This is a genomic window from Sphingomonas abietis, assembly GCF_027625475.1.
Classification (GTDB): Bacteria; Pseudomonadota; Alphaproteobacteria; order Sphingomonadales; family Sphingomonadaceae; genus Solisphingomonas; species Solisphingomonas abietis.
Map to the genome: position 1 here is coordinate 4,237,127 of NZ_CP115174.1, position 111,196 is coordinate 4,348,322.

111 protein-coding genes, 1 tRNA gene, 7 pseudogenes, 1 riboswitch and 1 other annotated feature (2 of these 121 cut by a window edge) are annotated in these 111,196 nt (G+C 65.7%); of the genes and pseudogenes, 56 read left to right on the forward strand and 63 right to left on the reverse strand.

All coding sequences use genetic code 11. The annotated features are described in order from the left end of the window. Nucleotides 1-497: the 5' portion of a hypothetical protein gene (locus tag PBT88_RS20030; protein ID WP_270077042.1), read on the reverse strand. The gene continues 13 nt to the left of window position 1, outside the view; the window shows 497 of its 510 coding nt (coding positions 1-497); it begins with the start codon at nt 495-497; the stop codon falls past the left edge of the window. A 35-nt stretch (nt 498-532) separates the two neighbouring features. On the opposite strand from PBT88_RS20030, the gene PBT88_RS20035 reads away from it, so the two are divergent. Further along, complete coding sequence (locus PBT88_RS20035; protein WP_270077043.1) at nt 533-1,024, forward strand: hypothetical protein; 492 nt, start codon at nt 533-535, stop codon at nt 1,022-1,024. A 66-nt stretch (nt 1,025-1,090) separates the two neighbouring features. Here the strand turns inward: PBT88_RS20035 and PBT88_RS20040 are convergent, their stop codons facing one another. From PBT88_RS20040 to PBT88_RS20060, 5 genes are all read right to left on the reverse strand, one after another. After that, the gene (locus PBT88_RS20040) at nt 1,091-2,395 is read right to left on the reverse strand and encodes a hemolysin family protein (protein ID WP_270077044.1); all 1,305 of its coding nucleotides are present in this window, start codon (nt 2,393-2,395) and stop codon (nt 1,091-1,093) included. A 91-nt stretch (nt 2,396-2,486) separates the two neighbouring features. Then, on the reverse strand, nt 2,487-2,939 hold the full coding sequence (locus PBT88_RS20045) for a nucleoside deaminase (RefSeq protein ID WP_270077045.1): 453 nt from the start codon (nt 2,937-2,939) through the stop codon (nt 2,487-2,489). A 73-nt stretch (nt 2,940-3,012) separates the two neighbouring features. After that, nucleotides 3,013-3,225 carry a YqaE/Pmp3 family membrane protein gene (locus PBT88_RS20050; protein ID WP_270077046.1) on the reverse strand — a complete coding sequence of 71 codons (213 nt, stop codon included), beginning with the start codon at nt 3,223-3,225 and terminating at the stop codon, nt 3,013-3,015. Next, nucleotides 3,222-3,443 carry a hypothetical protein gene (locus tag PBT88_RS20055; protein ID WP_270077047.1) on the reverse strand — a complete coding sequence of 74 codons (222 nt, stop codon included), beginning with the start codon at nt 3,441-3,443 and terminating at the stop codon, nt 3,222-3,224. The genes PBT88_RS20050 and PBT88_RS20055 overlap by 4 nt, the downstream gene beginning before the upstream one ends. Nucleotides 3,444-3,533: 90 nt before the next feature. Continuing rightward, nucleotides 3,534-3,812, reverse strand: coding sequence for a YciI family protein (locus PBT88_RS20060; protein ID WP_270077048.1), 279 nt, complete (start codon nt 3,810-3,812; stop codon nt 3,534-3,536). A 99-nt stretch (nt 3,813-3,911) separates the two neighbouring features. Between PBT88_RS20060 and rpmB the strand changes: the two genes are divergently transcribed. Beyond that, a complete protein-coding gene (rpmB, locus tag PBT88_RS20065) occupies nt 3,912-4,205 on the forward strand; it encodes a 50S ribosomal protein L28 (RefSeq protein ID WP_270077049.1) in 294 nt (97 codons plus the stop codon). Nucleotides 4,206-4,295: 90 nt separating this feature from the next. On the opposite strand, the gene PBT88_RS20070 is transcribed toward rpmB, so the two are convergent. Next, complete coding sequence (locus tag PBT88_RS20070) at nt 4,296-5,258, reverse strand: esterase-like activity of phytase family protein (RefSeq protein WP_270077050.1); 963 nt, start codon at nt 5,256-5,258, stop codon at nt 4,296-4,298. Between the two features lie 151 nt (nt 5,259-5,409). Between PBT88_RS20070 and PBT88_RS20075 the strand changes: the two genes are divergently transcribed. Next, on the forward strand, nt 5,410-5,811 hold the full coding sequence (locus tag PBT88_RS20075; RefSeq protein ID WP_270077051.1) for a glycine zipper 2TM domain-containing protein: 402 nt from the start codon (nt 5,410-5,412) through the stop codon (nt 5,809-5,811). Nucleotides 5,812-5,961: 150 nt separating this feature from the next. Here PBT88_RS20075 and cobT read toward each other — a convergent pair whose 3' ends face one another. From cobT to PBT88_RS20090, 3 genes are read right to left on the reverse strand one after another with little or no spacing between them, the layout of a single operon-like run. Beyond that, nucleotides 5,962-7,794, reverse strand: a complete 1,833-nt coding sequence (gene cobT, locus PBT88_RS20080) for a cobaltochelatase subunit CobT (RefSeq protein ID WP_270077052.1) — start codon at nt 7,792-7,794, stop codon at nt 5,962-5,964. A 34-nt stretch (nt 7,795-7,828) separates the two neighbouring features. Continuing rightward, the gene (cobS, locus tag PBT88_RS20085; RefSeq protein ID WP_270077053.1) at nt 7,829-8,833 is read right to left on the reverse strand and encodes a cobaltochelatase subunit CobS; all 1,005 of its coding nucleotides are present in this window, start codon (nt 8,831-8,833) and stop codon (nt 7,829-7,831) included. 21 nt (nt 8,834-8,854) lie between these two features. Then, entirely contained in the window at nt 8,855-9,463 is a 609-nt protein-coding gene (locus tag PBT88_RS20090) for a J domain-containing protein (RefSeq protein ID WP_270077054.1), read from the reverse strand. 41 nt (nt 9,464-9,504) lie between these two features. Between PBT88_RS20090 and PBT88_RS20095 the strand changes: the two genes are divergently transcribed. From PBT88_RS20095 to PBT88_RS20120, 6 genes are all read left to right on the forward strand, one after another. Further along, entirely contained in the window at nt 9,505-9,792 is a 288-nt protein-coding gene (locus tag PBT88_RS20095; RefSeq protein ID WP_270077055.1) for a BolA family protein, read from the forward strand. Nucleotides 9,793-9,796: 4 nt separating this feature from the next. After that, nucleotides 9,797-10,495 carry a glutathione S-transferase gene (locus tag PBT88_RS20100; RefSeq protein WP_270077056.1) on the forward strand — a complete coding sequence of 233 codons (699 nt, stop codon included), beginning with the start codon at nt 9,797-9,799 and terminating at the stop codon, nt 10,493-10,495. Nucleotides 10,496-10,561: 66 nt separating this feature from the next. After that, nucleotides 10,562-11,230: an ATP phosphoribosyltransferase gene (hisG, locus tag PBT88_RS20105; protein WP_270077057.1), complete on the forward strand. Its 669-nt coding sequence runs from the start codon at nt 10,562-10,564 to the stop codon at nt 11,228-11,230. Between the two features lie 127 nt (nt 11,231-11,357). Continuing rightward, the gene (gene hisD / locus PBT88_RS20110; protein WP_270077058.1) at nt 11,358-12,644 is read left to right on the forward strand and encodes a histidinol dehydrogenase; all 1,287 of its coding nucleotides are present in this window, start codon (nt 11,358-11,360) and stop codon (nt 12,642-12,644) included. After that, nucleotides 12,641-13,108: a transcription antitermination factor NusB gene (nusB, locus tag PBT88_RS20115; RefSeq protein WP_270077059.1), complete on the forward strand. Its 468-nt coding sequence runs from the start codon at nt 12,641-12,643 to the stop codon at nt 13,106-13,108. Before hisD ends, nusB begins: the two co-directional genes overlap by 4 nt. 150 nt (nt 13,109-13,258) lie before the next feature. Beyond that, the gene (locus PBT88_RS20120; RefSeq protein ID WP_270077060.1) at nt 13,259-13,492 is read left to right on the forward strand and encodes a hypothetical protein; all 234 of its coding nucleotides are present in this window, start codon (nt 13,259-13,261) and stop codon (nt 13,490-13,492) included. Here PBT88_RS20120 and PBT88_RS20125 read toward each other — a convergent pair. Then, the gene (locus PBT88_RS20125; RefSeq protein ID WP_270077061.1) at nt 13,479-14,084 is read right to left on the reverse strand and encodes a TIGR02466 family protein; all 606 of its coding nucleotides are present in this window, start codon (nt 14,082-14,084) and stop codon (nt 13,479-13,481) included. The two genes, PBT88_RS20120 and PBT88_RS20125, sit on opposite strands and share 14 nt — an antisense overlap. 43 nt (nt 14,085-14,127) lie before the next feature. Here PBT88_RS20125 and thiL point away from each other — a divergent pair, with 43 nt between their 5' ends. Both thiL and PBT88_RS20135 read left to right on the forward strand, forming a co-directional pair. Then, complete coding sequence (gene thiL / locus PBT88_RS20130) at nt 14,128-15,051, forward strand: thiamine-phosphate kinase (protein WP_270077062.1); 924 nt, start codon at nt 14,128-14,130, stop codon at nt 15,049-15,051. 133 nt (nt 15,052-15,184) lie between these two features. After that, complete coding sequence (locus PBT88_RS20135) at nt 15,185-17,302, forward strand: sodium-translocating pyrophosphatase (RefSeq protein WP_270077063.1); 2,118 nt, start codon at nt 15,185-15,187, stop codon at nt 17,300-17,302. 24 nt (nt 17,303-17,326) lie between these two features. Here PBT88_RS20135 and PBT88_RS20140 read toward each other — a convergent pair whose 3' ends face one another. Next, nucleotides 17,327-17,914, reverse strand: a complete 588-nt coding sequence (locus tag PBT88_RS20140) for a phosphatase PAP2 family protein (RefSeq protein WP_270077064.1) — start codon at nt 17,912-17,914, stop codon at nt 17,327-17,329. Nucleotides 17,915-17,992: 78 nt separating this feature from the next. On the opposite strand from PBT88_RS20140, the gene PBT88_RS20145 reads away from it, so the two are divergent. Continuing rightward, nucleotides 17,993-20,059 carry a TonB-dependent receptor gene (locus PBT88_RS20145; RefSeq protein ID WP_270077065.1) on the forward strand — a complete coding sequence of 689 codons (2,067 nt, stop codon included), beginning with the start codon at nt 17,993-17,995 and terminating at the stop codon, nt 20,057-20,059. A gap of 14 nt (nt 20,060-20,073) precedes the next feature. On the opposite strand, the gene PBT88_RS20150 is transcribed toward PBT88_RS20145, so the two are convergent. The 6 genes from PBT88_RS20150 to PBT88_RS20175 all read right to left on the reverse strand — a co-directional run bounded on the left by PBT88_RS20150 (nt 20,074) and on the right by PBT88_RS20175 (nt 25,772). Further along, a complete protein-coding gene (locus PBT88_RS20150; protein WP_270077066.1) occupies nt 20,074-20,790 on the reverse strand; it encodes a sulfate/molybdate ABC transporter ATP-binding protein in 717 nt (238 codons plus the stop codon). 35 nt (nt 20,791-20,825) lie between these two features. Then, nucleotides 20,826-21,674 carry a sulfate ABC transporter permease subunit CysW gene (gene cysW, locus PBT88_RS20155; RefSeq protein ID WP_270077067.1) on the reverse strand — a complete coding sequence of 283 codons (849 nt, stop codon included), beginning with the start codon at nt 21,672-21,674 and terminating at the stop codon, nt 20,826-20,828. Nucleotides 21,675-21,698: 24 nt separating this feature from the next. Further along, a complete protein-coding gene (gene cysT, locus PBT88_RS20160; protein WP_270077068.1) occupies nt 21,699-22,586 on the reverse strand; it encodes a sulfate ABC transporter permease subunit CysT in 888 nt (295 codons plus the stop codon). Next, nucleotides 22,586-24,082 (reverse strand): OprO/OprP family phosphate-selective porin, encoded by a 1,497-nt coding sequence (locus PBT88_RS20165; RefSeq protein WP_270077069.1) that lies wholly within the window; start codon nt 24,080-24,082, stop codon nt 22,586-22,588. The genes cysT and PBT88_RS20165 overlap by 1 nt, the downstream gene beginning before the upstream one ends. Nucleotides 24,083-24,196: 114 nt before the next feature. Beyond that, complete coding sequence (locus PBT88_RS20170; RefSeq protein ID WP_270077070.1) at nt 24,197-25,216, reverse strand: sulfate ABC transporter substrate-binding protein; 1,020 nt, start codon at nt 25,214-25,216, stop codon at nt 24,197-24,199. A gap of 124 nt (nt 25,217-25,340) precedes the next feature. Continuing rightward, nucleotides 25,341-25,772, reverse strand: a complete 432-nt coding sequence (locus PBT88_RS20175; RefSeq protein ID WP_270077071.1) for an RrF2 family transcriptional regulator — start codon at nt 25,770-25,772, stop codon at nt 25,341-25,343. Nucleotides 25,773-25,955: 183 nt separating this feature from the next. On the opposite strand from PBT88_RS20175, the gene infA reads away from it, so the two are divergent. The 6 genes and pseudogenes from infA (at nt 25,956) to PBT88_RS20205 (ending at nt 28,988) form a co-directional block, all read left to right on the forward strand. After that, nucleotides 25,956-26,174 carry a translation initiation factor IF-1 gene (gene infA, locus PBT88_RS20180; protein ID WP_003049127.1) on the forward strand — a complete coding sequence of 73 codons (219 nt, stop codon included), beginning with the start codon at nt 25,956-25,958 and terminating at the stop codon, nt 26,172-26,174. Nucleotides 26,175-26,211: 37 nt separating this feature from the next. After that, nucleotides 26,212-26,814, forward strand: a complete 603-nt coding sequence (locus PBT88_RS20185) for a Maf family protein (protein ID WP_270077072.1) — start codon at nt 26,212-26,214, stop codon at nt 26,812-26,814. Further along, the gene (locus tag PBT88_RS20190) at nt 26,807-27,769 is read left to right on the forward strand and encodes a ribonuclease (protein ID WP_270077073.1); all 963 of its coding nucleotides are present in this window, start codon (nt 26,807-26,809) and stop codon (nt 27,767-27,769) included. Before PBT88_RS20185 ends, PBT88_RS20190 begins: the two co-directional genes overlap by 8 nt. Then, entirely contained in the window at nt 27,756-27,947 is a 192-nt protein-coding gene (locus PBT88_RS20195; RefSeq protein WP_270077074.1) for a DNA gyrase inhibitor YacG, read from the forward strand. Before PBT88_RS20190 ends, PBT88_RS20195 begins: the two co-directional genes overlap by 14 nt. 61 nt (nt 27,948-28,008) lie before the next feature. Next, a tRNA-Phe gene (locus PBT88_RS20200) sits at nt 28,009-28,084 on the forward strand. Nucleotides 28,085-28,230: 146 nt separating this feature from the next. Beyond that, nucleotides 28,231-28,988, forward strand: a pseudogene (locus tag PBT88_RS20205) (IS5 family transposase). Between the two features lie 38 nt (nt 28,989-29,026). Here PBT88_RS20205 and PBT88_RS20210 read toward each other — a convergent pair. Together PBT88_RS20210 and PBT88_RS20215 are read right to left on the reverse strand one after the other, a co-directional pair. Further along, nucleotides 29,027-30,355, reverse strand: a pseudogene (locus PBT88_RS20210) (IS701 family transposase). Between the two features lie 123 nt (nt 30,356-30,478). Further along, nucleotides 30,479-31,106 (reverse strand): annotated as a pseudogene (locus PBT88_RS20215) (IS5 family transposase); the annotation flags it as partial. 391 nt (nt 31,107-31,497) lie between these two features. Here PBT88_RS20215 and PBT88_RS20220 point away from each other — a divergent pair. After that, entirely contained in the window at nt 31,498-34,908 is a 3,411-nt protein-coding gene (locus PBT88_RS20220) for a glycosyltransferase (protein ID WP_270077076.1), read from the forward strand. Between the two features lie 167 nt (nt 34,909-35,075). On the opposite strand, the pseudogene PBT88_RS20225 reads toward PBT88_RS20220, so the two are convergent. The 3 genes and pseudogenes from PBT88_RS20225 to PBT88_RS20235 form a co-directional block, all read right to left on the reverse strand. Then, nucleotides 35,076-35,312, reverse strand: a pseudogene (locus PBT88_RS20225) (transposase); the annotation flags it as partial. Nucleotides 35,313-35,368: 56 nt separating this feature from the next. Beyond that, a pseudogene (locus PBT88_RS20230) lies at nt 35,369-36,460 on the reverse strand (IS3 family transposase). A gap of 72 nt (nt 36,461-36,532) precedes the next feature. Continuing rightward, nucleotides 36,533-37,714: a glycosyltransferase family 61 protein gene (locus PBT88_RS20235; RefSeq protein ID WP_270077077.1), complete on the reverse strand. Its 1,182-nt coding sequence runs from the start codon at nt 37,712-37,714 to the stop codon at nt 36,533-36,535. A gap of 277 nt (nt 37,715-37,991) precedes the next feature. On the opposite strand from PBT88_RS20235, the gene gmd reads away from it, so the two are divergent. The 5 genes from gmd to PBT88_RS20260 all read left to right on the forward strand — a co-directional run bounded on the left by gmd (nt 37,992) and on the right by PBT88_RS20260 (nt 43,237). Next, nucleotides 37,992-39,029 carry a GDP-mannose 4,6-dehydratase gene (gene gmd, locus PBT88_RS20240; RefSeq protein WP_270077078.1) on the forward strand — a complete coding sequence of 346 codons (1,038 nt, stop codon included), beginning with the start codon at nt 37,992-37,994 and terminating at the stop codon, nt 39,027-39,029. After that, nucleotides 39,017-39,883 (forward strand): NAD-dependent epimerase/dehydratase family protein, encoded by an 867-nt coding sequence (locus PBT88_RS20245; RefSeq protein WP_270077079.1) that lies wholly within the window; start codon nt 39,017-39,019, stop codon nt 39,881-39,883. Before gmd ends, PBT88_RS20245 begins: the two co-directional genes overlap by 13 nt. Nucleotides 39,884-40,101: 218 nt before the next feature. Then, nucleotides 40,102-40,758: an ABC transporter ATP-binding protein gene (locus PBT88_RS20250; protein WP_270077080.1), complete on the forward strand. Its 657-nt coding sequence runs from the start codon at nt 40,102-40,104 to the stop codon at nt 40,756-40,758. A gap of 69 nt (nt 40,759-40,827) precedes the next feature. Beyond that, nucleotides 40,828-41,838, forward strand: a complete 1,011-nt coding sequence (locus PBT88_RS20255) for a glycosyltransferase (protein ID WP_270077081.1) — start codon at nt 40,828-40,830, stop codon at nt 41,836-41,838. Between the two features lie 412 nt (nt 41,839-42,250). Beyond that, on the forward strand, nt 42,251-43,237 hold the full coding sequence (locus PBT88_RS20260) for a mannose-1-phosphate guanylyltransferase (RefSeq protein WP_270079330.1): 987 nt from the start codon (nt 42,251-42,253) through the stop codon (nt 43,235-43,237). Between the two features lie 21 nt (nt 43,238-43,258). On the opposite strand, the pseudogene PBT88_RS20265 reads toward PBT88_RS20260, so the two are convergent. Continuing rightward, nucleotides 43,259-44,587 (reverse strand): annotated as a pseudogene (locus PBT88_RS20265) (IS701 family transposase). Between the two features lie 230 nt (nt 44,588-44,817). Between PBT88_RS20265 and PBT88_RS20270 the strand changes: the two are divergent. The 9 genes and pseudogenes from PBT88_RS20270 to PBT88_RS20305 all read left to right on the forward strand — a co-directional run bounded on the left by PBT88_RS20270 (nt 44,818) and on the right by PBT88_RS20305 (nt 52,703). After that, nucleotides 44,818-45,864: a class I SAM-dependent methyltransferase gene (locus PBT88_RS20270; protein WP_270077082.1), complete on the forward strand. Its 1,047-nt coding sequence runs from the start codon at nt 44,818-44,820 to the stop codon at nt 45,862-45,864. Nucleotides 45,865-46,506: 642 nt separating this feature from the next. After that, the gene (locus PBT88_RS21255) at nt 46,507-46,752 is read left to right on the forward strand and encodes a sugar nucleotide-binding protein (protein ID WP_407696571.1); all 246 of its coding nucleotides are present in this window, start codon (nt 46,507-46,509) and stop codon (nt 46,750-46,752) included. Continuing rightward, nucleotides 46,721-47,949 (forward strand): IS3 family transposase gene (locus tag PBT88_RS20275; protein ID WP_270077083.1). Its coding sequence is split into 2 segments (ribosomal slippage): nt 46,721-47,009 and nt 47,009-47,949, totalling 1,230 coding nucleotides; the frame shifts between segments, so codons are not numbered across the junction. The genes PBT88_RS21255 and PBT88_RS20275 overlap by 32 nt, the downstream gene beginning before the upstream one ends. Beyond that, nucleotides 47,002-47,118 (forward strand) — a sequence feature (AL1L pseudoknot). (Overlaps the previous gene by 117 nt.) Before the next feature lie 249 nt (nt 47,950-48,198). After that, nucleotides 48,199-48,432 (forward strand): annotated as a pseudogene (locus PBT88_RS20280) (IS66 family transposase); the annotation flags it as partial. Beyond that, complete coding sequence (locus PBT88_RS20285; protein ID WP_407696572.1) at nt 48,433-48,984, forward strand: SDR family oxidoreductase; 552 nt, start codon at nt 48,433-48,435, stop codon at nt 48,982-48,984. It begins immediately after the preceding pseudogene. After that, the gene (gene rfbA / locus PBT88_RS20290; RefSeq protein ID WP_270077084.1) at nt 48,981-49,853 is read left to right on the forward strand and encodes a glucose-1-phosphate thymidylyltransferase RfbA; all 873 of its coding nucleotides are present in this window, start codon (nt 48,981-48,983) and stop codon (nt 49,851-49,853) included. The genes PBT88_RS20285 and rfbA overlap by 4 nt, the downstream gene beginning before the upstream one ends. Before the next feature lie 136 nt (nt 49,854-49,989). After that, the gene (locus PBT88_RS20295) at nt 49,990-50,790 is read left to right on the forward strand and encodes a DUF72 domain-containing protein (RefSeq protein ID WP_270077085.1); all 801 of its coding nucleotides are present in this window, start codon (nt 49,990-49,992) and stop codon (nt 50,788-50,790) included. Between the two features lie 69 nt (nt 50,791-50,859). Beyond that, nucleotides 50,860-51,987: a Na+/H+ antiporter NhaA gene (gene nhaA / locus PBT88_RS20300; RefSeq protein ID WP_407696483.1), complete on the forward strand. Its 1,128-nt coding sequence runs from the start codon at nt 50,860-50,862 to the stop codon at nt 51,985-51,987. Next, nucleotides 51,984-52,703, forward strand: coding sequence for a CPBP family intramembrane glutamic endopeptidase (locus PBT88_RS20305; protein WP_270077086.1), 720 nt, complete (start codon nt 51,984-51,986; stop codon nt 52,701-52,703). Before nhaA ends, PBT88_RS20305 begins: the two co-directional genes overlap by 4 nt. Here the strand turns inward: PBT88_RS20305 and PBT88_RS20310 are convergent. The 5 genes from PBT88_RS20310 to PBT88_RS20330 form a co-directional block, all read right to left on the reverse strand. Next, on the reverse strand, nt 52,700-52,975 hold the full coding sequence (locus PBT88_RS20310; protein ID WP_270077087.1) for an acylphosphatase: 276 nt from the start codon (nt 52,973-52,975) through the stop codon (nt 52,700-52,702). The genes PBT88_RS20305 and PBT88_RS20310 overlap by 4 nt on opposite strands. Nucleotides 52,976-53,002: 27 nt before the next feature. After that, nucleotides 53,003-53,932, reverse strand: a complete 930-nt coding sequence (locus tag PBT88_RS20315; RefSeq protein ID WP_270077088.1) for an electron transfer flavoprotein subunit alpha/FixB family protein — start codon at nt 53,930-53,932, stop codon at nt 53,003-53,005. After that, a complete protein-coding gene (locus PBT88_RS20320; RefSeq protein WP_270077089.1) occupies nt 53,929-54,678 on the reverse strand; it encodes an electron transfer flavoprotein subunit beta/FixA family protein in 750 nt (249 codons plus the stop codon). The genes PBT88_RS20315 and PBT88_RS20320 overlap by 4 nt, the downstream gene beginning before the upstream one ends. Nucleotides 54,679-54,783: 105 nt before the next feature. Next, nucleotides 54,784-55,998, reverse strand: a complete 1,215-nt coding sequence (gene sucC, locus PBT88_RS20325) for an ADP-forming succinate--CoA ligase subunit beta (protein WP_270077090.1) — start codon at nt 55,996-55,998, stop codon at nt 54,784-54,786. A gap of 91 nt (nt 55,999-56,089) precedes the next feature. Continuing rightward, nucleotides 56,090-56,425, reverse strand: coding sequence for a hypothetical protein (locus PBT88_RS20330; RefSeq protein ID WP_270077091.1), 336 nt, complete (start codon nt 56,423-56,425; stop codon nt 56,090-56,092). 107 nt (nt 56,426-56,532) lie between these two features. On the opposite strand from PBT88_RS20330, the gene PBT88_RS20335 reads away from it, so the two are divergent. After that, nucleotides 56,533-57,000: a sterol desaturase family protein gene (locus PBT88_RS20335; RefSeq protein WP_407696573.1), complete on the forward strand. Its 468-nt coding sequence runs from the start codon at nt 56,533-56,535 to the stop codon at nt 56,998-57,000. Between the two features lie 33 nt (nt 57,001-57,033). Here PBT88_RS20335 and PBT88_RS20340 read toward each other — a convergent pair whose 3' ends face one another. From PBT88_RS20340 to crtY, 4 genes are read right to left on the reverse strand one after another with little or no spacing between them, the layout of a single operon-like run. Beyond that, nucleotides 57,034-57,945: a phytoene/squalene synthase family protein gene (locus PBT88_RS20340; RefSeq protein WP_407696574.1), complete on the reverse strand. Its 912-nt coding sequence runs from the start codon at nt 57,943-57,945 to the stop codon at nt 57,034-57,036. A gap of 17 nt (nt 57,946-57,962) precedes the next feature. After that, nucleotides 57,963-58,544 (reverse strand): LOG family protein, encoded by a 582-nt coding sequence (locus PBT88_RS20345; protein ID WP_270077094.1) that lies wholly within the window; start codon nt 58,542-58,544, stop codon nt 57,963-57,965. An 11-nt stretch (nt 58,545-58,555) separates the two neighbouring features. Then, nucleotides 58,556-60,052, reverse strand: a complete 1,497-nt coding sequence (locus PBT88_RS20350) for a phytoene desaturase (protein ID WP_270077095.1) — start codon at nt 60,050-60,052, stop codon at nt 58,556-58,558. 10 nt (nt 60,053-60,062) lie between these two features. Beyond that, entirely contained in the window at nt 60,063-61,217 is a 1,155-nt protein-coding gene (crtY, locus tag PBT88_RS20355; protein ID WP_270077096.1) for a lycopene beta-cyclase CrtY, read from the reverse strand. A gap of 190 nt (nt 61,218-61,407) precedes the next feature. Between crtY and PBT88_RS20360 the strand changes: the two genes are divergently transcribed. Next, nucleotides 61,408-61,587 (forward strand): hypothetical protein, encoded by a 180-nt coding sequence (locus PBT88_RS20360; protein ID WP_270077097.1) that lies wholly within the window; start codon nt 61,408-61,410, stop codon nt 61,585-61,587. A gap of 22 nt (nt 61,588-61,609) precedes the next feature. Here the strand turns inward: PBT88_RS20360 and PBT88_RS20365 are convergent, their stop codons facing one another. Continuing rightward, a complete protein-coding gene (locus tag PBT88_RS20365) occupies nt 61,610-61,933 on the reverse strand; it encodes a PilZ domain-containing protein (RefSeq protein ID WP_270077098.1) in 324 nt (107 codons plus the stop codon). 140 nt (nt 61,934-62,073) lie between these two features. On the opposite strand from PBT88_RS20365, the gene PBT88_RS20370 reads away from it, so the two are divergent. After that, nucleotides 62,074-62,808, forward strand: coding sequence for a sterol desaturase family protein (locus tag PBT88_RS20370; RefSeq protein ID WP_270077099.1), 735 nt, complete (start codon nt 62,074-62,076; stop codon nt 62,806-62,808). A gap of 9 nt (nt 62,809-62,817) precedes the next feature. Here the strand turns inward: PBT88_RS20370 and PBT88_RS20375 are convergent, their stop codons facing one another. After that, on the reverse strand, nt 62,818-63,297 hold the full coding sequence (locus PBT88_RS20375; protein ID WP_270079333.1) for a hypothetical protein: 480 nt from the start codon (nt 63,295-63,297) through the stop codon (nt 62,818-62,820). A gap of 167 nt (nt 63,298-63,464) precedes the next feature. Beyond that, a riboswitch (TPP riboswitch) is annotated at nt 63,465-63,575 on the forward strand. 32 nt (nt 63,576-63,607) lie between these two features. On the opposite strand from PBT88_RS20375, the gene thiC reads away from it, so the two are divergent. Then, nucleotides 63,608-65,539: a phosphomethylpyrimidine synthase ThiC gene (gene thiC, locus PBT88_RS20380; protein ID WP_270077100.1), complete on the forward strand. Its 1,932-nt coding sequence runs from the start codon at nt 63,608-63,610 to the stop codon at nt 65,537-65,539. A 29-nt stretch (nt 65,540-65,568) separates the two neighbouring features. Here the strand turns inward: thiC and PBT88_RS20385 are convergent, their stop codons facing one another. The 4 genes from PBT88_RS20385 to ung are packed head-to-tail and all read right to left on the reverse strand — an operon-like array spanning nt 65,569 to nt 68,076. Further along, nucleotides 65,569-66,756 carry a hypothetical protein gene (locus PBT88_RS20385; protein WP_270077101.1) on the reverse strand — a complete coding sequence of 396 codons (1,188 nt, stop codon included), beginning with the start codon at nt 66,754-66,756 and terminating at the stop codon, nt 65,569-65,571. A 54-nt stretch (nt 66,757-66,810) separates the two neighbouring features. Next, complete coding sequence (locus PBT88_RS20390) at nt 66,811-67,077, reverse strand: Txe/YoeB family addiction module toxin (RefSeq protein ID WP_270077102.1); 267 nt, start codon at nt 67,075-67,077, stop codon at nt 66,811-66,813. Next, nucleotides 67,074-67,328, reverse strand: a complete 255-nt coding sequence (locus PBT88_RS20395; RefSeq protein ID WP_270077103.1) for a type II toxin-antitoxin system Phd/YefM family antitoxin — start codon at nt 67,326-67,328, stop codon at nt 67,074-67,076. The genes PBT88_RS20390 and PBT88_RS20395 overlap by 4 nt, the downstream gene beginning before the upstream one ends. Nucleotides 67,329-67,365: 37 nt before the next feature. Further along, nucleotides 67,366-68,076 (reverse strand): uracil-DNA glycosylase, encoded by a 711-nt coding sequence (gene ung, locus PBT88_RS20400; RefSeq protein WP_270077104.1) that lies wholly within the window; start codon nt 68,074-68,076, stop codon nt 67,366-67,368. A 97-nt stretch (nt 68,077-68,173) separates the two neighbouring features. Here ung and PBT88_RS20405 point away from each other — a divergent pair, with 97 nt between their 5' ends. Further along, a complete protein-coding gene (locus tag PBT88_RS20405; protein WP_270077105.1) occupies nt 68,174-68,494 on the forward strand; it encodes a hypothetical protein in 321 nt (106 codons plus the stop codon). Between the two features lie 16 nt (nt 68,495-68,510). On the opposite strand, the gene PBT88_RS20410 is transcribed toward PBT88_RS20405, so the two are convergent. Beyond that, complete coding sequence (locus PBT88_RS20410; RefSeq protein ID WP_270077106.1) at nt 68,511-68,732, reverse strand: hypothetical protein; 222 nt, start codon at nt 68,730-68,732, stop codon at nt 68,511-68,513. Nucleotides 68,733-68,855: 123 nt separating this feature from the next. Between PBT88_RS20410 and PBT88_RS20415 the strand changes: the two genes are divergently transcribed. Continuing rightward, nucleotides 68,856-69,407 carry a 2'-5' RNA ligase family protein gene (locus PBT88_RS20415; RefSeq protein WP_270077107.1) on the forward strand — a complete coding sequence of 184 codons (552 nt, stop codon included), beginning with the start codon at nt 68,856-68,858 and terminating at the stop codon, nt 69,405-69,407. A gap of 35 nt (nt 69,408-69,442) precedes the next feature. On the opposite strand, the gene PBT88_RS20420 is transcribed toward PBT88_RS20415, so the two are convergent. The 6 genes from PBT88_RS20420 to PBT88_RS20445 all read right to left on the reverse strand — a co-directional run bounded on the left by PBT88_RS20420 (nt 69,443) and on the right by PBT88_RS20445 (nt 73,604). Then, entirely contained in the window at nt 69,443-71,068 is a 1,626-nt protein-coding gene (locus PBT88_RS20420; RefSeq protein ID WP_270077108.1) for a phytoene desaturase family protein, read from the reverse strand. Beyond that, entirely contained in the window at nt 71,069-72,289 is a 1,221-nt protein-coding gene (locus tag PBT88_RS20425) for an aromatic ring-hydroxylating oxygenase subunit alpha (RefSeq protein ID WP_270077109.1), read from the reverse strand. It abuts the gene before it with no gap. Nucleotides 72,290-72,346: 57 nt separating this feature from the next. Further along, nucleotides 72,347-72,754, reverse strand: a complete 408-nt coding sequence (locus PBT88_RS20430; protein WP_270077110.1) for a ribose-phosphate pyrophosphokinase — start codon at nt 72,752-72,754, stop codon at nt 72,347-72,349. After that, complete coding sequence (locus PBT88_RS20435; protein ID WP_270077111.1) at nt 72,751-73,179, reverse strand: cupin domain-containing protein; 429 nt, start codon at nt 73,177-73,179, stop codon at nt 72,751-72,753. Before PBT88_RS20435 ends, PBT88_RS20430 begins: the two co-directional genes overlap by 4 nt. 78 nt (nt 73,180-73,257) lie before the next feature. After that, a complete protein-coding gene (locus PBT88_RS20440) occupies nt 73,258-73,446 on the reverse strand; it encodes a PspC domain-containing protein (protein ID WP_270077112.1) in 189 nt (62 codons plus the stop codon). Between the two features lie 23 nt (nt 73,447-73,469). Then, nucleotides 73,470-73,604 (reverse strand): hypothetical protein, encoded by a 135-nt coding sequence (locus PBT88_RS20445; protein WP_270077113.1) that lies wholly within the window; start codon nt 73,602-73,604, stop codon nt 73,470-73,472. 250 nt (nt 73,605-73,854) lie between these two features. Between PBT88_RS20445 and PBT88_RS20450 the strand changes: the two genes are divergently transcribed. Both PBT88_RS20450 and PBT88_RS20455 read left to right on the forward strand, forming a co-directional pair. Further along, nucleotides 73,855-75,681: an ABCB family ABC transporter ATP-binding protein/permease gene (locus PBT88_RS20450; protein WP_270077114.1), complete on the forward strand. Its 1,827-nt coding sequence runs from the start codon at nt 73,855-73,857 to the stop codon at nt 75,679-75,681. Nucleotides 75,682-75,747: 66 nt separating this feature from the next. Further along, nucleotides 75,748-76,731 (forward strand): aspartyl protease family protein, encoded by a 984-nt coding sequence (locus tag PBT88_RS20455; RefSeq protein ID WP_270077115.1) that lies wholly within the window; start codon nt 75,748-75,750, stop codon nt 76,729-76,731. Between the two features lie 6 nt (nt 76,732-76,737). Here PBT88_RS20455 and PBT88_RS20460 read toward each other — a convergent pair whose 3' ends face one another. Then, on the reverse strand, nt 76,738-77,262 hold the full coding sequence (locus tag PBT88_RS20460) for a thioredoxin family protein (protein ID WP_270077116.1): 525 nt from the start codon (nt 77,260-77,262) through the stop codon (nt 76,738-76,740). A 112-nt stretch (nt 77,263-77,374) separates the two neighbouring features. Here PBT88_RS20460 and recQ point away from each other — a divergent pair, with 112 nt between their 5' ends. Both recQ and PBT88_RS20470 read left to right on the forward strand, forming a co-directional pair. Further along, nucleotides 77,375-79,141, forward strand: a complete 1,767-nt coding sequence (gene recQ / locus PBT88_RS20465) for a DNA helicase RecQ (protein WP_270077117.1) — start codon at nt 77,375-77,377, stop codon at nt 79,139-79,141. Between the two features lie 38 nt (nt 79,142-79,179). Beyond that, nucleotides 79,180-79,605 carry a TIGR01244 family sulfur transferase gene (locus tag PBT88_RS20470; protein ID WP_270077118.1) on the forward strand — a complete coding sequence of 142 codons (426 nt, stop codon included), beginning with the start codon at nt 79,180-79,182 and terminating at the stop codon, nt 79,603-79,605. A 195-nt stretch (nt 79,606-79,800) separates the two neighbouring features. Here PBT88_RS20470 and PBT88_RS20475 read toward each other — a convergent pair whose 3' ends face one another. The 6 genes from PBT88_RS20475 to PBT88_RS20500 form a co-directional block, all read right to left on the reverse strand. Next, entirely contained in the window at nt 79,801-81,261 is a 1,461-nt protein-coding gene (locus PBT88_RS20475) for an ammonium transporter (protein WP_270077119.1), read from the reverse strand. Nucleotides 81,262-81,275: 14 nt separating this feature from the next. Continuing rightward, nucleotides 81,276-81,614, reverse strand: coding sequence for a P-II family nitrogen regulator (locus PBT88_RS20480; protein WP_270077120.1), 339 nt, complete (start codon nt 81,612-81,614; stop codon nt 81,276-81,278). A 158-nt stretch (nt 81,615-81,772) separates the two neighbouring features. Next, nucleotides 81,773-81,976 carry a putative signal transducing protein gene (locus tag PBT88_RS20485; RefSeq protein WP_270077121.1) on the reverse strand — a complete coding sequence of 68 codons (204 nt, stop codon included), beginning with the start codon at nt 81,974-81,976 and terminating at the stop codon, nt 81,773-81,775. Next, nucleotides 81,976-83,406, reverse strand: a complete 1,431-nt coding sequence (tldD, locus tag PBT88_RS20490; RefSeq protein WP_270077122.1) for a metalloprotease TldD — start codon at nt 83,404-83,406, stop codon at nt 81,976-81,978. Before tldD ends, PBT88_RS20485 begins: the two co-directional genes overlap by 1 nt. Nucleotides 83,407-83,459: 53 nt before the next feature. Then, entirely contained in the window at nt 83,460-83,657 is a 198-nt protein-coding gene (locus tag PBT88_RS20495; RefSeq protein ID WP_270077123.1) for a zinc-finger domain-containing protein, read from the reverse strand. 79 nt (nt 83,658-83,736) lie between these two features. Next, nucleotides 83,737-83,880: a hypothetical protein gene (locus PBT88_RS20500; RefSeq protein WP_270077124.1), complete on the reverse strand. Its 144-nt coding sequence runs from the start codon at nt 83,878-83,880 to the stop codon at nt 83,737-83,739. 104 nt (nt 83,881-83,984) lie between these two features. Here PBT88_RS20500 and PBT88_RS20505 point away from each other — a divergent pair, with 104 nt between their 5' ends. Together PBT88_RS20505 and nadB are read left to right on the forward strand one after the other, a co-directional pair. Next, nucleotides 83,985-84,911 carry an ABC transporter ATP-binding protein gene (locus PBT88_RS20505; RefSeq protein ID WP_270077125.1) on the forward strand — a complete coding sequence of 309 codons (927 nt, stop codon included), beginning with the start codon at nt 83,985-83,987 and terminating at the stop codon, nt 84,909-84,911. A gap of 1 nt (nt 84,912) precedes the next feature. Beyond that, nucleotides 84,913-86,508: an L-aspartate oxidase gene (nadB, locus tag PBT88_RS20510; protein WP_270077126.1), complete on the forward strand. Its 1,596-nt coding sequence runs from the start codon at nt 84,913-84,915 to the stop codon at nt 86,506-86,508. A gap of 174 nt (nt 86,509-86,682) precedes the next feature. On the opposite strand, the gene PBT88_RS20515 is transcribed toward nadB, so the two are convergent. Continuing rightward, nucleotides 86,683-87,402: a hypothetical protein gene (locus PBT88_RS20515; protein ID WP_270077127.1), complete on the reverse strand. Its 720-nt coding sequence runs from the start codon at nt 87,400-87,402 to the stop codon at nt 86,683-86,685. Between the two features lie 5 nt (nt 87,403-87,407). Next, nucleotides 87,408-87,938, reverse strand: coding sequence for a superoxide dismutase[Cu-Zn] (gene sodC, locus PBT88_RS20520; protein WP_270077128.1), 531 nt, complete (start codon nt 87,936-87,938; stop codon nt 87,408-87,410). A gap of 153 nt (nt 87,939-88,091) precedes the next feature. Between sodC and polA the strand changes: the two genes are divergently transcribed. Both polA and PBT88_RS20530 read left to right on the forward strand, forming a co-directional pair. Then, on the forward strand, nt 88,092-90,911 hold the full coding sequence (gene polA / locus PBT88_RS20525) for a DNA polymerase I (protein WP_270077129.1): 2,820 nt from the start codon (nt 88,092-88,094) through the stop codon (nt 90,909-90,911). Nucleotides 90,912-90,922: 11 nt separating this feature from the next. After that, the gene (locus PBT88_RS20530) at nt 90,923-92,434 is read left to right on the forward strand and encodes a lipopolysaccharide biosynthesis protein (RefSeq protein ID WP_407696575.1); all 1,512 of its coding nucleotides are present in this window, start codon (nt 90,923-90,925) and stop codon (nt 92,432-92,434) included. A 123-nt stretch (nt 92,435-92,557) separates the two neighbouring features. Here PBT88_RS20530 and purH read toward each other — a convergent pair whose 3' ends face one another. Genes purH through PBT88_RS20550 form a run of 4 tightly spaced genes read right to left on the reverse strand, consistent with a single transcriptional unit; the run spans nt 92,558 to nt 97,945 of the window. Continuing rightward, nucleotides 92,558-94,147: a bifunctional phosphoribosylaminoimidazolecarboxamide formyltransferase/IMP cyclohydrolase gene (gene purH, locus PBT88_RS20535; RefSeq protein WP_270077131.1), complete on the reverse strand. Its 1,590-nt coding sequence runs from the start codon at nt 94,145-94,147 to the stop codon at nt 92,558-92,560. Between the two features lie 14 nt (nt 94,148-94,161). After that, nucleotides 94,162-95,913 carry a heparinase II/III family protein gene (locus tag PBT88_RS20540; protein WP_270077132.1) on the reverse strand — a complete coding sequence of 584 codons (1,752 nt, stop codon included), beginning with the start codon at nt 95,911-95,913 and terminating at the stop codon, nt 94,162-94,164. Nucleotide 95,914: 1 nt separating this feature from the next. Next, a complete protein-coding gene (gene rpe / locus PBT88_RS20545) occupies nt 95,915-96,577 on the reverse strand; it encodes a ribulose-phosphate 3-epimerase (protein ID WP_270077133.1) in 663 nt (220 codons plus the stop codon). A gap of 54 nt (nt 96,578-96,631) precedes the next feature. Then, on the reverse strand, nt 96,632-97,945 hold the full coding sequence (locus PBT88_RS20550) for an RsmB/NOP family class I SAM-dependent RNA methyltransferase (RefSeq protein WP_270077134.1): 1,314 nt from the start codon (nt 97,943-97,945) through the stop codon (nt 96,632-96,634). Between PBT88_RS20550 and PBT88_RS20555 the strand changes: the two genes are divergently transcribed. Then, a complete protein-coding gene (locus PBT88_RS20555; RefSeq protein WP_270077135.1) occupies nt 97,944-98,126 on the forward strand; it encodes a DUF1674 domain-containing protein in 183 nt (60 codons plus the stop codon). The two genes, PBT88_RS20550 and PBT88_RS20555, sit on opposite strands and share 2 nt — an antisense overlap. A 24-nt stretch (nt 98,127-98,150) precedes the next feature. On the opposite strand, the gene PBT88_RS20560 is transcribed toward PBT88_RS20555, so the two are convergent. Both PBT88_RS20560 and tsaD read right to left on the reverse strand, forming a co-directional pair. Further along, complete coding sequence (locus PBT88_RS20560; protein ID WP_270077136.1) at nt 98,151-99,158, reverse strand: NAD(P)H-dependent glycerol-3-phosphate dehydrogenase; 1,008 nt, start codon at nt 99,156-99,158, stop codon at nt 98,151-98,153. After that, nucleotides 99,155-100,201, reverse strand: coding sequence for a tRNA (adenosine(37)-N6)-threonylcarbamoyltransferase complex transferase subunit TsaD (gene tsaD / locus PBT88_RS20565; protein ID WP_270077137.1), 1,047 nt, complete (start codon nt 100,199-100,201; stop codon nt 99,155-99,157). The genes PBT88_RS20560 and tsaD overlap by 4 nt, the downstream gene beginning before the upstream one ends. A 46-nt stretch (nt 100,202-100,247) precedes the next feature. On the opposite strand from tsaD, the gene hemC reads away from it, so the two are divergent. The 8 genes from hemC to PBT88_RS20605 all read left to right on the forward strand — a co-directional run bounded on the left by hemC (nt 100,248) and on the right by PBT88_RS20605 (nt 109,566). Beyond that, nucleotides 100,248-101,183, forward strand: a complete 936-nt coding sequence (hemC, locus tag PBT88_RS20570; protein ID WP_270077138.1) for a hydroxymethylbilane synthase — start codon at nt 100,248-100,250, stop codon at nt 101,181-101,183. Next, nucleotides 101,180-101,851 (forward strand): uroporphyrinogen-III synthase, encoded by a 672-nt coding sequence (locus PBT88_RS20575; protein WP_270077139.1) that lies wholly within the window; start codon nt 101,180-101,182, stop codon nt 101,849-101,851. Before hemC ends, PBT88_RS20575 begins: the two co-directional genes overlap by 4 nt. A 14-nt stretch (nt 101,852-101,865) precedes the next feature. After that, nucleotides 101,866-102,807: a hypothetical protein gene (locus PBT88_RS20580; RefSeq protein ID WP_270077140.1), complete on the forward strand. Its 942-nt coding sequence runs from the start codon at nt 101,866-101,868 to the stop codon at nt 102,805-102,807. A gap of 78 nt (nt 102,808-102,885) precedes the next feature. Next, nucleotides 102,886-103,776 carry a glycosyltransferase gene (locus PBT88_RS20585; RefSeq protein WP_270077141.1) on the forward strand — a complete coding sequence of 297 codons (891 nt, stop codon included), beginning with the start codon at nt 102,886-102,888 and terminating at the stop codon, nt 103,774-103,776. 211 nt (nt 103,777-103,987) lie between these two features. Further along, nucleotides 103,988-105,223 (forward strand): ComEC/Rec2 family competence protein, encoded by a 1,236-nt coding sequence (locus PBT88_RS20590; protein ID WP_270077142.1) that lies wholly within the window; start codon nt 103,988-103,990, stop codon nt 105,221-105,223. Nucleotides 105,224-105,228: 5 nt separating this feature from the next. Beyond that, a complete protein-coding gene (locus PBT88_RS20595; protein WP_270077143.1) occupies nt 105,229-107,457 on the forward strand; it encodes a Mov34/MPN/PAD-1 family protein in 2,229 nt (742 codons plus the stop codon). Further along, on the forward strand, nt 107,447-108,679 hold the full coding sequence (locus PBT88_RS20600) for a patatin-like phospholipase family protein (protein WP_270077144.1): 1,233 nt from the start codon (nt 107,447-107,449) through the stop codon (nt 108,677-108,679). The genes PBT88_RS20595 and PBT88_RS20600 overlap by 11 nt, the downstream gene beginning before the upstream one ends. Next, nucleotides 108,679-109,566 (forward strand): ComEC/Rec2 family competence protein, encoded by an 888-nt coding sequence (locus tag PBT88_RS20605; RefSeq protein WP_270077145.1) that lies wholly within the window; start codon nt 108,679-108,681, stop codon nt 109,564-109,566. The genes PBT88_RS20600 and PBT88_RS20605 overlap by 1 nt, the downstream gene beginning before the upstream one ends. A gap of 449 nt (nt 109,567-110,015) precedes the next feature. Here the strand turns inward: PBT88_RS20605 and PBT88_RS20610 are convergent, their stop codons facing one another. Continuing rightward, nucleotides 110,016-111,065, reverse strand: a complete 1,050-nt coding sequence (locus PBT88_RS20610; RefSeq protein ID WP_270077146.1) for a tyrosine-type recombinase/integrase — start codon at nt 111,063-111,065, stop codon at nt 110,016-110,018. Then, nucleotides 111,058-111,196, reverse strand: the end of a protein-coding gene (locus PBT88_RS20615; protein ID WP_270077147.1) for a tyrosine-type recombinase/integrase. The gene runs 764 nt beyond the window's last position; only the last 139 of its 903 coding nucleotides appear in the window; its start codon lies beyond the right edge, outside the window — the gene reads right to left on this strand; it ends in the stop codon at nt 111,058-111,060. The genes PBT88_RS20610 and PBT88_RS20615 overlap by 8 nt, the downstream gene beginning before the upstream one ends.

Here is a 111,196-nt window from a genome sequence, read left to right on the forward strand (position 1 = left end):
GCTTCGGCGCGATGCGCATCGAGCTGCCGCAAGAGGACCATGCGCTGATCGGCGATGCAGGCGCGCATGTCGGCGATCAGCCCCTCTTTCCGCGCGCGCCGCGTCGCCGAAGCGATCCCCTTTTCGTCGCTCGCATCGGTCTCGGCCTGATATTGGTCGGCGCAGGACAAAAATGCCTGGCATCCCACCCGGTCGATGGCGGGATCGCCGCTCGAGCTTTTGGTCGTGCAGCGACGGTGCGTGCCGCGAATCTCGAATGTCCCCACCCACTGATCGAGCCTCCGGCCCATCACCACGATGGCGTCGTCGGCCGGCGGGGGGCTCGCCATCGTTGGGGAGATCAGCAGCAGCAACCAGGAAGCGACCGCCATCGGACCCTCGCACGCAAGACCGGGAGCATGTTGACCGATGCGCGGGGAAAACACCAGACCTCGCCGGTTCCCGGCGATTCTCGCCGCCCCCGGCCCCGCTTCGCCTTGCCTCCCCGCGCGCGCCACGGCAAAGTTGACGGCATCATCCTCCGGGGAGCCCCATGACCAACAGCACGATCGTCATCATCGCCATCGGCGTCATCCTCTTCGCGATCCTGCTGCTGGTGCTGGCCCGCACCGGCCGGCGCGGCCCCGAGGGTCCGGCCGATGCCGACGGCATCGCGATGGTGCGCCCCGCGACCGAACTCTCGCCCGCCGCCGATCCGCTCCCCGAACCGACCGCCGCACCGGGCATCCCGGTGTCGGAAGTGGCCGCGCCGCCGATCCCGGCTGTCCCCGCCGCCGATGGCCCGGCCGATCCGCTCACCCGCATGAAGGGCCTCGGCCCCAAGGCGGAGGCGGTGCTCAACGGCCTCGGTGTGATCCGCTACGAGCAGATCGCCGCATGGACCGATGCCGACGTCCTGCGCATCGATGATCAGATGGGCGCCTTCAAGGGCCGTATCGTGCGCGATCGCTGGGTGGAGCAGGCACGCTACCTCGCGGCCGACGACGTGCCGGGCTTCGAGGCGCTGTTCGGCAAGCTGGGCTGAGCAAAGGCCCTTCCCCGCCGCAACGCGGCGGGGATACCCCACCCCGCGACGACGCGGGAAAGCCGCTCAGCCCCTGGCGCTGGCCAGCAGCTTGTCGACGCGGCGGCCGTCCATGTCGACGATCTCGAAGCGCCAGGCCTCGTAGCTGAAATGCTCGCCGGTTTCGGGAATGTGGCGGAGTACGGAGAGGGCGAAGCCGGCCGCCGTCGCGTAATCGCGATCCTCGGGCAGCTCGATGCACAGCTTCTCCGCCATCGCATCGGCGGACAGCGTGCCGGAGACGAGGAAGCTGCCATCCTCGCGCTCGACCAGCGCCGGATCATGCCCCTCCTCTTGGTCGGAGGCGAAGGCGCCGGCGATCGCGGCGAGCAGTCCGCCGGGGGTCACCAGCCCGTCGAGATGGCCATATTCGTCATGGACCAGCGCCAGCGGCACCTCGGCGTCGCGCAGCACCGCCAGCGCGTCCATCGCGTCCATCCGGTCGGGCACCGAGGCGACCGGGCGCGTCATCGCGCGCAGGTCGATCGCCTTGCCCTCCAGCAATGCCACCAGCAGGTCGCGCAGGCGGACGACGCCGATGATCCGGTCCACCGACCCCTCGGCGACCGGCAGGCGGCTATGCTGGGTTTCGGCGACGATCTCGCGGATCTCCTCGAGCGCGGCATCGGCATCGATCCAGTCGATCTCGGTGCGCGGGCTCATGATCTCGCGCACCGGGCGATCGGCGAGCCGCACCACGCCCGAGATGATCGCGCGCTCATTCTCCTCGATCACGCCCGCCGAGGAGGCCTCGGCGACGACGAGGTGCAGCTCCTCCGCCGTGACATGATCCTCGCGCTCGCGCTTGAGGCCGAGCAGGCGGAAGATGGTGAGGCTGGTATTGTCGAGCAGCCAGACCACCGGCGCGGTCGCCTTCGCCAGCCACGCCATCGGGCGGGCCGCGATCACCGCGATCGGCTCCGGAGTGCGCAGCGCGAACTGCTTGGGAACCAGTTCGCCGACGATCAGCGAAACATAGGTGGTGACGATGATGACCAGCGTGAAGCCGAGATGACCGGCATTCTCATGGCTGACCCCCAGCCATTCGAGCCGTTCGGACACCGGCCCGCCCAGCGCTTCGCCCGAATAGGCGCCCGACAGGATCGCGATCAGGGTGATGCCGATCTGCACGGTGGAGAGGAACTTGCCCGGATCCTCGCGCAGCCTGATCGCGACGCGCGCTCCCTGCCGCCCGGTGCGGGCAAGCGCCTCCAGCCGCGCGGCGCGCGACGAGACGATCGCCAGCTCGCTCATCGCGAACAGGCCGTTGAGCACGACGAGCGCGAGGATGATGACGACGTCGATCCAGGGGAAGGGGGCAATGGGCGGCATGACGCCCCGCCTCAATGCCGAAATTCACGCCGCTCGACAATGGAGTCTCTGCGAAGCCTCCGGGGTTTCGTTTCGTGGTGCCGGCGGACGATCAGCGCCGGGCCGCAAAGAACGCCTTGAGCATCGCCGCCGCCTCGCTTTCGCCGAGCCCGGCATAGATTTCGGGGCGGTGATGACAGGTCGGCTGGGTGAAGAAGCACGGGCCATGCGCGACGGCGCCGCCCTTGGCGTCGGCCGCGCCATAATAGATGCGGTCGATCCGGACATGGGCAATGGCGCCCGCACACATCGCGCAGGGCTCCAGCGTCACCCACAGGTCGCAGCCGTCGAGCCGGCCGGTGCCCAGCGTGGCGAGCGCGGCCCGAATCGCCTCCATTTCGGCATGGGCGGTAGGATCGCCGATCGCCCGCATCCGGTTGGACGCGACGGCGACGATCTCGGCCCCGCGCGTCACCACCGCGCCGACCGGCACCTCGCCGCGCCCGGCGGCATCGGCCGCAGCGGCGAGCGCGAGGCGCATCGGTTCGGGTAGGGGAAAGCTCATCGGCCGGCCTTAGCGCAAAGCGGCCGACACCGTCAGGCCCCGGTCGACGCCGGCACCGGGACTAAAGCCAGGATCAGCGCCGGTTGCCGCGCAGGCCGGACATGACATCCGGCTTCAGCACCGCGATCAGCGAGAACACCATGCCGGGGACATAGCCGAGGCAGGTCAGCACCAGCGACACCAGGAACACCATCCCGATCCCGTCCACGATCAGCACCCCGATCGGCGGCAGCAGCACCGCCAGGATGATGGCGAGGAGGCTGGGCCGGTAATCCGGCGCGATCATGGCTTCTTCACGTCCACGGTCGGCGTCTGCACGACGTGATTCTCGACGCCGACGCTGACATTGGCGGTCTGCACGTTGAACGCCGGGGCCGAACCGCCCTTCACCGAAATGGTCGGCAAGGACGCCGTCCTGGTCTGCGAGACGTTGACGAACCCCAGCGCGATCGCCGCGATCGCGACCAGCACCACGATGATCAACAGCACCAATATCGCCCGCATCGCCTGACTCCCTCAAAATCTCTTCAGGGCGGTCAAACGATTCGGCGCCGTACCGGTTGCATCCGATCGACCGGATGCCGCCGATCGGACTCAGGGCAGGACTTGGCGGTAGCCGGTCACGGTCACGTCGGCGAACAGGCCGGCCTCGGCATAGGGATCGGCGGCCGCGAACGCCCGGGCCGATTCGAGGTCGGCGAAGTCGGCGATGACGATCGATCCCCGCGGGACGCCCGATTCGTCGAGCATCGGGCCGGCCATCGCCATCGCCTCGCCGATTCGCTGGAGATGCTCGAGATGGCGCGGCCGGGTATCGGCGCGCAACGTCCCGGCATCGGGGCGATCGTGGCAAATGATGGCGAAAAGCGGCATGTCGGGGGCTCCTGAACAACGGGCGCGGGTTGACCACCCGGCGCATCTCCACTAGGGACGCCCACTTTCCGAGCAACAGATTCTTTCAGGAACAAGATCATGTCGCGCATCTGCGAGCTGACCGGCAAGGGCCGTCTAGTGGGTAACAATGTGTCCCACGCCAACAACAAGACCAAGCGCACCTTCCTGCCCAACCTGCAGAATGTGACGCTGATCTCCGACGCGCTGGGCACGTCCGTGAAGCTGCGGGTCTCGACCCACGGCCTGCGTTCGGTCGAGCATAATGGCGGCCTCGACAACTGGCTGGTGAAGGCGTCCGACACGGACCTCAGCCTGCGCGCGCGTCGCCTGAAGCGCGACATCGTCAAGAAGAAGGCGGCCGTCGCCGCCTGATCCGTCCGGCGGCCACGGCCGCCGAGACTGCGAAAAACGCCTGCCGGATGCGATCCGGCGGGCTTTTTCGCGTTGCTGGAATTTTAGACCTTAGAATCCCTTGGGCAGCGCGAACGCCATCAGCAGGGTGCGCTCGAGGAAGAAGTAATTGTCGTCCGATGCGATCCACAGCACCGGGCCGTTGGGGCCGGGCACGATCGCCAGCGCCTCCATATTGTCGACGGTGAGCGGGGGCGCGATCGTCGCCAGCAGCTTGCCCTCGATCGGGGCGCCGCCCGGCACGATCGCCTTCGGGTCGATCACCGTCACCGCCGCCGCGAACCCCGCCGTCACCCCGAATCGGCGATGGAGGACGATCACGCGCCCGTCCGGCAGCTCGGCGGCATCGGTCGGCGCGAAATTCGGCGGCCCCTTGTAGCAGAAGCCCTGCGCATCGGGATGCTCGACCGGATCGCCCGCAAAGAGCAGCGCGACATGGCTGCCATCCTTGCACGTCTTGGTTTCGGCGAAGACCAGGAAGCGGCCGTCGTGGAGACGCACCATCGCCTCGGCGCCGAGATTGCCGGGCCAGTCCGCCATCAGTTTCGGTGCGACATGGCCGTCCGCCGTCGCGAAGCCGCGCGTATAGCGCCAGATCTGGTTGGTCGTCTCGAACCCCGCCCAGACATGGCCGGAGACAGGATCGTAGGTGGACGATTCGCTGTCCCGATCGACCTTGCGGGATTTGTCGCCGGGGCCGTCGGGCAATTCGCTCATCCGATAATCGCTGACCGGGCCGCTGCCGTCGAAGCGGAAGCGCGTCACCACGCCGCCATCGCTCAGCATCGTGAAATGCCCGTCCTCGATCGTCATCGAGGAGATACCGCCGAAGCGCCGGTCGCTGCCCTTCAGCACCCAGCCGCCGAGATAGCGAAGCTGGCCGACATGGGTCCGCCCCGGATCACCGGGGCTGAGCGGCACCGGCGTGGCGACCACGCCCTGCGGGGCGGAGCGGACGACGAATGGCAGCGGCGCCACGGCAACCAGCGCGGCGAGGAAAGCGAGACGAGACATGCGGCCTTCCTAGCGGGCTTTGCCGGCCGGGACAGCCCGCGATCCTGAACCGCCGCTAACAGCGGCATTCAGCCCCTCGTCACGCGGTGCGCGGCATAAGGCATTGTCACATGCGGAGGCCCTGCGCCTCCAGGGTCCGAGGAGAATGGTCATGAAGCGCCGTGCGCTCTCGCTGGGGATATGGAGTGGCATCGCCGCGCTGGCGATGGCCGCCGCGCCCGGTGCCGCGCATGCCCAGTGGCGCGGCGGCGGCCATGGCTATGCCGATCATGGTGGCGGCGACGGCCGCGGCTGGCATGACGGCGGAGGCGATCGTGACGGCTATGATCGCGGCGGTTACGATCGTGGAGGTTATGATCGCGATGCGGACGAGCGAGGCTATTATGGCGGTCGCCATCGCTGCCACGGCGGCACCGGCGGCGCGATCATCGGCGCCGTCGCCGGCGGCCTGCTGGGCAATGCCGTCGCCGGTTATGGCGATCGCGCCGCCGGCACCATGATCGGCGGCGGGCTCGGCGCGCTCGCCGGCAACGCCGTCGGCCGGGATTGCTGAGAGCAGCCGCAGCATGATCTTCGGCGCCGTCTAGCTGGGGTTCATCTTGCGGGGCCTAGAGGTCGCCGGGCCCCAGTGGCGTATCGGGTAACCTCGCGTAGCGTATCGAGGATGGAGGCCGGGATCATCGCGATCCCGGCCTCAACCGTTTCAGGCTTCCTCGAACAGATCGGCCAGCTGGCCGACCATCGTGCCACCGAGCTGCTCGGCATCCATGATGGTGACGGCGCGCTGATAATAGCGGGTCACGTCGTGACCGATGCCGATCGCCACCAGCTGCACCGGCGAGCGCGATTCGATCCAGTTGATCACCTGGCGCAGATGCTTCTCCAGATAGGAGCCCGAGTTCACGCTGAGCGTCGAATCGTCGACCGGCGCACCGTCCGAGATCACCATCAGGATGCGCCGCTCCTCGGGCCGCGCGATCAGGCGGCTATGCGCCCACAGCAGCGCCTCGCCGTCGATATTCTCCTTGAGCAGCCCCTCGCGCATCATCAGCCCGAGATTCTTGCGCGCGCGCCGCCAGGGGTCGTCGGCCTGCTTGTAGACGATGTGGCGCAGGTCGTTGAGCCGGCCCGGCATCGGCGGCCGGCCTGCCGCCAGCCAGGATTCGCGGCTCTGCCCGCCCTTCCAGGCGCGGGTGGTGAAGCCGAGGATCTCGGTCTTGACCCCGCAGCGCTCGAGCGTGCGCGCCATGATGTCGGCGCTGATCGCCGCGATCGAGATCGGGCGGCCGCGCATCGACCCCGAATTGTCGATCAGCAGCGTCACCACCGTATCGCGGAACTCGATGTCGCGTTCGATCTTGTAGCTGAGCGACAGCGTCGGGTTGACGATCACGCGGGCGAGGCGCGCCGCATCGAGCATCCCCTCGTCCTGATCGAACGCCCAGGATCGCGATTGCTGCGCCATCAGCCGCCGTTGCAGCCGATTGGCGAGCTTGGTGACGGCACCTTGCAAATGGGTGAGCTGCTGGTCGAGATAGGCGCGCAGCCGGGTCAGCTCCTCCTCGTCGCAGAGGTCGGCGGCATCCACCACCTCGTCGAATTTTGTGGTGTAGGGCTGATAGTCGAAATGCGGCGAGAGATCGGACAAGGGCCGGTTGGGCCGGGCTGGCGCGGCGCCCTCCTCGGCATCGTCGCCGAGACCCCCCTCTTCCTCGGCCATCGAGTCGCGATCGGCCTCGCCTTCGTCCTGCTCGTCCGATTCGCCCTGGTCGGCCTCGGCGCGGACCTCCATCTTGTCCTGCGCGCCGCCGCCGTCGCCGTCGCGCTCGTCGTCGGTCTCGCCCTCGTTCTCGTCCTGCCCCTCGTCCTCGTCCTCGCCCTCCTCGGGCTCATATTCGGGCGGCAGGTCGGCCGCCATCAGCTGGAGATCCTGCAACAGCTTGGTGGCGAGTTTGGCAAAGGCGGCCTGATCGTCGAGCGCGAGGCCGAGCCCGTCGAGATCGGCGCCGGCCTTCTCTTCCACCCATGCGCGGACCATCTCCAGCCCGGCCCTGGCGCGGGCCGGCGCCGGCTGGCCGGTCAGCCGCTCGCGCACCATCAGCCCGATTGCGGTGGATAGCGGCACCTCGTCGCGCGTCCGCGCACGGGCGATCGGATCGGCCCGCATCCGGGCTTCGAGTGCGGTGGCGAGGTTGGCGGCGATCCCGTCCATCCCCTTCGATCCGAGCGCCTCGACCCGCGCCTGCTCGATCGCATCGAACACCGCGCGCGCCACCGGCTCGACCGGCGCGCTGCGGTTGTGGAGCACGGCGTTATGCAGCCGCAGCCGCAGCGCGAAGGCATCGGCCGCGCCCCGCGCCTCGGCGACCTGCTCGGCCGGCAGCGTGCGGCCGGGCATCGGCACCTTGACCGTCTTGCCGCTCTGCACGGCAGTATCGGCCGAATAGCCTAGCTCCACCTCGGGCTCGTGCGCGATCGCGCGGGTGGCGCCGGCGAGCGCGAGGCGGAAGGCTTCGAGGGGATTGTTCTCGGCCATGGCTAAATCCTTCCCTGCAAGGGGAGGATGATCGTCATCCCTTCTTCACCGCGCTCTCGGGCAGATCCTTGCCGAATACCCGCTGATAATATTCGGCGACCAGCGAGCGCTCGGCCTCGTCGCACTTGTTGAGGAAGGACATCCGGAAGGCGGTGCCGACGTCGCCGAAGATCAGCGCATTCTGCGCCCACGAGATCACCGTGCGCGGGCTCATGACGGTCGAGATGTCGCCGGCCATGAAGCCCTGGCGGGTGAGATCGGCGACCTTCACCATGCGGTCGACGGTCTGCTTGCCGCCCTCCTTGTCATATTCGCCGGACTTGGCGAGCACGATCTTGGCCTCGATCGCGGCGGGCAGATAGTTCAACGTCACCACGATATTCCAGCGGTCCATCTGGCCCTGATTGATCTGCTGGGTGCCATGATAGAGCCCGGTGGTGTCGCCGAGGCCGACCGTGTTGGCAGTGGCGAACAGGCGGAACCACGGATTGGCGCGAATCACCCGGTTCTGGTCGAGCAGGGTGAGCTTGCCCTCCGCTTCCAGCACGCGCTGGATCACGAACATCACGTCCGGGCGGCCGGCATCATATTCGTCGAACACCAGCGCGGTCGGGGTCTGGAGCGCCCAGGGCAGCAGACCTTCGCGGAATTCCGTCACCTGCTGGCCATCGCGCAGCACGATCGCATCGCGGCCGATCAGATCGATACGGCTGACATGGGCGTCGAGATTGATGCGGATGCACGGCCAGTTGAGCCGCGCCGCCACCTGCTCGATGTGGCTCGACTTGCCGGTGCCGTGGAAGCCCTGCACCATCACGCGGCGGTTATGGGCGAAGCCCGCCAGCACCGCGACCGTCGTCTCATGATCGAAGACATAGGCGGGATCGAGATCCGGCACGCGCTCGTCGGCCTCCGAGAAGGCCGGCACCTGCATGTCGACGTCAAGCCCGAACAGGGTACGGACATCCACCATCTTGTCGGGGGCCGCGAGCAGCGTGTCGTTGCGCGCATCGGGCTGGATGTTGGGGATGTCGGTCATACTCGTCTCTCTTGCATGCTATCAGGCGAAGGCCGGGGCGGACTTGAGGTGCGTATAAGCTGCGATCACGTCCTGCAACGCCTTCTCATGCGATCGATCGCCGCCATTGCGATCGGGATGATATTGGCGAACCAGTTCGGCGTAGCGCGCCCTCAACGCACGGCGATCCGCATCGACGCCAAGCCCCATCACCTTCAGCGACGCGCGGTCCTCGCGGCCAAGCGGGCGGCCGTCGGTGCGGGCCGCCTGTTCGGCGCGGGCCTCCTCCATCCGCTTGCGGAAGCGGGCGCCGATCGCATCGAGCGGATCGGTGAAATCGGCCCATTTCGGCGGCCGGTCGGCGCCGACCTGGCTGAACGCGCGGGTTTCGCGCTCCCAGCCGGCATAAGGGCGCTGCTGGGCGGCGATCTCGTCGGCATCCATGCCCTGGAAGAAATTATAGCGGGTGTTGAACTCGCGGATATGATCGAGGCAGAACCAGCGCCAGGTCGGCGGCTCGTCGCCGCGCCGGCCCTGTCCGCCGGGCGCGCGGAACTCGCCGGGCTGGTCGCAGCCCGGATGCTCGCAGATTCGCCCTGTTTCGACGCGGCCGTGAAATCGCGGTCCCGCGCGCCTGTCTCCGTCCGCCAAGATACTCCCCGTCGCTGCGCAAAGCGTCCTATATAGGGTCCATGACCAGCACCACCACCGGCCCTGTCGCCGCCGAGATCACGCGACGCCTCGCAACCGCCCTGTCCCCGACACGACTCGTCGTCACCGACGACAGCGAGACGCATCGCGGCCATTCCGGCCATGACGCGCGCGGCGAAAGCCATTTCACGGTGGACGTCACCTCGGCCGCGTTCGACGGACTGAACCGGGTGGCGCGCCAGCGGTTGATCAACCAGGCGCTCGCCGATCTGCTGGCCGAGCGCGTCCATGCCCTCGCGATCAAGGCGCGGGCGCCCTGCGAGGAGTAAGATCATGGCCTACGAACTCTGGTACTGGCCCGGCATTCCGGGGCGTGGCGAGTTCGTGAGACTATCGCTGGAGGCCGGGGGCATCGCCTATGTCGACCAGGCCTTCGAGAATCCCGATGCGCTGATGGACGATATCGGCCAGCGCGTGCCCGAGCCGTTCGCGCCACCCTATCTGGTGGCCGGCGACCTCGTGGTCGCGCAGGTCGCCAACATCCTGCTGTTCCTGGGCGACGAGCATGGCCTGGCGCCCAAGGACCGCGCCGGCCGCCATCTCGCCCACCAGATCCAGCTGACCATCGCCGACATGGTGGCGGAGGCGCACGACACCCACCATCCGGTCGAGATGATGGCCTATTATGAGGACCAGAAGCCGGAGGCGCGGCGCCGCGCCGCCGATTTCCGCGACGGGCGGATGCCCAAGTTCCTCGGCTGGTTCGAGCGGACGCTCGATCGTGCCGGGGGAAAATGGCTGACCGGCGATCGCTGGTGCTATGCCGACCTCTCGCTGTTCCAGCTGGTCGACGGGCTGACCTACGCCTTCCCCAAGCGGATGACGACGGTGATGCGCGATTGCCCGCGGCTGGCGGCGCTGCACGAGCGGGTCTCGCGGCTCCCCGAATTGCGGGATTATCTGTCCTCCGATCGGCGCCAGCCCTATGGCGAGGGCATCTTCCGCCACTATCCCGAGCTCGATGCCGCCTGATTCCTTGCCGCGGGCGGCCACCATTCCTTGCCGCGAGCGGCGGGCAACGCTATCTGCCGCGGCGCCATGCCAGCGCCCGTGATCCTCGCCGTGCCCAAGGGGCGCATCCTCGAAGAGGTGCAGCCGCTGCTCGAACGCGCCGGCATCCGCCCCGAACCGGCCTTCTTCGACGAAGGATCGCGCGCCCTCCAGTTCAAGACCGATCGCCCGGATATCGAGCTGATCCGGGTCCGCGCCTTCGACGTCGCCACCTTCGTGGCGCATGGCGCGGCGCAGCTCGGCATCGTCGGATCGGACGTGCTGATGGAGTTCGACTATTCGGAGCTCTACGCGCCGGTCGATCTCGGCATCGGCCACTGCCGCATCTCGGTGGCGGAGCCCGTCGGCATGGCCGCCGGCGACGATCCGCGCGAGTGGAGCCATGTCCGCGTCGCGACCAAATATCCGCACATCACCCGCCAGCATTTCGAGGCGCGCGGGGTGCAGGCCGAATGCGTCAAGCTCAACGGGGCGATGGAGATCGCCCCGGTGCTGGGCTTGGCCGATCGCATCGTCGATCTGGTGTCCTCGGGCCGCACGCTCAAGGAGAATGGGCTGGTCGAGGTCGAGGTGATCGCCGAGGTCTCCGCCCGCCTGATCGTCAACCGCGCCGCCTTCAAGACCCGCGCCGATACGCTCGGGCCGCTGGTGGCCGCCTTCCGGGCGGCCGCGCAGGAGGCACGCGATGCCGCCTGAACCCTCGGCTTCCACGCCCGCCTCAAACCATCCGTTCGTCCTGAGCGCAGTCGAAGGACGTGCAGCAAACGGTACGCCTGAGGCCAGCACTTCGACTTCGCTCCGTGCGAACGGGGGCAAAGGGCCTTTGCGGCTCGACGCCGGCGCCCCCGATTTCGAGGCCGCCTTCGCCGCGCTGGTCGATGCCCGGCGCGACGTCGACGAGGATGTCTCGTCTGCCGTCACTACGATCCTCGCCGACGTGCGGGCGCGCGGCGACGTCGCGGTGGCCGAGCGCACCGTCCAGTTCGACGGCCATGATCTCGCCGCGACCGGCTGGCGGATTGACCGCGCCACCTGCCGCGCCGCGCTCGACGCGCTCGATCCGGCGCTGCGCGACGCGATCGAACTCGCTGCCGAGCGCATCCGCACCTATCACGCCGCGCAGAAGCCGGCGGACCGCGACAGCACCGACGCTGCGGGCGTCCGCCTCGGCGCACGATGGAGCCCGGTCGAGTCGGCGGGGCTTTACGTGCCCGGCGGGCGGGCGGCCTATCCCTCCTCGGTGCTGATGAACGCGATCCCCGCCAAGGTGGCCGGGGTCGGTCGCCTCGCGATGGTGACACCCACCCCCGGCGGCGTGATCAATCCGCTGGTGCTGGCCGCCGCCGAGATCGCCGGCGTCGACGAGGTGTGGCGGATCGGCGGCGCGCAGGCCGTCGCCGCACTCGCCTACGGCACCGACCGGATCGCCCCGGTCGACGTGATCGTCGGCCCCGGCAATGCCTGGGTGGCCGAGGCCAAGCGCCAGCTCTACGGCCGCGTCGGCATCGACATGGTGGCCGGCCCGTCCGAGATCGTCGTCATTGCGGACGGCGACAATGATCCCGAATGGATCGCCGCCGATCTGCTCAGCCAGGCCGAGCATGATCCCACCAGCCAGTCGATTCTGTTCACCGACGATGCCGGATTCGGCGATGCGGTGGCCGATGCGGTGACCCGCCAGCTGACCACGCTCGCCACCGCGGCGACGGCGGCGACGAGCTGGGCCGATAATGGCGCGATCATCGTCGTGCCCACGCTCGCCGATGCGACCCCGCTGTGCGACCGGCTCGCGCCCGAGCATCTCGAGCTCGCCGTCGCCGATCCCGAGGCGCTGTTCGCCATGGTGCGCCATGCCGGATCGGTGTTCCTCGGCCGGCACACCCCGGAGGCGGTCGGCGATTATGTCGGCGGCCCCAACCATGTCCTTCCCACCGGCCGCCGGGCGCGCTTCGCCTCGGGCCTGTCGGTGCTCGACTTCATGAAGCGCACCAGCTTCCTCGCCTGCGACGCCGCCTCCATCGCCCAGATCGGCCCTGCCGCCGTCGCGCTGGCGACGGCCGAAGGGCTTCCCGCGCATGGCCGCTCGGTCGCGCTGAGACTCGGATCATGACCCAGAAAACCCCCAAGAATCCCGGCCGCTCGCGCGCCCGCTCGACCGCCCGCCTCGCCGCCGTGCAGGCGCTCTACCAGCAGGAGATGGAGGGCACGCCGCTGCCCAAGCTGCTGACCGAGTTCCACGATCACCGCCTCGGCGCGACGATCGACGACGTCGAATATGCCGACGCCGAAGTCAGCTTCTTCGACGATCTGGTGATGGGCGTGGATGCGCGCCGCGACGAGCTCGACGCGCTGATCACCGAGCGACTCTCGACCGGCTGGACGATGGACCGGCTCGACAAGCCGATGCGCCAGATCCTGCGCGCCGGCGCCTATGAGCTGGTCGCCCGCCCGGACGTGCCAGTGGCGACCGCGATCTCCGAATATGTCGACGTCGCCGACGCCTTCTACGACAAGCGCGAGAAGGGCTTCGTCAACGGCCTGCTCGACGCGATCGCCAAGGCGGTTCGCGCCTGAGCTGCCGCCGCCCGGCGGAACCGGCGCGGCCCCCGATCGTAAAGCCCCCGTGCCCGCTTCCCGGGCATGGGAGTGACTTCATGAAAATCGGAACGATGCTCGCCGCGTGCGGGCTGGCGGTAGCCGCGATCGCGCTGCCGACGACGGCGAATGCGCAACATCATGGCGGCGGCCAACCCGGCGGCGGTTTCCATGGCGGCAGTTCCCATGGTGGCGGCTTCCATGGCGGCGGTCATGGTGGGCATCGTGACGCCGGTTGGCACGGCGGCGGGCGCGGTTTCCATGGCGGCTATCACGGCGGCGGGCGCCGTTGCAGCTGGCATCACCATCACCGCCGCTGCTGGTAAGCAGATGAACCGAGTGCGGCGGATCAGCGATAGTTGAAGCTGATGCTGATCCGCTCGCTCTTCGCGCGGCCGGCCGGCACTTCGTGGCGCAGCCAGCTTTCCCACAGGAAGATGGTGCCCTCGGCCGGCTCGGCATAGACGAAGCTGCGCGCATCCTCCGGCGCGTCGTCGCGGCGCAGCGGCGCCGCCATCATCATCGGCAGGCGCGGATCCTCCAGCTTGAGCGCGCCCGACCCCTCCGGCACCCGCACATAGAGCGTGCCGGAGATAATGCTGTGCGGGTGGATATGGCCGCTATGATGGCCGCCCGAGCCCTTCATGACATTGACCCACAGGCTGTCGAGCTTCGGTTTCTTACTCCCAAGATCGAGATACGCCTCGTCGGCGAAGCGACGGACATGCCTGTCGAGCACCCGGCGCAGATCGTCGAAGGCGGGATCGCGCACCGGCAGATCGTTGAGCGACGCATAGGAGGTATAGCCCGGATAGGCATGGGCCTTGCTCCATGCCCGCCCTGCGCGATCGTCCTGCGCCAGCCGCTGCGCGCTCTGCTCCAGCTCGGCGAGCAGGGCCGGGTCATCGAGCGCCCCTTCGTAGAAGCGCGTGGCGAAGAGGGTGCGTGTCGTCATCGGCTTGCCGAAGCATAGCCGCCGTCCCTATTCAAGCGCGCTCATGACCGAAGACGAGTTCATCCAGCGCCTGCGCGGACACGCCACCCACATCGCCGCCCGCGGATTGATGGACGACGCCGCCGTGCTCGGCGATCTCGTGCTCACCCACGACATGATCGTGGAGAGCGTCCACTATCTGCCGAACGATCCGCCCGCCGACGTCGCGTGGAAGCTGCTGGCGGTGAACCTCTCCGATCTCGCCGCCAAGGGCGCGGTGCCCGAAGGCGTGCTGCTCGGCTATCCGCTGGCCAATGCGGGATGGGACGCGGCCTTCGCGGACGGACTGGCCGAGGCGCTCGCGCATTTCGGCGTACCGCTGCTCGGCGGCGATACCGTGTCGGCACCGGCCGGCGCAGCACGGATGATCGGACTGACCGCGATCGGCCGCTCGTCCCACGCGCCCGATCGGCGCGGCGCGCGGGCGGGGGACGATCTCTGGCTGATCGGCGCGATCGGCGAGGCCGGCGCCGGCCTCGCCATTGCCCAAGCTGGCGCGCCAGGCGAGGCCGGAAGCGACGGACTGCTCGCCGCCTATCGCCGGCCCCGCCCCCTGCTGGCGGAGGGCCGGGCGCTGGCCCCGCTCGCCCATGCCATGGCCGACGTCTCGGACGGGCTGCTGATCGACGCGGCGCGGATCGCCACCGCCTCGGGTCTCGCCGTCGCCGTCGATCTCGGCGCGGTGCCGCGCTCGGCCGCCCTGACCGCTTATGCGGGAGACGATCGCGCCGCCCGGATCGCCGCCGCCACCGCCGGCGACGATTATGCCCTGATCCTCGCCGCAGCGCCCGATGACGCCACGAGGATCGCGGCGATCGGCGCGACCCGGATCGGCCGTTTTGCCGACGGGAGCGGCCTCTCGCTCCATGACCGCGACGGGCCGATCCCGCTTCCCCGCCGGCTCGGCTACGAACACCGCCGCGATTGATCGTTCAACCGGCTTGCCAAGGCCGGCTATTCGCGGTCTATTCGGTGCCGGAAGGCCTTTCAGCGCCGGCCGATCCCGGAAAACCGGGGCAGCGGCGACACCAGACGAGGGCCTGTCCGGAGGAGGACTGCCCATGATCGTCGTCTTTGTGGCCATCGCCTGCGGGCTGCTGGCCGTGCTCTACGGCCTCGTCACCAGCCAGATCCTGTTGCGGCTACCGGCCGGCAACGCCCGCATGATCGCCATCGCCGGCGCCATCCAGGAAGGTGCCAAGGCCTATCTCGCTCGGCAATATACCACCATCGCGATCGTCGGCGTGGTGATGGCGGTGATCATCTTCGCGACGCTGGGGGCGGTCTCGGCGACCGGATTCGTGATCGGCGCGCTGCTGTCCGGCCTCACCGGCTTCATCGGCATGACCGTCTCGGTGCGTGCCAATGTGCGGACGGCTGAGGCGGCGCGGGGATCGTTGCAGGGCGGGCTCACCGCCGCCTTCCAGTCGGGCGCGATCACCGGGATGCTGGTGGCCGGCCTCGGCCTGCTCTCGATCAGCCTCTTCTTCTGGTATCTGGTCGGCCCGGCGCATCATGTGCCGGGCGCCCCCCATGATCGCACCGTGATCGACGCGCTGGTCGCGCTGAGCTTCGGCGCCTCCTTGATCTCGATCTTCGCGCGGCTCGGCGGCGGCATCTTCACCAAGGCGGCGGACGTCGGCGCCGATCTGGTCGGCAAGGTCGAGGCCGGCATCCCCGAGGACGATCCCCGCAACCCGGCGGTGATCGCGGACAATGTCGGCGACAATGTCGGCGATTGCGCCGGCATGGCCGCCGATCTGTTCGAAACCTATGTGGTGACGCTCGGCGTCACCATGGTGACGATCGCGCTGGCCTCGCCGGGCGCCGATCCGCAAGCGACGCTGCGGCTGATGGCGCTGCCTTTGCTGGTCGGCGGCGTGTGCATCGTCACCTCGATCATCGGCACCTTCATGGTCCGGCTCGGACGGGGCTCGATCATGGGCGCGCTCTACAAGGGCTTCTGGACCGCCGCGCTGCTTGCGGTGCCGGCGATCTACGGCGCCACCTCATGGGCGCTCGGCGACATCCACGCGGCGATCGGCACCACCGCGACGGGGGCCGCGATCACCGGGATGAGCCTGTTCTGGTCGATGCTGGTCGGGCTTGCCGTCACCGGCGCGCTGGTGTGGATCACCGAATATTATACCGGCACTTCCTATCGGCCGGTGCGATCGATCGCCTTCGCCTCGCAGACCGGCCATGGCACCAACGTCATCCAGGGCCTCGCGATCAGCCTCGAAGCGACGGCGCTGCCGACGCTGGTGATCGTGATCGCGGTGGTGGTCGCCTTCCAGCTCGCCGGGCTGCTCGGCATCGCCTTCGCCGCGACCGCGATGCTGGCGCTGGCCGGGATGGTGGTGGCGCTCGACGCTTATGGTCCCGTCACCGACAATGCCGGCGGCATCGCCGAGATGGCCGGGCTGGAGGATAGTGTCCGGTCCCGCACCGACGCGCTCGATGCGGTCGGCAACACCACCAAGGCGGTGACCAAGGGCTATGCGATCGGATCGGCAGGGCTTGCCGCACTGGTGCTGTTCGGCGCCTACACCACCGATCTCAAGACCTTCTTCCCCACCCTCACCGTCGATTTTGCGCTAGGCAACCCCTATGTCATCGTCGGGCTCCTGCTCGGCGCACTGCTGCCCTATCTGTTCGGGGCGTTCGGCATGACCGCGGTCGGCCGCGCGGCGGGCGCGGTGGTGGAAGAGGTGCGCGCCCAGTTCCGCGACAATCCCGGCATCTTGGCCGGCACGGCGCGGCCCAATTATGCCCGCACCGTCGATCTCGTCACCCGCGCCGCGATCCGCGAGATGATCATCCCCTCGCTGCTGCCGGTGCTGGCGCCGATCCTCGTCTACTTCGCGATCCGCGCGGTCGCCGGCCAGGCGAACGGCTTCGCGGCGCTCGGCGCGCTGCTGCTCGGCGTGATCGTCTCCGGGCTGTTCGTGGCGCTGTCGATGACGTCGGGTGGCGGCGCCTGGGACAATGCCAAGAAGTTCATCGAGGACGGCAATTACGGCGGCAAGGGATCGGAGGCCCACAAGGCGGCGATCACCGGCGACACGGTGGGCGACCCCTACAAGGACACCGCCGGGCCGGCGGTGAACCCGATGATCAAGATCACCAACATCGTGGCGCTGCTGCTGCTGGCGGCGCTCGCCAGCCACGGCGGCTAGCGGCGGAAGGTCGGGGGCGGGGCGTTAGCGCCGGAGGGGTGGCTTCCACCGGAGCGCCGCCCCGATCCACAGCAGCCCGAAGCCCCAGCCGGCCAGCACGTCGCTCGGCCAGTGGACGCCGAGCGCGATGCGGCTCCAGCCCACCGCAGCCGCCAGCAGGCACGCCCCCCACCAGCCGGCGGGGCGACGCCACAGCGCGGCAAGAGCAATGCAGGTCATCATCGTGCCGGCGCTGTGCGAACTCGGGAAGCTCCAAGACGTGACCGACTCCAGCCGATCCGCCAGCGGCGGGCGGGGGCGCTGGACGATCAGCTTGATGCCCTCGACCACCAGCCGCCCGCTCGCCAGCGTGAACAGCAGCCACAGCCCGGTGCCGCGCGGGCCGCGCCAGACCAGCAGCGCCACCGCCACCAGCGCGATCGGCCCCATCCCGGTCAGCCCGCCCAGCGCCGACAGCCACCGCGCCGGCCGTACCGCCCAGCCCTGCCTCGCCAGCAAGGCCGCATGATGCACGGCGCTATCGACCGGCACGAGCCACCACAGCAGCAGCCCGGTCAGCAGCAGGGCCGCACCGGCGAGAATCAGCCGCACAGCGGGGAGACGCATATCCATCGTCGCGCGATGCCACGCCGCCGGCCCGAGATACAATCGGGGAGGACAGAAAGAAGCACCTATGCCAAGGGGTTGCCGATGAAGCGCCTTGCCCTGTTTGCCGCCACCGTCGCGGCGCCCGCCCTTGCCCAGTCCCTCCCGCCGGAGATCGTCGTCACCGGCGGCAGCCTGCCGCAGACGCCGGGCGATGCCGCCTATGACGTCGCCACCATCGATCGCAGCCGGCTCGAGGACAATGCCAGCGGCCGGCTCGAGGACATCCTCGGCGATGTCGCCGGCTTCGCCCAGTTTCGCCGATCGGATTCGACCTCCGCCCAGCCGACCAGCCAGGGCGCGACGCTGCGCGGGCTGGGCGGCAACGCCTCGTCGCGCGCGCTCGTGACGCTCGACGGCGTGCCCTTCACCGATCCGTTCGGCGGCTGGCTGAGCTATTCGGCAATCGATCCCGAGCGCCTCGGCCTCGTCCGCGTCACCCGCGGCGGCGGATCGGGCGCGTTCGGCCCCGGCGCGCTCGCCGGCACGATCGAACTCGAAAGCGCCGGGCCAAACCAGTTGCCGCCGATCTGGGCCGATGCCGCTTATGGCAGCCGCAATTCGGTCGATGCCCATGCCGGCGTCTCGGGCACGATGGGCGGCGGCTACGGCTTTCTCTCCGCCGGCTATGCGCGTGGCGACGGTTTCGTGCCGATCGTGAAGGAGGATCGCGGCCCGGTCGACGAGGCCGCCCCCTATCGCCAGGGCAGCCTCTCCGGCCGCGCCGTGTTCCCGGTCTGGGGGAGCAGCGAGTTGCAGGCATCGGGCCTGATCTTCACCGACCAGCGCACGCGCGGCACCCCGTACCAGCCCAACAGCACCAAGGGCGCCGATGCCAGCCTCCGCCTCGTCGGTCACGGACCATGGGGCTATGAGGCGCTCGCTTATGTCCAGATGCGCAGCTTCTCGGCCGGCTTCGCCTCGATCACCTCGGTGAACGTGCCGCGCGACACCGCGACCCAGACCCTCAACCAATATTCGGTGCCGTCCACCGGCCTCGGTGGCAAGGTCGAGGTGCGGCCGCCGCTCGGCGAGCATATCCAGCTCAGGATCGGCGGCGACACCCGCTACGTCACCGGCGAGACCGACGAGCAATATCAATATGTCGCCGGCGCGCCTGCCAACCATCGCGAGGCGGGCGGCAAGGAGCTGACCGTCGGCGGCTTCGCCGAAGCCAGCGCGGAGCCGCTGACCGGCGTGACGCTCACCGCCGGCGGCCGGATCGACCACTGGCAGATCATCGACGGCTTCCTCCACCAGAGCAGCTACGCCACCGGGCCGCTGGCGAGCAGCCGTCAGTTCGCCGATCGATCGGGCTGGCGACCGACCGGCCGCGGCGGCATCGCCTGGAAGCCCGGCGACGGTGCGATCACGCTGCGCGGCGCCGGCTATCTCGGGTGGCGCCTGCCGACGCTCAACGAGCTCTACCGCCCCTATCGGGTCGGCCAGGATTCGACCGTCGCCAATGCGCTGCTCAAGCCCGAGCGGCTGCGCGGCGTCGATGCCGGCGTGGACTTCGATCCGCTGCCGACGCTGCACGTGTCCGCGACCGTCTTCGCCAACCGGCTGGAGGATGCGATCGGCAACGTCACCATCACCGGGGCGAGCCGCGCGACGCTCTGCCCCGGCCTCGCCGCGACCGGCCATTGCCTCGAACGCGAGAATCTCAATGCCGTCAGCTCGAAGGGCGCGGAACTGGATGCCCGCCTGCTGCTCGGTGCGTGGCGGCTGTCGGCATCCTATGCCTATACCGACGCGCATGTCCGCTCGGACACCGCGATCGACGGCCTGCGCCCCGCGCAGACCGCCAGGCACTCCGCCTCCGCCACGCTCGGCTGGGTCCGCAATTTCGCCGATCTGTCGGCAACCCTGCGCTATGTCGGCCCGCAGTTCGAGGACGACCAGAACACCGAAACGCTCAAGAGTGCGGTGACGCTGGATGCCACCGCGCTGATCCCGCTGGCGCACGGCTTCTCCGTCCAGCTGCGTGGCGAGAATGTCACCAACACACGGGTCGACGCGGCCATATCGGGCGACGACATCATCGAGCGCGCGACGCCGCGCACGCTATGGATCGGCTTCCGCTACGGTCAGGCGCGCAACGGCGCCTGACCGCCGCTCGATCGCTAGATCACGAAATCGCGGACGAAATCGCTGGCCGGCGCCTTTTCGACGTCGGCCGGCGTGTCATATTGTTCGATCCGCCCGCTCGACAGGATCGCCACCTTGTCGGCGAGCGCGAACGCCTCCTCGCGATCATGGGTGACGAAGATCGAGGTCAGCCCGACGCGATCGTGGATCTCGCGCAGCGCGCCGCGCAGTTCGCGACGCACCTTGGCGTCGAGCGCGCCGAACGGCTCGTCGAGCAGCAGGATCGCCGGATCGCGGGCCAAGGCACGGGCGAGCGCGACGCGCTGCCGCTGGCCGCCGGACAGCTGCGAGGGAAAGCGACCGCCGAGATCGGGCAGTTGCACCAGATCGAGCAGCTCCTGCACCCGCGCCGCGATCTGCGCGGCCTTCGGGCGCTGGCCGCGCTTCATCACGGTCAGGCCGAAGGCGATGTTCTGCGCCACCGTCATGTGGCGGAACAGGGCGTAATGCTGGAAGACGAAGCCGATCCGGCGATCCTGCACCGCACGATCGGTGACATCCTCGCCGCCGAACAGGATGCGGCCCGAATCCGCCGTCTCCAGCCCGGCGATGATCCGCAGCAGCGTGGTCTTGCCCGATCCCGACGGGCCGAGCAGCGCGACGAACGCGCCGTCGGCGACCTCCAGGCTGACGCCCTTGAGCGCCGAGCTGGTGTCGAAGGTCTTGGTGATGGCGTCGATGGTAATCGTCATCGTGTCTCTTTGGTTTCGCGGTCGACGAGCGATCGCTAGTGTCCCGTCGCTGCGAGTTGATCGCGATGGCGCCATTCGAGGAACGCCTTCACCCCCAGCGTCACCAGCGCGAGTAGCGCCAGCAGCGAGGCGACGGCGAAGGCGCCGACGAAATTATACTCGTTGTACAACACCTCGACATGCAGCGGCATGGTGTTGGTCAGCCCGCGGATATGGCCGGACACCACCGATACCGCGCCGAACTCGCCCATCGCCCGCGCATTGGTGAGGAGGATGCCATAGAGCAGGCCCCAGCGGATATTGGGCAGGGTGACGTGCCAGAAGGTCTGGAAGCCGCCGGCGCCCAGCGTCAGCGCGGCCTCTTCCTCGGCCCGGCCCTGCGCCATCATCAGCGGGATCAGCTCGCGCGCGACGAAGGGGAAGGTGACGAAGGCGGTGGCGATCACGATCGCCGGCACCGCGAACATGATCCGGACGCCATGCTCCATCAGGAACGGCCCGAACCAGCCGTTCGCGCCGAACAACAGCACGAACATCAACCCGGCCACCACCGGCGAGACCGAGAAGGGCAGGTCGATCAGGTTGACCAGCAGATTGCGTCCGCGAAAGTCGTGCTTCGATATCGCCCATGCCGCCGCCATGCCGAACGCCGAATTGAACGGCACCACGATCGCGGCGGTGATCAATGTCAGCTTGATCGAGGCCCAGGCATCCGGCTCGTCGATCGCCGCCCAGAAGGCGGGCGCGCCCTTGGCGAAGGCCTGCACGAACACCGCGATCAGCGGCGCGAAGATGATCAGCGCCAGCCACAGGACGGCGATGCCGATCAGCAGCGCACGGATCGAGCGCGGCTCGGTGACGGCGCTTTTCGCACGCAGGCTCATGCCCCGCCCCTCATCGACCGCGCCTCATTGGCCGGTGCTCCGCCATTGGCGCTCGCGCGCCTGGAGGGCGTTGATCGCGGCCAGCAGCACGAAGGAGGCAATCAGCATCACCGCGGCGATTGCGGTCGCGCCCTCATAATCGAACTGTTCGAGCTGGGTGACGATCAGCAACGGCGCGATCTCGGACTGGAAGGGCATGTTGCCGGCGATGAAGATCACCGAGCCATATTCGCCGACGCCCCGCGCGAAGGCGAGCGCGAAGCCGGTGAGCAGCGCCGGCGCGATCTCCGGCAGCAGCACGCGACGGAAGATGGTGGCGCGCCCGGCACCCAGCGTCGCCGCGGCTTCCTCGATATCCTTGCCGAGATCGGACAGCACCGGCTCGACGGTGCGGACCACGAAGGGCAGGCCGATGAACACCAGCGCCAGCACCACGCCGGCCGGCGTATAGGCGATCTTGATCCCCGCCGCTTGCAGCAACCCGCCGAGGAAACCGGTATTGGCGTAGATCGCGGTCAGCGCGATGCCCGCCACCGCCGTGGGCAAGGCGAAGGGCAGATCGACCAGCGCGCTGGCCAGCCGCTTGCCGGGGAAATCGTAACGCACCAGCACCCAGGCGATCAGCAGCCCGAACACGGTGTTGATCGCACCCGCCGCCAAGGCAGCGCCGAAACTCAGCCGATAGGCGGCGAGCGCGCGGGGGCTGAACGCCACCTCGGCGAAATGCGCCGGCCCGAGACTCAGCGACTTGGCCGCCACCGCCGCCAGCGGCAGCAGCACGAGAATGCCGAGCCACAGCCAGGTCAGGCCCAGCGTCAGGCCGAGGCCGGGCATGGCCGAGCGGGGCCGCCGGCGCCGGCTCACCCTGCCCTTCCCGATGGCGGGTGCGGAGAGAGGCGGCGCGATCGTCATCAGAAGTCGAGGTGCAGCCTCGTCGCGAAGGCATCGCCCTTCGCGGTGGTGCCGTTGAGGCTGACCGGCGCTACGACGAGCGGAGAGTTCTGCCCCTCGAAGCGGATATAGTTGAACAGCACCTTCATATTTCCCGTCAGATACCAGTTCATCGCCGCCGTCCATGCATGGGCATCATGGTCGAGCGGCGACAGTCTGTGGTCGGTCAGATTGAGGCGGTCGTAGCGCAGCGCCAGTTCGAAGGCACCCCAATTTCCCTTGGCCGGGTCAAAGGAACGAATGGGGCGGAGGCGATCGATGACGCCGCCCTTGAAGCTGCGCGCCTCGCCGGTGAGGAGGATGCTGCCGAAGGCATACCATCCATCGAAGTTCAGCGACGGCGCCGCGCCGAACCGATCGAGGCGCATATGGCTATACTCGCCCTGCACCGAGAAGGGGCCGTATACGCCCGCCCCTTCGAAGCCGTAAAAGGTGGCGTTGCTAACCCCGGTCTGTGGGCCGCCGGCCGGGTTGGTGCCGGTGATCGTGACCGATTCGATATTGCCGTTGTCGACCCGGACATTCGGGCGATCGGCCAGCGTCACGCTGTTCCCGGCGAGATCCTTCACATGATAGGCGGACGCGCCGACATGGATGAGGTGGCGCGGATCGTTGATCGGCTCGATCGTGACGCGGCCATTATAGCCCCACACCTCGTCGGGGGTGGTGGCGTTGCGGCTGATCGATTCATTGGCGCCGTAGAAACCGCCCGTCGCGGTGATCAACCTGTCGGCATAGGCGACGGTGACGCCGACGCGGCGTTCGCCACCGACCGCGCCGAAGGCGGTATTGGCCATGCCCCGCTCGAGGAACTCGTTGAACGCATCGGCGCTGTTCGCCTCCAGCCCGGCCGGGATCTTGAGCTGCCCGAGCACGAGGGTGAAGTTCTTGACGCCGGTATAGGCGACATAGGCATCGAGCAGGCTGGCCTGGCCGCCGACCCACTCGCCCTCGAGCCGCCAGGCGAACTGCCTGAACATGCTGCCGTCGAATCCGAAGCGGCCCCGCCGGATCTGGGTGCCGTTATTATAGTCGTAGCCACCCTTGCGCTCGGTGAACGCGGCATAATCGACATCGACCAGGCCGCGCGGCTTGAAGGTGAAATTGCCGTCGGGCGAATTGAACTGGGGCACGATCGTCCAGCTTGTCCCGGCGGTCATGTTGGGCTTGGCGGTGTCCGCGCCCCCCGACGAGGCGGCCCGCGCCGGCGCCTGGGCGATCTGCGGCGCCGCCCGCGCCACCGCGGTATCGATCTGGGCGGGGATGGTGGCGACGCTGGTCCTCTGGGCGTCGACCTGGCGGTGGAGATCGGCATTCTCCGCCTGCAGCGCATCGACCCTGGCTTCGAGCGCGTTCAGGCGTTCGAGGATGGCGGCGTTGGAGGCGGGTTTCGCGGCGAGCGCGGGCGAAGCGGCGAGTGCCATGAAGGACACCCCGCCGAGCAGCAGGTTTCGCATAGAGTAAGCCCCTCTCGATCGAGCGATTCCCGCAGGCCGCGCTTCCGGCGCCGCGGGTTCGCCCCTGGTTTTACGCTTTACTCTATGCAGTTATTCAATATTCGACGTCGGCCTTCAATGCTTGGCTGCGGCAAAAATCTGGTCGAACGCGGCGCCATCGGCGAAGTGCGCGGCCTGCGCCTTGGCCCAACCACCGAAGTTGCGATCGATGGTGAACAGCTGGATGCGCGGGAACTTGTCCAGATACTGCTTGGCGACGACGGGGTCGATCGGCCGGTAATAATCCTTGGCGATGATCTGCTGCGCGGGGCGCGTATAGAGATAGTCGAGATAGGCCTGCGCGACCTTGCGCGTGCCCTTCTGATCGACATTCTTGTCGACCAGCGCCACCGGCGGCTCGGCCCGGATCGACACCGACGGCACGACGATATCGAACTTGCCCTGGCCGAGCTGATTGACGGCGAGGAATGCCTCATTCTCCCAGGCGAGCAGCACGTCGCCCTGCCCACGCTCGACGAAGGTCGTGGTCGCACCGCGCGCGCCCGAATCGAGCACCGGCACGTTCCTGAACAGCTTGATCATGTAATCCTTGGCGCCAGCGGCACCGTAGGTCTTCTGGGCATAGCCCCACGCCGCCAGATAGTTCCAGCGCGCCCCGCCCGAGGTCTTGGGGTTGGGAGTGATCAGAGAGACGCCCGGCTTGATCAGATCGCCCCAATCCTTGATCCCCTTGGGATTGCCCTTGCGGACGAGGAAGACGATCGTCGAGAAATAGGGCGTGCTGTTGTGCGGCAGGCGGGTCTGCCAGTTGGCCGGCAGCAGCTTGGCCTTCTGGGCGATCGAATCGATGTCATAGCCGAGCGCCAGCGTCACCACGTCGGCCGGCGACCCCTCGATCACCGAACGCGCCTGCGCGCCCGAACCGCCATGGCTCTGGCGGATGGTGACGTCCTGCCCGGTCTTCGCCTTCCAGTCCTTGGCGAAGGATGCGTCGATATCCTGATAGAGCTCGCGGGTGGGATCGTAGGAGACGTTGAGGATCTCGGTCGGTGCCGGCGCGGCGGCGGCGGCGGAAACCGCGATCGGCCCGACGATCAGCGAAGCGGCAAGGCCGGCAAGAATCAGGCGACGCATCGATATTCCCTCCCTGGTGATCGCCGAAAACTATTCCCCATCCCGCTGGTCGGGAATGGGGAAAAACTATCAGCGACCCCAAGCAGCGCTTTGCGCCCGGCACCGGCGCCTTTGGCCGCGCCGCTCAGGCCGCGGCCAGCACCTCGAACGCCGCGGCATTGGCGAGCGTGGTGGCCGACAGGATGCGATCCGCATCCTCGCGGACCCGCGCCATCACCATCCGGATCGCGCAGCCGGCCTCGTCATGGCAATCGTCGCAGCGCTCGTAGAAATTCTGGCTCGCGCAGGGGACCAGCGCGATCGGCCCGTCCATCAGGCGGATCACTTCGGCGAAGCTGATCTCCGCCGGCGCCCGTGCCAGCACATAGCCGCCGCCCGGCCCCCGCCGGCTCGACACCATGCCCGCTTTCTTGAGATCGAGCAGGATCAGCTCCAGATATTTGCGCGGCACCTGCTGGGTCGCTGCGATATCGGCGACCTGCACTGATCGCCCCTTCTCGGCTTCGGCAAGATAGAGCAGCGCACGGAGCGCGTAGCGGGTCTTCTGGGCAAGCATGATGACCCGCCTTATTCCCCATAAACTTGCTCGGCAATGAAGCGTTTCGCGGAAAGGGATGTTATTTGCAGGCGCGACGGGCCGCCCCGAAAGCGCGACGCTTCCCTTATCGGGCGCCAGCGGCTATGGGCGCCCGCATATCGACACGCGCAACGATGCCCGCGCGACAGACCATGAGGATTGATGGCGAAAGAAGAACTGCTCGAGATGCGCGGTCAGGTGGTGGAGCTTTTGCCCAACGCCATGTTCCGCGTGCGCCTCGAAAACGACCATGAGATTTTGGGCCACACCGCCGGCAAGATGCGCAAGAACCGCATCCGCGTGCTGGTGGGCGACGAGGTTCTCGTCGAACTGACGCCTTATGATCTCACCAAGGGCCGCATCACCTACCGCTTCAAGTGACGCGGCTCGGCCACGTGCCGCGATAACGGGGGTTTCCATGCGTTTCGTCCTGGCTTCCGCCAGCCCGCGCCGGCTCGAGCTGCTTGCGCGACTCGGGGTCACGCCCGATGCGGTTGACCCCGCCGATATCGACGAGAGCGCACGCCGGCTCGAGCTGCCGCTGCCCCATGCCCGCAGGCTCGCGGCCGAGAAGGCGGCGGCCGTCGCCGCACGCCATCCCGGCGCGGTCGTGCTGGCGAGCGACACCGTGGTCGCCTGCGGCCGCCGCATCCTGCCCAAGGCCGAAGATCGAGCGACCGCGCGCCGCTGCCTGGAGCTGCTGTCCGGCCGCCGTCATCGCGTCTATTCCACGGTCACGCTGATCGACGCCGACGGCCGCGCCCGCCATCGCGAATCGACCAGCATCCTCGCCTTCAAGCGGCTCTCCCCCCAGGAGATCCACGCCTATGTCGAAGGCGGGGAAGGCATCGGCAAGGCCGGCGGCTATGCCATCCAGGGCTTTGCCGAAAGCTTCGTGAAGAGCCTCACCGGCAGCCACTCCGGGGTGATGGGTCTGCCGCTGTTCGAAACGCGGGCGCTGCTGGTCGCCGCGGGCCTCCAGCTTGCCGGCCTGCAGCTTGCCGGCCTGCAGCTTGGCTGAGTGGCTGCTCGACGAGGGCATTGGCGAGCATCGCGCTGCCCTTGTCGACGGTGACGCCATCCTCGAAGCCGCGATCGATCGCCTCGGCCCACGCCTGCGTATCGGCGCGGTGATCGCGGCGAAGCTCGGCGAGCGGGTCGGCGGCGGCGCCTGGATCGCCACGGCGCTGGGCGACGCCATTCTCGAAACGGTGCCGCGCGGCCTGTCGCAGGGGCGCACCCTGCTCGTCGAAGTGGTCCGCGAAGCGATCCCCGAGCCCGGCCGCCTGAAGCCGGCGCGGGCGCGCAGCACCAACGCCGCCGAGGAACGCGATGCGCCGACGCTGGCCGAACGGATCGGCCCGGCCCGGCGGATCGGCGCCCATGATCCGGATCGGCTGGAACAGGCCGGCTGGTCCGAACTGATCGAGCAGGCGGCCAGCGGCGAGATCGACTTTCCCGGCGGCCATCTCCGCCTCTCGCCGACGCCCGCCATGGCGCTGTTCGACGTCGATGGCGCCCTGCCCCCCGCCGACCTCGCCATCGCCGGCGCAGGCGCTTCTGCCAAGGCGATACGGCGGCTGGCGATCGGCGGCTCGATCGGCATCGACCTGCCGACGCTCGGCTCCAAGGCGGAGCGCGCCGCCGCCGCCGCCGCGATCGACGCGGTGCTGCCGCAACCGTTCGAGCGCACCGCCGTCAACGGCTTCGGCTTCGTCCAGATCGTGCGCCCGCGCCCCCGCGCCTCGATCCCCGAGTGGGTGCGCGCCGATCCGGCGCTGACCGCGGCGCTGACGCTGCTGCGGCGGGCCTCGCGCGATGTCGGCGCCCGCACGCTCGCCGCCGCCCCGGCGGTGATCGACCGGCTCGCCGCACGCGCCGACTGGATCGCGGCGCTGGCCCGGCGTACCGGCGGGGCGATCGCCTTGCGGGCCGACCCGACGCTCGCCATATCGGCCGGCCATGTCGAACCCTGATCTTATCCCGCCCGCGCCGATCCGCCGCGCGGAACGATGCCCGGTCTGCGGCAAGCCCGTGATTGCCGCCCACGCTCCCTTCTGCGGCCAGGGCTGCCGCGATCGCGACCTTCTGCAGTGGCTCGGCGAGGGCTACCGCGTCCCCGGGGCAGCCCTCCCGACCGATGAGGAAGATTGAGGCTGGACAGACCGCGCAGCCTCCTTCTATAGGCGCGCCTCGCTTTGCAGAATATGCGAAGGCCCGGGTAGCTCAGTTGGTAGAGCACGTGACTGAAAATCACGGTGTCGGCGGTTCGATTCCGTCCCCGGGCACCATAAATTCTCCAGCAAAATCAGCGCAGTAAGCATCTTCTTGCTCTCTCAGCGAAACGGAAGCAGAGCTGGGACGGATCGACATTCAGGATTCTCAAAGGGTTTGATGTCTGATTCATGAGGCGCGGTGTTGAGACGCGGAGCAGGCGATGGGGATCGGATGGTACGAAGTGAGCGAGGCACAGTGGACGCGGATTGCGCCGCTGCTGCCTGGCAAGGCGAGCGATCCCGGCCGCACCGGATCGGATAACCGTTTGTTCGTGAATGGGTGTTTGTGGGTTTTACGCTCCGGAGCACATTGGTGCGATCTGCCGGAGCGCTACGGTCGGTGGAAGACGGTGCATCGGCGCTTCAGCCGCTGGTGCCATGCTGGCGTGTGGGAGCGGGTGTTCGACACGCTCGCCGCCGACCGCGACAACAGCTATCTCATGATCGACAGCACCATCGTTCGCGCCCATCAGCAGGCGGCGGCCGGAAAAGGGGGGCCAGGGATCAGGCGCTGGGGCGTTCCCGAGGTGGACTGACCACCAAGATTCACATGCTTGCCGATACCTTCGGGCGCCCGGTGCGCTTTCGCATCACGCCCGGCCAGGCCAGCGATATAACCGTCGCACCCGACCTTCTCGAAGGTCTGCAAACATCCGCCGTGCTGGCCGATAAAGCGTATGACGGCAACACCTTGCGGGCACGCATTGCCGAGATGAATGCCGTGGCGGTGATCCCCTCCAAGCGCAACCGCAAGATCTTCATCCCACACGACACCGGCATCTATAAGCATCGCAACCAGATCGAGAGGTGCTTCGGACGCCTCAAACACTTCAGACGCTTCGCGACCCGCGATGATCGCCGCATCGACCACTTCACCGGCTTCGTTTACCTCGCCGCTGCCTTGATCTGGCTACGCTGAATGTCGATCCGCCCTAGCACTACTTTGGCACTTTAGGTTCAGCCGGCGTGCTTGGTTGGCGCCGACATTGTGGGCATCGGGAGGGTGGTGGTCGTGCGAAGAGGTCGAGGATGGCCTGCCTAACAGCCGGCATGCTCGGTTGCGGCGGCGGTCCCGAGACTCTTTTTTTTCCGTCCCGCGACCTGGAGGCGGCGGGACTGGAGGAAGGCGTAGGCAATCATCGTCATCAAGCTGTGTCGGTGTAGCCCCGTCCATGACCGGCCTTCGAAGTGGCCGAGGCCAAGTTCCTCTTTAAGCTGCTGATGGGCCTGCTCGCATATCCACCGGGCTTTGACCGCAGCTGCGAGAGTTTTGAGGGTCGTGTGCGCGGGCAGGTTCGAGATGTAATATTTGCGCTCACCGGTCGCGCGGCGCTCGCCGATAATCCAAACTTCGTCGCCGGGCATTCTGGAGACGCCTTTGTCGAAGATGCGGTGCTTTGGACCGTCTGCGATGCGGACACGGCATGCAGCGAAATGGCATGTGAGCGCGCCCTTCGTGCCGCGTCGCCAGCTTATCTTTCGCCATCTCTGGCCGGCCAGCACCTCTTCTGCGCAGACCGGCGGCATATTTGGGATGTGGTGCTTGCGCGGTTTGCGAGCCTTCTCTGTTGGGAAGATCATGGCGACATCGGTGGGATAAACCGTTTGTCGCCGGGACATGCCGACTGCCCACACAAGGCCACGCTCGCTCAGCGCATGGCGGAACGGCGCGCTCGACCCGTAACCCGCATCCGCAAGTACGCAGCCAAATCGGACACCGGACGCGATGACACGGTCGATCTCCTCGATCGCAATCTCGGGCTTCGACAAAGCGACTTGTCGGTCCGCTGGGATGCGAGCGCGGGCCATCCGCTCCGGATCGCGCGTCCAGCTGTCCGGCAGGAACAGTCGAAGGCCGACCATCACCGGTACCTCGCCCGATGCCAGTGTCACCGACACCAGCGACTGGCTGTTCGCGGTCTTGCCGAGCGACGAGGCATATTGTGGCGCGACGCCCACCGAGTGGCGCCCCTTCTTCGGCAATGCCGTGTCGTCGATGACCAGGAAGGCGTCGTCGCCGCCGACCAGGCGATCCGCTTCCGTCAGGAGAGCCCTCTCCAAAGGCGCGCTGTCCCAGACGCCCGCCGCGACAAAATGATGAAGCTGGTCGTAGCCGACCTCGCCGGCGCGAGCCGCCATAGGCTGCACGCTCTTGCGGTCACCTGGACCAATCAGACCAGCAATATACAGCGGGCACATCCTGCGCCGCGCTGGATGCGATAGCCCGACCAGGAACGGTTCAAGCCATCGCTCCAGATCAATCCGCCAGCTCTCGTCCACCGCCATCGCAAAGGATCCGTCAGCCTACACTGACACATCCGAATCCATGACGATCCCTGTCGGTTCCTTCAACCTGCCAAAGTAGTGCTAGCGCGGATCGACATTCAGGATTCCCAAGGGGGCTGGAAGCTGATTCCAGAGCCGGGTCGAAAAGCCGTAACGCTGCTTGCGGTCGAAGCGGTTGGGAATATTGGCCCATGTGTCTCGGGTTGCAGCGGCATCGCGAATGGCGGTGCAGTCATATCCCTTGTCGCCGAGCAGGGTGGCGCTCTCCGGAGCCGCCGCGATCAGCGCCTTGGCTTCACACGCGTCATGGACGTTTCCACCCGTCAATCGTAGGCTGACAGGACGCCGATCAGCATCGACGAGCGCGTGGGGCTTGGTGGTAAGGGCGCCCCGGGAACGTCCCACGCCATGATCTGAAGATCCCCCTTTTTACCGTCGCACCATGCTGGTGGACGCGCACGCAGGTGGAATCGATCATGACCAGTTCGCCGTTGAAGCCAGCGGCAACTGTCGCCAGCAGCCGGTTCCACACGCCCGCTTTTCGCCAGCGGACGAACCGGTTGTAGCAGATCGTCGATGGTCCATAGCGTTCAGGAATCTCCGCCCAGGGCGCGCCTGATCGGAAGCGCCACAAGATGCCGTTTAGCACCCGCCGGTCCTCGACCCGGGGCACACCGCGTGGCTTGTTGGGCAGCAAGGGCTCGATGATGAGCCATTCCTTGTCCGTCAGTTCATACCGTCGCCGCGTCATCCGTCCTCCGCTCTCGAAAGACGCCCGAATCACGGTCGTAGCGAACGCTCAACCCAATTTATGAATTCACGCCCGAATGTGAAAGCCTGCCCTACCGTGAATCCGTGTCCGGATAATGCACAGAGGCCGACATAGCGACACACAGGACGTTTGCCATGCCGATCGCGCTTCGCTCGGATTTCGACGCTGGCTCAGTCAGGGCTGCTGCGCGAAGATCGAAGGATGGTGCGTCGGCTTACGTTGGCGGCGATCTATGGATGCGGTAGAATCACGTTTGCACGCAGCCAGCAGATTGATATGGCGATGCCAGTCTCGAATATGAAGCGGCGTGCCCACATCGGACAGATCAAACGGACCAGTCGGCCATCTGAATTAAAAGGTAAATCTAATCGTGGATGATTTTCTGAACGCGCCTTGCGACGAGGATGCGGTAGATCTTCTGTACAATATCTTTATTGGCCGGAAGCCGGAGGCAGGCCATCCATGGGTTGGCGTTCCTAAAATCACCGTAATTAATGGGCTTATTCAATCCGAAGAGTTCAGCATCAAATGCGATGTACTTCTACGGCAAGGCTTCGATAGTATCTTTGAAGGACGAGACGCGAGAATAATTGATTATATTCCACCATTCCTCGTTGAAATGGGAGGAAGTCTTCCGCGCTCCAACACATGGCCTGATTTTCTATTATCTGGGATAGATGCTCTTAATGGATTCCTAAATCCGGACCAAATCCCGGAACATGCTCGAATACTTTCCGAGATGATTGCCAACGAATATAAACCAAGGCCTGAAAAGGCTGGTTTTTTCCGAGATTTGCTGGCTTTCAACAAAGAATGGTTTCTTCGTTTCAATAAAAATGTTCCTGCTCTTCGGGACGTTTCGAGGTCGGAACTGGAAGCCCTCGCGGCGCTGATGGTTGTAACCGGCGAGGCCGAGATTTCTCCCTTCTTCCAGATTGGCGGCCTCAAAAATCGCGATCTGCGCCGGACAATCTTTGGCACCGACAAAAAGCCTGCCGACTTTACGCTCGATGAAGTGATCTCCCGGCTAAAAATCGCGTTCAAGCGGGGGATATTGTCGCATTGGCTTTTTCATCCGGGTTATTACGAATCGCAACGAGAGCAAGCTTTCGCGACTGGCCGAATCGACCGCTGGGCTCCACAATCAGACCCTTATATCGACTTTCTAGAAAATGGCGATCTGCAGAACATACGCCCGCATTGGCTGTTCTGCCCGACCGCCTATAAGATTCTCAATCCGGATTTGACGGAAAACCACTCGTTGTTCCGCCATTTCGTCACGTTGGGACAGTTTGATGAGAGGAGAACATCTGCTCTATTCGATCCCGAATATTATCGGACAATGAACCCTGCAACGCGGCTGGATGTGCGAAACGGTAACTACGCGTCACTGCTTGAAGGTTTTTGCGCGAATTCAGACACTCATGATGTCCCTTTCTCGCCTGATTTCGATCTTGCTTTTTATAAAGCGAGTTATCCGGATATAGTTCCCGACGGATATCATGTCCGGAGCGTTGCTCATCATTTCCTGTTCTTTGGCGTAAGAGAAGGGCGAAACCCAAATCCTTACTTCGACCATGCGTATTTTGCGCAGCGATACCCTTGGATCGGCGAACAGTGTCAAAAGCTCAGCATAACGCTGCTCGAATATTTCCTGCTGATTGGTCGGCACGAAAACATGAGAGCCGCCCGCCCCTTGGCCGACCGGAACATCGATATGCTTCAGGCCAAGGCGCTCTACGAACGTCGAGCGAAGGACGCACTGACCCGCAGCCAGCGTCATCCCGTCGATTTTACGCCGCTGAACAACGAATCCCCAGTCCTATCCGTGATTGTGCCCGTCCATAATCAGGCGAGCTTCACGGCCCGGTTCTTGGAACTCGCTTTTTTTGGCGCCGCGGAACTCAAGCGGCGCTCTGGGCAAACGATGGAAGTCATCGTCGTCAGCAATGGCAGTTCCGATACGACCGCCGAATTGCTCGCCGCGACCTCCGGAATCAAATACGTCGATGAAGCGAAAGCACTCGGCTATCCCGGCGCCGCCAATCTGGGCGCCGGCATGGCAACCGGCGAACTTATCGTGGTCGTCAACAACGACATTGAATTTGAACCCAGCGTGTTCGCCGACCTTGTCGAAAGTTACTTCCGAATTCCGAACTGCGGGGCGATCGGGCCACGCATCTTGTCGATGGATTTGACCATACAGGAAATCGGCGCCTTCATTGCCGGCGACGGCAATTCGTTCGGTTTTGGGCGTGGCGAGCGCTCGAGCTACAACGCCATAGAGCGCGTGGAGCAGGTCGATTATGTGTCGGGCTGCTTCCTCTGCCTGTCGCGAACCGACTTCGAAAGTCTCGGGGGGTTCGACCCCATCTTCTCGCCGGGCTATTATGAAGAGGTCGATCTCTGCTTCCGGCTGAACGAGGCTCTGGGGAAACAAGTGTACGTCGATTCCGCGATCACCATCACGCATTACGAACATGCTAGCTTCATGAAGGGCCGCCCCCCAACGGTCAGCCATCCGACAATTTTGCGCAATCGAAAACGCTTGCTCAAGAAACATTCGAAGCTAGGCGCGCGGCCGACGATTGATAAAATCATGGGTGCAGCGGGCTTGGCGCGGCTCGGCGTGGCGAAGAGTCGCATTCTGGTGATTGAAGATTTGGTTCCTGATCCGAGGCTCGGATCAGGTTTCGGCCGGGCTGCCGAGGTGCTTCGCACGTTCCATAAAATGGGCGTCGCCTATGACGTTGTCGCCGTGAACCCGACCCTCAAGATCGATGATTACGAGTTCGGCGACGTCATGCTGTACCGCAACTGGATGCCGGGGGAATCCGTCGAGGCAGTCCTTAACCGCTCGCCCGGCATATACTCCCACATCTGGGTATGCCGATCGCACAATCTCTCCCGTTTTTATGAGGTGCTAAAGACCCATAAGGACATCTGGAACACCAAGATTGTCTGCGATACCGAAGCGGTTAGCGTCCAGCGGACAATCGAGTTGGCAAAGCTCCAAGGGCAGGCTCCGTCCGAGAGCGAAATCGTCGACCTTGTTGCGGCAGAGTTCAACGCGTCCGCGATCGTCGACCGTTTCATCGCGGTAAATGAGCGGGATACGGGTTTCCTTCAATCCACCGGCCTGCGTAACGTCTCGATTATCTCGCACACGGTCAGCGGCGTTGTACGCTCGACCAGGCCGTGGAAGGAGCGCACGCGCTTGCTCTTTGTCGGCGCGGTACATTCACCGCTTGCACCGAACTTCGATAGCCTGAAATGGTTTTTGCGTGGCTCGGCCAAGATGATCGCAAAGCACAACCAAAGACTGACGTTCGTAGGCTACTGGGACGAAGCCATTCTGCGTGAATTTCGTGAAAATAATCTCAATGCGCGGGTCGATTTCCTAGGGATGGTTTCAGAGCAGCGACTTTCCGAGTTGTACGAGGAATCTGTCGTCGCCTTGGCACCGACGCGGTATTCGGCCGGCATCCCGTGCAAAGTCGTGGAATCGATGCTGACGGGAATCCCAATCGTGATGACCGAGTTGCTCGCCGACCAGATCGGCATCAGCGACGAGGCCAGGGGCAACTTCGCAGTCGCGAAAATCGACTCCAAGGGCGAAGCTTTTTGCCAGGCAGTCAGCCGCCTGATCGAAGACGAAGCGTGGTGGAACACGGTGCGCCAGGCGCAGATCGGTTATGCTGACAGCAGATTCAGCCACCATGCTTTCGATCAGGAGGTGCGGGCGGTGCTGGAGCAGGTCGATGTAGGTTGGGCTTATTGACCGACACGGGTATCGGGGCGCAATTTCGGCATGATCATTCAACCGAAAGCACCCAAAACCTAACCTTTTCAATAAAGCCTCGCGGTATTTTTCAAGAACGACGATATCATCCTTGGCGACACCGATAAAAGTCATGCCGCTCGGCTGATACCAAGCCCCATTGATCATCACGCATGTGCCCATTTCCGTCGACCAATGGGCATGATGCGCCATGGCTGATCGACGAAGCGGTGCCAAGCGAAGCAGCAATGGTCGAGAATGTCCTCGTAAGATCGGAAGATCCGGTTCGAAAGCCCAATGCTGCGCATAAACTGCCAGAGGTTTTCGACCGGATTGAGCTCGGGGCATTTTGACGGCAACGGCATAAGCGTGATTTTGGGCGGGACAATGAGCGCGTCAGAGGTGGCCCGGTTTGTCTGCACAGTCTCGCGGGCTCATTAAGTTGATTGTCGGCCGTTGATCATGCCGCTGCGAGAAGCGGCTGGTTGAAGTATTCTGGTCGGGTATCCCGCACCAAGGCTCGAGTTTGGCCTCACGGCATTATGGAAGCCGAAATATCGACCGATATCGCTGCGCGTCTCGGGCATCGAGGCGTAGGCGTGATCATACACCTCCTCGTATTTCACCGAGCGGCAAAGGCGCTCCACGAAGGCGTTGTCGCGCCAACAGCCCTTGCCGTCCATGCTGATCGCGATCTTCTCTCGCTGGAGGACGCCTGTGAACCCGGTGCTGGTGAATTTCCCTGATCGGTGTTGAAGATCTCGGGTTTACCGAAGCGCGTCAACGCTTCCTCCAATGCCTCGACGCAGACATCGGTCGCGAGCGTGATCCACACGCGCCATGCCAGCACCCGTCTGCTGAACCAATCGACAAGGGCGGCAAGGTGGACGAAGGCGCGTGCCATTGACACGTAGGTGATGTCGGTCGCCCAAACCGCGTTTGGTCGCGTGACTGCCAGCTTGCGGAGCAAATACTGGTAAATCCGGTGTCCGAGCGCCGGTTTCGAGGGGTTGGGCCGTCGGTAAATCGCCGCGACGCCTATCTTCTTCATCAGCGTCGCGGCGTGTAACCGCCCGACCTTCACGCCTTCGCCGGCGAGCGGGTAGGTCATGTGCAGTTCACCGATCCGGCGCATCAACGACAGGTCGCAGGACGATACCGGACGAAGCAGATGATAGATGCTGCCGCGACTGACACCGAGGTGCCGCGCCTGCTGTGAGGCCGCCAGATCATGAGAACGGTCGATCATCGCTTTGGGCTCGGCAATGTCCGGCCTTCCCGAGCGCTCCGGACAAAAATTGTTCGCCAGCGTCAGTTCGCCCATCTTCGCATGTAGCACCGTCACATCGACCGCGGGCTCGGCCGGAGCCTGCTCCGAGCCGAACACGTCCGCCGCGCTCTCCAGCAACTTCCCTCGCCATTGGTCGATTAGATTGGGATGAACGTCGAACTGCTGTGCCAACTCGGCCAGCGTCTTCCCGCCCTTCACCGCGGCCAACGCCACCTTCGCCTTGAATGCCGGACTATGATTCCGAAGCAGCCGCTTGCTCATCATGCCTCCTGCGCGCAGCCATTCTGGCTGCCTTCAGGCCGACAATCCACTGCAAATCCTCCAGGCCACCTCTCACGATTGCAGTCGCGCTTCATCAGGCGAAAGTAGAAGGGTTTCTGGAATGATGTCCCGGGTTACCGGTCGAGTCAGCAATCGCTCGGCCACAGCACGGACATATGCGAGCGGGACGTGAAATGCGCCCCAGTCGCCAGCCGGCTCACCCAAGGCATAGTAGATGTTCTGCCCCTTCAACAAAGCGATCTGCGCCTGCAGGTGGTCAGGGTGATCAGCGTTCTGAAGCGCGGCGACGTGCGTACCCGGGAGAGAAAACACCGCGTTATTCAAGGCAGATCCGCATTCCCCCATAATCGAGCGAGCGGAGGCAAACAACCTGATTTGCTCGGGGAGCGTCATCGTCTCCGGGCGAATAATTTCAAATCCCAGGTCTATTGCAAGGTCTTCAACGGCCTGTCGGTTTACGAGTGTTCTCATGCCTTCGGCGCGGGCGACAAAAAGATTTCTGTTCGCGATCTCTGGCACGATATCTGCGGCATATTGCCGCCGCAGGCGCTCATGCACCCGAATGAAATCCGGACGAACCTCCGAATTAAACCGGTCGTAGGTCGGAACTACAAGGTGTTCACACCGGACAGCGACTTTCGCCAGGTCTACAAAGACGCACCGCTCCCGCGGCAGCCCTACGGCATCCAACATGGCGAACTGCCAGGATTTACTGGGTGCCGGCAGCAAATACTGGTCGATGTGGATGCCGGAACGCAGTGCTCGTTCCAGCTTGGGAAGCATATCGACAAGCCAATGACCATAGATGCGCCAACCATCCACAACCAGACTCAGCGTAGTCCCTTTTAAATGCTGGACCTCATCGGGCCTCTCGAGCTGCCACTGACCATTTTCGGCCGGAGTAATTACCATATCGTCTTTAACGTATGGAAACACCTCGAAAGGATACATCATGGCACGCCCGATCAGCACATGCTCTCCGACCAGCGTCAGATTATCCTGCAGAACAAAGGCATCGTCAGCCATAACGAAGCCCGACCAGGGTACAGAAGCAACGGGATTGTAATAATCCCGATCCCACACCGTCTGATCTGTTGCTGCGACATAATCCGGACGATAGCGGCGAAAAGTGCGCCAGTCCGAATCGATGCGGATCGATACTCCAGGAGGAGCTTCTTGGACGTTCGATCGACTCAATTCATCAACGTCAAATATATTGAACAACATCCGCATTAGTCTGTACACGCCTTTGCTGATCGAACCTCTACATGCCGGGTTGCCGGTGTCATGGCAAGCCGATGACACGCCCTTCACCGCGATCCAGCGGAGATCGCGCCGGCTCGCAGAACCGGGCTCGCGGCTGAAAGGCGCCGGCTTGCCCGCCCCGAGTCTGATCGGGTGAAAGGAAACGGCGTTTCTTCCCCACGTTTAACGTGCACAAACACGACCCTCTGGTTATCGCGGCGCGACGCCACTATGGCGCGTTGCCATGTCATTGAGGGAAGAGAATATGCCTAAGACCGCCATCGTCACCGGGATTAGCGGCCAGGATGGCGCGTATTTGGCGGAAAACCTGCTAGGGCGTGGGTATACGGTCTATGGGACGTATCGCCGGACGAGCTCTGTCAATTTCTGGCGGATCGACGAGCTTGGCATCACCAACCATTCCCAGCTCAAGCTCGTCGAATATGACCTCACCGACATGGGGTCGGCAATCCGGCTGATTGAAGCTTCTGAGGCGACCGAGGTGTACAACCTCGCCGCGCAGAGCTTCGTCGGCGTGTCGTTCGACCAGCCGATCACGACCGGCCAGATCACCGGGCTCGGCGCCGCTTATCTCTTGGAGGCGATTCGCACGGTTAATCGCGATATCCGCTTCTACCAGGCGTCGACCTCGGAGATGTTCGGCAAGGTTCAGGCGATCCCGCAGACCGAGGATACGCCTTTCTACCCGCGCAGCCCATACGGCGTGGCAAAGCTCTACGCGCATTGGCTGACTGTCAACTATCGCGAAAGCTTCGGGATTTTCGGAGCCAGCGGCATCCTGTTCAACCATGAATCGCCGCTGCGTGGTCGCGAGTTCGTGACGCGCAAGATCACCGATACAGTCGCCAAGATCGCACAGGGCAAGGCTGAGGTGCTCGAGCTGGGTAATCTCGATGCGAAGCGCGACTGGGGCTATGCCAAGGACTATGTTGAAGGCATGCGACTGATGCTCCAGCATGACGTTGCCGACACCTACGTCCTCGCAACTAACCGGACTGAGCCGGTGCGCCACTTCGTTGAGTTGGCTTTCGCGCAGGTCGGCATCGAGCTCGACTGGTCGGGCAAGGAAGAGAACGAAACCGGGATCGATCGCAAGAGCGGCAAGACGCTTGTACGCGTCAATCCGGCCTTCTATCGTCCGGCGGAAGTCGATCTGCTGATCGGCAGCCCTGCCAAGGCGGCGCAGGATCTTGGCTGGACGCCCACAGTGCAGCTGGAGGAACTCACGCGCCTGATGATGGAAGCAGACATGCGGCGCAACGCTGCGGGTTGGTCGTTCTGATGCGGGTAGCGCTGACCGGAGCGACCGGGTTTACCGGTCGCTCCGTATCTGCCGCCCTGGAGGCGGCCGGCGCAACGCCGGTCGTGCTGCGGGTCGATTTGCGCGACCAATCTGCGGTCGAGCGCGCGGTCGACGCGCTCGACTTCGACCGGGTAATCCATCTCGCCGGTCACGCCTTCGTCAATGCGGCGGACTGGCAATCTTTCTACGCGGTCAATCAGCTTGGCACGCTCAACCTGCTGGAGGCGGTCGCCCGTAAGGCGCCGGGCGCACGCTGTATCCTGGCGTCGAGTGCGCAGGTCTACGGCCCGAAAGCCGAGGGGCTGATTGCCGAGGGAGCCCCCACCAACCCCACCAACCATTATGCGATCAGCAAGCGCGCAATGGAACAAGGGGCTGATCTCTGGCGCGACCGCCTGGACATCGTCGTGACGCGCCCATTCAACTACACCGGCGTGGGTCAGGATACGCAGTATCTGATTCCGAAGATCGTCGACCATTTTCGCCGGCGGGCGGACGTGATCGAGTTGGGCAATACCTGGGTGCGGCGTGATTTCGGCGATGTGCGATCTGTTGCCGATGCCTGTGTTCGGCTGGCGTTGGCGGCCGACGTGCCGCCTGTCGTCAATGTCGCGACGGGTGCCGTCTCCTCGATCGGCGATATCCTAGAGCAATTGACGGCCATCAGCGGCCATCACATCAAGGTCAAAGTCAACCAGGCGCTCGTGCGCAAAGGCGACGTCGAAGTGCTGGGTGGCGACGCCACGCTGCTGCGCGACACGCTGCCGGACTGGCGGCCGCGCGCGATCAGCGACATACTACGATGGATGTATGAGGCAGGTGCGTCCGAATGAGGTGATACGATCACGGTACGGTGCCGGATAGAGCTGGCCGACACTGCCCCTAAAAGGTTGCACCGCCGCCAGCAGGCCTCGTATCCGGGGACCGTAGCTTGAGAATTGCAAGTTGGCATCGTACACTGGATACCCATCGGGATGGCGCACGACATTGCCCTTTTTATGAAGTTGCGAGTAATTCCTGCAATGTCGTCATCGCTTATATGGTTTGATATATGATATCTTTTCAAAATGTCTCGAAAAGTTACCATATTCGGAAATTCCGCAAGGATGTTCTGAATGGTTTGAATTTCGATATTCCGACCGGATGCAGTCTCGGCATTTGTGGCGCGAATGGCGCCGGAAAATCGACCTTGATGCGACTCATTTCAGGCGTTGAAGCGCCAAGTGAAGGACGCATTACCCGGACGGTATCTTGTTCTTGGCCTATCGGATATTCAAGCTGCTTCCAGTCTACCTTAACCGGGGCAGATAATGCCCGCTTTATTGCTCGAATTTACGGTAGAGATATTGGGCAGCTACTCGATTATGTAGAAGACTTTGCGCAGCTCGGGGCTTATTTTTATCAGCCGATTTACAGCTATTCTGCGGGCATGATGGCCCGGCTGGCCTTCGGCATATCCCTCGCGATAGATTTCGACTGTTATTTGGTCGATGAGGTTACCGCGGCTGGCGACGATCGCTTTCGCCAGCGCTGCGAAGAGGCGCTCCACCATCGGCGGGAAGCGGGAACCTTGCTGATGATAAGCCACGATCCGCATACCCTTCGCGCCTATTGCGAGCGCGGCGCTGTACTGCATGATGGTCAACTGGTGTTTTACGATACAATCGACGAAGCGATCGCTGTCCATACGTACAACCAAGCCAATTAATCGCCTCTCTTGTTTCAAAAACTTCACAGAATAACTATGTCATTTAGATTGAATGGGGAGGATTGAGATTTGAAAATATTATATGTTTCTGTCCATGCTGTTCTCGAAGACGACGAGGTAAGGCTATTTAAATCTCTTGGCCATGATGTGTTTACCTTGGGGGTAAACTTTGGATTTGAGGCGATCGAGCCTTTTCGAAATAGTATTGTATTCAACGAAACAGAGAGGGATTTTCTAACATTATTCCATGATATGGGATGTCGGTATCATTATGGCCCACAATATGCACATGAGACAATAATAACGTCCGATTTCGTTGCGCTTTTCGACATCGTTGTCGTCATGCACGATCTTGAATTCATCAATCGTTTCTGGTCCGAATTGTCGCAGCGCCCCGTAATCTGGCGTACGATCGGCCAAAACATTGATGGTATCGAGCCAGCCGCGGCCAGTCTGCGGGCGCGGGGCATGCATGTCGTGCGCTATTCCCCCATGGAAAGGCGCGCCGTTGATTATTGCGGCGAGACCGCGCTGATACGGTTTTGCAAGAACCCGGACGATTATGGGCCGTGGACTGGACATGCGGACCATATCCTTACCTTCTGCCACACGCTAGTACGGCGTTACCCCGAATCCGCAGCCCGCTATGGCGAAATCGTACAAGGCTTGCCGTCGATGCTGGGCGGGGCCGGCAACGAAGGCATGCAAGGGCATATCGGCATATTGTCGCCGCAGCAGCAGGCCGTTCATTACAATGCCTGCCGGGCTTATCTGTACTGCTCGGGGCCGGAGATACCGTACACGCTCAACTTCATGGAAGCGTTGATGACCGGCATGCCGGTGGTGGCCGTCGACTTTGCACCGGCGCACATATTTTATGAAATCCCCGCACTGCTCGCGCACGGCGCCGGCATTGTCGCGAAAACGGTTAAGGAAGCCCGCGCCGTATTGACAACCCTGTTGAGCGACGAAAGCTACGCTCGCTCGGTCAGCGCCAAGGCGCGCGCGCGGGCAATCGAGTTGTTCTCCACTGAGCACATCGGCGCACAATGGAATGCGGTGTTTCAGGAGATGGCGTAAAACGCCCCTTCCCGGCGGGAGGGCGCTTTGCCGATCAACGCCGAGGAGGGCGCCCTGCGAAGTCGCCGGGGGTTTTCTGCGTCATCGAGTACTCCTGATGAAACCCATCTTCCATATCTCATTCTGCCGATCTGGCACGACATTGGCGATGCGGTTTCTGGTCTCATCCACATGTTAATGCTCATCGATCAAGGTGCGCGACGTGGCCGATACGCTGGTGGCGATCATGGCGGTGATCGCCTGCCTGAAAATTTAGCTATCCTGCGACCTTCGCTTTGTCTTTAGAGTTGCTCTCGCAAGCCGAAATTCGCGCGCATGTGCGTCCAGACTTTGCTGAAGATGCTTTATGCCGATTTCGACACCGATCACGCCTGTCATCCTGTCTGGCGGATCGGGGACGCGGTTGTGGCCGATGTCGCGGCCCGAGCGCCCCAAACAGATGCTGGCGCTAACCGCCGAGGAGACGATGCTCCAGCTGACCGCGCTGCGTGCGATCGGCGAGGATTTCGCGACGCCGATCATCGTCGCCAACGCACGCCATGCCGATATGGTCGACGAACAGCTCCAACATGTCGGCGCCCGCGCTCAGGCGCTGATCCTGGAGCCGATGGACCGCAACACCGTGCCTGCGATCGCGCTTGCCGCGGACGTCGCGAGCCCACTGCTGGTGATGCCGTCGGATCATGTCATCGCCGATATCGGCGCGTTCCACGCCGCAATCCAGGCAGCCCTGCCGCTAGTCGCCGACGGCTGGCTCGTCACCTTCGGTATCGCGCCTGATGCGCCCGAGACGGGGTACGGCTGGATCAAGGTCGGCGAGGAAATTTCTGGCGGCCTTCACTACGTCGCCAATTTTGTCGAAAAGCCGCCGCGCGACCAGTCCGAGGCGATGCTTGCGGCGGGCGATCATTGTTGGAACGGTGGCATCTTCCTGTTCCGCGCAGACGTCTATCTCGCCGCGCTCGCGGTGCATGCCTCTGAGATGCTAGCAAGCTGCCAACTGGCGATGAACAAGGCCAGGCGAGAGGGCGCGCACGTTTATCCCGATGCCGAAGCGTTCGGGGCGTCGCCCGACGACTCGATCGATTATGCCGTGATGGAAAAGGCCGAGCGCGTTGCGGTCGTGCCGGTCAGCATGGGCTGGAACGATGTCGGCAGTTGGGACGCGCTGCATGCGATCAGCGAGCTCGACGCCGCCGGCAATACGCATAGCGGATCGGCCGGTCAGGTGATCGCGATCGATACCAGCAACTGTCTGGTCCGTACCGACGATGTGCGCGTCGCGATCGTCGGCGTCGACGATCTGATCGTAGTGGCGAGCGGCAGCGACGTGCTGATCCTGCCCCGCGGCCGCAGCCAAGAGGTTAAGAAGCTTATTGAGGCAATGAAACGCATCTAGCACTACTTTGGCACTTTAGGTTCAGCCGGCGTGCTTGGTTGGCGCCGACATTGTGGGCATCGGGAGGGTGGTGGTCGTGCGAAGAGGTCGAGGATGGCCTGCCTAACAGCCGGCATGCTCGGTTGCGGCGGCGGTCCCGAGACTCTTTTTTTTCCGTCCCGCGACCTGGAGGCGGCGGGACTGGAGGAAGGCGTAGGCAATCATCGTCATCAAGCTGTGTCGGTGTAGCCCCGTCCATGACCGGCCTTCGAAGTGGCCGAGGCCAAGTTCCTCTTTAAGCTGCTGATGGGCCTGCTCGCATATCCACCGGGCTTTGACCGCAGCTGCGAGAGTTTTGAGGGTCGTGTGCGCGGGCAGGTTCGAGATGTAATATTTGCGCTCACCGGTCGCGCGGCGCTCGCCGATAATCCAAACTTCGTCGCCGGGCATTCTGGAGACGCCTTTGTCGAAGATGCGGTGCTTTGGACCGTCTGCGATGCGGACACGGCATGCAGCGAAATGGCATGTGAGCGCGCCCTTCGTGCCGCGTCGCCAGCTTATCTTTCGCCATCTCTGGCCGGCCAGCACCTCTTCTGCGCAGACCGGCGGCATATTTGGGATGTGGTGCTTGCGCGGTTTGCGAGCCTTCTCTGTTGGGAAGATCATGGCGACATCGGTGGGATAAACCGTTTGTCGCCGGGACATGCCGACTGCCCACACAAGGCCACGCTCGCTCAGCGCATGGCGGAACGGCGCGCTCGACCCGTAACCCGCATCCGCAAGTACGCAGCCAAATCGGACACCGGACGCGATGACACGGTCGATCTCCTCGATCGCAATCTCGGGCTTCGACAAAGCGACTTGTCGGTCCGCTGGGATGCGAGCGCGGGCCATCCGCTCCGGATCGCGCGTCCAGCTGTCCGGCAGGAACAGTCGAAGGCCGACCATCACCGGTACCTCGCCCGATGCCAGTGTCACCGACACCAGCGACTGGCTGTTCGCGGTCTTGCCGAGCGACGAGGCATATTGTGGCGCGACGCCCACCGAGTGGCGCCCCTTCTTCGGCAATGCCGTGTCGTCGATGACCAGGAAGGCGTCGTCGCCGCCGACCAGGCGATCCGCTTCCGTCAGGAGAGCCCTCTCCAAAGGCGCGCTGTCCCAGACGCCCGCCGCGACAAAATGATGAAGCTGGTCGTAGCCGACCTCGCCGGCGCGAGCCGCCATAGGCTGCACGCTCTTGCGGTCACCTGGACCAATCAGACCAGCAATATACAGCGGGCACATCCTGCGCCGCGCTGGATGCGATAGCCCGACCAGGAACGGTTCAAGCCATCGCTCCAGATCAATCCGCCAGCTCTCGTCCACCGCCATCGCAAAGGATCCGTCAGCCTACACTGACACATCCGAATCCATGACGATCCCTGTCGGTTCCTTCAACCTGCCAAAGTAGTGCTAGATCCAACTGCATGAAGAAACGGAGGGGGGCAGGTCAATCGAACTCTGGCATACGACCCCGCGCCGGAGCATCTGAACCTGACCGTCACTTGGCAAATTGTATCGGTTGCGCTAGCCGCTTTTGCTAGGCACTCACACGCGAATGGATGCAAATGATTGGCAAGCTATTGCGCAAGCACGAGAAAGCAAAAATCAAGGCATTGCTATCACTGGTGAATCACAAGTCTCAACCAAACCTGAATGCGCTGACGGAGTCAGTGAAAGACCTGACTGCAGCGCAATTGAGTATCAAACTCTATGGATATGAATTGGCGCGCAAGCTGCATGAAGCGTTGCCGATCCCGGAAAAAACGCTTGCGAACCATGTCGGCCTGCAAACCAGTCTGTCTATTCAGGATGATATCGAGAGCGATTGGTCTGCTCATTGGTGCGCAGAGCTCAAGATACCTGTGGTATATCACCGCAAAATCTGGGAGCTTATTTATATCCTCCAGGCGATATTCGAAGAAGGCCACATGAAAAGTTGTACTCGTGCGTTGGGATTCGGGTGCGGTGAGGAGCCCATACCGAGCTACCTTGCATCGCTCGGTATGCGGGTCACGATGACCGATCTTGCCCCGGAACAAGCCCAAAGTGCTGGCTGGACAGGGACAAACCAGCACGCGGCGAGCTTGGAGCGCGCGCATAAGCCATATCTTGTAAGCATTGAAAAATTTAGAGATTTGGTCGACCTGCAGTATGTTGACATGAACGCTATTCCATCGACGCTTTCAGATTACGACCTCTGTTGGTCAATGTGCGCACTGGAGCATCTCGGTTCGATCGAGAAGGGCCTCAAATTCATCGAGAACTCGCTTGTTACACTTCGCCCCGGTGGCCTCGCGGTCCACACAACCGAGTTCAACATTAATCCCGAAGGGCCCACCATCGATAATTGGGTAACCGTGTTGTTCCAGCGACGGCATATCGAAGAGCTGGCCAAGCGCCTTAGAATGCAGGGGCATTACGTCGCGGAGCTTAATTTCGATCTCGGGAAAAAAGTGATGGACCGCTTCATTGACCTTCCTCCGTTCCATCATAATATGCCGGTTGAGCTTCAGGAATGGGTAGGCGAACAATACCATCTCAAGCTCGGCTTCGATGGTTTTGTGACCACCTGCATCGGCATCGTCGTCCGCAAAGCGATTGCCTGAACATCAGGCGGGATCAGGAGCGCAGGGGCAAAACTGCTCACATGCAGCGGCTCGTTGACGAGGCGGCATGATTGGGCTCAGCGCCGAAACTATGGATGACGTTCGTTTATGCGCGCTACAACAGGCTAGCGTGCCGCAGTAATCGGCCGGAACCTATCGGCGCAGCACGGCCTACGACTTATAGGCCCATCCGTGTAATGAGCGTTCGAGTTGTCGCCATGGACATGAACAGCCGCAAACCGTTTGACGCTAGCGGTTCAAAGCCACAGTCGGTGTAGCGAGCGAAACGCCTTGCTACCGTCTCAGGATTGCCGCAGTCGAGCATCGCGAAGGCGATCTCTAGGCCCTCGGACGCGCCAGGCAATTCACCAGCAGATCGCCCTCATAACCCGCGCCCGGAACCGGCTATCAACCCCAATCATCGATATATAGGCTGCCGGGATGGAGCCATGGGCAGGGCGGGAGCGGGCGAACCGCTCAGGCAGTTCGGTATAGTCGATCGCGTGGGCATTAGTGGCGTAGAAGCCGATAAGTTCGCTCTTCGGTCCCACCATCACGAAGGTGCAGACGTTAACTTAGCGGCTTACATGGCGGCCGATAAGGCCGAGAGCGACGGTCATCAATGCCACGGCCCCCGCACTTATCGCCCATCACAGCGCGAGGAAAGTTATCCCCATCCTGCATATCTCGACCAACTATGCTTTCGCGGGTTCCTACGAGCGACCTTGTCGGCCGGATGACCGTACCGGGCCACTCAACGTCTATAGCACCTCCAAGCTCGGCGGCGAAATTGCGGTGGCAAGTGAACCGCGCCGGGTTTGCCGGAGGCTCCAACTCCTGAGAAGGTGGAGCCTGTATGAGCAAGACGACGAACAAATTTGCGCCTGAGGTCCGCGAGCGGGCGGTGCGGATGGTTGTCGATCACGAGCGCGATTATCCCTCTCGCTGGGCGGCGGTGGTTTCGATCGCGGGAAAGATCGGCTGCGTTCCGCAGACGCTTCATGAGTGGGTGAAGAAGGCCGAGGTCGACAGCGGCAAGCGGGCGGGCGTCCCGACAGAGGTTGCCGACAAGGTGAAGGCGTTGGAGCGCGAGGTCCGCGAACTGCGACAGGCCAACGAGATCCTGCGCAAGGCGTCAGCGTATTTTGCTCAGGCGGAGCTCGACCGCCCGTTCCGGCGATGATCGCCTTCATTGACGATCACCGCGATGCCTATGGGGTCGAGCCGATCTGCCGCGTTCTGCCGATCGCCCCATCCACCTATCACGAGCGCGTCGCGCAGCGACAGGATCCAACACGCCTATCGGCGCGGGCGCAGCGGGATGTCGCCCTGAAGCCGGAGATCGCGCGCGTGTTCGCCGAGAACTTCGCGGTCTACGGCGTGCGCAAGGTCTGGCGGCAGATGATGCGGGAAGGCTTTCCGGTCGCCCGCTGTACTGTCGCGCGGTTGATGCGAGAGATGGGCTTGGCAGGAGTGATCCGGGGCAAGCCGGTGCGCACGACCATCAGCGACAAAGCGGCGCCGTGCCCACTCGATCACGTCAACCGCCGGTTCTACGCGCCGGCGCCGAACATGCTGTGGGTGTCGGACTTCACCTATGTCGCGACCTGGGCGGGGTTCGTCTACGTCGCCTTCGTCATCGACACCTATGCCAGGCGGATCGTCGGCTGGCGGGCCAGCAGGACGGCGCATGCCAGCTTCGTTCTCGATGCCTTGGAGCAGGCGCTTCATGATCGCCGGCCGGCTCATCGGGGCGGCCTCATCCATCATAGCGACCGCGGGTCGCAATACGTGTCCATCAAGTACACCGAGCGCCTTGCCGAAGCCGGGATCGAGCCGTCGGTCGGCAGTGTCGGAGACAGCTACGACAACGCTTTGGCCGAGACGATCAACGGCCTCTACAAGGCCGAAGTGATCCATAGGCGTGGGCCGTGGCGCAGTTTCGAAGCCGTCGAATACGCCACGCTCGAATGGGTCGACTGGTTCAACCATCGTCGGCTGCTGGAGCCTATCGGCAACATCCCGCCTGCCGAAGCCGAAGATCAATATTATGCTGCCGCAGACACCATCGATATGGCAGCGTGACTCACAACCCAACGCCTCCGGTAAACCCGGGGCGGTTCAAAGCGCCAATCCGCGCCATGCCATCCTCCGGGCCGCCTGGATGGTAAGTGCGCACGGCAATAATTTTATCTAAACGATCCGCCGACTCGGCGTAGCTATCCGGCGGGCGCCGATTTGCGGTAGCGAAGCTCGTTATAGAGGACGTTTTTATCGGCGCGTCAGGACATCCGCTCCGCGGATGCCACAAATGACAACATTGACCGATCCCGAGCGCCGGCGTCGAGCCGCAGCGAACGAACCGGCATGGTCTATCCTATCGCGCTTGAAGCGGTGAAACGGCTCGATGCGCTGTTCGACATCGAGCGCGCCGTCAACGGCAAGCCTGCCGCTGACCGGGTTGCCGTGCGCCAGGAGCTCAGCGCGCCGCTCATGACCGAACTCCACAGCTGGCTCATCGCGCAGCGCGCGATGCTGTCGCGCAGCCACAATCTCACCAAGCCTGTCCTGAACTCGTCGAAGGGGCCATCATCTGCCGGCGCCCCGGCTCGACGGGCTCCTGCCAGGGAATTGGCGCCTGCCACGGGCCGCGCTCGCCGCCTGATGCATCAGGCCACGGCCTTCACCGGATGCTTACGACTCGGCCGCGAGCGGCCGGTGATCAAGGTTGTTGCCGACCAGCATGGCAGCCCGACCAGCGCCGCCGACATCGCGGATACCTTGTTGAGGATGACCAGGCGTATGCTTGCACCCGATGCACCCTGCGGCATCTGGCATTTCGTCAATGCTGGCGAAGCGACCTGGCACGATCTCGCCGAGATGGTGCTCGCCGATCTGTACGCACACGAGGGCAAACGCCCGATCTTACAAGCAATCGCTACCACAGACTATCCGACACCGGCCGCGCGGCCGCCTTATTCCAGGCTGGACACATCTTCGCTGACCCGAGACTTTGGCGTTATCCCACGCCATTGGCAGGACGCCGTCGCCGATATTCTGGGACAAATTAATCACATCGACGCAATGGCCGGGAAACAAGACGAGGAAGGAATATCGTGAAAGGCATCATCCTCGCGGGCGGCTCCGGCACGCGCCTTCATCCTGCGACGCTGGCGATCAACAAGCAATTATTGCCAATCTACGACAAGCCGATGATCTATTATCCGATGTCGATCCTGATGATGGCCGGCATTCAGGATATCCTGATCATCTCATCACCGGAATATATCGATAATTACAAGCGGCTGTTTGCGGATGGCTCCAGCTTCGGCCTGCGGATATGCTACGCTATCCAGGCCAAGCCCGATGGCCTTGCTCAAGCCTTCGTGCTCGGCGCTGACTTCCTTGCCGGCGAGGCGGCCGCTCTGGTGCTCGGCGACAATATCTTCTTCGGCTCCGGCATGACCGAGCAACTCGCCCGCGCAAGGGCACGCGAGAAGGGCGCGACTGTATTCGCTTATCAGGTCGACAAACCCGAAGCCTATGGCGTGGTCGAACTTGATGAAGAGGGACTGGCGATCAGTATCGAGGAAAAGCCATCGACGCCCAAGTCGAACTATGCTGTCACCGGTCTATATTTCTATGACGAGCGTGTCACGAAACTGGCGTCGCAGGTAAAACCATCGGCCCGCGGCGAATATGAGATCACCGACCTCAACCGCCTCTACATGGAAATGGGCGAGTTGCACGTTGAGAAGATGGGGCGCGGATATGCCTGGCTCGACACCGGCACGCATGACAGCCTGGTTGAGGCATCCGAATTCGTCAGAGTCATTCAAAAACGACAGAATACTCAAATCGCCTGTCTGGAAGAGATCGCCTTCCACAATGGCTTCATCGACCGCGATCAACTCCGCAAGCGCGGCGAGATGTTCAGCAAAACGGGCTATGGTCGCTATTTGCTCGATCTGGCAGATGCGAAAGGCTGATAAGGACGACTTACCCGTCATATTTTAGCCGATGAGGGCAAGTCTCCGCCTGTCGCCTGATGAAACACCGGCCAGCGGGATGATCATCCGCTCAACCGACGGTTTACGCCACCAATCTGCACGCGCAGGATGGGCCATGAGCACAAGCGGCGGCATCCGAGTCGGCATCGGTGGCTGGACCTTCGAGCCCTGGCGGGGGACGTTCTTCCCCGACAAGTGGTCCAAGGCGCGCGAGCTGGATTATGCCGCGAGCAAACTCAGCGCGATCGAGGTAAACTGCACCTATTATGCGAGCCAGAAGCCCGCGACCTTCGCCAAATGGGCGGCCGCGACCCCGGAGGGTTTCCTGTTCAGCCTGAAGGCCTCGCGATTCTGCACCAATCGGCGGGTGCTGGCGGAGGCCGGAGAATCGGTCGAGAGGTTCCTCAGTCAGGGGATCGCAGAACTGGGCGACAAGCTCGGCCCGATCCTGTGGCAGTTCATGCCCACCAAGGCCTTCGACGCCGAGGATTTCGGCGCCTTTCTAAAGCTGCTGCCGGATATGCGCGATGGTTTGCCCCTCAGCCATGTCGTCGACGTGCGGCACGACAGTTTCCGCGATCCGGCGTTCGTCGCACTCTGCCGCGCGGCCGGTGTGTCGATCGCCCATACCCATTCCGAAGACTACCCGATGATCGGCGATGCCAGCGGCCCCGTCTCCTACGCCCGCCTGATGCAGACTCGTGAGGAAGAGACGACAGGCTACCCGGCCGGCGAGATCGCGCGTTGGGTCGATGTCGCCAAGGGCTGGGCGCGGGGCGAGACCGGCGACGCCTTCCCGCTTGCCGCGCCCGACCATCCGGCGCCCCTCATCCCGCGCGACGCCTATCTCTTCTATATCAGCGGCGCGAAGGTCCGTGCCCCACAGGCGGCGATGGCGACAATCGCCCGGCTATAGGGGCGAAATCCTCCCGCCTCCTTTGAGGGCGACGTTGATCGCCCGGCGGGAAGCCGCCACACTGGCCCCGTGACCAGCAGCCCTCGCTTTACCCTGCGCGAACGTCTGTCCGGCGAGGCCGGCCCGGGGCTGGTGCTGATGGCCGCCGCAGGCGTCGCGCTGGTCGTCGCCAATTCGCCGCTCGGGCCGGCCTACCGGCACGCGCTGCATCTCCCTCTCGGCCCGCTCGGCCTGCTCCACTGGATCAATGACGGGCTGATGGCCGTCTTCTTCCTGTTCGTCGGGCTGGAGGTGAAGCGCGAGGTGGTGGCCGGCGATCTCTCGACGCCCGCCGCGCGGCGCCTGCCGGTGATCGCCGCGGTGGCGGGGATGGTGGCGCCGGCGCTGGTCTATCTGGCGGTGACCAAAGGCGATCCCGCGCTGGTCCGGGGCTGGGCGATCCCGTCCGCCACCGATATCGCCTTTGCGATCGGGGTGCTGGCGTTGGTCGGATCGCGGGTGCCGGCGTCGCTCAAATTGTTTCTGACGACGGTTGCGATCGTCGACGATATTGGCGCGGTGGCGATCATCGCGCTCGCTTATACCGGCGGGCTGAAGCCGGTCGCCCTCGCCGCGGCCGCCGTCATCCTCGTCCTGCTGTTCTGGCTCAATCGGCGCGGCGTGCGGGCGCTGTGGCCCTATATGCTGCTGGCGGCTCTGCTGTGGATCGCGGTGCTGCAATCGGGCGTCCACGCGACCGTGGCGGGCGTGCTCGCCGCCCTGTTCGTGCCGCTCGGCGATGGCGATCATGGCCCGCTCGCGCGCCTCGAACATGGCCTGTCGCCCTGGGTGCGCTACGCAATCCTGCCGATCTTCGGATTCGCCAATGCCGGCGTGGCCTTGGGCGAAGCGCCGTTCTGGGCGCCGCTGCCCCTCGCCGTCGCGGCCGGATTGTTCGTGGGCAAGCAGATCGGCGTGTTCGGCGCGATGCGCGGCGCGGTGGCGATGGGATGGGCGGCGCGGCCCGAGGGCGCCTCCTGGGTGCAGCTCTATGGTGTGGCGCTGCTCGCCGGCATCGGCTTCACCATGAGTTTGTTCATCGGCGGCCTCGCCTTCGCCGATCCGCTGCTGGTCGAGGCGGTGAAGGTCGGCGTGCTGGCCGGATCGCTGCTGTCGGCGCTGGCCGGCTTCGCCCTGCTGCGCTGGGGTGCGCGATGACGCCGGGCTGGCCCGATCACCTCTTCGTGCTGATCGTGATGCTCGGCGCCTTCCCGTTCGGCGGCTGGATCGCCTATCGCCGATTCCTCGCGCGGGCCACACGCATCGGTGATCGCGCACTGGTCCAGGAATATCGCAACACCCTGCTGTGGCTGGCCGGCCTCGCCGTGGCGACCTGGCTGGTCTGGTGGATCGGCGGGCGCCCGCTCGCGGCGCTGTTCGCTACGCCGCCGCGGCTGCCGGACGGGCCGGACATCGCCCCGCCGATCGCGTTCGGTGCCGGCATCGGCCTGCTGGCCCGCCCCGTGCTGGCATGGCGGATACCGCGAATCGCCCAGGCCTTCCGCCGGCAGATCGCGCCGATCGCCGCCTTCCTGCCCCGCACGGGCGCACAACTGCGCTGGGGGCTGATCGTGTCGCTGGCGGCGGGGCTGTGCGAGGAGATCGGCTATCGCGGCTATCTGATGCCCTATCTCGGCGCCGCGCTGCCGCTATGGGGCATGATCGCGGGTGGCGCCCTGATCTTCGGCCTCGCCCATATCTATCAAGGCTGGGTGGGCACGCTGATGACGACGCTGATCGGCGCGGCGCTGGCCGGCCTGTATCTGGTCTGCGGATCCTTGTGGTGGCCGATCGCGCTGCACGCGGCGATCGATCTGTCGGCGATGGTCACCGCCTATGTCGTCCTACGGCTGCCCCGGACCAACGCACCCTAGACAGTCGGACGCTTCTCGAAGCCCGCGAAGATCTCGTCCGCCGCCGTCTCGACCAGCACGCCGGCGACGCGCGCGGCCGGCGATCCCAGCCGCGCCTGCGCCACGATCGCGTCGATCATCTCCGGCGCACCGCAGACCGTCGCCTCGACGCTGCCGTCGACGCGGTTGCGCACCCAGCCGGTGATGCCGATCCCGCGGGCCTGCCCGATCAGCCAGTCGCGATAGAAGACGCCCTGGACGCGGCCGGTGATGACAAGGCGGCGGCAGATCATGATGGCGATCTCCCGCCGCCGGTCCGGTCAGAGCTTCTCGGTGAGTTCCGGCACGATCTTGAACAGATCGCCGACGAGGCCGATGTCTGCCACCTGGAAGATCGGGGCGTCCTCGTCCTTGTTGATGGCGATGATGGTCTTGCTGTCCTTCATGCCGGCGAGATGCTGGATCGCACCCGAGATGCCGATCGCGATATAGACCTCAGGCGCCACGATCTTGCCGGTCTGGCCGACCTGATAGTCGTTGGGGACATAGCCCGCATCGACCGCCGCGCGCGACGCGCCGACGCCGGCGCCGAGCTTGTCGGCCAGCGGCTCGATGATCGCATGGAAATTCTCGCCATTCTGGAGCGCACGGCCGCCCGAGACGATGATCTTGGCCGAGGTCAGCTCGGGGCGCTCCGACTGGGAGAGCTCCTGGCCGACGAAGCTCGATCCTTCGCCCTTGGTGGCGGCGGACACCGCCTCGATCGTGCCCGAGCCACCCTCGGTCGCCGCCTTGTCGAAGGCGGTGCCGCGCACCGTGATCACCAGCTTGGCGTCGGACGACTTGACCGTCGCGATCGCGTTGCCGGCATAGATCGGACGGGTGAAGGTCTTCTCGTCGATCACCGACAGGATGTCCGACACCTGCATCACGTCGAGCAGGGCGGCGACGCGCGGCGCGATGTTCTTGCCGGCGGCGGTGGCGGGCGCCACGAACGCATCGTGATGGCCCATCAGCTCGACGACCAAAGGCGCGACCGCCTCGGGCAGCGCATGGGCATAGGCCGCGTCGTCCGCGACATGGACCTTGCCGACACCGGCGATCTTGGCGGCCGCCTCGGCGACGGCGCCAACGCCCTCGCCGGCGACGAGGAGATGGACCTCGCCGAGCTGGCCTGCGGCGGTGACGGCGGACAGCGTAGCGTCCTTGAGGGCGCCGCCCTCATGCTCGACCCAAACCAGCGTCTTCATGCTGCCACTCCCAGAGCCTTGAGCTTCGCCACCAATTCATCGACGTCGGCGACCTTCACGCCGGCCGACCGCTTCGGCGGCTCGGACACGGTGACCGTCTCCAGGCGCGGCGCGGTGTCGACGCCGTAATCGGCCGGGGTCTTGGCCGCGAGCGGCTTGGCCTTGGCCTTCATGATGTTGGGCAGCGAGGCATAGCGCGGCTCGTTGAGACGCAGATCGGTGGTGATGATCGCCGGCAGCGCCAGCTTCACCGTCTCGAGCCCGGCATCGACCTCACGGGTGACGGTCACGCTGTCGCCCTCGACCTCGATCTTGTTGGCGAAGGTGCCCTGCGGACGGTTCAGCAGCGCGGCGAGCATCTGCCCGGTCTGGTTGCTGTCGTCGTCGATCGCCTGCTTGCCGAGGATCACGAGACCCGGCTGCTCCTCGTCCACGATCGCCTTCAGGATCTTGGCGACGGCGAGCGGCTCGACGATGTCGTCGGTCTGGACGAGGATGGCGCGATCGGCGCCCATCGCGAGCGCGGTGCGCAGCGTCTCCTGCGCCTTTTGCGGCCCGACGGACACGGCGACGATCTCGGTCGCCACGCCCTTCTCCTTCAGGCGGATGGCCTCTTCGACGGCGATCTCGTCGAACGGGTTCATCGACATCTTGACGTTGGCCAGGTCGACGCCGGTGCCGTCCATCTTGACGCGCGGCTTCACATTATAATCGATTACCCGCTTCACGGGCACAAGGATCTTCACCTTCGCTCTCCTCTCAGATCAGGGTGGGGTTCCCCATTATGCGGGGAACCCTAGCACCTCATTGACGTGAAGGTAAAGCAACTCTCCTTTAGGAGAGTCGGCCGATCAGGCCGCCTGCTTCACCTCGGCCACGATCTTGCGCGCGGCATCGCCGAGATCGTCAGCCGGCACGATCGCCAGGCCGGAGCCGGCGAGGATTTCCTTGCCCTTCTCGACATTGGTGCCCTCGAGACGAACGACCAGCGGCACCGAGAGGTTCACTTCCTTCGCCGCGGCGATGATGCCCTCGGCGATGATGTCGCACTTCATGATGCCGCCGAAGATGTTGACGAGGATACCCTTCACCGCCGGATCGGCGAGGATGATCTTGAACGCCGCCGTCACCTTCTCGGTGGTGGCGCCGCCGCCGACGTCGAGGAAGTTGGCCGGGAAGGCCCCGTTCAGCTTGATGATGTCCATCGTCGCCATGGCGAGGCCGGCGCCGTTGACCATGCAGCCGATGTCGCCGTCGAGCTTGATGTAGGCGAGGTCGTACTTGGACGCCTCGACCTCGGCCGGATCCTCCTCGGTGAGGTCGCGCAGCTCGAGGATGTCCTTGTGGCGGAACAGCGCGTTCGAATCGAACGACACCTTGGCATCGAGCACGAGCAGCTCGGCCTTGCCCGACGCATCCGGCTTGGTCTCGACCAGCGGGTTCACCTCCAGCATCGCCATGTCGGTGGCGAGGAAGGCGTCATAGAGCTGGCTGGCGAGCTTCTGCGCCTGCTTGGCGAGATCGCCCGACAGGTTGAGCGCGAACGCCACGGCGCGGCCGTGGTGCGGCATGAAGCCTTCGGCCGGATCGATGGTGATCGTCTGGATCTTCTCGGGCGTGTCGTGGGCGACCGCCTCGATGTCCATGCCGCCCTCGGTCGAGACGACCATGGCGATGCGGCCGGTCGCGCGATCGACCAGCATCGAGAGATAATATTCCTTCTCGATGTCGGCGCCGTCGGTGACGTACAGGCGGTTGACCTGCTTGCCCTGCTCGCCGGTCTGGATGGTGACCAGCGTGTTGCCCAGCATCTCGGTCGCGGCGGCCTTCACCTCGTCCAGCGACTTGGTCAGGCGCACGCCGCCCTTGGCGTCGGCCGGCAGTTCCTTGAACTTGCCCTTGCCGCGGCCACCGGCGTGGATCTGCGCCTTCACCACGAACATCGGCCCAGGCAGCTTGCCGGCGGCCGCCACGGCCTCGTCGACGCTGAGGGCGGCATGGCCCGCCGGCACCGCGACGCCAAACTTCGCGAGCAGTTCCTTGGCCTGATATTCATGGATATTCATGGTGCAGCGGCTCCCGTGGATTCGAGGTTTCCGTTAACGGCAGGGATGGGATGCGTAAACCCCGACTCCATGCCGTTTCGGGTGCCCCCTATCACCCCGCGATGGCGCAGCCCAGCCCCACGCGCGTGACGACGCCGACGATATGCGGATCGTTCAATGCGCGCAGACGATCGGCGAGCTCGTCGAAACTCATGCTGCCGGGCTGCTGGCGCGGCAGGCGGGCGGCCTGCGCCAGTTGCTTCAACTCGCCGGCATCGAGCTTGCGGACCAGTTTTCCGGCCATGCAGCCGGCCATCGGCGGCTTCACCCCGGCCGCGATCAGCTTGGCGCGCACCCGCGCCTCGGGCGAGACCATGGAACAGCCGGAGGCCGCGGCCGCCAGCGCGAGGGACAGGATCAGGCGTTTCATGGCGCCGCCCAACAGCATCGCGGCTGAGCGCTTGCTGAACACTCGCCTCGCCGCCATCGCCCGGCTATAGCGGCGGGGTGACTCCCTTGATCGGCATCCCCCTGTTCCTCGCCACCGTCGTCGGCATGGAGGGCTTCGCTTATGCGGCGCACCGCTGGATCATGCACGGGCCGGGCTGGTTCCTGCACGCCAGCCATCACCGGCCCCGCAAGGGGCGGTTCGAGCTCAACGATCTCTATGCGGTGATCTTCGCCGGCCCCTCGATCCTGCTGCTGGCCGGCGGGATGCGCTGGGGCTGGTGGCCGGGCTGCACCTGGATCGGCGCCGGCGTCGCCGCCTATGGCGCGATCTATTTCGGCTTCCACGACGGCATCGTCCACAAGCGCCTGCCGCACCGCTTCGTCCCGCGCAGCCGATACCTGAAGCGGATCGTGCAGGCGCATCTTCTGCACCATGTCGTCGCCACCAAGGCCGGGACGGTGAGCTTCGGCTTCCTCGTGGCGCCGAAGCCCGAGGCGCTGAAGGCGGAGCTGAAGCGCCGGGCCGGTGCGGGGATCAGGGCACCGGGGATGGCGGATTCCGGCCGCCGCTGAACGACGGAAAGCGCCTTCCGACTCGCCCGCCGCTTAGCCGGCCCTGGTCCACAGCCCGTCGCGGGCCGTCACCGGCAGACGATCGCGTCGCGCCGCCTGCCAGGCGGCGGTGACGACCCAGCCGAGCTTGTCGGCCCGCGCGGTCGAGACACGCTGGTCCCATGCGGCGGTGCCACGCGCGGCGACCTCGCGGGCGATGTCGCCATAGATGCCCGCCGCCGCCAGCACCGCCCACGCCGAACGGAAGGGCAGCGCCCGCGCGCCTGTCCGCGCGCTCGCCTCATAATGCGCCGCGCGGTCGGCCAGCCGCTTCGCCAGCATGGCGAGTCGCGGGCGGAAGGGCGGCTTCATATGCTCGCCGGGCGGGATATCGACCTCGACCAGCCACTCGATCGGCAGATAGCAGCGATCGACCCTGTTATCCTCGCCGATATCCCGCGCGATGTTGGCGAGCTGGAAGGCGATGCCGAGATCGCAGGCGCGATCGAGCGTCTCGCGGTCATCCGGCGACACCCCCATCACCACCGCCATCATGCAGCCGACGGTGCCGGCGACATGGTAGCAATAAAGATAGAGATCCTGCTCCGAGCGCGGCCGCCATTCCTGCGCGTCGAGCGCGAAGCCGTCGATCAGATCATGGGCATAGCGGGCCGGCAGCCCGGTCTCGGCGGCGACCACGCCCAGCGCATCGAACGCCGGATCGCCGGTCGCCTCGCCGGCCAGCGCCTTCGCGGTGAGCATCCGCATCCGCGACAGCTTGGCGCTGATATCCTGCACCGCGCCGCCGCCATGGCCGAGCACCTGCCCGTCGGCGATATCGTCGCAGGCGCGGCACCAGGCATAGAGCAGCTGCGCCCGCTCGCGCGTCGGCCGGTCGAACAGGCGCGAGGCGGCGGCGAAGGACTGCGAGCCCCTGGCGATGGTCGCGCGGGCATGGGCGACCAGGGCCGCGCGGTCAGGGGTCACAGATTGGCGGCCTTCATCGCGAAGATCGTGCGGTGCGGCTCATGGGCGGCCATCTTCGCCAGCAGATCGCCAAGATCGTCGCTGGCGATCAGGATGCCGCGATGCTGCGGGCGGACGAAGCCGGTTTCGCCCATCTTGTCCCAGAATTGCAGCAGCCCGTCATAGAAGCCGGCGACGTTGAGCAGCCCGACCGGCTTGGCGTGATAGCCGAGCTGCGCCCAGCTCATCGCCTCCCACAATTCGTCCATCGTGCCGGTGCCGCCGGGGATGGTGACGAAGCCGTCCGCCAGATCGGCGAAGGCCTGCTTCCTCTGGTGCATGGTCTCGACGACATGGAGTTCGGTGCAGCCCTTGTGCGCCACCTCGGCATCGACCAGCGCCGAGGGGATCACCCCGATCACCCCGCCTCCGGCTGCGAGGCAGGCATCGGCGACCGCCCCCATCAGCCCGAGCCGCCCGCCGCCATAGACGAGGCCGATGCCGCGCGCGGCAAAGGTCCGGCCGACGAGGCGGGCGCTGTCGATGTAGCGGGGATCGGCGGGGGTGGCGGAGCCGCAATAGACGGCGAGACGTTGCACGGGGGACTCCTTCAGGATCGACGCAGATCGTCGAGCATCAGCGCGGCAGTGGCCTTGGCCGAGCCGACGACGCCGGGGATGCCCGCGCCCGGATGGGTGCCGGCACCGACGAAATAGAGGTTGGGGATGCGATCGTCGCGGTTGTGGACGCGGAAGAAGGCGGATTGGGTGAGCAGCGGCTCGAGGCTGAAGGCCGAACCCAGATGCGCGTTGAGATCGCGCCCGAAATCGGCGGGCGTATAATGGAAACTGGTCACCAGCCGCTCGCGCAGATTGGGGATCAGCCGCGCATCGAGATGATCGAGGATGCGATCGGCATAGACCGGCCCCACCTCGTCCCAGTCGATCGGCAGCTTGCCCAGATGCGGCACCGGCGCCAGCGCGTAGAAGGTCGAATGGCCCTCGGGCGCCAGCCCCGGATCGGTGACGGTCGGGTGGTGGAGATAGAGCGAGAAATCGCGCGCCAGCACGCCATGCTCGTAGATATCGGTGAGCAGCCCCTTATAGCGTGGGCCGAACAGGATATTGTGATGGGGGATGCCGGAAAAGCTGCCCCGGATCCCGAAATGGACGACGAACAGCGAGGGCGAGAAGCGCTTGCGCTCCAGCGACCGCACCGCCCGTTCGCCCCGCGCCGATCCCTTCAGCAGATCGCGATAGCTGTGCACCACGTCGGCATTGGAGGCGACCGCGTCGAAGCTGCCATGCCAGCCGCTGGCGGTGGTGATGCCGGTGGCATGGTCACCGAGCAGGTCGATCGCGGTCACCGCATCGCCGAGCCGGACGACGCCGCCCAGCCGCTCGAACTGGCCGACCATCGCGCGGATCAGCGCATGGGTGCCGCCCTTGGGGAACCACACGCCACCGTCGCGCTCGAGCTTGTGGATCAGCGCGTAGATCGCGCTGGTCGTCATCGGATTGCCGCCGACCAGCAGCGAGTGGAAGCTGAACGCCTCGCGCAGATGGGGATGCTTGATGTAGGAGGCGACGATCGAGTGGACCGAGCGCCACGCCTGATTCTTGATCAACTCGGGCGACGCCTTGATCATCGAGGCGAAATCGAGAAACGCGACGTGGCCGAGCTTCTCGTAACCCTCGCGATAGACCGCGGTGGCGTAATCGAGGAAGCGGCGATAGCCGGCGACGTCCTCGGGATTGAGCGCCGCGATCTGGCGGGCGAGCGCCGCATCGTCGTTGGAATAATCGAAGGTCGATCCGTCCGGCCAGCTCAGCCGGTAGAAGGGATCGACCGGCAGCAGCTCGATATCCTCGGCCATGTCGCGGCCGGACAGGCGCCAGAGCTCGGCGAGGCAATTGGGGTCGGTGATCACGGTGGGGCCGGCATCGAAGGTGAAGGTGCCGGCCTCGGTGGGGCGCTCCCACGCATAGGCACGGCCGCCCGGCTTGTCGCGCGCCTCGACCAGCACCGTGGCGATGCCCGCCGACTGGAGACGGATGGCGAGCGCCAACCCGCCAAATCCTGCTCCGATCACCGCTGCCGTCTTCATTCTCAAACCCTTAACCGGCGATCGCCTTCAACGCACGCCCGATCGGAACGGGCGGGCGGCCGAAAAGCACCCGCGCTTTATCCCAACCTGTCGATGTGCCTGCGTAAAAGCGCGCCACGAGGGATTCGTCCAGCCGATAGAAATGCCGGAGCACCCGCCAACGCTGCGCGGGCTCGGCGGCGCGGAACAACATGCGGTCGAGCAGGCGGTAGAAACTACGCGCCTGCCAGGCCTGTCTGGCGAAACCGTGCAGGCTGTCATGCAGCGCCGGTGCGGTCAGATCGCGCAGCCCGGCGACGAAGCGCGCCGTGCGGATCGCATCGGGCAGCGAATAGCCGGTGGTCGGGTGGAACAGCCCGGCCCTTACCCCGGCCTTGGCGACATGGGCGCCGCCCGATCGCCAATAGGCCTCGAAATCGCCGCCCATCACCACCGGCAGCACCCCGGCCTCCTCCGCCACGACCGACTCGACCGGCCAGCCGCGCTGTTCGGCATAGGCCGATATCCGCCCGCCGAGCAGGGCATGATCGAGGTCGGGCGTATCGCTGTAATAGGTATCCTCGACGAATATCCGATCGGGGCCGAACGGCAGCAGATAGACGAAACGGAAGCCGTCGAGCTGATCCACCGTGGCGTCCATCACCACCGGCCGGGCCAGCCCGTGCGGCGCGCCCAGCTTCAGTTCGCGGCCGAGGAATTTCTGCCATCCGCACTCCAGCGTCGTCAGATCGCCGGGGCCGCGCGCGTCGATCACCGCCCCCGCCTCGATCCGCCGGCCGTCGGCCAGCACCACCGACCGCGGCCCGACGCCGATCGCCTTGCGCCCGGTCAGCACCCGCTCGGCCGGCAGCGCGGCGCGCACCACCCGGTCGAAGCGGGCAGAGGTGATGCTGTGATAACGCGCATCCAGTCGCCGCCGCAGGCCGGGGAAAAGCGCGTGATAGCCATCCCACCAATGCGCCACGAGCGGCACGATCAAAGCGCGGTCGTCGGGCGCGATATCGCTGTCGAAGAAGGACCAGATATGGTTGCCGCCCAGCGTATCGGCGCTCTCGACGAGCAGGGTCCGCACGTCCGGCCGCGATTTCGCCAGCGCGAGCGCGATCATGCCGCCGGCGAGGCCGCCGCCGACGATGGCGATATCGCATTGGCGGACCCGTGTCATACACCAGCGGTGTAGCGAGGGGCGCCGGCCCCGTCACCCGCCCGCGATCATATACGATTCGCTAGACGTTGGTCGACAATGGCCAGGAACGAAACAGTTTCTGCACCCTGTTCGCGCCAAGAGGGGCGCCGCGGAGTAACGCACCGGCGTGAAGCGGTGCCCCTGTGTCGGTCCGCGCGAGGATGTCGATGTGGACGAAAGAATGAATGCCCTAGCCCAGGCCCTGGCCGATGCGTTCGGCGATCGGGCGCTGGCCGTGGTCGCCCGCCAGTTCGATCAGGCGGACGGGGATATCCAGCTGGTGTGGGGACAGATCATGGAATGGCTGATCCTCTATGGCGAAGAGCAGGGGCGCGGGGCGCCGGCCTGATCCTCGGCGGCTTCGGCAACGGCTATCGCTCGCGCCCTTCGGTGGCCGCGCACATCATCGCATAGACCGCTTCGCTGGGCGGATGATCGACCATGCAGCCGATGCGACCGCTATCACACCACATCACGCGCCCGGCCAGCCGGGGCCAGCCATCGACCTCCAGCCGCACCGGCTGGCCCGCCGGCAATATCAGCGGCGACGCCACGCGGAAGCCGTTGCGCGACAGGTTGATCAGCCGCACCGCGAGCGGCTCGCCCTCCACCACCACCAGCCGCGCCGCCAGATCGGTCGCGAAGCGCGGCTCGGCCTGTCGCACGGGGGATTGGGAGGAGGTATTGTTATCCATGGGAATGCACGGCGATCCTGGCGACAGGGGACGGACAGACGGAATGAGGGCCGTCGGCAAGCTGGGCAGAGGCCCGGCCACTTGCCGCTGCTCGTCTTTTACCGGATCGCGATCAAGATGCTACGGTGTATGCAGGCGCGATGACCGCCCTTTCCGCCATCCTGTTCTCGGCCCTGGCGATGACGCTGATCGTCGGCGTCCGCTACCTGCTCGTCTCCGGCGCCTTCGCCTGGGGCACCGCGCGGCGGCATCCCGGCCTCTATCGGGGCCTGGGGCCGCAGATGCGCCGCGAGATCGGCTGGTCGCTGGCCTCCGCCGCGATCTACGGGGTGCCGGCCGGCATCCTCGCCTGGGGCTGGCGCGCCCATGGCTGGACCCGCGTCACCGCCGATCCCCATGCCCTGCCGCTGTGGTGGTGGCCGGTGTCGGTGCTGCTCTGCCTCGCCGCGCACGACACATGGTTCTACTGGACACACCGCTGGATGCACCGCCCCAAGGCGTTCCGCGCGATGCACGCCGTCCACCATGCCAGCCGGCCGCCGACCGCCTGGGCGGCGATGAGCTTCCACCCGTGGGAGGCGGTCACGGGCGCGGTGGTGATCCCGGTGCTGGTGCTGATCGTACCGATGCACTGGACCGCGCTGGCCGCGGTGCTGACGATCATGACGGTGATGGGCGTCACCAATCATATGGGGTGGGAGATCTTCCCGCGCGCGCTGGTCGAGGGGCCGGCCGGTGGCTGGCTGATCACCGCCAGCCACCACCAGCATCATCATACCAACTACCGCTGCAATTACGGCCTCTATTTCCGCGTCTGGGATCGCCTGTGCGGGACGGACAAGGGCCTTGGGCGCTTCCCGGCCCGCCCCGACTAGGCGATCAGATCAGTTGCAATGCACCTCGCCCCTGTCGACCGAGCGGCCGAGCAGCGCGCCGCCGCCGGCGCCGAGCAGGGTGCCGAGCGCACCGCCGCCGCCAAGGATCGCACCGAGCACGCCACCGCCGATCGCACCGACCACGGTGCCGGTGGTGCCGTCCGAACGGCGGCAATAATAGCGGCCGTCATGGCCGCGATAGACCCGGTCGTCGCGGGTCAGCGCGCGATCATGGCCGCGCTCGTCGCGATAGTCGCGGCTCGGATCATAGCCGGGCGGCGGCGGCGGCGCATCGCGATCCCAATAGCCGCCGCGATTGTCGTAACCACCCGGCGGCGGCGGCGGCGCACGATCGTGATCATAATAGCCGCCCGGCGGCGGCGGGGGCGGCGGCGGCGGCGGGCCATAGCCGCGCGGGCCGTCATCATAGCAGCCGGCCAGCGGCAGCAGCATCGCGCAGGCCATCACGGCGGCGATCGGGCGTTTCATGGGCATGCTCTTCTCCCCTCGGAACCGCACGGATCGCGCGGCCATGGCGACACAACGCCACATCCCGGCTTTCTCTCCGCTGAAAGCGTCGTTTCGGCCGCGTTCAGGAAGCGCGCGCCGGGCCCTCATGTCGGCCTAGACCCGCCCGCCGACATCGCCTAAGCCTCGTCCATTCCCCGGGGGGCCGCTCATGCGCGGCTGAGAGGTGGGCAGCAAGCCCACGACCCGCTGAACCTGATCCGGTTGATACCGGCGTAGGGAGGGACGGCGGCGCGCCCGTATTCCCTCCATAGGAAGTGGAGACGAGACGATGGCCGACGTACCTGCACGCACCGAACTGCCCCAGCCCGAGATGCCCCAGCCCGAGATGAAGGTCACGACGGGACCGATTCGTGGTTCCCGCAAGATTCATGTCGAGGGATCGGCCGGGGTCCGCGTCGCGATGCGCGAGATCCTGTTGGAACCCTCCGCCAACGAAGCGCCGGTGCGCGTCTACGACCCGTCCGGACCTTACACGGACGGCGATGCCCGGATCGACATCCTGGCCGGCCTGCCCGAGCTGCGCCGCGACTGGATCCGCGGGCGCGGCGATGTCGAGGAGGTCGCCCAGCGCGAAGTCCGCCCCGAAGATAATGGTTTGCGCCCGGGGGGCCAGCTCGGCCCCGATCGCTCCGGCGGCGTCCCCGCCTTCCCGCAGGTGCGCGGCCGGGTGCTGCGCGCCAAGCCCGGCGCGAACGTCAGCCAGATGCACTATGCCCGCCGTGGCATCGTCACCCCCGAGATGGAATATGTCGCGATCCGCGAAAATGTCGGCCGCGAGGCGCTTCGGGAGAAACTCGTCCGCGACGGGCAGGATTTCGGCGCGTCGATTCCCGATTTCGTCACCCCCGAATTCGTCCGCGACGAGGTGGCGCGCGGCCGCGCGATCATCCCCAGCAACATCAACCACCCGGAAAGCGAGCCGATGGCGATCGGGCGCAACTTCCTGGTCAAGATCAACGCCAATATCGGCAACAGCGCGGTCGCCTCGGACGTCGCCGCCGAGGTCGACAAGATGGTGTGGTCGATCCGTTGGGGCGCCGACACGGTGATGGACCTCTCGACCGGCCGCAACATTCACGACACCCGCGAATGGATCCTCCGCAACGCGCCCGTCCCGATCGGCACCGTGCCGATCTATCAGGCGCTGGAGAAGGTCGGCGGCATCGCCGAGGATCTGACCTGGGAGATCTTCCGCGACACGCTGATCGAGCAGGCCGAGCAGGGCGTCGATTACTTCACCATCCACGCCGGCGTCCGCCTGCCCTACATCCCGCTGACCGCGAAGCGCGTCACCGGCATCGTCAGCCGCGGCGGCTCGATCATGGCGAAATGGTGCCTCGCCCACCACAAGGAGAGCTTCCTCTACGAGCGCTTCGACGAGATCACCGAGATCATGAAGGCCTATGACGTCGCCTATTCGCTCGGCGACGGGCTGCGCCCCGGCTCGATCGCCGACGCCAATGACGAGGCGCAGTTCGCCGAACTGGCGACGCTGGGCGAATTGACGAAGAGGGCTTGGGCGCAGGACGTGCAGGTGATGATCGAAGGCCCCGGCCATGTGCCGATGCACAAGATCAAGGCGAACATGGACAAGCAGCTGGAGTCGTGCGGCGAAGCCCCCTTCTACACGCTCGGGCCGCTCACCACCGACATCGCGCCGGGCTATGACCACATCACCTCGGGCATCGGCGCGGCGATGATCGGCTGGTTCGGCTGCGCGATGCTCTGCTACGTCACGCCCAAGGAGCATCTTGGGCTCCCCGATCGCGACGACGTCAAGGTCGGCGTCGTCACCTACAAGCTCGCCGCCCACGCCGCCGATCTCGCCAAGGGCCACCCGGCGGCGCAGCTGCGCGACGACGCGCTCAGCCGCGCCCGCTTCGACTTCCGCTGGCGCGACCAGTTCAACCTCTCGCTCGACCCGGATACCGCCGAGCAATATCACGACCAGACGCTGCCGGCCGAAGGGGCGAAGACGGCGCATTTCTGCTCGATGTGCGGCCCGAAATTCTGCTCGATGAAGATCTCGCAGGAGGTGCGGGAGTTCGCCGCGAAGCAGAACAGCGATGCCGGCGATTTTCTCGCTGCGACGCCGGTGGGTGAGGCGGAAGCGGAAGCCGGGATGCGCGAGATGAGCCGCGTGTTCAAGGAAACCGGAAGCGAGCTGTATATGGGCGCTGGTGGCCGGGAGCATGATTGAGGGGGATTTAGCTGCCGGCGGAGTGAGAGCTATCCGCTAGCCGGCAGATACATCGAAATAGGTGAATCTACTGCGTCTGGATTTTCCAACACGCTTCTCACTTGAGCTGCTAGTTGAGATTTGTAAGCCTCAAGTTGAGGAACCATCTTATAGATACTGGATGTATCAACCGAGATCGTTCTCACCTGATTTACATCAAAAGGTATTTTATCTAATGTTCGCATTAACTGGACAACAGGTTTTCTCAGCATGTGCCTGATAGCAAGCTCATAAAACACATTAGGGTTATGATATGAAAGATCAGCTATTACTAATCTAGATTTAAAAAGATATTCTATTACTTGTTTGGTTATTACTCCGGGCCGATCAATCTGATCGGCGCGGATCACTTTGAGTTGTAAGCTTTCAAGTGCTGGCTCAACAATCGAGCCGAGAAATAAATCAGAATGCTCCCGTTGCTCTGAGCCAACATCGCCAATTGGGGTGATATAGAAAGCAATTCCTTCGAAATGCGCATCACCTGACGTTATGAGCTGCCCAGAAGAAACTGGAATCATTGACGGTTCGGATTGAAATCCGAGTGAAGATGGGAGGTCGTCGAGAAGGTGATCGATAGTTATGATTCGGTCGGCGCCAGAAAGTGTTTGAAGAAGACCGACAAACCGCAAATTGACGATGAATGTATCAACAGCCTCTTCGGCAGCATCTGCACTTACGCCAAATTCCTTGACTGCATCAATGAGAGCGCCCTTCGCGGGAAGGCGCAGTGTTTGGAACCTCTGAAACAGACCGGAAAAGGGCTCAATATCCAAAATGGCCAGTTGAACACGCGCACGGGCTCTCTCGCGTGGCTGGATCTGCTCGTCGGAAGCCTTTTTCCCTTCAGGGGTGAGTTCAAGGATGTCAGCTTGATAGCCGCCTTTAATCAAATTGTATTTGTTTGCATTCGTAATGATTTGTCGACTGAGCCCGCTTTCAGGCGACTTTCCTAAATGATTGAATAGTGTGACACGGCGCACAGATGCGCCGCTGCCATAATCCAGGACAGCCTTCGCGAATGACAAAGCTTCTTCGAATGGCGACGCTGGGAAATTGCGTACAACGCGGCTCCGCTTTTGCGGCACCTTTTGAGGAGAGCTTTTAGTCGCGACAGGCTTTGCCTTCGCCGAGCGCGGTTTCTTTTCCTTAACCGTGCCGGACGAATCGCCTTCCACCATTCTTCAACTCTCCACTTTGGCTTAGAAGATACTGCCGGGACAAAGGGTGAACTGTCAATAATGATACCGACAAGCTGCCACTTCCAACGCCTGCCTGTCACCCTTCCCGGCAACCCGATACACCAGCCGATGTTCTGAATTGATCCGGCGGGACCACCAGCCCGACAGATTGCCACCGAGCGGCTCGGGCTTGCCGGTGCCCCGGAAGGGATCGCGCTGACATTCCTTGAGCAGCGCGTTCAGCCGGGCAAGCACTTTGGCGTCCTCGGCCTGCCAATAGAGATAGTGATCCCACGCGACCGATGAGAATGTGATCTTCACGGCTCGATCAGCTCATGCTCCTCGCCCTTGCCGGCGTCGAGTTCGGCGATCCCGCGCAGCAGCATCTCGGCATTCTTCGGAGAGCGCAGCAAGTACAGCGTCTCCTGAATCGAATCCCATTCGCTCTGCGAGATCATCACCACGCCCTCTGCCTTCTGGCGCGTAATCGAGATCGGCGCGCGATCCGCCACGGCACGATCCATCACCGCCTTCAGATTGGCGCGGGCGTCGGAGAAGCTGAGGGCGGTCATGCGGAATTCTGTACAATATTCTGTACAGATTTTCAACCTACCGGTGAATCTCCGGCAGCGACCAGTCCACCGGGGTTTCGCCATGCGCCTCCAGGAAGGCGTTGGCCTGCGAGAAAGGCCGGCTCCCGAAAAAGCCGTTGTGCGCCGAGAGCGGCGAGGGGTGCGCCGCCTTCAGCACCAGATGGCGGCCGCCCTGCGCGACGCTCTGCACGAACGCCGCCTTTTTCTGCGCGTAGCTGCCCCACAGCAGGAAGACGACCGGCGTCTCCTTCGCCGCGACCAGCCGGATCACCGCGTCGGTGAAGCTCTCCCAGCCGCGGCCCTTGTGGCTGGCGGCGAGACCGCTCTCCACGGTCAGCACCGAGTTCAGCAGCAGCACGCCCTGCTTCGCCCAATGTTCGAGGAAGCCGTGGCCGGGCCGGGCGAGGCCAAGGTCGCTGTGCAGCTCCTTGTAGATGTTGACGAGGCTCGGCGGCGGGCGGACGCCGGGCTGGACCGAGAAGCACAGGCCATGCGCCTGGCCCTCGCCATGATAGGGATCCTGGCCGAGGATCACGACCCGCACCGCGTCGAGCGGGGTCAGGTCGAGCGCGCGGAACCACTCGTTGCCCTTGGGGAAGATGCGCTTGCCGGCCGCCTTCTCGGCGACGAGGAACTGGCGCAGCGCCGCCATATAGGGGCTGGCGAATTCCTCGGCGAGCGGCTCGCGCCAGCTTGCGTGCAGCTTCACGGGTTGCGCGTCGGCCATGGCCACCTCCAGCCACGGCCTCTGCGCGAGCGGCCCGGACTCGTCAACGCCCGCCGATCTGTTAGGCTGGCGCCACCTCGTTTTCAGGAGAATCGCGATGGGTTTGCTCGACGGACTGCTCGGCCAGGTGACCGGCCATGTGGACATCCAGAATCTCGCGGCCAAGGTCGGCCTGTCGCCCGATCAGGTCGAGCAGGCGGTACATGCGCTGGGCGTCGCCCATCCGCAGCCCGGCGACACGGTGGAAACCGCCGCCGCGCAGACCGGCCTCTCGCCGGACGTGTTGCAGCAGATCGTCGGCCATATCGGCGGCGAGGGCAGCCTGGCCGAATTCTCCAACCTGCTCCACAGCGACCAGGGTAGCGACATCCTGGGCAAGCTCGGCGGCTTCGCCTCGGGGCTGTTCGGCAAGAGCTGAGCCCGGCGGCGCGCCGTCAGAAGATGCCGTGACCGATCATCAGGCGGGCCAGTCCGACCAGGATCACCACCAGGTTGAGATTGCGCCCGCCGTTGCGGCTGGACAGTAAGCCGATCGCCAGCCCGACCACCGCGACCGGGATGATGAACCAATACATCCAGCCGAACAGCGGGACGAAGGCGATCAGCGCCGGCACCAGCGCGGCCAGGCCGATGAGGATCGAGAGAAGATTGAACATCCGCGGAACTATCGCCCAGCGCGGAGTTTCTGCCAAGCAGTCTGCCGGGCATGGCGGATTAAGCCTTGACATGTAGGAACAGATAGAGAACAACGGCGCAGATTGGTCGCGAGGTCCGCCCCGATGAGCGCATGTCCCGATTCCCGCCTCTATCTATTCGCCCGCCTGCCCGATGCGGTGAGCGAGCATCTGGATGTCTCCAACGATATCGCGCCGGTGCTGCCCGGGCTGGATCTGGTATCGATCGCGCGGCGCCACATCACCCTCGCGCAGCTCGACGTCGCCGGCGTGCCGGAGGATTTCATCGTCGCGCTGGTCGGCTGGATCATGGCGACGATGCCGCCCTTCGCCTTCCGCGTGGTGTTCGATCAGCTGGTAACGAGCGCGCGCAGCACCCTGCTCAAGGCGAGTCGGCCGTTGCTCGGCGCACGGGGATGCCAGGATTATGTCGTCGAGACGGCGCGCCACTACGGCCTCGATCTCGCCCGGCAGGCGGCGCCCTCGCCGCATGTGACATTGGGGTACAGCTATGGCGGCCCGCGCGGCGTGCGCCCGATCGACGGGATTAGCTGGCTGGTCGACGAACTGGTGCTGGTGCGCAGCTGGCACGGGCGCACCCTGCACGAGGAACTCGGCCGCTGGACGTTGCCGCCGCGCCAGCGCGACAGCGCCTGACCAGGCCGGCCGTGTCGGTCGCCCCGCCCTCCCGATCAGGCAGCGCGGATCATCCGCCGCCACAGGCCATCGTCGGCGAGGATCTCGCGTGCCGCATTGTGGCCGGGGGCGCCGGTGACGCCGCCGCCGGGATGGGTGCCGGCGCCGCACATATAGAGGCCCTTCAGCGGGCCGCGATAGGCGCCGTTGCCGAGGATCGGCCGCGCCGACCACAGTTGATCGAGGCTCATATTGCCATGCATGATGTCACCGCCGGCCAGCCCGAACTTGCGCTCCAGATCGAGCGGCGAATGGATCTGCCGCGCGATCACCGAGGCCTTGAAGCCCGGCGCCCAGCGCTCGACGGTCGCGATGATGAGGTCGGCGGCGGTCTCGCGCTCGTCGTCCCAGCTGCGCGCAGGGCCATCGGCGCCGCGCGGCAGTTCGGGCGCGAACTGCTGGCAGAACAGGCTGGCGACATGCTGGCCGGGCGGCGCCAGGCTGTCGTCCACCGTCGACGGGATCAGCATCTCGACGATCGGGCGGGCCGACATGCCGCTGCGCTTGGCATCGGTGAAGGCGCGATCCATATAATCGAGCGTCGGCGCGATGATGATGCCGGACTGGTGATGCTCGCCGGGCTGCGGCAGGCAGGCGAAGCGCGGCAGCTCGGACAGCGCGACATTCATCCGGAAGGTGCCGGAGCCGACCTTGAAGCCCTTCACCCGGCGCCGGAATTCCGGCGCGAGATCGTCCGGTGCGATCAGCCTGTCGTAGAGCAGGCGCGGGCCGACATTGGCGACGATCGCCTTGCCGAACACCTCGGCACCGTCCTCCAGCCGCACCCCGACCGCGCGGCCGCCATCGACCAGCACCTGTTCGACCGCCGCATCGGTGGAAATCTCCACCCCGGCCTCCTCGCAGGCCTGGCGCATCGCCCCGGTGATCGCGCCCATGCCGCCGATCGCATGGCCCCACGCGCCCTTCTTGCCGTTCACCTCGCCGAAGACGTGGTGGAGCAGGACATAGGCCGAGCCCGGCGTATCGGGGCTGGCGAAATTGCCGACCACCGCGTCGAAGCCGAACGCCGCCTTCACCGGCTCGCTGTCGAACCAGCCATCGAGGAAGGTGCGCGCCGATTTGGTGAAGAGATCGAGCATGTCGCGATGCTGGGCGAGGCTGAGTCCGGCCAGCCGACGCCCCTGCCGCGCGGCGGACAACAAGGTGCCCAACCCTTCGCCCATGTTCGGCGGCGAACGCAACGCCAGATCGCGCAGCACGTCGGCCACCGTCTCCAGCGACTCGTAATAGGCCGGCAGCACCTTGGCGTCATGGGTCGAGAATTTGCGGAACTCGGCCTGGGTCCGTTCCAGCCCGCCGCCGAGCTTGAGATAGCGGCCGTCATCCTGCGGCAGGAAGTTGGAGATCGGCCGCTCGACGATGCGCAAGCCCCGCTCGGCCAGCTTCATGTCGCGGATCACCTTGGGCTGGAGCAGGCTGACCGTGTAGCTCGCCACCGAATTGCGGAAGCCGGGGTGGAATTCCTCGGTCACCGCGGCGCCGCCGACGATCGAGCGCCGTTCCAGCACGCGTACCGACTTGCCGGCGCGGGCGAGATAGAAGGCGCAGACCAGCCCGTTATGGCCGCCGCCGATGATCACGGCATCGGTGCGCTTGGTCATTCAGGACACTCCGTCGGAAGCAGGGCCGGATACCGGATGAGGCCGCCGGCTCCAGCCGGGCGCCGGCGCGTGGTGCAGGCGCGCCTCGGGGATGGCATGGCGGACCTTGCCGCAGAAATTCCGCAGCGCGACCTCCTGCTCGCTCAGCGGGCCGACCGTGAAGCTGGCCGACGCCATGCCGTCCTGCACGCGCTGGACGAGGCCGGTATCCTCGGCATTGACCTGCCGGTTGATCCGCCAGTTGCAATAGCGCGCCGCCGTCATCGCGCGCTTCCAGCCAGCCGGCATGTCGGTATCGGGCAGGCAATAGGCGATCTCGCGGATCAGCGTGTGCGTCGGCGAGACCGGCAGCCACTGCATGAAATCGACCTGATCGGGGTAGATGTCGAAGGCGACGTTCGGCCAGAGCTTGAAATAGGTCCACAGCCGCTGCCGTTCGGGCGGCAGATGCGGCACCTGTGGCAGGAAATGCTGGTAGGCGCGCTCGGACGGGTTGGCGGAGGGCTTGTCGACGATCGGCCCCCACATCTTGTCGACATGCGGGCTGGCCTCGACGCCATAGCCATCGGCCATCAGCCGCTTGAGCCCCGGATGCGCCACCGCGATGTGGAGCCCGTCCGAATAATTGTCGCCGATATTCTTCCAGTTGACCGTGCGCGGCCGCAGCGTCACCCGGCCGAAGGCGCGCAGATCCTCGAAACGATAAAGCGCGATTTCCGCCTCATAGGGCGCCATCATCGCCGCCACCGACGGGCCGCCACCCTCCAGCCTCACGAAGACGAAGCCGCGCCACGTCTCCAGTTCCACCGGCACGAGGCCGTGCTGCGCGGGGTCGATCGCATAGCTGTCGCGCATCGGCACGCCGGTCAGCCGGCCGTCGAGATCGTAGGTCCAGGCATGATAGGGGCAGACCAGCCGCTTCGCGCAGCCCGAAGGCCCGTCGAGCAGCCGCGCGCCGCGGTGGCGGCAGACATTGATGAAGGCGTTCAGCCCGCCATCGCGCCCCCGCACCACCACCACGCTCTCGCCGGCATAATCGAGCGTATGGAAATCGCCCGCGCCGGCGACGTCGCTGGCATGGCAGACCAGCTGCCAGGAGGGACGGATGACGCGCGCCATCTCGGCCGCGAAAAATTCAGGGTCGGCATAGGTCCAGGCCGGCAGGCTCCAGCCCGCATCGGGATCGATGTCACTGTCTACACCCGGTGCCGCCCGCGCCATGCCGCCCTCCATTGCTGCACGATCGTACAGCAGAAGTGGGCCATGGCAAGACCCGGCTCAGCGCGTCGCCCAATAGGCGAACACCTCGCGCTGGAGGCCATCGACCAGCGCGCGGGCCGCCGGCCCTTCCCACGGCCCGTCATGGCCGCGCAGAAAGGCCTGGCCGCCGGCCCACCAGCCCTGCCCCGGCAGGCCATCCGACTCGCGGACGACCAGCACGGCCAGTTCGGGTTCGCCCGCCGCCATGCCCGCCTCGTCGATCACCGCGAGCGTCTTGCAGACGGCGCGCATCTTCGGGCGGGTAAAACGGTGGCCGAGCGCCGCCAGCAGCGCGGAATAGCTGATCGCCTCGCCGGCACGCGCCGCGTCGAGCAGCAGTCCGCGAACCCGCGCCACGTCCGCGATGGCGTTCGGCCCGGCGCTATCCGGGGCGGGGGCATCATCCGGAGTGAGGGCATCGGTCATGCGGCGGGCGCCCAGCCGGGTGCGGCGAGGGTGAAGCCGGCGAAATCGAAGGCAGGCGCGACGACGCAGGAAACCAGCGCCCAGCCGCCGATGGTCTCGGTCGATTGCCAATGGTGGGGCGGGACCAGCCGCTGCGGCAGTTCCCCGGCCAGCACGTCGCCGCCCAGCGCGACCCGCTCGACCGGCCCGGCATCGTCGGGCGCGGTCAACAGGCGCAGCGGCGCGCCGGCATGCCAGAGCCACAGCTCGGCCGCATCGACGCGGTGCCAATGCGATCGCTGGCCGGCTTCGAGCAGGAACAGGATGGCGGTCGCCCCGGCGCGCTCGCCGGGCGGCGCCGCGGCCCGCCAGGTCTCGCGATACCAGCCGCCTTCGGGATGGGGTGCGAGCGCCAGTCGCTCGATGATCGCCCGTGCATCGTCCATCGCGGCAATGTCGGCGGGGCAGGCGGGAGAGGCAAGGGTCGAAAACAAAGGGTCCGGCAGCAGGCGGCTGGCGGGCGCTCAGCGCGTCCCCGCCAGCCAGCCGATCAGCACATAGGCGACGATACCCGGCAGGCCGAGCCCGAGGATGGTGAGCGCCACCAGCGCGACCCGGACAAGCCCGACATCGGCGCCGGACCAGTCCGCGAACCCCCGGCAGACGCCGAGCCACGCCCCCCGGCGACGGTCGATCACGAAAGGATGGGACATGATATGTCTCCGCTCGACGGCGATCAGAAGCGGAACACGGCGGCAGCGGAGGTCTGCGCGGGCATGACGGCGGCGGCGACGAGGATGGCGCTGCACACCACCGCACCGGCGGCGGAAACCAGCGTGTCACGGACGGCGGTGAGGTTGAACGAGAACATGGCGTATCTCCTGATGATCGAGTTCCGCCGGTGATCGGCGGGACGCCAGGATGATTGCAGGGGTCGTGCCAAATCGAATAAATGGCGCATTTCCGCCTTTCTCGAACATCGGGCCTATGGCGCAGCCGCGGCAATTCCTAACTTACCGCAACATTTGCCACAGATTGGTACTTTTCGTGTCCAGGATCGCGATGCGTGGCGAACATCCGCCATTTGCGATGCCGCCGCACCGCACTACATAGGCCGGGACATGCCACCCGATCTCCCCGGCACGATGGAGACGAAGACCGACGCCGGCTTCGCCTCGCTCCGCCGCTTCCTGCCCTATCTCTGGCCCGCCGACGCACCCGCGCTCCGGCTGCGCATCGTCGTGGCACTGCTGCTGGTCGTCGCCTCCAAGCTGGTGCAGGTCTATGGCGCGCCGTTCGCGCTCCAGAATGCGATCGATCACATGGCGCATGGCGATCGATCGGCGACCACGCTGATCGTCGCTTTGGTGGTGGGCTATGCGGCGGCGCGGTTCGGCGGCACCCTGTTCGACAATCTGCGCAACGCGGTGTTCGAGCGGGTCGGCCAGGATGCGACGCGCCGGCTGGCGGCGACGGTGTTCCGCCATCTCCACCAATTGTCGCTGCGCTTCCATCTGTCGCGGCGCACCGGGGCGGTCACCAAGGTGGTCGAGCGCGGCACCAAGAGCATCGACACGATGCTCTATTTCCTGCTGTTCAACATCGCGCCGACGGTGCTCGAACTGGCACTGGTGGTGCAGATCTTCTGGAGCCGCTTCGGGCTGTGGCTGGTCGTCTCCACGCTGGTGATGGTCGCCGTCTATATCGCCTTCACCCGGATCGTGACCGACTGGCGCAACGCATTGCGCGCGAAGATGAACGATCTCGACACGCGCTCGGTCGCCCATGCGGTGGATTCGCTGCTGAACTTCGAGACGGTGAAATATTTCAACGCCGAGGAGCGCGAAGCCCAGCGCTACGATCGCGCCATCACCGCCTATACCAGCGCGGCGGTGAAGAACGAGACGTCGCTCGCCTGGCTCAACATCGGCCAGGCGCTGATCACCAACCTGATGATGGCGGGCGGCATGGCGCTGGTCGTCGCCGGCTGGGCGCGCGGGCAGTTCAGTGCCGGCGATGTGGTGCTGGTCAGCACCCTGCTCAGCCAGCTGTTCCGCCCGCTCGACATGCTCGGCATGGTCTATCGCACGGTGCGGCAGGGCCTGCTCGACATGGCGGCGATGTTCGATCTGATCGACACCGATGCCGAGGTGGTGGACCTGCCCGGCGCGCCGGCGCTGGCGGTGGCGCGCGGTCATGTCCGCTTCGAGGATGTGCGCTTCGCCTATGACGCCGAGCGGCCGATCCTGAAGGGCATCGACATCGACGTGCCGGCCGGCAGCACGCTGGCGATCGTCGGCCCGTCGGGGGCCGGCAAATCGACCATCGCGCGGCTGCTCTATCGCTTCTACGATCTGAACGGCGGCCGCATCACCATCGACGGGCAGGATATCGCCGGGGTGCAGCAGGCCTCGCTGCGCGCCGCGATCGGCATCGTGCCGCAGGATACCGTGCTGTTCAACGACACGATCGGCTACAATATCGGCTATGGCCGCGCCGGCGCCACCGACGAGGATATCCGGGCTGCCGCCCGCGGCGCGGCGATCGATCGCTTCATCGAGAGCCTGCCCAAGGGCTATGCCGCCGAAGTCGGCGAGCGCGGCCTCAAATTGTCCGGCGGCGAGAAGCAGCGCGTGGCGATCGCCCGCACGCTGCTGAAAGACCCGCCGATCCTGATCCTCGACGAGGCGACCAGCGCGCTCGACAGCCGCACCGAGGCCGAGATCCTCGATACGCTGGACGCCGTGGCGGCGCGGCGCACGACCATCACCATCGCCCACCGCCTCTCGACCATCGCCGATGCCGACCAGATCGTGGTGCTCGATGCCGGCGCCGTCGCCGAGCGCGGCACCCATGCCGAGCTGATGGCCAGGGCCGGCCTCTATGCCGAGATGTGGACCCGCCAGGCCGCCGAGCACGACACCGAGGACACCCTCGCCGCCGAATAAGCGCGCCCGCTTGATCGCGGCGCGCACAAGCCTACCATCCTCCCAAAACAACAGGAGGGGCTTGCGATGTCGATCGGCATGATCGTGGCGCTGGGGGCGATGCTACAGACGGCTGCCCCGGCCCTTCCGGCGCCGCCCGTTACCACCATGTCCGCCACCACCACGCCGGCGGATGCCACGACCGTGCCCGGCGATCCCGCCAGCACCGCGGTGAAGCTGCGCGAGGTGGACGCCCGCATGACCGTTCCCGTGCTGATCAACGGACAAGGCCCGTTCCGCTTCATCGTCGACAGCGGTGCGACGCGCACGGTGATCTCGAGCAGGCTGGCCGCCCAGCTTGCCCTGCCCGCCGCAGGCACCGTCCCGCTGCACAGCATCGGTGGCGAAAGTGAGGTGCCGGCGGCGCGGATAGCATCGCTCTATGTCGGCACGCTGCCCGCCAAGGAGATCGTGGCGCCCATACTCGACGAGACGAACCTGGGCGCGGCCGGCATCCTCGGCATCGATACGCTGAAGGGCAAGAAAGTGGTGATCGATCTGCTGCACCACAGCATGTCGGTGGAGCCCGCCGACAAGATGTTCCGCGCGCCGATCGACAATGAGATCGTCGTCACCGCCCGCAGCCGCTTCGGCCAGTTGGTGCTGGCCGACGCCGATGCCGCCGGGCAGCGCATCTATGCGATCGTCGATACCGGCAGCATGGTCACGCTCGGCAATCTGGCCCTGATGGACAGGCTGGTGCGCAAAAAGAAGGCGACGCCGCAGCAGACCGTCATCACCGATGTCACCGGCCGCGAGATCGTCGCCACCTATGCCCCGATCAGCGACCTGAGGCTGGGGCCATGGCATATGAGCAACGTCGTCATCGCCTTCGACGACGCCCACGCATTCGCGCGCTTCGGTGTCGCCAACAAGCCGGCGATGCTGCTCGGCATGGACATGATGCAGGCGTTCAGCCGGGTCTCGATCGATTTCGCCCGCCGCAAGGTGCGCCTGTTGCGGCGGGGCGAGAATGACGGAACGACGGTTCGCCTCGATCCGGCCGGTTGAGCCGGATCAGGCCACCCACTGCGCCAGCCAGTCGGCCAGCCCCTGCGGCGTCATGTGGCGCGCATCGGCGAGCGCGAACAGCTTGTCGCGGTTGAGCAGGCGGTCATGCGCCGGGTCCACCACCAGAATGGCGGGGACGCCTTCCAACCGGCCATTAATGCCATAATGGGCGGCGATCTCGCCATTCTTGTCGAACCGGCCGATATTCACCTTGGCGATCACGAAATGCTTGGCGAGATAGGGCTGAAGCTCGGGCAGCTCCATGATGCTCGCCAGCACCCGGCAATCGAGGCACCAATTGCCGCCGAGATCGATCAGCAGGCGCTTGTGCTCGCGCTTGGCCTGCGCCTTGGCCTTGGCGACGACGGCCTGCGCATCGGCATTCTCGTCATAGGGGAAGGGCAAAGGCTGCGGCAGCTGATCGATGCTGGCGACCGAGACATGCGGCGCCTGGGGCGCGGAAACGGCGGGTGCCGTGAGGGCGGTGGCCGACAGAGCGGCGAGGGCGAACAGCGCGACGGATTTGATCATGGGGTGAGCCTAATAGGACGCCGCGTTTCGCGCTAGATAGCTCTCGTCGCCCGTTCGCAAGCCGAGCTTGGGCGGGTGACGCGGCAGCGCGATCGCGCTAACGCGGGCCGACATGCTCGCCGATCCCCTCGATATCCTGCGCACCACTTTCGGCTTTCCCGGTTTTCGCGGGGTGCAGGCCGATGTGATCGATCGCGTGATGGCCGGCCGCGGCACGCTGGCGGTGATGCCGACCGGCGCCGGCAAGTCGCTCTGCTACCAGCTGCCGGCACTGGCGCGGCCCGGCACGGCGGTGGTCGTCTCCCCGCTGATCGCGCTGATGCACGATCAGGTGCGATCGGCCGAGGCGTTCGGCATCCAGGCCGCCACGCTGACATCGGCCGATTCCGATCGCGAGGAGACGATGCGCCGCTTCCGCGAGGGCGCGCTCGATCTGCTCTACGTGGCGCCGGAACGGGCTTCGGGAGAAGGCTTCCGCAATCTGCTGCGGACCACCGAATTGTCGCTGTTCGCGATCGACGAGGCGCATTGCGTCAGCGAATGGGGCCATGATTTCCGGCCCGATTACCGCCTGCTGCGGCCGCTGCTCGATGCCTTTCCCGAGGTGCCGCGGCTTGCGCTGACCGCCACCGCCGACGCGCACACCCGTGCCGACATCCTCCAGCAACTGGGCCTGCCCGAAGACGGCCTGATCGTCGCGGGTTTCGATCGGCCCAACATCCAGTATCGGATCAGCCCGCGCGACGGCCTCGCCACCCAGCTCAAGGCGTTCATCGCCGAGCAGCCGGGCGCCGGCATCGTCTACGCCCCCACCCGCGATGCGACCGAGCGGCTCGCCGCCCAGATCGCCGACGCCGGGCGCGAGACGCGCGCTTATCATGCCGGGCTCGATCCGGCGGTGCGCGCCCGCAACCAGCGCGACTTCGTGGCGTCCGAAGACATGGTGATGGTCGCCACCATCGCCTTCGGCATGGGCATCGACAAGCCGGACGTCCGCTTCGTCGCCCATGCCGGCCTGCCCAAGTCGATCGAAGCCTATTATCAGGAAACCGGCCGCGCCGGGCGCGACGGCGATCCGGCGGTCGCCCATCTGTTCTGGGGGGCCGAGGATTTCGCCCGCGCCCGCAAGCGGCTCGGCGAGGTCGACGACAGCCGCGTCGCCGGCGAACGCACGCGGCTGACCGCGCTCGCCCATCTGGTCGAGACCGCCGAGTGCCGCCGCGCGATCCTGCTGCGCCATTTCGGCGAGCATCCGGCCGAGCGCTGCGGCAATTGCGACAATTGCCTGAACCCGCCCGCGACCACCGACGTGACGACGGTGGCACAGAAACTGCTCTCCGCCGCCTTCCGCACCGAGATGCGCTACGGCGTCGGCCATCTGGTCGACGTGCTCGCCGGGCGCGACACCGAGAAGGTCATCGCCAACGGCCATAACAGTCTCTCGGTGTTCGGGATCGCCGACGAGGAGGAGCTGAAACTGGTCCGCGCCGTCGCCCGCGTGCTGATCGCGCGCGATGCGCTGCGCGCCGACGACTATGGCGGCCTCTCCTTCGGCCCCGCCGCGCGACCGATCCTCAAGGGCGAGGAATCGGTCGGGCTCGTCGTCCAGGAGAAGCGTGAGCGCAAGCGCAAGCGCGCCGCGGCCGAGGATTATCCGCACGATCCGCTGTTCGAGGCGCTGCGCGCGAAACGCCGCGAGATCGCCAAGGAGCGCGGCGTGCCGCCTTATGTCATCTTCCACGATTCGACGCTGCGCGAGATGGCCGGGCTGCATCCGACCACGCTGGCAGGGCTGGCGCAGGTGACCGGCGTGGGCGAGGCCAAGCGGGAGGCCTATGGGGCCGCCTTCCTCGAGGTGCTGCGCAACTGGCAGGGATAGGCTAAGGGCGGCTGCGAAACCCGCGAGGAGGCGCTGCCATGTTCCGCACCATCGATGAAACCCTGCTGGTCGCCGGCCAGATCGCCCCTGACGATATCGCCACGGCGGCGCAGCAGGGCGTCCGCATGATCATCAACAACCGACCCGACGGCGAGCAGGGCGGCCAGCCGAGCTCCGCCGAGATCGAGGCCGCGGCGACCGCGGCGGGCCTCGGCTATGCTCATATCCCGGTCGATCATTCGGGCTTCTCGATGGACCAGGTCGACGCGATGACGGCGGCGCTCGCCCGGCCCGGCCCGGCGCTGGCCTTCTGCCGATCGGGCACGCGATCGACCTTCCTGTGGTCGCTGGCGCGGGGTGCGGCCGGCGACGAGCCTTCCGAGATCGCTGCCAAGGCGGCCAATGCCGGCTATGACGTGGCACCGCTGCTGCCGATGATCGAGAGCCTGCGCCCGAAGGGGTGAGGTCTCCCAGAGCGCTGAAGGACAGGCCGGGCCGAAGGCCCGCAAGCGCGAACGCGCGCCCGAGCTGATGCGAGGAAAGCCGAGCGATGCGGATGCATCGCGCCGGCGCTTGAGGTTCACGACAAAGCGGCCCTCCAACAAAAAGAGGCCGGCGAGTTGCCTCGCCGGCCCAGGTTTCTTCGCAGGAGGAAGCTCTTAATAGTGGTAGGCGCGCTCGCCATGATCGGAGATGTCGAGCCCTTCATGCTCGGCTTCCGGCGAGGCGCGCATGCCCCAGACCTTGTCGATGATGAAGAACAGGATCGCCGATCCGATGCCCGACCACAGCAGGGTGATCACGACCGCTTCGATCTGGGTGATCACCTGCGGCCACATCGCATAGGTGCCAGCCACCATCGTGCCCGGCTTGCTGGTGTAATCGGCGATGCCCTGGCCGCCGAAGGCCGGGTTGTCGAGGATGCCGGTCATGATCGCCCCGGTGATGCCACCGATGCAATGCACGCCAAACACATCGAGCGAGTCGTCATAGCCGAACTTCGACTTCACCGTGGTGACGAAGAAGAAGCAGATCGGCGAGACCATCAGGCCGAGGATCAGCGATCCCATGGTGCCCGCGAAACCCGAAGCCGGGGTGACGGCGACGAGACCGGCGACGACGCCCGAGGCCGCACCGAGCAGCGACGGCTTGCCCTTCACGATCTGCTCGACCAGCAGCCAGGAGAGGCCGGCGGCGGCCGTGGCGATGAAGGTGTTCATGAAGGCGACGGCGGTGACGCCGTTCGATTCGAGGTTGGAACCGGCGTTGAAGCCGAACCAGCCCACCCACAGCAGCGAGGCGCCGATCATGGTCATGGTCAGCGAGTGCGGCGGCATCGGCTCGTTCGGATAGCCGAGGCGCTTGCCGAAGATCAGGCAGCCCACGAAGCCTGCGATACCCGCATTGATATGCACCACGGTGCCACCGGCGAAATCGAGCGCGCCCTTCTGGAACAGATAGCCGGCGTCGTTGGTCGCGTCGGTGAGCGCCTGGCCGCCCTTGATCGCGGCCGCCGCCATCGCGTCGGGGCCTTCCCAATACCAGACCATGTGCGCGATCGGGAAATAGATGAAGGTCACCCACAGCGCCACGAACAGCATCAGCGGCGAGAAGCGCACCCGCTCGGCGAAGCTGCCGATGATCAGCGCCGGCGTGATGCAGGCGAAGGTCATCTGGAAGCAGACATAGACCAGCTCGGGAATATAGACGCCGTTCGAGAAGGTCGCGGCCTGGCTATTGGCATCGACGCCCTTGAGGAACAGCTTGGAAAGGCCGCCGAAGAACGGCGTCGGCCCGGCGGTGAACGCTTCGGAATAGCCCCAGCACACCCAGATCACCGACACCATGCAGACGATCATGAGCGTCTGGGTGAGGATCGAGAGCATGTTCTTGGTGCGGACCAGGCCGCCATAGAACAAAGCAAGGCCCGGCACCGACATCATCAGCACCAGCAGCGTCGACACCAACATCCAGGCGGTATCGCCCTTGTTGACCGTCGGCGCGGGGATGGGTGAAGCGGGCGCAGCAGCGGCCGCCGCCTGCGCGAGCGCCGGATGCGCGGCAAACGCCGCCATTCCCAGCGTTGCCAGGCCGAGGCCCAGCTTGGTGACTGGTTTCATCATTCCCCCTTCCCTCACAGCGCGGTTTCGTCGATCTCGCCGGTGCGGATGCGCACCGCCTGAGCGAGATCGAGCACGAAGATCTTGCCGTCGCCGATCGCGCCGGTGTTCGCCGATTGCTGGATCGCCTCGACGACGCGCGGTGCCAGATCGGAGGTGCAGGCGACCTCCACCTTGATCTTCGGCACCATGTTCGTCGAATATTCCGCACCGCGGTAGATTTCGGTCTGCCCCTTCTGCCGACCGAAGCCCTTCACCTCCGTGACGGTCATGCCGGCGACGCCGATACCCGACAGCGCCTCGCGCACTTCGTCCAGCTTGAATGGCTTGATGATCGCGATGATCAGTTTCATGCCGCCTCCCTGCTTTTTTGCCCGGAATTCGGGTTCGCAAGAGACGTGCCAATCGGGAAACGTGACATTTCCGCGACGAAATAGGATTCAGAGGCGAAATGATCGCCCGAGTCTTAGGCAGAAATGCATGGATGCTGCTTTTTTGAGCAGAAGGCCGGTCAGAAGTCGGGCTCCAGCGAGCGCAATGCCCGGGCTTCGTCCGCCTCGTCCACCATCAGCCGCGCCGGCAGCAGGCCGCCGAGACCGAGGCCGGCAACGCCACCGTCGAACAGGATCGCTTCGATACCCTCGGCCGCCAGCCGGCCGCGCGCCATCTCGGCGATCATCCGATCCGGAAAGGTCTCGATCTCGACCAGCGCCATCAGGCCGCCGCCGTGCCGCCAACGGTAAGCCGATCGATCAGCAGGGTCGGCTGGCCGACGCCGGCCGGCACCGACTGGCCGCCCTTGCCGCAGATGCCGATGCCCTCGTCCAGCGCCATGTCGTTGCCGATCGCCTGCACGCGGGTGAGCACGGATGGCCCGTCGCCGACCAAAGTCGCGCCCTTGATCGGCGCGCCGAGACGGCCATTCTCGATCTTATAGGCCTCGGTGCAGGTGAAGACGAACTTGCCGGAGGTGATGTCCACCTGCCCGCCGCCGAAGCTCTTGGCGTAGATGCCGGTCTTCACGCGCGAGAGGATCTCGGCCGGATCGTCCTTGCCGCCGAGCATGAAGGTGTTGGTCATGCGCGGCATCGGGGCATGGGCGAAGCTCTCGCGCCGGCCATTGCCGGTGGCGGGCACGCCCATCAGCCGGGCGTTGAGCCGATCCTGCATATAGCCTTTCAGGATACCGTCCTCGATCAACGTGTTGCACTGGGTCGGCGTGCCCTCGTCGTCGATCGAGAGCGAGCCGCGCCGATCGGCGATCGAGCCGTCGTCCACCACCGTCACGCCGGGCGCCGCCACCCGCTCACCGATGCGGCCCGAGAAAGCGGACGAACCCTTGCGGTTGAAATCGCCTTCGAGGCCATGGCCGATCGCCTCATGGAGCAGCACGCCGGGCCAGCCGGGGCCGCACACCACGGTCATCTCGCCGGCGGGCGCCGCCACCGCCTCGAGATTGACCAGCGCCTGCTGCAGCGCCTCGTCGATGGCGCGTTCCCAGGTCGCCGGCTCGAACAGCCGATCGTAGAGATAGCGGCCGCCCAGCCCGAAGAAGCCGGTCTCGCGCCGGCCATTCTGCTCGGCGACAATCGAGACGTTGAGGCGGACGAGCGGGCGGACATCGGTGGCGAGGAAACCGTCGGGCCGCACGATCTCGATCACGCTCCATGTGCCGGACAGACCGACCGACACCTGCGCGACGCGCGGATCGCGCGCCCGCGCCATCGCATCGATGGTCTGGCAGAGTTCGACCTTCTTCGCGAACGGCACCAGGCTCAGCGGATCGGCATCGCCATAGAGGTGACGGTTGGTCCGCGCCGGCGGCGGCGATTTCGCGCTCCTGGCCGGATCGAGCAGCCGCATCGTCTCGGCCGCGCGGCGGATGGCGGCCTCCGAAATCTCGTTGGCATGGGCGAAGGCGGTGGTCTCGCCGGACACGCCGCGCAGGCCGAAGCCGGACTGGGTGGTGAAATCGGCGGTCTTCAGCCGGCCATCGTCGAAGCCGAAGCTCTCGGCGGCGAGATATTGGAGATAGAGCTCGCCATCGTCGCACGCGCCGAGCGCGGAGGCGGTGAGTCGTTGCGCCGCATCCGGATCGAAGGCGTCGCGATAGAGGAAGGCGCGGGGATCTGTGAGGCTCGTCATACCGACGATATAGGCGCGGGCTCCAACCTATGAAACCCTCGCAGATCAAAGCCTCAGGCGGCTTCGCTCCGATCAGCCGGGCCGCCGATCAGCACGAAGCGGCGATCACAATAGCCGCATTCGACGAAGCCCTCCTCGTCAATCTCCAGGAACACGCGCGGATGGCCGAGCGCGGCGCCGGTCGGGATGTCGCTGGCACCGTCGCACACCACGCGAGAGGTGGAGACGCGGATCGTTTCGGGCTGGTTCATGCTCACATCCGCCGCATAGCAAGCGGCCGGCCCTGGATCAATCGGGCTCGGTCGATCGGGCCGACTGAAGGACGCCGTATCAGGCCAGCACGGCGGGCGCGGCTGCCGTGACCGGCGCCGCCAGCGGCACCTCGACCACGGCCACCAGCAGCGCGAGCAGCACCGCGACCATGATGGCGAAGCGCGATCGGCGGACGATGCTGGGGAGGGCTGCCTGTGTCATGTCCGCCATAGTCGCCCAAAATGCCTAATGCCCGGTGAAGGGAAAAGGTTAATGGCGCTGCCCGCCCCTAGCGGCACGGCACCGCAACGTCTATCTGCCCGCGCATGACAGACGCCGCGATCCGCATCCAGGACCTCCAGAAGACCTATGCCGGGGGCAAGACCGCGCTCCACGGCGTCAGCTTCGATGTGCCGAGGGGCCAGATATTCGGCCTGCTCGGCCCCAACGGCGCCGGCAAATCGACGCTGATCAACATCCTGGCGGGGCTCGTCAACAAGAGCGCCGGCAAGGCCGAGATCTGGGGCTTCGACATCGACGAGCACCCGCGCAACGCCAAGCGCTCGATCGGCATCGTGCCGCAGGAAATCCTGTTCGATCCCTTCTTCACCCCGCGCGAGGCGCTGGAGATCCAGGGCGGCCTCTACGGCATTCCCAAGGCCGAGCGGAAGACGATGGAGCTGCTCAAGGCAGTGTATCTCTCCGACAAGGCGGATGCCTATGCCCGTTCGCTGTCGGGCGGCATGAAGCGCCGGCTGCTGGTCGCCAAGGCGATGGTCCATACGCCCCCCGTCCTGGTCCTCGACGAGCCGACCGCCGGCGTCGACGTCGAACTGCGCCAGCAGCTCTGGGCCTATGTCCGCGAACTCAACGCGCGCGGCACCACCGTGGTGCTGACCACCCATTATCTCGAGGAGGCGCAGGAGCTGTGTGATCGCATCGCGATCATCAACCATGGCCGCCTGATCGCCAACGAGCCGACCACTACCCTGCTCGCCAAGGCGCAGGAGAAGGTGGTGGAGGTGACGCTCGATCGCGACATCGCCGCCGCGCCCGATATCGCCTGCTTCGAGAAGAGCGAGCTCAAGGGCGATCGCGTCATCGCCATCACCTACCATAAGGACAAGGTGAACGCCGGCGAGGTGCTCTCCGCGCTCAATGCGGCAGGCTATGGCATCATCGACGTATCGACCCGCGAGGCCGATCTCGAGGATGTGTTCCTGAGCCTCACCTCCGACCGGGCGGCCGCCTGAGATGGCGACCCGGCCCTTCGACGTCGTCATCGTCGGATCGGGCGCGGCGGGGCTGACCGCAGCACTGTCGCTGGCCGAACGCTTCAAGGTCGCGGTGCTCGCCAAGGGCGGCCTTTCGGAAGGATCGACCAACTGGGCGCAGGGCGGCATCGCCGCGGTGCTCGAAGAGGGCGACAGCTTCGAGAATCATATCGAGGACACGATGGTGGCGGGCGCGGGCCTCAACAACCGCGCCGCCGTCGAGTTCGTGATCGAGGGCGCGCCGGCGGCGATCGAGCGGCTGATCCAGCTCGGCGTGCCGTTCAACCAGGAGGGCAATGCCCTCCATCTGACCCGCGAAGGCGGCCACAGCCACCGCCGTATCGCCCATGTCGACGATGCCACCGGCCATGCCGTGCAGGTCGCGCTGCAGCGCGCCGCAGTGGCGCATCCCAACATCACCCTGATCCCCGACATGGCGGTGATCGACCTCGCCACCTCCCGCCACGGCGAACGCTATCTCGGCGACGGCCATGTCTGGGGCGTCTACGCGCTCAACCGGCGCAGCGGCGCGGTCGAGCTCTACACCGGCAAGGCGACGATCCTCGCCACCGGCGGCGCGGGGCGCACCTATCTCTATTCGACCGCGCCGCGCGGCGCGACCGGCGACGGCATCGCGATGGCGTGGCGCGCCGGCGCGCGCGTGTCGAACATGGAGATGATGCAGTTCCACCCGACCTGCCTGTGGAATCTCGACGTCAAGAATTTCCTGATCACCGAAGCGATGCGCGGCGAAGGCGGGCAACTGAAATTGCCGCCGGGCGCGCCCGGTGCCGGCCACCGCTTCATGCCCGATTTCGATCCGCGCGAGGAACTGGCGCCGCGCGACATCGTGGCACGCGCGATCGACCATGAGATCAAGCGGCTCGGCCTCGATTATGTCCATCTCGACATCAGCCACCAGCCGCCCGAGTTCGTGAAGCACCACTTCCCGACGATCTACGCCAAGCTGCTCGACCTCGGCATCGACATCACCACCCAGCCGATCCCGGTCGTGCCCGCCCAGCATTATACCTGCGGCGGGATCATTGTCGATCTCAAGGGCCGCACCGATCTGCCCGGCCTCTATGCGGTGGGCGAATGCACCCAGTCGGGCCTCCACGGCGCCAACCGGCTGGCCTCCAACTCGCTGCTCGAATGCTTCGTGTTCGGCGAGGCGGCGGCCGGCCACATCGGCCGCCATTTCGACGAGATGCCGGCGCCGCCCCCGATCCGCCCATGGGACGAAAGCCGCGTCACCGATTCGGACGAAGAGGTGATCGTCCAGCACAATTGGCGCGAGATCCGCCGCTTCATGTGGGATTATGTCGGCATCGTCCGCACCACCAAGCGGCTGGAGCGCGCCCAGCACCGCATCAAGACGCTGCGCCGCGAGGTCGAGGATTATTATGGCGAGTTCCGCGTCACGCCCGACCTGATCGAGCTGCGCAATCTGGTCGAGGTCGCCGACCTGATCGTCCGCTGCGCGCTCGCCCGCAAGGAGAGCCGGGGCCTCCACTACACGCTCGACTATCCCGAGACGTTGCCCGAGGCGCGGGACACGATCCTGGTTCCCTAACATCCAGAAGTGTCGAACGGCCGGGCGCCCTCCCTTCAAGCCCGTCATGCTGAACTTGTTTCAGCATCCCGCCTCTACCGAGCGTGAAGCGCCAAGGTTCGCTGGGATCCTGAAACAAGTTCAGGATGACGCCCGTCTCGTTAAGCCGAGTCGCGAACGCACTCCTGCTCCAGCCTAGCGCTTGCGGCGGTGCCTGTGATGGTGGGCGCGGATTTTCGGGAACGCCGTGCCCAGCATCTGCCCATAGCGCTGGCGAAGCACGCGCGCGTCGACGTCCATCAGCACGTCGCCGGTCTGCACGTCGACGATATAGGCGGCGGTGCCACCCCTATTGGCGCAGCTCGAATGCACCGGCACCTGCGCCGCGACGATCAGCCGCTGCCCGCTCGTCCACCCGACCGCGCCGACATTCGCCTTTTCATGATCGTCGCACAGCATCTGCGGTGCGAACAGCTTGCGGATCTTGCGGGTCAGGTTGATTTCACGCCAGTGCCGTCCCTTCGGCTTGCGCACCAGGATCGTCGTCTCGAACGATCCTTGGCCGTCCTCGTCGTCGGCGGTGACGGCGTTGGCCGTGACGGCAAGCGCTCGCGAATCCGGCGCCCAGAGCAGTTCGGCATGGGGTCCGCCGGCGAAATCATGATCGTCGCCGCCGATGAAGACGCTCAGATGGTCGTCCGAGTCGTCGTCGGGGGTCCAGTCCGAAAAGCGTGCGATCGCCCGCGTGCGGCCGTCGGGCGCCGTCACCGTCATCGGGCGTGGGCTGCCATAGATGCCGGTGACGCCCACCGCATGCTTGGCGAACAGCCCCGCCTGCGTCGGCGCGGCGCAGGCCCCCACCAGCAGCATCGCCAGCGCCAGCCGCATCCGTCCCTCGATCCCGAACCTGCCCACGCGTGCTACTTCACCACCGCACAGGCCACGCGCGCACCGGCACCGCCGATCGGCTGCGTCTTATAGTCATCGGCGGCGGCGTGGATCACCACCGCCGATCCATCGGCGTCGAGCAGGTCCGCCCGCGCCGTGCCGGCATGCAGCGCCACCAGCGGCGTGAACAGTTCGGCGGTCGCCGTGCCGTCCGCACCGGCGAAGATGTTGGGCAGATCGCCCTGGTCGCTGGCCTGCGGGTTGAGCAGTCCATGGATCGATGGCGTCATGGTGTGGACGTGGCCGCCCGACATCTTGAACGCCGCATCCGAGCAATCGCCCTTTTCGTGGAAATGGATACCGTGCCAGCCCGGCGTCAGCCCGCTCGCCTCGACGCGCAGGAGCACCCCGTGGGGCGCGTCGGTCAGGGTGACATGGCCGATCACGGCACCGGCGCCGTTCTTCAGTTCGCTGGTCTTGACCGTCTGCGGCGCGGCGATCGGGTCTTGGGCGATCGCGGTCCCCGCCAGCAGCAAACCGGCGAACACGGGCAGAATACGCATGACGGACTCCTTTGGTGAGGCACCGGGCCTGCCGGCCACGGATATCGGATCTCGGACAAGGCCCATGGTAGCGCGGCCACAGCCGCCCTGCCAAGCACCGCCATGCGCGCAACGCCTGTCGCCTTCGATCCGCGCGCTTGCTAAGCGGGCGGCATGGCATCCAACCATCTCTATCTCGTTGACGGCTCCGGCTATATCTTCCGGGCCTATCACCAGCTGCCGCCCCTCACCAATCGCGACGGGCTCAATGTCGGCGCGGTCTATGGCTATACCGCGATGCTGTGGAAGCTCGCCGACGCGCTGCACAAGGCGGACGGGCCGACCCATCTGGCGGTGGTGCTGGACAAGGGCAGCCACACCTTCCGCAACGACATGTACGACCAGTATAAGGCGCACCGGCCGCCGGCGCCCGAGGATCTGGTCCCCCAATTCCCGCTGATCCGCACCGCGACCAAGGCCTTCTCGCTGCCCTGCATCGAGGAAGACGGCTTCGAGGCCGACGACATCATCGCCACCTACACCTGCCGCGCGGTCGAGGCTGGCTGGAACGTCACCATCGTCAGTTCGGACAAGGATCTGGCCCAGCTGATCATCCCCGGCCAGGTCGACATGCTCGACACGATGAAGAACGAGCGGCGTTCGGTCGATTATGTGCAGGCCAAGTTCGGCGTCGGGCCGGAGCGGCTCGGCGACGTGCTGGCCTTGATGGGCGACAGCGTCGACAATGTGCCGGGCGTGCCGGGGATCGGGCCGAAGACCGCTGCCAAGCTGATCAACGAGCATGGCGATCTGGAGGGCGTGCTCGCCGCGATCCCGGCGATGAAGCCGTCCAAGATGCGCGAGAATCTCGAAAACAATGTCGAGATGGCGCGGCTGTCGCGCCAGCTGGTGGCGCTCCATTGCGACATGACGCTGCCGCAGGATCTCGATTCGCTGAAGCTGGACGGCATCCCGCCCGAGCCGCTGCGCGACTTCCTCGAGCAGCAGGGCTTCAAGACCCTCCTGTCGCGGTTGACGGGCGAGCGCCCGATGGCACGGCCGACCGACCTCAAGGCGACGCCGGTGAGCGACGCCACCGCACCCGCCGCCGAGATAGCCAAGCGCACCGGGATGCCGGCGCTGCCCGAACTGCCACCGATCGATTGCACGGCCTATGCGACGATCTCCGACGAGGCGGCGCTCGATGCGATCATCGCCGAGGCCCATGCGGGTGGGCTGCTCGCCATCGACACCGAGACCGATGCGTTGGACAGCATCGCCTCGGGTCTGGTCGGCATCAGCCTCGCCACCGCACCGGGCCGCGCCGCCTATATTCCCGTCGGCCACGTTTCCAGCGACGACATGTTCGGCGAGAAGCCGCCCCAGCTGCCGCTCGGCACCGTGATCGACAAGCTGCTGCCGGTGCTCGCCGATCCGGCGGTGCTCAAGATCGGGCACAACATCAAATATGACATCAACGTGCTGGCCCGGCACGGTCTGGTGATCGCGCCGTTCGACGACAGCATGGTGATCTCGTTCGATCTCGACGCCGGCAAGATGCTGGGCGGCCATGGCATGGACGTGGCGGCGACCACCCACCTCGCGCATAGCTGCACCAGCTTCAAGGACGTGACCGGCACCGGCAAGAAGCAGATCAGCTTCGCCCATGTCCCGCTCGATCGCGCCACCGCCTACGCCGCCGAGGATGCCGACGTCACCTACCGGCTGTGGACCCGGCTCAAGCCGCGCCTCGCCCATGAGGGCGCGACCCGCGTCTACGAGATGGTCGATCGCCCGCTGATCCCGGTGATCGCAGGCATGGAGCGCGCCGGCATCAAGGTCGATCGCGACCAGCTGTCGCAACTGTCCAGCCGGTTCACGCAGGAGATGGCGCGACTGGAGGAGGAAATCTACGCCGAGGCCGGCCATCCCTTCACCATCGGCTCGCCCCAGCAGCTCGGCACGGTGCTGTTCGACGAGAAGGGCCTCAAGGGCGGCAAGAAGGGCAAGTCCGGCGCCTATTCGACCGACGTCACCGTGCTCGAGAAGCTCGCCGCCGAGGGCAATGCGATCTGCCGCATGGTGCTCGACTGGCGGCAGGTCGCCAAGCTCAAATCGACCTATACCGAGGCGTTGCAGGCGCAGATCAACCCGGTGACGGGGCGTGTCCACACCAGCTATTCTCTCACCGGCGCGCAGACCGGGCGGCTCTCCTCGACCGACCCCAATCTCCAGAACATCCCGATCCGCACAGAGACCGGCCGGCTGATCCGCGACGCCTTCGTCGCCGAGCCGGGCAACGTCATCCTCGCCGCCGACTACAGCCAGATCGAGCTGCGCCTCGCCGCACACATGGCCGACGTGCCGGCGCTGCGCGAGGCGTTCGCGGCTGGAGAGGATGTCCATGCCCGCACCGCGATGGAGCTGTTCGGCGAGGTCAACCGCGATACCCGCGGCCGCGCCAAGACGATCAACTTCGCGATCCTCTACGGCATCTCGCGCTGGGGCCTCGCCGCGCGGCTGGAGATCGACGCGGACAGCGCGCAGGCGATGATCAGCCGCTATTTCGAGCGTTTCCCCGGGATCAGCAGCTATATCAACGAGACGCTGGAGCAGGTTCGGGCGAAGGGCTTCACCGAGACGCTGTTCGGCCGCAAGACCTGGTTTCCGCAGATCGCGAGCAGCACCCAGCATATCCGCCAGGGCGCCGAACGCGCCGCGATCAACGCACCGATCCAGGGCACCTGCGCCGACATCATCAAGCGCGCGATGGTGCGGATGGGGCCGGCGCTGGCCGAGGCCGGCTTGCCCGACGTGAAGATGCTGCTCCAGGTCCACGACGAGCTGGTGTTCGAGCTGCCCGAAAAGGATGTCGACGCCGCCACCACGGTGATCCGCGCCGTGATGGAGAGCGCCGCAGCACCGCTCGTCACCCTCTCGGTGCCGCTCGGCGTCGAGATCGGCACCGGCCCGAGCTGGGGCGCCGCGCATTGAGCCTGTCGTCGATCAAGGCCGACGGTGACGGGCCGGGCGATATCGCGGCGCTCGCCAAGGGCGGCCGCACCAATTTCCTCGGCTTCCTGCTCCGCCTCGCCGCGCGCCTGCCCTTCCTGTTCATCGCCGGCCGCTGGTATGGCGCCGCCGTGCTGGGGCGTTTCGCTTACGCTACGATCATCGTCGAGTTCGCCGCCCAGCTGGCGACGCTCGGCCTCAAGCGCGGCCTCGCCCAGCAGCTCGCCACCACCAAGCGCCCCCATGTCCATGTCGTGTGGGACGGGATGCTGGTCGGGCTGATCGTCTCGATCCTCGCCTCGGGCGTGCTGATGACATGGCCGATCCTGCTCTTTCCCAATTCCGAGGTGAACGGGTTCGACTGGCTGCTGCCGCTGACCGTCTTCGCGTGGACCGGATCGGATATTGCGCTGGCGGGCCTCGCCTATCGCGGCAATATCGGCGCGACCGTCACCGCGCGCTCGCTGATCGAGCCCTGGGCGATCAGCATCGCGGCGTTCGGCTTCTCCTTCTATTCGCTGCGTGACGGCCTGATCCTGTCCTACGCGATCTCCGCCGCTGCCGCGCTCGCCGCCTCGATCTGGCCGCTGCTGCGCGCCTATGGGCCGCCCAAGGGCTGGTCGCCGGAACCGGCGCAGATCCTCCGGATGATGCGCAAGAATTTGCCGCTGGCCGGTGCGGACGCAATCGAATGGGGTTCGCGCCGCCTCGATATCGCGCTGCTCGGGCTGTTCTTCTCGCCCGCGATCGTCGGCATCTATTATGTCGCGCAGCAGGTCGCCTCGCTGCCGCAGAAGCTCAAGACCAGCTTCGATCCGATCCTCGGCCCGGTGATCACCCAGAATCTCGCCGAGGACAACAAGGCGGCGGTCGCCAAGCAGGTGCGGCAGGTCGGCTTCTGGATCATCGCCGCGCAGGTCGGCATCGCGCTCGCGCTCGGCATTCCGGGCGAAGCGGTGATGGGGCTGGTCGGGCCGAAGTTCGTCGGCGGTGCCGGTGCGCTCGGCGTGCTGCTCGCCGCCGAGGCGATCGCCGCGACCGCCGTGGTCAGCGAAGCAGCGCTGATCTACATCGCGGCCAAGCGCAACCTCGCCATCTCGGTGGCGATGATCGCCGGGCAGACCCTGCTGTCGGTGATCCTCGTCCACCTCATCCGCGCGGTGCATCCGGTCGCCGACCTCAAGAACGACACCATCGCCGCCGCCGGCCCCGCGATCGCGCTGATGATCATGCTGGGGCTCGCCTCGATCGCCAAGGCCAAGCTGCTGCACCGGCTGCTCGGCCATCGCGTCTCGGGCTGGCGCTGGCCGCTGGTGCCGGCCGCCGCCGCCGGCACGGTGGTCGGCGTCGTCTTCACCTGGCTGCCCGAATGGACCGAGCTGGTGTTCGGCGTCGCCGCGATCCTCGGCGCCTATGGCGCGGTGATCTGGTATCGCGGCTTCGGCGAGGAGGACAGGATGCTGTTCAGCCTCAAGCCGGGCGAAGAGGTGCCGGCGGCGGCATAGGACCGCCGCACCCCCGCGCCGTTCGCACTGAGCCTGTCGAAGTGCGTGCCAAGCACGGTTTCGCCTGTGGCACGTTCTTCGACTACGCTCAGAACGAACGGTGTTGTTGCAGTCTTATCGACCTCAGTGGCGGAAGTGGCGCATCCCGGTGAAGAGCATCGCGAGGCCGGCCTCGTCGGCCGCCGCGATCACGTCGGCGTCGCGGATCGAACCGCCCGGCTGGATCACCGCCGTGGCGCCGGCCTCCACCGCCGCCAGCAGACCGTCGGCGAACGGGAAGAAGGCGTCGGAGGCGACCGCCGAACCGATCGTGCGGGGTTCGGCCCAGCCGGCCTTGTCCGCGGCATCCTTGGCCTTCCACGCGGCGATGCGCGCGGATTCGAGGCGGTTCATCTGGCCGGCGCCGACACCGGCGGTCGAGCCGCCCTTGGCGTAGACGATGGCGTTGGACTTCACATGCTTGGCCACCGTCCAGGCGAACAGGCAATCCTCCAGCTCCTGCGCGGTCGGCTCGCGCTTGGTGACCACCTTGAGATCGTCCCGGCCGATATGGCCGTTGTCGCGGGACTGGACGAGCATCCCGCCGGCGATGCTCTTCATCATCAGGCCGGGGCGGGCCGGATCGGGCAGCTCGCCGGTCAGCAGCAGGCGCAGATTCTTTTTCTTGGCGAATACCGCCTTGGCCGCATCGTCGGCGGCCGGCGCGCACACCACTTCGGTGAAGATGCCGGAGATCGCCTCGGCGGTCGGGCCGTCGAGCGGACGGTTGACGGCGATGATGCCGCCGAACGCCGATACGCTGTCGCACGCCAGCGCCGCCTCATAGGCTTCGACCAGGGTTGCGCCGGTGGCGACGCCGCAGGGATTGGCGTGCTTGACGATCACGACGGTCGGCGGGCCGTTGCGGAACTCGGCGACCAGCTCCAGCGCGGCGTCGGCGTCGTTATAGTTGTTGTAGCTGAGCTCCTTGCCCTGGATCTGCTCGGCCTGCGCGATGCCGCGCGTCGCGGCGCCGACCGGCAGGTACAGCGCCGCCTGCTGATGGGGATTCTCGCCATAGCGCAGCGCCGCGCCCTTCCGGAGCGGCACCGACAGCGCCGCCGGCAGCGCCTCGCCCTGATCGGCGAAGGCGAACCAGCTGGAGATCATCGCATCGTAAGCCGCCGTCGCGGCGAACGCCTTGGCGGCGAGCGTGCGGCGCAGATCGAGCGTGGTGGCGCCGGCGTTGGCGTCCAGCTCCTCGATGATCGTGGCGTAGTCGGCCGGATCGGTGGCGATCGCGACATAATGATGGTTCTTGGCCGCCGAGCGGACCATCGACGGGCCGCCGATATCGATATTCTCGATGATCTCGTCGCGCGCCGCGCCCTTGGCCACGGTCTGCGCGAAGGGATAGAGGTTCACCACCACCAGATCGATCGGCGCGATGCCATGATCGCTCATCGCCTGCGCGTGTGCCGCATCGTCGCGCACCGCGAGCAGGCCGCCATGGACCATCGGGTGCAGCGTCTTGACCCGGCCGTCCATCATCTCAGGGAAACCGGTATGGTCCGACACATCCTTCACGGTAAGGCCGGCATCGCGCAGCGCCTTGGCGGTGCCGCCGGTCGACAGCAGCTCCACGCCATGGCGGGCGAGCGCCTGCCCCAATTCCACCAGCCCCGCCTTGTCGGACACCGACAGGAGGGCACGGCTGATCTTCACGTTCGACATTCTTGCTTCCTGGATTAACCGGCGCGCTTGAGCGCCCATGAAATGCTGGTGCCGCCGGCCGGCGCCTGGCCGGTGACGACGAGCTGGCTGGTTGCGGCGGGGCGGCCCGCGCCATCGATCCAGATGCTTTCCTCGATCGCGAGCGCGCCACCCCGGCAGCGGAACTGCCACAACGGCCCGCCATCGATCCGCAGCAGCGCGCCGAGCCCATCCGCGGTGGCCGTCGCCTCGACGCCCGGTGCGAGGTGGAAGCGCAGCGCGAAGGTGACGACGCCGGCGGCCTTGCGCGCGCCGGTGGGCAGCAGAATGTCCTCGCCGCCCAGCTCCTTGCCGTCCGAGGACAAAGCCAGCTTGCGGCGATGCTGGAGGCCGAGCCGGCGGACATAGCCGTCATGCGTCGCCTCGATGCGGCTCGCCGTCTCCTGCTCCTGCCGATCGAGCTCGACGAGGGTCACGCCCTTGCCGAGCGAGCCATCGATGTGGATTGCGGTGGAGTTGCTGTCGGCCAGCACCAGCGTCGAATGGGCGGCGCTGGTCCGCAGCGCCTCGGAGATGGCGGACGGCAACGCCGCCCACGGCTTGTCGCCGCCACAATTGACGATGATCCGCTGCGGGCCGTCCGAAAGCTCGAAGGCCAGGGTCGAGGCGCAGCCGCCCCGCGCCAGCCGGGATGCGGGCGGCGGCGCGCAATCGGCGACCACCACGGAAGCCCCGCCGGACAGGCGCTGGAACCCCCATTCGCGCGACTGGCGCAGCGGCCGGGTGCGGATGCCCGAAGCGGCGACGGCGCGGGCGACCCGCTCGGCGGTCAACGGCCCGCCGCCCTGCCAGCTCGACAATGCGCCATCGCCCATCGTCACGCCGAGCAGCACGGGCACCGCCTTGGCCAGCGCGGTGGCGATCGCCGCCGGCGGCTCGCGACGGCGCTCTTCATAGACGCCGATCAGCTGCGACAGCAGCTCGATCAGCTCGACCTGTTCGATCGGCGAGCGGCTGACGATGCCGCCATCGGGATGCACGCCCTGCGCCAGCGCCTTGGCCATGGCCTGCTCGCCATGCACGAGGCGCGGCTCGCCACCGCTGATCAGCAACCCGGCAGCGATCGAACCCGCATAGGCGGCAATGCGCGGCAGCCCGATCGGCGCGCGCTCCGCCGTGCGGTCGAGATGGCGGGCACCCCGCGCCAGCGTGTTCAGCACCGTCGAGCGATAGACGAGATCGGAGGAGGACAGGATCAGCGGCGCGTGCGCGGCCCAGTTCAGGATGCGCCGCCCCCACAGATCGGGCCGCCAGCCGGCCTCGTCCACCGCTGCGGCATGGCGATCGAGCCAGCGCCGCATCAGCGCCTCGGCATAAGGCGCGCTGTCGAGCCGGGTGCCGGCGGCGGCGAGATCGCGCAGCCAGGCGAAGCTCTGGAGATGATCGGCGAATCCGGCCGGGCGGCCCGGCGCCGCGAAGTCGATCGTGGCGGTGTCGGCGCGATCGCGGCCCAGCACGATCTCGCCATCCATGATGTCGAGCCCGGCCTCGCGATCGCCGACGATCGGATCACGCGGCACGCCGAGCAGCTTCAGCGGGAAGCGCCCGCGCAGCCGCAGCGCGTGGAAGGGCGTGTTCCAGGTCAGCCGGTTGAAGCGGGCGGCGACGCGCTCGGTCAGGCTCTGCCCCTTGTCGTCGCCGACGCGGATCAGGCGGCGGCCCGGCTCGATGCCGTCCTCGGGCGTCTCGGGCGGATGGCCCTCGGCGATCCGGCGGACCATGGCCATGCTACAGGCCCCTCAGCGCACGGATATTGGCGGCATAGCGATCGGGGCCGCCCTTGAAGGTGGCGCTGCCGGCGACGAGCGCATCGGCCCCCGCCTCGAGGCACAGGCGCGCCGTCTCGGCATCGACGCCGCCATCGACCTCGAGATCGATATCGCGGCCGCTCGCATCGATCATCGCGCGGATCCGCTGGATCTTGTCGAGCTGCGAATGGATGAAGGTCTGCCCGCCGAAGCCGGGATTGACCGACATCACCAGCACGAGGTCGATCGTGTCGAGCAGATAATCGAGCACATCCTCGTTGGTGGCGGGGCACAGCACCACGCCCGCCTGCTTGCCCAGCGCCTTGATCGTCTGGACGGTGCGATGGATGTGCGGGCCGGCCTCGGGATGCACGGTGATATGATCGGCACCGGCCTGCGCAAACGCCTCCAGATAGGGATCGATCGGCTGGATCATCAGATGCACGTCGAACGGCTTGGTGGTGTGGGGGCGCAAGGCCTTCACCACCGCCGGGCCGATCGTGATGTTGGGCACGAAATGCCCGTCCATCACATCGATGTGAATCCAGTCGGCGCCCGCCGCATCGATCGCGCGCACCTCCTCGCCCAGCCGCGCGAAGTCGGCCGAGAGGATCGAAGGGGCGATGCGCACGGGTTTAACCACGTCCTAGCGCCTAGCGCCAAGCGGGGTGCCGCTTCAACCGTTAAACGCGCCGAATCAGTCGCGACGAAAGCGTACGATGAAGAATCCGTCGCAGCCGCCGGCCTCCGCCAGAGCACCGGGCGGCACCCGGATGAAACCTTCTTCCGTGGGTACGAGTCCCGCGGGAAGCTCGTCCACCCTCACCGGATCGATCGCAAAGCCGGGCAGGCTGAAGGCGCGGGCGACGGCCTCGCCCTCCTGCGGCTCTAGCGAGCAGACCGCATAGACCAGCCGCCCGCCCGGCTTCACCCAGCGCGCGGCGCGGACCAGCATCTTCGCCTGGATCGCGGCGAGATCGGCGATGGCACGCGGCTTCACCCGATGCAGCACGTCGGGATGGCGGCGGAAGATGCCGGTCGCCGAACAGGGCGCGTCGAGCAGCACCGCATCGGCCGGCGCGGCCGGCGTCCACTGCATCACGTCCGCCTCGACCAGATCGGCGGTGAGGTTCATGCGGGCGAGATTCTCGGAAAGTCGTCCGAGACGCTTGGCCGCCATCTCCACCGCCGTCACCTGCCAGCCGGCGGCCGCCAGCTGGAGCGTCTTGCCGCCTGGCGCCGCGCAGAGATCGAGGACGGTGCCGGCGCCCTTGCCGAGCAGGCGCGCCGGCAGAGAGGCGGAGAGATCCTGCACCCACCAGGCCCCCTCCTCGAAGCCCGGCAACCCGGTCACGTCGGCATTGTCGAGCCGGAGATGGCCCGGCATCAGGCTGGTCGCGCCGAGCTGCTCGGCCCAGTGCGCCGTGGCCGACGGATCGGCGAGCGTCAGATCGAGCGCCGGGCGCGCCGCCAAGCTGATCCGCGCCTGTTCGATCGCATCATCGCCCCATGCCAGGCTCCAGCGCTCGGCGACCTCGGGCAGCAGGCTCGGCGGCTCGGGCAGCGTCGCCTCGCCGCGCATCAGCGTACCGAACACGCCATGGACCAGCCGGCGCGGCCCACCATCGACCAGCGGCAGCGCGGTGGCGATCGCGGCATGGGCTGGCGTGCCCATCGCCAGCGCCTGCACCAGCGCGATCCGCAACGCGAAACGGGCCTTGGCATCGTCGGGCATCGGCTTGGGCGTCGCCGAATCGATCAGGTCGTCGAGATCGGGCAGGCGGCGCAGCACTTCGGAGGCGATGGCGCGGGCCAGACCGCGATCGGCCGGATTGGGCAGGCCATTGGCGGCACCCAGCGCCGCCTCCAGCGGCAGCCCCTGCCGCAGTACCGCATCGAGCAGCTTGAGCGCCGCCCGGCGCGCCGGCGTGCCCTGCGGCTCTTCTATTTTACCCGGTTGCGCTTTGCCCGGTTGTGCTTTGCGAGGCGCGCGCCGATCTGTCGTCGTCATGACCATACGTATCCCTGGGCAACGGCCCGCTCATGTGAAGCCGCCCGCTCATCTTTCGCCAAGCCCGCCGGTTCCCGAGCCGAAGGCGGTCGAACCGCCGCCGCGCGAAGGCGATGGCGATCGGCTCGAACCCACGCGCTACGGCGACTGGGAGAAGAAGGGCATCGCGATCGATTTCTGATCGGATATTCGATCACCGGCCCGATCACAGGCGATGTTCCGGCGTCAAGGGGCGGGTCAGCAATTGCTCGATCGCCGCTCCGACCGCGACATCGCCCGAGAGCAGCGCGCAGACCGCCTCCGCGATCGGCATCTCGACGCCCAGCGCCCGCGCCGTCTCGACCAGCACCGGCGCGGTGGCGGCGCCTTCCGCCACGGTGCGGCGATGGGCGAGCAGATCGACCGCCCGCTCGCCCCGGCCGAGGCCGACACCGAGACTGAAATTGCGCGACGCGGTGGACGAGCAGGTGAGCACCAGATCGCCCAGCCCCGCCAGACCGGCGAGCGAGGCGGAGGTCGCGCCCTTGGCCGCGCCGAATCGCGCCATCTCGGCGAAACCGCGCGCGATCAGCGCTGCCCCGGCATTCTGCCCGAGGCCATGCCCCGACACGACGCCGCAGGCGATCGCCAGCACATTCTTCACCGCGCCACCGATCTCGGCACCCACCACGTCGGCGCTGCGATAGGGCCGGAAGCTCGACCGCGCGATGCGGTTGGCCAGCCGCTCGCCGAGCGCATCATCCTCGCACGCCAGGGTCACCGCCGTCGGCAGGCCGGCCGCCACCTCATGCGCGAAGGTCGGGCCGGAGAGCACCGCGATCGGCGCGTCGGGGCGGCACTCGGCCGCCACTTCGGACATCAGCAGCTGCGTTCCCGCCTCGATCCCCTTGGAACAAAGGATCAGCGGCCGATCGCCCATCGGCAATCCTGCCATGACGTCACGCATATGCTGCGCGGGCGTGACCAGCAGCAGCGCATCGCAGGATTGCAGCGCGGCGCTGTCCGTCGTCGCGACGATCGCCGGCGACAGCGCGACACCGGGCAGATAGGCGGGATTGGCATGATCGCGGTTGATCGCATCGACCACCTCGGCCGAGCGCGCCCACAAGGTCACGGGTCCGCCCGCCGCCGCAACCTGCGCGAGCGCGGTGCCCCATGCGCCGCCGCCGACCACCCCCAGATGGAGCGGGCGATCGGGTGATAGGGTCGTCATGCCTTCACCCCCGCCCCGCGCACCTTCTCGGCCTCGGGGTCGAGCGGCCAGCGCGCGCGCGCCGGTGTGTCGAGCGGATCGCTGGCGCCGGCGGCGAAGCGCTCTACCCCGGCCCAGCCGATCATCGCCGCATTGTCGGTACACAGCCACAGAGGCGGCGCGGAGAAAGGCAGGCCATGCTCGATGGCGAGCGCCTCCAGCGCACCGCGCACCGCTTGGTTGGCGGCGACGCCACCGGCGACGACCAGTGCGGTCGCCCCCGGCGCGCGCGTGATCCCCCGGCGGGTGCGATCGAGCAGGCAATCGACCACCGCCTGCTGGAAGGAGGCGGCGATGTCCTCGGGCGTGTGGATGCCGGCATCGCGCGCGCGCAGCACCGCGCTCTTGAGGCCGGCGAAGGAGAAATGCGGCTCGGCCGATCCGAGCAGCGGGCGCGGCAGCGGCACCGCCTTCGGATCGCCCAGCGCGGCGGCGCGCTCGACCGCCGGACCACCCGGAAAGCCGAGGCCGAGCAGCTTGGCGGTCTTGTCGAAGGCCTCGCCGCTGGCATCGTCGATGGTGGTGGCGAGCCGGCGATAGCGCCCCACCCCCTCCACGAAGAGCAGCTGGCAATGGCCGCCGGACACCAGCAGCAGCAAATAGGGGAAGCGCAATGCCGGATCGGCGAGGCGCGGCGAGAGCGCATGGCCTTCGAGATGGTTGACCGCGACCAGCGGCTTGCCGGCGGACAAGGCGATGCCCTTGGCCATCAGCAGCCCCACCATGACGCCGCCGATCAGCCCCGGCCCGGCGGTCGCCGCGATCGCATCGACATCGGCGAGCGTCTTGCCGGCGTCGGCCAGCGCCCCCTCGATCAGCGGGCCGAGCACCTCGATATGGGCGCGCGCCGCAATCTCGGGAACGACGCCGCCGAACGGGCGGTGCGCGGCCTCCTGCCCGGCGAGGCGATGGGCGAGAATCCGGCGATCGCCATCGACCAGCGCGGCGGCGGTTTCGTCGCAGGAAGATTCGATTCCGAGGATCAGGGGGGCGGGCGCGGGCATAGCGGCGCTTCCCTGCACCGCTTGTGCCCTCTAGAGCAACTTTTCCATGACCATGCCCGCCCCAGCCGCTCCCTTCCCGCTCCGTCTCGGCACCCGCGGATCGCCGCTCGCCCTCGTCCAGGCGCATATGGTCGCCGCCGCGCTGCGCGCTGCGCATGGCTGGCCGGAGGATGCGATCGTCATCGTCCCGGTGAAGACCACGGGCGACAGGGTGCAGGATCGCCCGCTCGCCGAGATCGGCGGCAAGGCGCTGTGGACCAAGGAACTGGATGGCGCGCTGCTCGAGGGCGCGATCGATTTCGCGGTCCATTCGATGAAGGATGTCGAGACGATCCGGCCGGCCGCGATCCGCATCGCCGCGATCCTGCCCCGCGCCGACGTGCGCGACCGGCTGATCGGCGCCGCGACGATCGCCGGGCTGCCGCACGGCGCCCGCATCGGCACCTCCTCGCCGCGCCGCGCCGCGCAGCTGCGCCAGCTACGGCCCGACGTCACGATCATCCCCTTCCGGGGCAATGTCGACACCCGCCTGCGCAAGCTGCGCGACGGCGAGGCCGACGCGACCCTGCTCGCCGCCGCCGGGCTGGATCGGCTGGACCGGCCCGATATCGGCCACGCCATCGCGATCGACGTCATGTTGCCGGCCCCGGCCCAAGGCGCGGTCGGGATCGAGGCCCGCGCCGACGACGCCGCGATGCTGGCGGCGCTGGCCGCGATCGATCATGCCGATACCCACGCCTGCGTGACGGCCGAACGCGCCTTCCTCGCCGCCCTGGGCGCCGATTGCCATTCGCCGGTCGCGGCACTGGCGGTTCGTGACGGGGACGGCATCGCCTTCCGCGCCGAACTGCTGAGCGAGGACGGCGCCGAACGCATCACCGGCGCGGCGCATCTGGCATCGCCGGACGAGGCCGGCGCGCTCGCGGACGATCTGCTGAAGCGGGCGCCTGCCAGGATCGCCGCGCTCTTCACCGGACGATGAATCGCCCGCTGCTCGTGCTGCGGCCCGAGCCGGGCGCATCCGCCACCGTGGCGGCGGCACGCGCCATCGGGCTGGCGGCGATCGCCGCGCCGCTGTTCACGATCCGGCCGCTCGACTGGGTGCCTCCGACCGGGCGCCCCCAGGCGATCCTCGCCACCAGTGCCAACGCCCTGCGCCATGGCGGCATCGGGATCGCGGCCCTTATCGACCTGCCACTCTATGCCGTCGGCGCGGCCACCGCGGAAGTCGCCCGATACGCCGGATTCGGCCGGATCATCGTCGGCGACGGTGACGCGGACGCCATCCTCGCCCTCGCATCAAGCCACGGCGTCGCCTCGTTGCTGCACCTCGCCGGGCGCGAGCATCGCGCCACCGCCCGACCCGGCATCGCGATCGAACGGCGTATCGTCTATGCCGCCGATCCGCTCGACGCCTTGCCCGAAGCCGCCCGCGCGGCGCTGCCGGGCGCGATCGCCCTGCTCCACTCGCCCCGCGCGGCCGCCCTGTTCGCGCGGCTGGTCGATCCGGCCGGGATCGCGATCGCCGCGATCAGCGCCGCGACGCTGGAGGCGGCCGGCACGGGCTGGCGAGCCCACGCCACCGCCGAAAGGCCGACCGACGCCTCGCTGCTGGCAGTCGCCGCCAAGCTGTGCGATCAGGGCCTCTAGCCAAGGGACACTGGATGGATAGCGAGTACGATCCCGACATCAGCCGATCGCGCCCATGGCTGTGGGTGCTGCTGGCCATGCTGGTCGCATTCGTCGGCGGGATCGTCGCGATGGGCTATGCCGTGACCCACGATGCGCGGACGGCGCAGCTGCTCCATCTGGAGTCCATCGATCAGGCGAAGGCCGACCAGGCAGTCGCCCAGCGCATCGCCGTCGAGCAGCAGCAGAGGCAGAAGCCCGCAATCCCGGCCGCGGCGCCGGCGTCCGATGCGCAGGTCGCAAACCGGCTCGACACGCTCGAAGGCAAGGTCAACGACATCCAGGCGCAGGCGACCGAGGCGACGGGCGACGCCAGCCGCGCCGAGGGGCTGCTCGTCGCCTTCGCGGCGCGGCGGGCGCTCGATCGCGGCGTGAATCTCGGCTATATCGAAAGCCTGCTGCGCGAACGGTTCGGCAATAGCCAGTCGCAGGCGGTGGCGACGATCCTGTCGGCGGCCCATCTGCCGGTGACGCTCGCCGATCTCCAGAACGGCCTCGATACGATCGCGCCGACGCTCGCGGCCGGGGGCCCGCCGAAGCAGAGCTGGTGGCAATCCTTTCGCAGCGGGCTGGCCGGGATGGTGGTGGTACGCCATGCGGACGAGCCCTCCACCCAGCCCGCCGATCGGGTCGCCCGCGCGCAGCGGATGCTCGAGGCCGGGCAGGTCGATGCCGCGCTTGCCGAGATTGTCCGGCTGAGCGATCACAGCGTTGCCAACAACTGGATCGTCGCGGCGCGACGCTATCTCGCCAGCCGCGCGGCGCTCGACCAGATCGAGACGGCCGCGCTGCTCGATCCGGCGACATCGGAAGGCGCGCCACGGCCAGCCTCCGCCATGCCACCCCAGCCTGGGCCGTCCCAGCCCGGGCCGGCTCACCCCGTCTCCGCGCCGAGCCCGACCAAGGCGACCGACTGACCATATTCATTTCGGAGTCGACCTGAACCAATTTGGCGTTAACCTTGTCATCCTCGACAGGGGGCTGTCTTGGCAGGGATGTGGGGTCCGGTTCTGCTGGTGGAGCGGAGCGCGCATGAACTTGCGCTCTTCGCCGCTGTGGGATTCCTGATCGGCGGCCTCGACGATCTCGTCATCGATCTGATCTGGATCGGCCGCCTGTTGTGGCGCCGCATCGCGATCTACAGCCAGCATCCCCGCGCCACCGTGTCGACCCTGCCGCCGCCCGCACAGCCGGGGCGGATCGCCATCTTCATCGCGGCCTGGCACGAATCGCCGGTGATCGGCGCGACGATCGCCACCGCGCGCGCGACGCTGCGCCATGCCGACTGGCGGCTCTATGTCGGCTGCTATCCCAATGACCCGGACACGATCGCGGCGGCGGAAGACGCGGCCGGGGGCGATCCACGGATCAGGCTGATCGTCGGCGATCGGCCCGGCCCGACCACCAAGGCCGGCTGCCTCAACTGGATATGGCAGGCGATGCTGGACGACGAGGTGGCATCCGGCGTGCCGGTGAAGGCGATCGTGCTGCATGACGCCGAGGATATCGTCCATGCCGACGAGCTCGTCGTCTACGATGTGCTGATCGAGCGCTTCGCGCTGGTGCAGATCCCGGTCCATGCCGTGCTGGTGCGGGGTTATGGCCTGTCTGCCGCCTTGGTCTCCGGCCATTATTGCGGCGAATTCTCCGAAGCGCATGGCAAGCAGGTGGTCGTCCGCGAGGCGGTGGGCGCGGCCGTCCCGTCAGCCGGCGTCGGCTGCGCGATCGCGCGCGGCGTGCTGGCCGCGATCGCCGAAAGCCGCGACGGGCCGTTCGATCCCGACAGCCTGACCGAGGATTATGAGTTATATGGAGTTCAATATAAGATGTATTATGCCGAAGAGCGAATTATTTGGAGGCGGCTATCTTATGTCCGTCTGTCTTAGGTATATTCCACAAAACCTAGTCCATATAACTTTCTCGCAGCTGCTATTTAAATGCGCTCCATCTCAATGTGCTGGCGTGATTGATGCAATAACCGGATGACCTAACTTTCAGCTTTTCAGCGTGCCTTAAGTCGTCCCCGAAACTGGACACTTGTTAAGCCGACTGGTTTTGGCGTGACCTGGCCGTTCGCGGTCTGACAGCTTTCGGGATTTGACCCATCTCAAGCAGCCCCCCGATCGCTTTACGCGCGGCTTTGACGCGGTGAACAGCACCCCCTTGAAGATTAACCACGTTCTCCCAATGTTCATGGCGGCGGATCCGGGGCCGCCAAAGGGAGGCTACATGCACACCGTCCGCTTCTTTCCGATCGGCAACGCCGACACCTGTCTCATCGAACTCGAGAACGGGCGACGCGCCCTCTTCGACTTCGCAGACATGCACAACCCCGATGATCAGTATGATCTGCGGTGCGATCTCGAAAAGGAACTGCGCTCTTGCCTTGGCGACGACAAGGAGATCGACGTGGTCGCCTTTACTCACCTCGATACCGACCACACCAAGCGGGCGAAGGAGGTCTTTCACCTCGAGCACGCGGCGAAATATCAGGGCGGCGACCGCATCAAGATCAAGACGATGTGGGTTCCCGCAACCGCCATCCTCGAAGAGGGGGTGAAGGGCGAGGCCAGGACGTTGCGCGCGGAAGCGCGACATCGGTTTATTGAGGGCGAAGGGATCCGTGTATTCGGGCGGCCCGAGAAACTCGACCAGTTCCTGCGCGATCGCGATATCGATCCGGCCAAGAGACGGAATCTCATAAGCGACGCAGGTACGCTCTGTCCGGAGTTCAATCTGCAGCATGACGGTGTGGAATTCTTCGTGCACTCGCCGTTTGCCGAGACCTGCGACGGCGAGGTGGTCTACCGGAACGGCTCAGCGCTGTTCATGCAGGCCACCTTCGAGGTGGACGACAGGAAGACCAAGCTCATCCTCTCGGCTGACGTCGAGCACGACGTTATCGACGACATCGTCCGCGTGACGCGCTACCATAAGAATGACGAGCGTCTCGAATGGGACATCAATAACATCCCCCATCACTGCAGCTACCTCTCCCTCGCCGCCGAAAAGGGCGACGAGAAGACGGTGCCCGGCGAACGTCTCAAGTGGCTCTACGAGGATCAGGGTCAGTCTGGCGCGCTGCTCGTCTCCACAAGCGACATCATACCGATCGAGGACACGATCCAGCCTCCGCATCGTCAGGCTGCGAGCTACTACAAAGGTGTCGCCGATGATCTCGGCGGCAGCTGGATAGTGTCCATGGAGCATCCGTCAAAGACGAAGCCCAAGCCTCTAGTGATCGAGATCGGTGGCGACGGGTCGAAGCTCCGCAAGGTTGCGGGCGGTGCCGCGGCGGTGATCGGCAACTCAGCGCCCCGCGCGGGGCGTTGATCCCTATGGCTGGCGAAGATGCCACCATGCGCTCAAGGCTTGCGCGATCCGTCGTGCGATACCTCACTGAAGCGGCCGACCATCCATACGCGAAGCTGATCGATGCCAGACGTGATGACGCACTGGATATCATTGACGTCGAGGTCGAGCCGGAACTGGCTCAGCACAGGAAGGTGGCCATCGCGGGGCATGAGCCCGTTCGGATCATCTTCGCTGGCGAGGACGATGCGGCGCCTCATTTCCGGTCGCTACGCGAAGATTTCCCGATCGGAGAGGTTCACACCAACCTCAATCGTGGCGCCGACGGACTTGGGCTCTGCATCTGGGAAGAAAACTGGCACGATCTCTCCCGCACTCTCACGGGGCAGATGCTGATTGAGAGGATACGCAGCTGGTTTTCCCTGATGGCGAGCGGCCGCCTCCACGGAGAGGACCAACCGCTCGAACCGCTGATCTCGGCCGTCTCCCATACCATCGTGATCCCGGCCGGCGTCGTAGCCGGACCCTGGCATGTCCATCACCTGATCAAGGATCGGGGCGTCTACACGCTGATCATGTCGGAGACAGCGTCCACCGAGGCAGTGGAGAGCTCCTTCGCCATCTTTCACCGCGAGCTCCCTCCACAGGTCCACCGGGGCCTTGCCGACCGACCTTACAGCCTTGGCGACCTGAACGACCTTCTGAATTCGCTCGGGGTCGACCTGGTCGCGGAGCTGACCGAATGGCTGACAGCTCCCGAACAGACATCCAAGGCCACCGAACGGCAGCTCCTCCTCATGCTTGCAATCCCGATGCAGCGCACCGCCGAGGGTCCGGTCGAAGGCGTGGAGGTGTGGGTCTACACGGTCGGCGACACATTAGCCGCGTTGGGCGAGAAGCTTGGGGCCACCTTCACTCAGATGGTCGGAGCATCGAGGCTGACGGCTAAGGTGCTTCTACAGTCCGGATCGAAACCGGACCTTTCGGAGATTCCGCTCCCAGGCTGGCGGGTGGTCCAGCGTCTGAACAGACGGACTGCAAGAATCTACGCTGCTACGCTCCGCACCGAGGATGCGAAGCTCGTCGCGATCGGTGCCGGCGCGATCGGCTCCAACGTCGTGTCGAACACCGTGAGGGCCGGCATAGGCCAGTGGACCGTCATAGACGACGACTCCGTCCTGCCGCACAACACGGTGCGTCAGACTCAGATCGATCTCTCAGTGGGATTTCCGAAGGCTAAGGTGCTCTGTCGAGACGCAAACCGCATCCTGGCCGAGGACAGCGTGTCCGCGATCGTCGCCGACGTTCTCGATCCCGGCGATCAGGCCGATGGGATCTCCGCAGCCTATGCCGAAGCGGACGTAGTGGTCGACTTCAGCGCGTCGCCAGCGGTCGTGGGACATCTGTCGGACCAGACGATCCGGCGAGCCGCGAGTTTCTTCTTCAGCCCTGACGGATCGGATCTCGTCCTGCTCGCCGAGGACGGGGATCGGCGCCATCGGCTCGACGAGCTGGAGGCCCAGTACTTCTTCAACGTGGCGTCTGATCCGTTTCTGGACGGCCATCTCGCGGCAGCCAGGGCCGACCGGATCCGCTACGCCAACGCGTGCCAGGACCTCTCCCGTCCTCTTCCCCCTTGGCGCGTCCAGATGCTGAGCGGCCTGGCGGGAGGGCAACTCATCGATCTCGTCGATCTGCCCGATCCCGCGATGCGAGTTTGGAGGTTGGATCCGTCCTCGGGAGGCCTGCTTCCAGTGATCCTTCCCGTGGATACGGTCCACCGCTTCGGCGATGGTCCAATCCGCGCTACCGTGACCCAGAGCGTCGTGGATGCAATGCGTGACCATCGAGAGAAGGCGGCCCCGAACGAGACCGGTGGCGTGCTCGTCGGCACCTTCGACTTCGTCAGGGGCGTCGTTCACGTTCTCGGCGTGATTCCTGCCCCCTCGGACAGTCGGCAGGCGCCAACGTATTTCATCCGCGGCGCGAAGGATCTCGAACCCCTGGTCCAGGTCCTGGGAACCGCAACGGCTGGGCGTCTCCAGTATGTCGGCGAATGGCACAGCCATCCCGATGGAGCCGCCGCAAGACCAAGTGCGGACGACGAGAAAGTCTTCGAACATCTGAGATCCCATCTCGATCCGGTCGGCGCCCCGTTCGTCATGATGATCTGCGGCGCGACCGACACATGGCTCAGAGCCGGATGGGACGAACGAGGCCGGCTGGAGGGAGTGATACCGCACGATGCCAATTGAGGGGGTCCCGGCAAAATCAGACGATCTGGGCAGGATCGCGCTCGCGCTCTCGGGCGGTGGCTCGCGGGCGATGGCCTTCCACCTCGGGTGTCTCCGAGCCCTTCACAGAATTGGCCTGCTCGACCAGATCTCGACGATCTCGGCGGTGTCCGGGGGAAGCGTGATCGCGAGCCTGTACTGCAGCCATCCCGGTGATTTCGATGCGTTCGAGCGGCGCGCCCGGGAGCTGCTGCGAACCGGTTTCCTGAAGCCGTCGATCGTCACGGCTCTTACCACCCTTGAGGGCATCAAGGCGATCGCGGTCTTCGTCCTTCTGCTTCTGGAACGCACCCTCGCCCTGCTTGTGAGACTCCTGCTTTTTCCACTGAGGGCGCGTGTCCGCGGATGGAATTGGTTGCGTATCTCGCCTCTCATACGGAGCGCGAGCCGAACAACCATCCTGCGGCGCACCTTCAGTCGGCTACTGGGTCAACTCAAGCTCACCGAACTTCGCAAGGACCGGCCCCGGCTTGTCATTGTCGCCTGCGAGTTGAGGGCCAAGGCCGCCATCTACTTCACCGCCGAACGGATCCACTGCTGGCGCTACGGTTCGGCTTCGTCCGAAGGCGTCGAGCTGGCCGATGCGGTATCCGCCTCGGCAGCCTATCCGCTCGCCCTGCCTGCAATCGACCGTCGGATGACGTTCGAGAAAAAAGGCCAAAGGAAGGAGCAGCGCGTCACGCTGACTGACGGCGGCGTATACGACAACCTGGGTCTTTCCGTGCTCTGGCCCGACAGAGACCCCGGGATTAGCCTCGACGTGGGCGTTCACGACCGGATCATCGCCTGCCGTGCCGGCGATGCGCTTGATGTCAGTGATCCGGCGTCATGGATGATTCCCCGGCTGAAGGCCGCCTTCGAGTGCATATTCGCCCGGGCTCAGAACCAATCGATGAAGCGGCTGTTCGATCTGTCGGAGGGCGAACGGATCAAGGGATTCCTCCTGCCTTATTTGGGGCAGCTGGATGAAAGGTTGCTCGTGCCCCCCGTCGACCTGGTTTCCCGAGACAGCGTGGTCGGGTATCCCACCAACTTCTCCGCTATGCAGGTCGAATGGATCGATCGCCTTTCGCTTCGAGGCGAGCAACTCGTCGTCGCGCTTCTGGCGGAACAGTGGCCAGAGATCTCTCTCGACGTAAGTCGGAAGCCACCCACCGCCCCATCTTCCGAGGGACAGGCGTGATGCATATCGAAATCCACGATGTCGACCATGGCGGCTGCGCGGTTATCACTGGTCCCGCGGGACATCGTCTGATGCTCGACTGCGGACTGTGCAGCGACCGCCCCTGGTATCCGTCCGTCACGTATAACGGTCAGCGCATCGACACGCTCATGCTCATGAACCTGGACGAGGATCATTGTGAGGATCTGCCATACCTTTGGCGGGATTGCGTTGTCGGAGCGGTCGTCGGCAACCCTACTGTCGATGCGCACGCCCTGCGCGCGATGAAAGCCGAGTGTGGTATGAGGAGTGGCGTCACCGCAGCCGCTAATATCCTCGAACGGTTCGGCCCTGGTTTCTTGGGCGACTGGTCCCATGATCTTGGCGGCGTCGCTTGGCATGTGTTCTGGAACAGATATGGCGCCGACTTCACCGACACAAACAATCTAAGTCTCGCGGCCTTCATACGTTTTGGCGGGTTCACGATCCTTTTTGGTGGTGATGTCGAGCGCGCCGGCTGGCGTCAGCTCCTCAAAAACCATGATTTTCGCGCGAAGCTGTCGACCGTCAACGTTTACGTCGCGTCACACCATGGGCGGGAAAATGGCTGCTGCAGCGAGGTATTCGACATCTGCCGCCCCGAACTCGTCATCTTTTCGGACGGCCGTAAGCAATACAGCACTCAAGAAACTCGCGACTGGTATGCCAGCCGAGCGACCGGCATTCCCGACTACACAAAGCCCGCTGGACTGTTTGGTATTGAGCCTGTCCGCAAAGTCATGACTACACGTCGGGATGGGACCATCGCGATCGATGTCGCCACTGATGGCAGATATTCAGTTCGGGGGGATCGAATGGAAGAGTTCTCGTCACTGTATGGGTTGCTTGCTGGATTGCCCACCCGATAGCTGGACTCCCACCCCAGCGTCCGTCATCGGCCGAAACGCTAAGCTCAAGTTCTCCGGCCGACAAACGGCCGCCTGGCTCATTTCGCTTGAAAAAATGCAAGGCATTTTACCTCGGCGTCGATGGCCGAAGCGTCTGCTTTCAAGACGAGCGCTGACCGAAATGAACGGCCGATATTGGGCGCGGAGCTGCCGACTACCTGTCCCTGAATGAAAGTCGGCTCACCTCGGCTCGTCACTTGAGGTTGGACGGACCAGTTTCCACATTCTAAACCGCAGGCTCGTCGCCAAAGTCTCTGCTTTTTTTTACAGGTTAGGCTAGAATAAGCGGGAGCGCCAGCGGCACTCTGGTGCTCCTGAGGCAGGCTGCCTCTGCCGCCTTGGCCATGTTTTCAGAGATCGCCGCCAAGGCGATTGCTTCGCGTCTGGCCGATAGCAAAACACCAAAATGATTAGCGGAGTTTCACGACCGCCTGTAGGCCGTCGGATGGTTTGCGAGCAGCTTCAAGCATACTCATCACGCTTGACGCACGAGAAGCGAACTTTCCGGGTTTGATACCTAGCCCCCCGTGGGATGTGAGAATCTCCAACTTCTCCTCGGGATCTGCATGGAGATAGATCTCTGTCGACTGGATAGACGCGTGGCCCAACCATAGAGCGACTTTCCTGATGTCACGCGTCGCTTTGAGCATGTGCATGGCACAACTGTGCCGCAGCACATGCGGCGTCACCCTTTTTTGAGCGAGGCTTGGCACCGTCCCCGCTGCTAGCTCGACATATCTCGCCAGACGGGCGGCGAAACCGTCGCGGCTTAAGGGAAAGCCATGCCGATTGAGGAAAATGTGATCGTAAGGGACATCTGGCCTCGCTGATAACCAGGCCCGCAGCAATTGGACCGTGTCTGGCGCCAACGGCAGGATCCTAGCACGCCGTCCCTTTCCGATCACATGCAGGGTTGGTTTAGACCCGAGGTCTAGATCACTGAGTGACAGCGCGAGAACCTCGGATACGCGCAGCGCGCATATATACGCTACACTGAGCATCGCCCGGTCCCGGATACCATCCCTCCGCTTCATACTTGGCAACTGAATTATAGCCCTAGCCTCGTCGATGGACAGCCAATCGATCACCGGATTCGCCGCTTTTTTTGCGGCCAGCGCTCGTACGCTCGCGGCCAGCTCCAATGCCGCAGGAATTCTCATCTGCACGTATCGAAAAAAAGACCGTATAGCGGCCAGTCGTAGGTTCCGCGTTCGCCGAGAATTATTTCTCGCCTGTTCAAGGTCATCCAAAAACCGCATAACAATTTCAGAACTAATGTCTTCCAGCTGGAGTCGATCGATCGGCTTTCCTGTTTTCTGGTGGATGAAGCGGATTAGCAGGATGAACGTATGCGCGTAGCTTGATCGAGTCAGTTGGCTCAGGCCACGATCCCGAATGATATGCTCGTTCAGGAATCCGGAAAGGACTGGAGCGAGGGCATGCTGAGTCTCGTTAAGCACTGAGCAGCTCCTCGATCGCGAGTGCCATCTCTTCTTTTGTTTCAGTTGAGATTTCCAAATACCAATAGGTACTAGTGATACTGACGTGACCCAAATAGGTGGAAAGCGCCAATATGTGGTTAGATATCACT

What these genes read in the sequence shown, in the direction of transcription:
- PBT88_RS20035 (WP_270077043.1), top strand. Translation starts at nt 533, where the DNA reads ATGACCAACAGCACGATCGTCATCATCGCCATCGGCGTCATCCTCTTC.
- PBT88_RS20040 (WP_270077044.1), bottom strand. Translation starts at nt 2,395, where the DNA reads ATGCCGCCCATTGCCCCCTTCCCCTGGATCGACGTCGTCATCATCCTC.
- PBT88_RS20045 (WP_270077045.1), bottom strand. Translation starts at nt 2,939, where the DNA reads ATGAGCTTTCCCCTACCCGAACCGATGCGCCTCGCGCTCGCCGCTGCG.
- PBT88_RS20050 (WP_270077046.1), bottom strand. Translation starts at nt 3,225, where the DNA reads ATGATCGCGCCGGATTACCGGCCCAGCCTCCTCGCCATCATCCTGGCG.
- PBT88_RS20055 (WP_270077047.1), bottom strand. Translation starts at nt 3,443, where the DNA reads ATGCGGGCGATATTGGTGCTGTTGATCATCGTGGTGCTGGTCGCGATC.
- PBT88_RS20060 (WP_270077048.1), bottom strand. Translation starts at nt 3,812, where the DNA reads ATGCCGCTTTTCGCCATCATTTGCCACGATCGCCCCGATGCCGGGACG.
- rpmB (WP_270077049.1), top strand. Translation starts at nt 3,912, where the DNA reads ATGTCGCGCATCTGCGAGCTGACCGGCAAGGGCCGTCTAGTGGGTAAC.
- PBT88_RS20070 (WP_270077050.1), bottom strand. Translation starts at nt 5,258, where the DNA reads ATGTCTCGTCTCGCTTTCCTCGCCGCGCTGGTTGCCGTGGCGCCGCTG.
- PBT88_RS20075 (WP_270077051.1), top strand. Translation starts at nt 5,410, where the DNA reads ATGAAGCGCCGTGCGCTCTCGCTGGGGATATGGAGTGGCATCGCCGCG.
- cobT (WP_270077052.1), bottom strand. Translation starts at nt 7,794, where the DNA reads ATGGCCGAGAACAATCCCCTCGAAGCCTTCCGCCTCGCGCTCGCCGGC.
- cobS (WP_270077053.1), bottom strand. Translation starts at nt 8,833, where the DNA reads ATGACCGACATCCCCAACATCCAGCCCGATGCGCGCAACGACACGCTG.
- PBT88_RS20095 (WP_270077055.1), top strand. Translation starts at nt 9,505, where the DNA reads ATGACCAGCACCACCACCGGCCCTGTCGCCGCCGAGATCACGCGACGC.
- PBT88_RS20100 (WP_270077056.1), top strand. Translation starts at nt 9,797, where the DNA reads ATGGCCTACGAACTCTGGTACTGGCCCGGCATTCCGGGGCGTGGCGAG.
- hisG (WP_270077057.1), top strand. Translation starts at nt 10,562, where the DNA reads ATGCCAGCGCCCGTGATCCTCGCCGTGCCCAAGGGGCGCATCCTCGAA.
- nusB (WP_270077059.1), top strand. Translation starts at nt 12,641, where the DNA reads ATGACCCAGAAAACCCCCAAGAATCCCGGCCGCTCGCGCGCCCGCTCG.
- PBT88_RS20120 (WP_270077060.1), top strand. Translation starts at nt 13,259, where the DNA reads ATGCGCAACATCATGGCGGCGGCCAACCCGGCGGCGGTTTCCATGGCG.
- PBT88_RS20125 (WP_270077061.1), bottom strand. Translation starts at nt 14,084, where the DNA reads ATGACGACACGCACCCTCTTCGCCACGCGCTTCTACGAAGGGGCGCTC.
- thiL (WP_270077062.1), top strand. Translation starts at nt 14,128, where the DNA reads ATGACCGAAGACGAGTTCATCCAGCGCCTGCGCGGACACGCCACCCAC.
- PBT88_RS20135 (WP_270077063.1), top strand. Translation starts at nt 15,185, where the DNA reads ATGATCGTCGTCTTTGTGGCCATCGCCTGCGGGCTGCTGGCCGTGCTC.
- PBT88_RS20140 (WP_270077064.1), bottom strand. Translation starts at nt 17,914, where the DNA reads ATGGATATGCGTCTCCCCGCTGTGCGGCTGATTCTCGCCGGTGCGGCC.
- PBT88_RS20145 (WP_270077065.1), top strand. Translation starts at nt 17,993, where the DNA reads ATGAAGCGCCTTGCCCTGTTTGCCGCCACCGTCGCGGCGCCCGCCCTT.
- PBT88_RS20150 (WP_270077066.1), bottom strand. Translation starts at nt 20,790, where the DNA reads ATGACGATTACCATCGACGCCATCACCAAGACCTTCGACACCAGCTCG.
- cysW (WP_270077067.1), bottom strand. Translation starts at nt 21,674, where the DNA reads ATGAGCCTGCGTGCGAAAAGCGCCGTCACCGAGCCGCGCTCGATCCGT.
- cysT (WP_270077068.1), bottom strand. Translation starts at nt 22,586, where the DNA reads ATGACGATCGCGCCGCCTCTCTCCGCACCCGCCATCGGGAAGGGCAGG.
- PBT88_RS20165 (WP_270077069.1), bottom strand. Translation starts at nt 24,082, where the DNA reads ATGCGAAACCTGCTGCTCGGCGGGGTGTCCTTCATGGCACTCGCCGCT.
- PBT88_RS20170 (WP_270077070.1), bottom strand. Translation starts at nt 25,216, where the DNA reads ATGCGTCGCCTGATTCTTGCCGGCCTTGCCGCTTCGCTGATCGTCGGG.
- PBT88_RS20175 (WP_270077071.1), bottom strand. Translation starts at nt 25,772, where the DNA reads ATGCTTGCCCAGAAGACCCGCTACGCGCTCCGTGCGCTGCTCTATCTT.
- infA (WP_003049127.1), top strand. Translation starts at nt 25,956, where the DNA reads ATGGCGAAAGAAGAACTGCTCGAGATGCGCGGTCAGGTGGTGGAGCTT.
- PBT88_RS20185 (WP_270077072.1), top strand. Translation starts at nt 26,212, where the DNA reads ATGCGTTTCGTCCTGGCTTCCGCCAGCCCGCGCCGGCTCGAGCTGCTT.
- PBT88_RS20195 (WP_270077074.1), top strand. Translation starts at nt 27,756, where the DNA reads ATGTCGAACCCTGATCTTATCCCGCCCGCGCCGATCCGCCGCGCGGAA.
- PBT88_RS20235 (WP_270077077.1), bottom strand. Translation starts at nt 37,714, where the DNA reads ATGCGGATGTTGTTCAATATATTTGACGTTGATGAATTGAGTCGATCG.
- gmd (WP_270077078.1), top strand. Translation starts at nt 37,992, where the DNA reads ATGCCTAAGACCGCCATCGTCACCGGGATTAGCGGCCAGGATGGCGCG.
- PBT88_RS20250 (WP_270077080.1), top strand. Translation starts at nt 40,102, where the DNA reads ATGATATCTTTTCAAAATGTCTCGAAAAGTTACCATATTCGGAAATTC.
- PBT88_RS20260 (WP_270079330.1), top strand. Translation starts at nt 42,251, where the DNA reads ATGTCGCGGCCCGAGCGCCCCAAACAGATGCTGGCGCTAACCGCCGAG.
- PBT88_RS20270 (WP_270077082.1), top strand. Translation starts at nt 44,818, where the DNA reads ATGCAAATGATTGGCAAGCTATTGCGCAAGCACGAGAAAGCAAAAATC.
- PBT88_RS20295 (WP_270077085.1), top strand. Translation starts at nt 49,990, where the DNA reads ATGAGCACAAGCGGCGGCATCCGAGTCGGCATCGGTGGCTGGACCTTC.
- PBT88_RS20305 (WP_270077086.1), top strand. Translation starts at nt 51,984, where the DNA reads ATGACGCCGGGCTGGCCCGATCACCTCTTCGTGCTGATCGTGATGCTC.
- PBT88_RS20310 (WP_270077087.1), bottom strand. Translation starts at nt 52,975, where the DNA reads ATGATCTGCCGCCGCCTTGTCATCACCGGCCGCGTCCAGGGCGTCTTC.
- PBT88_RS20315 (WP_270077088.1), bottom strand. Translation starts at nt 53,932, where the DNA reads ATGAAGACGCTGGTTTGGGTCGAGCATGAGGGCGGCGCCCTCAAGGAC.
- sucC (WP_270077090.1), bottom strand. Translation starts at nt 55,998, where the DNA reads ATGAATATCCATGAATATCAGGCCAAGGAACTGCTCGCGAAGTTTGGC.
- PBT88_RS20330 (WP_270077091.1), bottom strand. Translation starts at nt 56,425, where the DNA reads ATGCTGTTGGGCGGCGCCATGAAACGCCTGATCCTGTCCCTCGCGCTG.
- PBT88_RS20335 (WP_407696573.1), top strand. Translation starts at nt 56,533, where the DNA reads ATGGAGGGCTTCGCTTATGCGGCGCACCGCTGGATCATGCACGGGCCG.
- PBT88_RS20350 (WP_270077095.1), bottom strand. Translation starts at nt 60,052, where the DNA reads ATGAAGACGGCAGCGGTGATCGGAGCAGGATTTGGCGGGTTGGCGCTC.
- crtY (WP_270077096.1), bottom strand. Translation starts at nt 61,217, where the DNA reads ATGACACGGGTCCGCCAATGCGATATCGCCATCGTCGGCGGCGGCCTC.
- PBT88_RS20365 (WP_270077098.1), bottom strand. Translation starts at nt 61,933, where the DNA reads ATGGATAACAATACCTCCTCCCAATCCCCCGTGCGACAGGCCGAGCCG.
- PBT88_RS20370 (WP_270077099.1), top strand. Translation starts at nt 62,074, where the DNA reads ATGACCGCCCTTTCCGCCATCCTGTTCTCGGCCCTGGCGATGACGCTG.
- PBT88_RS20375 (WP_270079333.1), bottom strand. Translation starts at nt 63,297, where the DNA reads ATGAAACGCCCGATCGCCGCCGTGATGGCCTGCGCGATGCTGCTGCCG.
- thiC (WP_270077100.1), top strand. Translation starts at nt 63,608, where the DNA reads ATGGCCGACGTACCTGCACGCACCGAACTGCCCCAGCCCGAGATGCCC.
- PBT88_RS20385 (WP_270077101.1), bottom strand. Translation starts at nt 66,756, where the DNA reads ATGGTGGAAGGCGATTCGTCCGGCACGGTTAAGGAAAAGAAACCGCGC.
- PBT88_RS20395 (WP_270077103.1), bottom strand. Translation starts at nt 67,328, where the DNA reads ATGACCGCCCTCAGCTTCTCCGACGCCCGCGCCAATCTGAAGGCGGTG.
- ung (WP_270077104.1), bottom strand. Translation starts at nt 68,076, where the DNA reads ATGGCCGACGCGCAACCCGTGAAGCTGCACGCAAGCTGGCGCGAGCCG.
- PBT88_RS20405 (WP_270077105.1), top strand. Translation starts at nt 68,174, where the DNA reads ATGGGTTTGCTCGACGGACTGCTCGGCCAGGTGACCGGCCATGTGGAC.
- PBT88_RS20410 (WP_270077106.1), bottom strand. Translation starts at nt 68,732, where the DNA reads ATGTTCAATCTTCTCTCGATCCTCATCGGCCTGGCCGCGCTGGTGCCG.
- PBT88_RS20415 (WP_270077107.1), top strand. Translation starts at nt 68,856, where the DNA reads ATGAGCGCATGTCCCGATTCCCGCCTCTATCTATTCGCCCGCCTGCCC.
- PBT88_RS20420 (WP_270077108.1), bottom strand. Translation starts at nt 71,068, where the DNA reads ATGACCAAGCGCACCGATGCCGTGATCATCGGCGGCGGCCATAACGGG.
- PBT88_RS20425 (WP_270077109.1), bottom strand. Translation starts at nt 72,289, where the DNA reads ATGGCGCGGGCGGCACCGGGTGTAGACAGTGACATCGATCCCGATGCG.
- PBT88_RS20430 (WP_270077110.1), bottom strand. Translation starts at nt 72,754, where the DNA reads ATGACCGATGCCCTCACTCCGGATGATGCCCCCGCCCCGGATAGCGCC.
- PBT88_RS20435 (WP_270077111.1), bottom strand. Translation starts at nt 73,179, where the DNA reads ATGGACGATGCACGGGCGATCATCGAGCGACTGGCGCTCGCACCCCAT.
- PBT88_RS20440 (WP_270077112.1), bottom strand. Translation starts at nt 73,446, where the DNA reads ATGTCCCATCCTTTCGTGATCGACCGTCGCCGGGGGGCGTGGCTCGGC.
- PBT88_RS20445 (WP_270077113.1), bottom strand. Translation starts at nt 73,604, where the DNA reads ATGTTCTCGTTCAACCTCACCGCCGTCCGTGACACGCTGGTTTCCGCC.
- PBT88_RS20450 (WP_270077114.1), top strand. Translation starts at nt 73,855, where the DNA reads ATGCCACCCGATCTCCCCGGCACGATGGAGACGAAGACCGACGCCGGC.
- PBT88_RS20455 (WP_270077115.1), top strand. Translation starts at nt 75,748, where the DNA reads ATGTCGATCGGCATGATCGTGGCGCTGGGGGCGATGCTACAGACGGCT.
- PBT88_RS20460 (WP_270077116.1), bottom strand. Translation starts at nt 77,262, where the DNA reads ATGATCAAATCCGTCGCGCTGTTCGCCCTCGCCGCTCTGTCGGCCACC.
- recQ (WP_270077117.1), top strand. Translation starts at nt 77,375, where the DNA reads ATGCTCGCCGATCCCCTCGATATCCTGCGCACCACTTTCGGCTTTCCC.
- PBT88_RS20470 (WP_270077118.1), top strand. Translation starts at nt 79,180, where the DNA reads ATGTTCCGCACCATCGATGAAACCCTGCTGGTCGCCGGCCAGATCGCC.
- PBT88_RS20475 (WP_270077119.1), bottom strand. Translation starts at nt 81,261, where the DNA reads ATGAAACCAGTCACCAAGCTGGGCCTCGGCCTGGCAACGCTGGGAATG.
- PBT88_RS20480 (WP_270077120.1), bottom strand. Translation starts at nt 81,614, where the DNA reads ATGAAACTGATCATCGCGATCATCAAGCCATTCAAGCTGGACGAAGTG.
- PBT88_RS20485 (WP_270077121.1), bottom strand. Translation starts at nt 81,976, where the DNA reads ATGGCGCTGGTCGAGATCGAGACCTTTCCGGATCGGATGATCGCCGAG.
- tldD (WP_270077122.1), bottom strand. Translation starts at nt 83,406, where the DNA reads ATGACGAGCCTCACAGATCCCCGCGCCTTCCTCTATCGCGACGCCTTC.
- PBT88_RS20495 (WP_270077123.1), bottom strand. Translation starts at nt 83,657, where the DNA reads ATGAACCAGCCCGAAACGATCCGCGTCTCCACCTCTCGCGTGGTGTGC.
- PBT88_RS20500 (WP_270077124.1), bottom strand. Translation starts at nt 83,880, where the DNA reads ATGACACAGGCAGCCCTCCCCAGCATCGTCCGCCGATCGCGCTTCGCC.
- PBT88_RS20505 (WP_270077125.1), top strand. Translation starts at nt 83,985, where the DNA reads ATGACAGACGCCGCGATCCGCATCCAGGACCTCCAGAAGACCTATGCC.
- nadB (WP_270077126.1), top strand. Translation starts at nt 84,913, where the DNA reads ATGGCGACCCGGCCCTTCGACGTCGTCATCGTCGGATCGGGCGCGGCG.
- sodC (WP_270077128.1), bottom strand. Translation starts at nt 87,938, where the DNA reads ATGCGTATTCTGCCCGTGTTCGCCGGTTTGCTGCTGGCGGGGACCGCG.
- polA (WP_270077129.1), top strand. Translation starts at nt 88,092, where the DNA reads ATGGCATCCAACCATCTCTATCTCGTTGACGGCTCCGGCTATATCTTC.
- purH (WP_270077131.1), bottom strand. Translation starts at nt 94,147, where the DNA reads ATGTCGAACGTGAAGATCAGCCGTGCCCTCCTGTCGGTGTCCGACAAG.
- PBT88_RS20540 (WP_270077132.1), bottom strand. Translation starts at nt 95,913, where the DNA reads ATGGCCATGGTCCGCCGGATCGCCGAGGGCCATCCGCCCGAGACGCCC.
- PBT88_RS20555 (WP_270077135.1), top strand. Translation starts at nt 97,944, where the DNA reads ATGACCATACGTATCCCTGGGCAACGGCCCGCTCATGTGAAGCCGCCC.
- PBT88_RS20550 (WP_270077134.1), bottom strand. Translation starts at nt 97,945, where the DNA reads ATGACGACGACAGATCGGCGCGCGCCTCGCAAAGCACAACCGGGCAAA.
- PBT88_RS20560 (WP_270077136.1), bottom strand. Translation starts at nt 99,158, where the DNA reads ATGACGACCCTATCACCCGATCGCCCGCTCCATCTGGGGGTGGTCGGC.
- tsaD (WP_270077137.1), bottom strand. Translation starts at nt 100,201, where the DNA reads ATGCCCGCGCCCGCCCCCCTGATCCTCGGAATCGAATCTTCCTGCGAC.
- hemC (WP_270077138.1), top strand. Translation starts at nt 100,248, where the DNA reads ATGACCATGCCCGCCCCAGCCGCTCCCTTCCCGCTCCGTCTCGGCACC.
- PBT88_RS20575 (WP_270077139.1), top strand. Translation starts at nt 101,180, where the DNA reads ATGAATCGCCCGCTGCTCGTGCTGCGGCCCGAGCCGGGCGCATCCGCC.
- PBT88_RS20580 (WP_270077140.1), top strand. Translation starts at nt 101,866, where the DNA reads ATGGATAGCGAGTACGATCCCGACATCAGCCGATCGCGCCCATGGCTG.
- PBT88_RS20585 (WP_270077141.1), top strand. Translation starts at nt 102,886, where the DNA reads ATGTGGGGTCCGGTTCTGCTGGTGGAGCGGAGCGCGCATGAACTTGCG.
- PBT88_RS20595 (WP_270077143.1), top strand. Translation starts at nt 105,229, where the DNA reads ATGGCTGGCGAAGATGCCACCATGCGCTCAAGGCTTGCGCGATCCGTC.
- PBT88_RS20600 (WP_270077144.1), top strand. Translation starts at nt 107,447, where the DNA reads ATGCCAATTGAGGGGGTCCCGGCAAAATCAGACGATCTGGGCAGGATC.
- PBT88_RS20605 (WP_270077145.1), top strand. Translation starts at nt 108,679, where the DNA reads ATGCATATCGAAATCCACGATGTCGACCATGGCGGCTGCGCGGTTATC.